Annotated in this window: 97 protein-coding genes and 1 other RNA gene (2 of these 98 cut by a window edge); 62 read left to right on the top strand and 36 right to left on the bottom strand. The window is 71.9% G+C overall.

Annotated features, from left to right (window positions below):
• Positions 1-290, top strand: the 3' end of a protein-coding gene (locus ACGFI7_RS03795) for a glycosyltransferase family 2 protein (protein WP_393398701.1). Its footprint begins 2755 nt before the window's first position; the window shows 290 of its 3045 coding nt (coding positions 2756-3045); its start codon lies beyond the left edge, outside the window; the stop codon is at positions 288-290.
• Positions 291-333: 43 nt separating this feature from the next.
• Positions 334-1638 carry a DUF5719 family protein gene (locus ACGFI7_RS03800; protein WP_393398703.1) on the top strand — a complete coding sequence of 435 codons (1305 nt, stop codon included), beginning with the start codon at positions 334-336 and terminating at the stop codon, positions 1636-1638.
• A 34-nt stretch (positions 1639-1672) separates the two neighbouring features.
• Here the strand turns inward: ACGFI7_RS03800 and ACGFI7_RS03805 are convergent, their stop codons facing one another.
• Complete coding sequence (locus ACGFI7_RS03805) at positions 1673-2113, bottom strand: metallopeptidase family protein (protein ID WP_393398705.1); 441 nt, start codon at positions 2111-2113, stop codon at positions 1673-1675.
• A gap of 148 nt (positions 2114-2261) precedes the next feature.
• Here ACGFI7_RS03805 and ACGFI7_RS03810 point away from each other — a divergent pair, with 148 nt between their 5' ends.
• The 5 genes from ACGFI7_RS03810 to ACGFI7_RS03830 are packed head-to-tail and all read left to right on the top strand — an operon-like array spanning position 2262 to position 6260.
• Positions 2262-2630 (top strand): DUF3499 domain-containing protein, encoded by a 369-nt coding sequence (locus ACGFI7_RS03810; protein WP_393398707.1) that lies wholly within the window; start codon positions 2262-2264, stop codon positions 2628-2630.
• Positions 2631-2671: 41 nt separating this feature from the next.
• Positions 2672-4015 (top strand): phosphomannomutase/phosphoglucomutase, encoded by a 1344-nt coding sequence (locus tag ACGFI7_RS03815; RefSeq protein ID WP_393398709.1) that lies wholly within the window; start codon positions 2672-2674, stop codon positions 4013-4015.
• Entirely contained in the window at positions 4012-4185 is a 174-nt protein-coding gene (locus tag ACGFI7_RS03820; protein WP_393398711.1) for a Trm112 family protein, read from the top strand. The genes ACGFI7_RS03815 and ACGFI7_RS03820 overlap by 4 nt, the downstream gene beginning before the upstream one ends.
• Positions 4182-5288 (top strand): SIS domain-containing protein, encoded by a 1107-nt coding sequence (locus tag ACGFI7_RS03825; RefSeq protein WP_393398713.1) that lies wholly within the window; start codon positions 4182-4184, stop codon positions 5286-5288. The genes ACGFI7_RS03820 and ACGFI7_RS03825 overlap by 4 nt, the downstream gene beginning before the upstream one ends.
• 45 nt (positions 5289-5333) lie before the next feature.
• Positions 5334-6260 carry a cation diffusion facilitator family transporter gene (locus ACGFI7_RS03830; protein WP_393398715.1) on the top strand — a complete coding sequence of 309 codons (927 nt, stop codon included), beginning with the start codon at positions 5334-5336 and terminating at the stop codon, positions 6258-6260.
• A gap of 4 nt (positions 6261-6264) precedes the next feature.
• Here the strand turns inward: ACGFI7_RS03830 and ACGFI7_RS03835 are convergent, their stop codons facing one another.
• The gene (locus ACGFI7_RS03835) at positions 6265-6735 is read right to left on the bottom strand and encodes a GerMN domain-containing protein (RefSeq protein WP_393398717.1); all 471 of its coding nucleotides are present in this window, start codon (positions 6733-6735) and stop codon (positions 6265-6267) included.
• Entirely contained in the window at positions 6732-7091 is a 360-nt protein-coding gene (locus tag ACGFI7_RS03840; RefSeq protein WP_393398719.1) for a MerR family transcriptional regulator, read from the bottom strand. The genes ACGFI7_RS03835 and ACGFI7_RS03840 overlap by 4 nt, the downstream gene beginning before the upstream one ends.
• A 102-nt stretch (positions 7092-7193) precedes the next feature.
• Here ACGFI7_RS03840 and ahcY point away from each other — a divergent pair, with 102 nt between their 5' ends.
• Both ahcY and ACGFI7_RS03850 read left to right on the top strand, forming a co-directional pair.
• Positions 7194-8621, top strand: coding sequence for an adenosylhomocysteinase (ahcY, locus tag ACGFI7_RS03845; protein ID WP_393398721.1), 1428 nt, complete (start codon positions 7194-7196; stop codon positions 8619-8621).
• A gap of 69 nt (positions 8622-8690) precedes the next feature.
• Complete coding sequence (locus ACGFI7_RS03850) at positions 8691-9926, top strand: adenosylhomocysteinase (protein WP_393398723.1); 1236 nt, start codon at positions 8691-8693, stop codon at positions 9924-9926.
• On the opposite strand, the gene ACGFI7_RS03855 is transcribed toward ACGFI7_RS03850, so the two are convergent.
• Complete coding sequence (locus ACGFI7_RS03855; RefSeq protein WP_393398725.1) at positions 9923-10567, bottom strand: DUF305 domain-containing protein; 645 nt, start codon at positions 10565-10567, stop codon at positions 9923-9925. The genes ACGFI7_RS03850 and ACGFI7_RS03855 overlap by 4 nt on opposite strands.
• A gap of 221 nt (positions 10568-10788) precedes the next feature.
• Here ACGFI7_RS03855 and ACGFI7_RS03860 point away from each other — a divergent pair, with 221 nt between their 5' ends.
• Positions 10789-12126 carry an LVIVD repeat-containing protein gene (locus ACGFI7_RS03860; protein WP_393399602.1) on the top strand — a complete coding sequence of 446 codons (1338 nt, stop codon included), beginning with the start codon at positions 10789-10791 and terminating at the stop codon, positions 12124-12126.
• Positions 12127-12203: 77 nt separating this feature from the next.
• Complete coding sequence (locus tag ACGFI7_RS03865; protein ID WP_393398727.1) at positions 12204-13604, top strand: LVIVD repeat-containing protein; 1401 nt, start codon at positions 12204-12206, stop codon at positions 13602-13604.
• 46 nt (positions 13605-13650) lie between these two features.
• Here the strand turns inward: ACGFI7_RS03865 and ACGFI7_RS03870 are convergent, their stop codons facing one another.
• A complete protein-coding gene (locus ACGFI7_RS03870) occupies positions 13651-14709 on the bottom strand; it encodes an RDD family protein (protein WP_393398729.1) in 1059 nt (352 codons plus the stop codon).
• Positions 14710-14760: 51 nt separating this feature from the next.
• On the opposite strand from ACGFI7_RS03870, the gene ACGFI7_RS03875 reads away from it, so the two are divergent.
• Positions 14761-15753, top strand: a complete 993-nt coding sequence (locus tag ACGFI7_RS03875; protein ID WP_393398731.1) for a stage II sporulation protein M — start codon at positions 14761-14763, stop codon at positions 15751-15753.
• Here the strand turns inward: ACGFI7_RS03875 and ACGFI7_RS03880 are convergent.
• From ACGFI7_RS03880 to ACGFI7_RS03900, 5 genes are all read right to left on the bottom strand, one after another.
• Positions 15750-17126 (bottom strand): DUF58 domain-containing protein, encoded by a 1377-nt coding sequence (locus tag ACGFI7_RS03880; RefSeq protein WP_393398733.1) that lies wholly within the window; start codon positions 17124-17126, stop codon positions 15750-15752. The genes ACGFI7_RS03875 and ACGFI7_RS03880 overlap by 4 nt on opposite strands.
• A complete protein-coding gene (locus ACGFI7_RS03885; protein ID WP_393399604.1) occupies positions 17126-18091 on the bottom strand; it encodes an AAA family ATPase in 966 nt (321 codons plus the stop codon). Before ACGFI7_RS03885 ends, ACGFI7_RS03880 begins: the two co-directional genes overlap by 1 nt.
• Before the next feature lie 4 nt (positions 18092-18095).
• The gene (locus ACGFI7_RS03890) at positions 18096-19274 is read right to left on the bottom strand and encodes a DUF4350 domain-containing protein (protein WP_393398735.1); all 1179 of its coding nucleotides are present in this window, start codon (positions 19272-19274) and stop codon (positions 18096-18098) included.
• Between the two features lie 312 nt (positions 19275-19586).
• Entirely contained in the window at positions 19587-20204 is a 618-nt protein-coding gene (locus tag ACGFI7_RS03895; RefSeq protein ID WP_393398737.1) for a DUF4129 domain-containing protein, read from the bottom strand.
• A complete protein-coding gene (locus ACGFI7_RS03900; RefSeq protein WP_393398739.1) occupies positions 20201-21481 on the bottom strand; it encodes a glycerophosphoryl diester phosphodiesterase membrane domain-containing protein in 1281 nt (426 codons plus the stop codon). Before ACGFI7_RS03900 ends, ACGFI7_RS03895 begins: the two co-directional genes overlap by 4 nt.
• 292 nt (positions 21482-21773) lie before the next feature.
• Here ACGFI7_RS03900 and mtrA point away from each other — a divergent pair, with 292 nt between their 5' ends.
• The 6 genes from mtrA (at position 21774) to ACGFI7_RS03930 (ending at position 29594) form a co-directional block, all read left to right on the top strand.
• Positions 21774-22451 (top strand): MtrAB system response regulator MtrA, encoded by a 678-nt coding sequence (gene mtrA / locus ACGFI7_RS03905; protein WP_043620615.1) that lies wholly within the window; start codon positions 21774-21776, stop codon positions 22449-22451.
• A 19-nt stretch (positions 22452-22470) separates the two neighbouring features.
• Positions 22471-24207 (top strand): MtrAB system histidine kinase MtrB, encoded by a 1737-nt coding sequence (mtrB, locus tag ACGFI7_RS03910; protein ID WP_393398741.1) that lies wholly within the window; start codon positions 22471-22473, stop codon positions 24205-24207.
• Entirely contained in the window at positions 24194-25954 is a 1761-nt protein-coding gene (locus ACGFI7_RS03915) for an LpqB family beta-propeller domain-containing protein (protein WP_393398743.1), read from the top strand. Before mtrB ends, ACGFI7_RS03915 begins: the two co-directional genes overlap by 14 nt.
• A 1092-nt stretch (positions 25955-27046) precedes the next feature.
• Entirely contained in the window at positions 27047-27451 is a 405-nt protein-coding gene (locus ACGFI7_RS03920) for a ComF family protein (protein WP_393398745.1), read from the top strand.
• 608 nt (positions 27452-28059) lie between these two features.
• Positions 28060-28722: a ribosome hibernation-promoting factor, HPF/YfiA family gene (gene hpf, locus ACGFI7_RS03925; RefSeq protein WP_393398747.1), complete on the top strand. Its 663-nt coding sequence runs from the start codon at positions 28060-28062 to the stop codon at positions 28720-28722.
• Between the two features lie 173 nt (positions 28723-28895).
• Positions 28896-29594: a response regulator gene (locus tag ACGFI7_RS03930; protein WP_393398749.1), complete on the top strand. Its 699-nt coding sequence runs from the start codon at positions 28896-28898 to the stop codon at positions 29592-29594.
• Positions 29595-29887: 293 nt separating this feature from the next.
• Here ACGFI7_RS03930 and ACGFI7_RS03935 read toward each other — a convergent pair whose 3' ends face one another.
• Both ACGFI7_RS03935 and ACGFI7_RS03940 read right to left on the bottom strand, forming a co-directional pair.
• Positions 29888-31096 (bottom strand): winged helix-turn-helix domain-containing protein, encoded by a 1209-nt coding sequence (locus ACGFI7_RS03935; protein WP_393398751.1) that lies wholly within the window; start codon positions 31094-31096, stop codon positions 29888-29890.
• A gap of 183 nt (positions 31097-31279) precedes the next feature.
• Positions 31280-31540 (bottom strand): HGxxPAAW family protein, encoded by a 261-nt coding sequence (locus tag ACGFI7_RS03940; RefSeq protein WP_393398753.1) that lies wholly within the window; start codon positions 31538-31540, stop codon positions 31280-31282.
• A gap of 224 nt (positions 31541-31764) precedes the next feature.
• Between ACGFI7_RS03940 and secA the strand changes: the two genes are divergently transcribed.
• Complete coding sequence (secA, locus tag ACGFI7_RS03945) at positions 31765-34560, top strand: preprotein translocase subunit SecA (RefSeq protein WP_393398755.1); 2796 nt, start codon at positions 31765-31767, stop codon at positions 34558-34560.
• Between the two features lie 149 nt (positions 34561-34709).
• Here the strand turns inward: secA and ACGFI7_RS03950 are convergent, their stop codons facing one another.
• The 3 genes from ACGFI7_RS03950 to ACGFI7_RS03960 form a co-directional block, all read right to left on the bottom strand.
• Entirely contained in the window at positions 34710-35087 is a 378-nt protein-coding gene (locus ACGFI7_RS03950; RefSeq protein WP_393398757.1) for an Rv3235 family protein, read from the bottom strand.
• A gap of 191 nt (positions 35088-35278) precedes the next feature.
• A complete protein-coding gene (locus ACGFI7_RS03955; RefSeq protein ID WP_393398759.1) occupies positions 35279-36607 on the bottom strand; it encodes a PTS transporter subunit EIIC in 1329 nt (442 codons plus the stop codon).
• 24 nt (positions 36608-36631) lie between these two features.
• The gene (locus ACGFI7_RS03960) at positions 36632-37372 is read right to left on the bottom strand and encodes a GntR family transcriptional regulator (protein WP_393398761.1); all 741 of its coding nucleotides are present in this window, start codon (positions 37370-37372) and stop codon (positions 36632-36634) included.
• 135 nt (positions 37373-37507) lie between these two features.
• Between ACGFI7_RS03960 and ACGFI7_RS03965 the strand changes: the two genes are divergently transcribed.
• The 9 genes from ACGFI7_RS03965 to ACGFI7_RS04005 all read left to right on the top strand — a co-directional run bounded on the left by ACGFI7_RS03965 (position 37508) and on the right by ACGFI7_RS04005 (position 43676).
• Positions 37508-38530, top strand: coding sequence for an SIS domain-containing protein (locus ACGFI7_RS03965; RefSeq protein WP_393399606.1), 1023 nt, complete (start codon positions 37508-37510; stop codon positions 38528-38530).
• Between the two features lie 63 nt (positions 38531-38593).
• Positions 38594-38830, top strand: a complete 237-nt coding sequence (locus ACGFI7_RS03970; protein WP_393398763.1) for a glucose PTS transporter subunit EIIB — start codon at positions 38594-38596, stop codon at positions 38828-38830.
• 11 nt (positions 38831-38841) lie between these two features.
• Complete coding sequence (locus ACGFI7_RS03975; RefSeq protein WP_393398765.1) at positions 38842-39288, top strand: PTS glucose transporter subunit IIA; 447 nt, start codon at positions 38842-38844, stop codon at positions 39286-39288.
• Positions 39289-39341: 53 nt separating this feature from the next.
• Positions 39342-39602 (top strand): HPr family phosphocarrier protein, encoded by a 261-nt coding sequence (locus ACGFI7_RS03980; protein WP_393398767.1) that lies wholly within the window; start codon positions 39342-39344, stop codon positions 39600-39602.
• A gap of 47 nt (positions 39603-39649) precedes the next feature.
• A complete protein-coding gene (gene nagZ, locus ACGFI7_RS03985) occupies positions 39650-40954 on the top strand; it encodes a beta-N-acetylhexosaminidase (RefSeq protein WP_393398769.1) in 1305 nt (434 codons plus the stop codon).
• 91 nt (positions 40955-41045) lie between these two features.
• Complete coding sequence (locus ACGFI7_RS03990) at positions 41046-41690, top strand: HAD family hydrolase (RefSeq protein WP_393398771.1); 645 nt, start codon at positions 41046-41048, stop codon at positions 41688-41690.
• A gap of 31 nt (positions 41691-41721) precedes the next feature.
• Positions 41722-42231 carry a DUF6912 family protein gene (locus ACGFI7_RS03995; protein ID WP_393398773.1) on the top strand — a complete coding sequence of 170 codons (510 nt, stop codon included), beginning with the start codon at positions 41722-41724 and terminating at the stop codon, positions 42229-42231.
• A gap of 17 nt (positions 42232-42248) precedes the next feature.
• Positions 42249-42875 (top strand): HAD family hydrolase, encoded by a 627-nt coding sequence (locus ACGFI7_RS04000; RefSeq protein WP_393398774.1) that lies wholly within the window; start codon positions 42249-42251, stop codon positions 42873-42875.
• Positions 42876-42968: 93 nt separating this feature from the next.
• The gene (locus tag ACGFI7_RS04005; protein ID WP_393399608.1) at positions 42969-43676 is read left to right on the top strand and encodes an HAD family hydrolase; all 708 of its coding nucleotides are present in this window, start codon (positions 42969-42971) and stop codon (positions 43674-43676) included.
• A 23-nt stretch (positions 43677-43699) separates the two neighbouring features.
• Here ACGFI7_RS04005 and ACGFI7_RS04010 read toward each other — a convergent pair whose 3' ends face one another.
• Entirely contained in the window at positions 43700-45307 is a 1608-nt protein-coding gene (locus tag ACGFI7_RS04010) for a penicillin-binding transpeptidase domain-containing protein (RefSeq protein WP_393398776.1), read from the bottom strand.
• 86 nt (positions 45308-45393) lie between these two features.
• Between ACGFI7_RS04010 and ACGFI7_RS04015 the strand changes: the two genes are divergently transcribed.
• The 3 genes from ACGFI7_RS04015 to ACGFI7_RS04025 are packed head-to-tail and all read left to right on the top strand — an operon-like array spanning position 45394 to position 49185.
• Positions 45394-46311, top strand: coding sequence for a LysR family transcriptional regulator (locus tag ACGFI7_RS04015; protein WP_393398778.1), 918 nt, complete (start codon positions 45394-45396; stop codon positions 46309-46311).
• Complete coding sequence (locus ACGFI7_RS04020) at positions 46308-47189, top strand: serine hydrolase (RefSeq protein ID WP_393398780.1); 882 nt, start codon at positions 46308-46310, stop codon at positions 47187-47189. The genes ACGFI7_RS04015 and ACGFI7_RS04020 overlap by 4 nt, the downstream gene beginning before the upstream one ends.
• A 34-nt stretch (positions 47190-47223) precedes the next feature.
• Positions 47224-49185, top strand: coding sequence for an acetoacetate--CoA ligase (locus ACGFI7_RS04025; RefSeq protein WP_393398782.1), 1962 nt, complete (start codon positions 47224-47226; stop codon positions 49183-49185).
• Here the strand turns inward: ACGFI7_RS04025 and ACGFI7_RS04030 are convergent.
• Together ACGFI7_RS04030 and ACGFI7_RS04035 are read right to left on the bottom strand one after the other, a co-directional pair.
• Positions 49175-49732 (bottom strand): NADPH-dependent FMN reductase, encoded by a 558-nt coding sequence (locus ACGFI7_RS04030; protein ID WP_393398784.1) that lies wholly within the window; start codon positions 49730-49732, stop codon positions 49175-49177. The two genes, ACGFI7_RS04025 and ACGFI7_RS04030, sit on opposite strands and share 11 nt — an antisense overlap.
• Before the next feature lie 10 nt (positions 49733-49742).
• A complete protein-coding gene (locus ACGFI7_RS04035; protein ID WP_393398786.1) occupies positions 49743-50639 on the bottom strand; it encodes an NADP-dependent oxidoreductase in 897 nt (298 codons plus the stop codon).
• 106 nt (positions 50640-50745) lie between these two features.
• On the opposite strand from ACGFI7_RS04035, the gene ACGFI7_RS04040 reads away from it, so the two are divergent.
• Positions 50746-51693 carry an AraC family transcriptional regulator gene (locus ACGFI7_RS04040; RefSeq protein ID WP_393398788.1) on the top strand — a complete coding sequence of 316 codons (948 nt, stop codon included), beginning with the start codon at positions 50746-50748 and terminating at the stop codon, positions 51691-51693.
• A 99-nt stretch (positions 51694-51792) separates the two neighbouring features.
• Positions 51793-52422, top strand: a complete 630-nt coding sequence (locus ACGFI7_RS04045) for a GNAT family N-acetyltransferase (RefSeq protein WP_393398790.1) — start codon at positions 51793-51795, stop codon at positions 52420-52422.
• 3 nt (positions 52423-52425) lie between these two features.
• Here the strand turns inward: ACGFI7_RS04045 and ACGFI7_RS04050 are convergent, their stop codons facing one another.
• From ACGFI7_RS04050 to ACGFI7_RS04065, 4 genes are all read right to left on the bottom strand, one after another.
• Positions 52426-53907: an NADH-ubiquinone oxidoreductase-F iron-sulfur binding region domain-containing protein gene (locus ACGFI7_RS04050; protein WP_393398792.1), complete on the bottom strand. Its 1482-nt coding sequence runs from the start codon at positions 53905-53907 to the stop codon at positions 52426-52428.
• 28 nt (positions 53908-53935) lie between these two features.
• Positions 53936-54715, bottom strand: a complete 780-nt coding sequence (locus tag ACGFI7_RS04055) for a hypothetical protein (RefSeq protein WP_393398794.1) — start codon at positions 54713-54715, stop codon at positions 53936-53938.
• 78 nt (positions 54716-54793) lie between these two features.
• The gene (locus tag ACGFI7_RS04060) at positions 54794-56236 is read right to left on the bottom strand and encodes a DUF1996 domain-containing protein (protein WP_393398796.1); all 1443 of its coding nucleotides are present in this window, start codon (positions 56234-56236) and stop codon (positions 54794-54796) included.
• Positions 56233-56865: a DUF4142 domain-containing protein gene (locus ACGFI7_RS04065; RefSeq protein ID WP_393398798.1), complete on the bottom strand. Its 633-nt coding sequence runs from the start codon at positions 56863-56865 to the stop codon at positions 56233-56235. The genes ACGFI7_RS04060 and ACGFI7_RS04065 overlap by 4 nt, the downstream gene beginning before the upstream one ends.
• 120 nt (positions 56866-56985) lie before the next feature.
• Between ACGFI7_RS04065 and ACGFI7_RS04070 the strand changes: the two genes are divergently transcribed.
• The 6 genes from ACGFI7_RS04070 to ACGFI7_RS04095 all read left to right on the top strand — a co-directional run bounded on the left by ACGFI7_RS04070 (position 56986) and on the right by ACGFI7_RS04095 (position 65041).
• Positions 56986-57540, top strand: a complete 555-nt coding sequence (locus ACGFI7_RS04070; protein WP_333486610.1) for a sigma-70 family RNA polymerase sigma factor — start codon at positions 56986-56988, stop codon at positions 57538-57540.
• Positions 57540-57740 (top strand): zf-HC2 domain-containing protein, encoded by a 201-nt coding sequence (locus ACGFI7_RS04075; RefSeq protein WP_393398800.1) that lies wholly within the window; start codon positions 57540-57542, stop codon positions 57738-57740. The genes ACGFI7_RS04070 and ACGFI7_RS04075 overlap by 1 nt, the downstream gene beginning before the upstream one ends.
• 83 nt (positions 57741-57823) lie before the next feature.
• Positions 57824-58630 (top strand): tryptophan 2,3-dioxygenase, encoded by an 807-nt coding sequence (locus ACGFI7_RS04080; protein ID WP_393398802.1) that lies wholly within the window; start codon positions 57824-57826, stop codon positions 58628-58630.
• A 39-nt stretch (positions 58631-58669) separates the two neighbouring features.
• A complete protein-coding gene (locus tag ACGFI7_RS04085; protein ID WP_393398804.1) occupies positions 58670-63541 on the top strand; it encodes an NAD-glutamate dehydrogenase in 4872 nt (1623 codons plus the stop codon).
• Positions 63542-63692: 151 nt separating this feature from the next.
• Positions 63693-64682 (top strand): hypothetical protein, encoded by a 990-nt coding sequence (locus ACGFI7_RS04090; RefSeq protein WP_393398806.1) that lies wholly within the window; start codon positions 63693-63695, stop codon positions 64680-64682.
• The gene (locus ACGFI7_RS04095; protein WP_393398808.1) at positions 64676-65041 is read left to right on the top strand and encodes a GntR family transcriptional regulator; all 366 of its coding nucleotides are present in this window, start codon (positions 64676-64678) and stop codon (positions 65039-65041) included. The genes ACGFI7_RS04090 and ACGFI7_RS04095 overlap by 7 nt, the downstream gene beginning before the upstream one ends.
• A gap of 30 nt (positions 65042-65071) precedes the next feature.
• On the opposite strand, the gene ACGFI7_RS04100 is transcribed toward ACGFI7_RS04095, so the two are convergent.
• Entirely contained in the window at positions 65072-66088 is a 1017-nt protein-coding gene (locus tag ACGFI7_RS04100) for a hypothetical protein (protein WP_393398810.1), read from the bottom strand.
• A gap of 47 nt (positions 66089-66135) precedes the next feature.
• On the opposite strand from ACGFI7_RS04100, the gene prfB reads away from it, so the two are divergent.
• Entirely contained in the window at positions 66136-67251 is a 1116-nt protein-coding gene (gene prfB, locus ACGFI7_RS04105; RefSeq protein ID WP_393398812.1) for a peptide chain release factor 2, read from the top strand.
• On the opposite strand, the gene ACGFI7_RS04110 is transcribed toward prfB, so the two are convergent.
• A complete protein-coding gene (locus ACGFI7_RS04110) occupies positions 67237-67428 on the bottom strand; it encodes a hypothetical protein (protein WP_393398814.1) in 192 nt (63 codons plus the stop codon). The two genes, prfB and ACGFI7_RS04110, sit on opposite strands and share 15 nt — an antisense overlap.
• 203 nt (positions 67429-67631) lie before the next feature.
• On the opposite strand from ACGFI7_RS04110, the gene ftsE reads away from it, so the two are divergent.
• The 5 genes from ftsE (at position 67632) to ssrA (ending at position 72343) form a co-directional block, all read left to right on the top strand.
• Positions 67632-68321, top strand: a complete 690-nt coding sequence (ftsE, locus tag ACGFI7_RS04115) for a cell division ATP-binding protein FtsE (RefSeq protein WP_103956370.1) — start codon at positions 67632-67634, stop codon at positions 68319-68321.
• Positions 68322-68342: 21 nt separating this feature from the next.
• The gene (gene ftsX, locus ACGFI7_RS04120) at positions 68343-69251 is read left to right on the top strand and encodes a permease-like cell division protein FtsX (protein WP_393398816.1); all 909 of its coding nucleotides are present in this window, start codon (positions 68343-68345) and stop codon (positions 69249-69251) included.
• 23 nt (positions 69252-69274) lie between these two features.
• Positions 69275-69742 (top strand): SsrA-binding protein SmpB, encoded by a 468-nt coding sequence (gene smpB / locus ACGFI7_RS04125; protein WP_393398818.1) that lies wholly within the window; start codon positions 69275-69277, stop codon positions 69740-69742.
• Entirely contained in the window at positions 69739-71595 is a 1857-nt protein-coding gene (locus ACGFI7_RS04130) for a penicillin-binding transpeptidase domain-containing protein (RefSeq protein WP_393398820.1), read from the top strand. Before smpB ends, ACGFI7_RS04130 begins: the two co-directional genes overlap by 4 nt.
• Positions 71596-71959: 364 nt before the next feature.
• Positions 71960-72343: a transfer-messenger RNA gene (gene ssrA / locus ACGFI7_RS04135) on the top strand.
• Between the two features lie 85 nt (positions 72344-72428).
• On the opposite strand, the gene ACGFI7_RS04140 is transcribed toward ssrA, so the two are convergent.
• Positions 72429-73589, bottom strand: coding sequence for a helix-turn-helix transcriptional regulator (locus tag ACGFI7_RS04140; RefSeq protein ID WP_393398822.1), 1161 nt, complete (start codon positions 73587-73589; stop codon positions 72429-72431).
• A gap of 92 nt (positions 73590-73681) precedes the next feature.
• Here ACGFI7_RS04140 and ACGFI7_RS04145 point away from each other — a divergent pair, with 92 nt between their 5' ends.
• A complete protein-coding gene (locus ACGFI7_RS04145; protein ID WP_393398824.1) occupies positions 73682-74104 on the top strand; it encodes a VOC family protein in 423 nt (140 codons plus the stop codon).
• Positions 74097-74672, top strand: coding sequence for a dihydrofolate reductase family protein (locus ACGFI7_RS04150; RefSeq protein WP_393398826.1), 576 nt, complete (start codon positions 74097-74099; stop codon positions 74670-74672). The genes ACGFI7_RS04145 and ACGFI7_RS04150 overlap by 8 nt, the downstream gene beginning before the upstream one ends.
• 40 nt (positions 74673-74712) lie before the next feature.
• On the opposite strand, the gene ACGFI7_RS04155 is transcribed toward ACGFI7_RS04150, so the two are convergent.
• The 6 genes from ACGFI7_RS04155 to ACGFI7_RS04180 form a co-directional block, all read right to left on the bottom strand.
• Positions 74713-76287: a long-chain-fatty-acid--CoA ligase gene (locus tag ACGFI7_RS04155; RefSeq protein ID WP_393398828.1), complete on the bottom strand. Its 1575-nt coding sequence runs from the start codon at positions 76285-76287 to the stop codon at positions 74713-74715.
• 120 nt (positions 76288-76407) lie between these two features.
• The gene (locus tag ACGFI7_RS04160) at positions 76408-78282 is read right to left on the bottom strand and encodes a RiPP maturation radical SAM C-methyltransferase (RefSeq protein WP_393398830.1); all 1875 of its coding nucleotides are present in this window, start codon (positions 78280-78282) and stop codon (positions 76408-76410) included.
• A gap of 8 nt (positions 78283-78290) precedes the next feature.
• Positions 78291-79736, bottom strand: coding sequence for a S8 family serine peptidase (locus ACGFI7_RS04165; protein WP_393398832.1), 1446 nt, complete (start codon positions 79734-79736; stop codon positions 78291-78293).
• 135 nt (positions 79737-79871) lie between these two features.
• Positions 79872-82520, bottom strand: a complete 2649-nt coding sequence (locus ACGFI7_RS04170; protein WP_393398834.1) for an AAA family ATPase — start codon at positions 82518-82520, stop codon at positions 79872-79874.
• Positions 82517-83524, bottom strand: a complete 1008-nt coding sequence (locus ACGFI7_RS04175; protein WP_393398836.1) for a HEAT repeat domain-containing protein — start codon at positions 83522-83524, stop codon at positions 82517-82519. Before ACGFI7_RS04175 ends, ACGFI7_RS04170 begins: the two co-directional genes overlap by 4 nt.
• On the bottom strand, positions 83521-85773 hold the full coding sequence (locus tag ACGFI7_RS04180) for a protein-arginine deiminase family protein (protein ID WP_393398838.1): 2253 nt from the start codon (positions 85771-85773) through the stop codon (positions 83521-83523). The genes ACGFI7_RS04175 and ACGFI7_RS04180 overlap by 4 nt, the downstream gene beginning before the upstream one ends.
• A gap of 188 nt (positions 85774-85961) precedes the next feature.
• Between ACGFI7_RS04180 and ACGFI7_RS04185 the strand changes: the two genes are divergently transcribed.
• Complete coding sequence (locus ACGFI7_RS04185; protein WP_393398840.1) at positions 85962-88811, top strand: BTAD domain-containing putative transcriptional regulator; 2850 nt, start codon at positions 85962-85964, stop codon at positions 88809-88811.
• 164 nt (positions 88812-88975) lie between these two features.
• The gene (locus ACGFI7_RS04190; RefSeq protein WP_393398842.1) at positions 88976-89683 is read left to right on the top strand and encodes a calcium-binding protein; all 708 of its coding nucleotides are present in this window, start codon (positions 88976-88978) and stop codon (positions 89681-89683) included.
• A gap of 52 nt (positions 89684-89735) precedes the next feature.
• Here ACGFI7_RS04190 and ACGFI7_RS04195 read toward each other — a convergent pair whose 3' ends face one another.
• Positions 89736-90149, bottom strand: a complete 414-nt coding sequence (locus ACGFI7_RS04195; RefSeq protein WP_393398844.1) for a hypothetical protein — start codon at positions 90147-90149, stop codon at positions 89736-89738.
• A 148-nt stretch (positions 90150-90297) separates the two neighbouring features.
• Between ACGFI7_RS04195 and ACGFI7_RS04200 the strand changes: the two genes are divergently transcribed.
• The 4 genes from ACGFI7_RS04200 (at position 90298) to ACGFI7_RS04215 (ending at position 96239) form a co-directional block, all read left to right on the top strand.
• Entirely contained in the window at positions 90298-92214 is a 1917-nt protein-coding gene (locus ACGFI7_RS04200) for a protein kinase (protein WP_393398846.1), read from the top strand.
• Between the two features lie 6 nt (positions 92215-92220).
• Positions 92221-95043: a BTAD domain-containing putative transcriptional regulator gene (locus ACGFI7_RS04205; RefSeq protein WP_393398848.1), complete on the top strand. Its 2823-nt coding sequence runs from the start codon at positions 92221-92223 to the stop codon at positions 95041-95043.
• A 61-nt stretch (positions 95044-95104) separates the two neighbouring features.
• On the top strand, positions 95105-95719 hold the full coding sequence (locus ACGFI7_RS04210; protein ID WP_393398850.1) for a hypothetical protein: 615 nt from the start codon (positions 95105-95107) through the stop codon (positions 95717-95719).
• Positions 95703-96239, top strand: a complete 537-nt coding sequence (locus tag ACGFI7_RS04215; RefSeq protein WP_393398852.1) for an OmpA family protein — start codon at positions 95703-95705, stop codon at positions 96237-96239. The genes ACGFI7_RS04210 and ACGFI7_RS04215 overlap by 17 nt, the downstream gene beginning before the upstream one ends.
• 4 nt (positions 96240-96243) lie before the next feature.
• Here the strand turns inward: ACGFI7_RS04215 and ACGFI7_RS04220 are convergent, their stop codons facing one another.
• Positions 96244-97332 carry a S1C family serine protease gene (locus ACGFI7_RS04220; protein ID WP_393398854.1) on the bottom strand — a complete coding sequence of 363 codons (1089 nt, stop codon included), beginning with the start codon at positions 97330-97332 and terminating at the stop codon, positions 96244-96246.
• 838 nt (positions 97333-98170) lie between these two features.
• Here ACGFI7_RS04220 and ACGFI7_RS04225 point away from each other — a divergent pair.
• Positions 98171-99043 (top strand): hypothetical protein, encoded by an 873-nt coding sequence (locus tag ACGFI7_RS04225; RefSeq protein ID WP_393398856.1) that lies wholly within the window; start codon positions 98171-98173, stop codon positions 99041-99043.
• A gap of 61 nt (positions 99044-99104) precedes the next feature.
• Positions 99105-101282, top strand: a complete 2178-nt coding sequence (locus tag ACGFI7_RS04230) for an acyl-CoA dehydrogenase (protein ID WP_393398858.1) — start codon at positions 99105-99107, stop codon at positions 101280-101282.
• A gap of 15 nt (positions 101283-101297) precedes the next feature.
• On the opposite strand, the gene ACGFI7_RS04235 is transcribed toward ACGFI7_RS04230, so the two are convergent.
• The gene (locus tag ACGFI7_RS04235; protein WP_393398860.1) at positions 101298-103109 is read right to left on the bottom strand and encodes a hypothetical protein; all 1812 of its coding nucleotides are present in this window, start codon (positions 103107-103109) and stop codon (positions 101298-101300) included.
• A 109-nt stretch (positions 103110-103218) separates the two neighbouring features.
• On the opposite strand from ACGFI7_RS04235, the gene ACGFI7_RS04240 reads away from it, so the two are divergent.
• The 5 genes from ACGFI7_RS04240 (at position 103219) to ACGFI7_RS04260 (ending at position 111035) form a co-directional block, all read left to right on the top strand.
• Entirely contained in the window at positions 103219-104799 is a 1581-nt protein-coding gene (locus tag ACGFI7_RS04240; RefSeq protein ID WP_393398862.1) for a hypothetical protein, read from the top strand.
• A gap of 116 nt (positions 104800-104915) precedes the next feature.
• Positions 104916-105050 (top strand): hypothetical protein, encoded by a 135-nt coding sequence (locus ACGFI7_RS04245; protein ID WP_393398864.1) that lies wholly within the window; start codon positions 104916-104918, stop codon positions 105048-105050.
• Positions 105051-105062: 12 nt separating this feature from the next.
• Positions 105063-105863 (top strand): glycosyltransferase, encoded by an 801-nt coding sequence (locus tag ACGFI7_RS04250; protein ID WP_393398866.1) that lies wholly within the window; start codon positions 105063-105065, stop codon positions 105861-105863.
• Positions 105864-105870: 7 nt separating this feature from the next.
• Positions 105871-106977, top strand: coding sequence for a glycosyltransferase family 4 protein (locus ACGFI7_RS04255; protein ID WP_393398868.1), 1107 nt, complete (start codon positions 105871-105873; stop codon positions 106975-106977).
• Positions 106974-111035, top strand: coding sequence for an alpha-(1->3)-arabinofuranosyltransferase family protein (locus ACGFI7_RS04260; protein ID WP_393398870.1), 4062 nt, complete (start codon positions 106974-106976; stop codon positions 111033-111035). Before ACGFI7_RS04255 ends, ACGFI7_RS04260 begins: the two co-directional genes overlap by 4 nt.
• Here ACGFI7_RS04260 and ACGFI7_RS04265 read toward each other — a convergent pair.
• Positions 110956-112113 (bottom strand): acyltransferase family protein, encoded by a 1158-nt coding sequence (locus tag ACGFI7_RS04265; RefSeq protein ID WP_393398872.1) that lies wholly within the window; start codon positions 112111-112113, stop codon positions 110956-110958. The genes ACGFI7_RS04260 and ACGFI7_RS04265 overlap by 80 nt on opposite strands.
• A gap of 154 nt (positions 112114-112267) precedes the next feature.
• Here ACGFI7_RS04265 and ACGFI7_RS04270 point away from each other — a divergent pair, with 154 nt between their 5' ends.
• Positions 112268-113182, top strand: a complete 915-nt coding sequence (locus ACGFI7_RS04270) for a DUF3068 domain-containing protein (RefSeq protein ID WP_393398874.1) — start codon at positions 112268-112270, stop codon at positions 113180-113182.
• A 169-nt stretch (positions 113183-113351) separates the two neighbouring features.
• A complete protein-coding gene (locus ACGFI7_RS04275) occupies positions 113352-114458 on the top strand; it encodes an NAD(P)H-dependent flavin oxidoreductase (protein WP_393398876.1) in 1107 nt (368 codons plus the stop codon).
• Here the strand turns inward: ACGFI7_RS04275 and ACGFI7_RS04280 are convergent.
• Positions 114455-114701, bottom strand: partial view of a crotonase/enoyl-CoA hydratase family protein gene (locus ACGFI7_RS04280; protein WP_393398878.1) — the 3' end only. Its footprint extends 563 nt past the window's final position; 247 of the gene's 810 nt are visible here — the last part of the coding sequence; its start codon lies off the right edge, out of view; the stop codon is at positions 114455-114457. The genes ACGFI7_RS04275 and ACGFI7_RS04280 overlap by 4 nt on opposite strands.

Below are 114701 nucleotides of genomic sequence, written 5' to 3' on the forward strand. Positions count from 1 at the left end.
TGGCCATGGTCGCGGTGGCGGCGCCGGTGCCGCCCGCGCTGGCCGAGACGCTGGACTCGCAGCCGTCGCTGCAGCGGATGAGCCTGTCCGACGCCGGCGGGCTGTGGCGGGTGGCCGAGCCGGTGACTCCCGCGCAGCCGCCGCCCGCCCATTTCCTGTACGTCCCGTGGCTGTGGGCGCAGGGCGCGCTGGTCCTGGCCGTCGTGGTGCTGGCCGCCCCCGGCAGGCGCGAGCCCGTGGAAGAGCCCGAACCCCTCCAGCGGACCCCGGCCCTGGCAGGCGCCCGATGACGACCCACGCGACCGTGACGCCCGCCCCCGGCGGAGGTAGGTCATGAGGAGGTTCGCCGCCGGGCGGTTCGGGCTGATCGTGATGGTGCTGGCGGCGCTCGCCGGTCTGTACGGGGTCGCGTACGTGACGAGGCCCGCACCGGAGCCGAGGGCAGAGGCCCAGCCGAGGAAGGTGGCGGTGGAGGCGGCGACCGCGACGTGCCCCGCGGCCGGCGGCGAGGAGGTCAGCGTCTACCTGCCCGGCACGCTGTCCCAGGAGCCGATGAAGGACGCGGAACCGTACACCGTGCGTGGTCCCGGCGGCGTGGAGGCCGGGTACGTCACCCGGACCGCCGCCGGGGCGGGGCGGGGGCTGGCCGGGCTGCGCTGCGCCGAGCCCGTCGCCGAGACCTGGCTCGTCGGCCCCGGGCCCGCCCGCGCCCGCGTCACGCTGCACCTGGTCAACGCCGACAAGGCGCCGGCCTTCGCCGACGTCGAGGTGTACGCCGCCGAGGGGCCGGTGTCGGGCGACAACGGGCTCGGGCTGGAGATCGCGCCCGGCGAGCACCGCCAGATCGACCTCCGCACCCTGGCCGCCGCCGCCGACGTGATGGCGGTCAGCGTGAAGACGTTCACCGGGAGGCTGGCCGTGTCGGCGCGGGCCGTGCTGGAGAGCGGCGGGGTCGACTGGCTGCCGCCGGCCGCCGCGCCCGCCACCGAAGTCGTGGTGCCGGCCATCCCGGGCGGCGGCGGGCGGCGCGAGCTGCTGGTCGCCGCGCTCGGCGAGAACGACGCCACGGTGCGGATCAAGGCCGTGACCGAGGGCGCCGCGTACGCCATGCGCGGCCGCGAGTCCGTCGACGTGCCGGCGGGCAGCGTGCTGCCGCTCGACGTGACCACCGGCATCGGCGGTGAGTCGGCCGCGCTGGTGCTCACCTCGACGGTGCCGGTGGTGGCGGGCGCGGTGATCACTGGTACGGGACGGCAGCCGGACGTGGCGTTCACCGCCGGAACCCCGGCGCTCGACCTGGGCAGCGCGGTGGCCGCCAACGGGCCGGGGACCCGGCTCGTGCTGACCGCGCCGGGTGGCGCGGGGAAGGTGCGGGTGCAGGTGGTGCCGGAGGGCGGCGAGCCGCGGGCGCCGGTGGACGTGACGGTCCCGGCGGGACGGACCCGGAACGTGCGGGTGGCGGGCAAGGGCGCGTACGCGGTGGTGGTCACGCCGGTGTCGGGACGGGTGTACGGAGGGCGGGTGATGGAGGAGCGACTCAAGAGCGGGGTGCTGATCACGGCTCAGCCGCTGGCGCCCGCCCGCCTCTGGACGGTGCTCCGCCCCCTCACGGACACGCCCCGTGCGGTCCTTCCCTGACACTGCCCCGGCGTTCGTCGCAGTGGGGCGGGTCTCAGCGGCGTTCGTCGTAGCCCGGGTCGACGGTGTCGGGGGAGAGGCCGAGGAGGGAGGCGACCTGCTCCACGACCGTGTCGTGCACGAGGGCGCCCAGCGTGTCGCGGTCGCGGGCGCGGGCCTCCAGGGGACGCCGGTAGAGGACGATGGACGCGGGGTGCGGGCCGCGGGCCGAGTCGGCGCGGCCGAGCGGGATCGTGCCGGCGCCGAAGCCGGGCCCGTCGCCGAGCTCGCTGAGCGGCGGCACCTCTTCCACGGCGAACTCGACCGCCGACAGCTGCCTGCCCCACTTGGGGCGGAGCCGGTCGACCGCGTCGAGCACCAGGTCGTCGAAGCGCTCGCTGCGGGCCCTGGCCATGGGAACGTAGGAAGGGGCGATCGGGCCGCGCAGGCCGCGACCGTGCCTGTCGCGCCGTCTGGGACCGCGCTTGCTCGTCACACGGCAAGTCTACGGGGCACCGGCCGAGAACACCGGCATCCGTGCATGTGGGTGGATAGCCTGCGAGAGGTGTCCGAATTGTGGCGACACGCTCGTTAAGAGCGCTCAGATAGTGGCGTCCCGCCCCCTTACCAGATACGGTCCCTCCGTGAGCCCCGTCCGCCGCTGTTCCCGCACCGCCTGCAGTCAGCCTGCCGTCTTCACGCTCACGTACGTTTACGCCGACTCGACCGCAGTTCTCGGCCCCCTGGCGACGTACGCCGAGCCGCACTGTTATGACCTGTGCGCCGAACACGCCGAGCGGCTCACCGCCCCGAGGGGCTGGGAGGTCGTGCGCCTGCCCACGGACGGCGCCACGCCGAGCACCGACGATCTCGAAGCGCTGGCCAACGCGGTCAGGGAGGCCGCGCGGCCGAGCGGCTCCGGCGCGGGCGAGCCCGTCGGCCAGGGCGTGGAGGTCGGGCGTCGCGGGCACCTCCGCGTTCTCAGGTCGGCCCAGCAGCACCGCGACCGGTAGGCTCGTCCCTAGCCGGAGTGACGACCTAGGGGCGGAGCTGGATGGGCGACCTCGCCAAGATCTTCAAGGCGTACGACGTGCGCGGCCTGGTGCCCGACGAGTTCGACGAGCCCACCGCCGAGGCCGTGGGCGCCGCCTTCGTCGAGGTGACCGGCGCGCAGTCGGCGGTCGTGGCCCACGACATGCGTGAGTCGTCCCCGGTGCTGGCCGACGCGTTCGTCCGGGGCGCCCGGTCGCGCGGCGCCGACGTGGTGCACGCCGGGCTCGGCTCCACCGACCTGCTCTACTACGCCAGCGGCAGCCTGGGCCTGCCGGGCGTGATGTTCACCGCCAGCCACAACCCCGCCGCCTACAACGGGATGAAGATGTGCCGCGCGGGCGCGGTGCCGATCGGCGGCGACACCGGGCTCGCCGAGATCCGCGACCGGGCGGCCGAGCTGATCGGCGTCACGGCCACGCCCACCGGCTCGCTGATCGAGAAGGACCTGCTGCCCGGCTACGCCGACCACCTGCGCTCGCTCGTCGACCTCACGGGCATCAGGCGGCTCAAGGTCGTGGTCGACGCCGGCAACGGCATGGGCGGCCACACCGTCCCCGCGGTGCTCGACGGGCTGCCGATCGATCTCACCCCTCTCTACTTCGAGCTCGACGGCTCGTTCCCCAACCACGACGCCAACCCGCTGGAGCCGGCCAACCTGGTCGACGTGCGGCGGGCGGTGGTGGCGGCGGGCGCCGACCTCGGCCTGGCCTTCGACGGCGACGCCGACCGGTGCTGGGTGATCGACGAGCGCGGCGAGTCCGTCTCGCCGTCGGCGATCACCGCCCTGGTGGCGGTGCGCGAGCTGGCCAAGCAGCCCGGGGCGACGATCATCCACAACCTGATCACCTCGAAGGGCGTCCCTGAGATCGTCCGCGAGCACGGCGGCGAGCCGGTCCGCACCCGCGTCGGCCACTCCTTCATCAAGGCCGAGATGGCCCGCACCGGCGCCGTCTTCGGCGGCGAGCACTCCGCTCACTACTACTTCCGCGACTTCTGGTTCGCCGACTCCGGCATGCTGGCCGCGCTCCACGTGCTGGCCGCGCTGGGCGAGCAGGCCGAGCCGCTGTCGCGGGTGGTGTCCGCCTACTCCCGCTACCACGCCTCCGGCGAGGTCAACAGCACCGTCGCCGACCAGGACGCGGCGGTGCGCCGGGTGCGCGCGGCGTTCGCCGACCGGGGCGAGTTCGACGAGCTCGACGGCCTGACCGTGACCGGCGCCGATTGGTGGTTCAACCTGCGCGCGTCCAACACCGAGCCGCTGCTGAGGCTCAATGCCGAGGCGGCCGACGAGACCACGATGACCGCGGTCCGGGACGAGGTCCTCGACCTGCTGAGAGAGGTATGACCGTGAAGATCGACGACTGGCTTCTGGAGATCCTGGCCTGCCCGGCGTGCAAGGCGGCGCTGCGGGTGGAGGGTGAGGCCGGAGAGCTGGCCTGCACCGGCTGCGGGCTGATCTACCCCGTCCGTGACGACATTCCCGTCCTGCTCGTCGACGAGGCCAGGAAGCCGTGACCTGGGAGCCGGAGCGGCTCGACGACCAGCGTCACCTCACCGAGGGCGACCCGGGCGGCATGCTCCGCGCGGTCGCCGCCTCGGCCGCCCAGGTCCGCACCGGTCACCGGTGCGCGGTCGAGTCCGGCGTCGACCGGCTCGCGGCCGACGTGCGGCCGCGGGCGGTCGTGGTCGCGGGCATGGGCGGGTCCGCTCTGGCCGGAGACCTCCTGGCCGCGGTGTGCGGGCCAGGCGCTCCGCTCCCCGTGGTCACGGTCCGCTCCTACCAGCTGCCCGGCTGGGTGGGCGCGACCGACCTGGTGATCGCCGTCTCCTGGTCGGGCGAGACCGGCGAGACGCTCGCCATGGCGAGCGAGGCGGTGCGGCGCGGCTGCACCCTCCTCGGGGTCGGGCCGGCCGGCTCGCCGCTGGAGGCGGTGGCGGTGCAGTCGTCCTCGGTGTACGTGCCGATCCCGACCGAGGGCCGGCCCCGGGCCGACCTGTGGCTCGTGGCCACCCCGCTGGTGGTGGCCGCCGCCGCGCTGGGGCTGGTGCGGGCCGAGTCGACGGTCTACGAGCGGGTGGCCAGGGCGCTGGAGGAGATCGCGCACCGCTGCCGGCCGTCCAGCGACTCGTTCGTCAACCCCGGCAAGACGCTGGCGATGGACCTGGCCGAGACCGTGCCGATGATCTGGGGCTCGTCACCGCTGGCCGCCGTGGCCGCGGCCCGCTTCGCCTCCCGGCTCAACGAGAACGCCAAATATCCCGCGATGCTCGGCGAGCTGCCCGAGGTGGGCCACAACCAGGTGGCGGTGCTCGACGGGCCGCTGGCCGAGCGCGACATCTTCGCCGACACCGCCACCCGCACGCTCCGGCTGGTGCTGCTGCGCGACATCGAGGAGCATCCCCGGGTGACCCGCACCCGGGAGGCGGCCGTACGCGCGGCGCAGGACCGCGACGTGCCCGTCACCGAGCTGGTGGCCGACGGCGCCCATCCGCTGGAGCGGCTGGCCTCGCTGATCGGGCTGGCGGATTACGCGAGCACCTACCTGGCACTGGGATACGGGGTGGATCCGACCGCGGTGGGGCCGATCACGGAGTTGCAGGCGCGAGTTTCCCACTAGGATCCCTCCAGGTCCTGAATGTGATCGTATGACTGGAGACGACCGGTGAGCGCGAGCGGCGGAACGAAAGCAATCGTGGCGGCCCTGGCCGCCAACCTGGCCATCGCGGTGGCCAAGTTCGTCGCGGCGGCCTTCACCGGGTCGTCGTCGATGCTGGCCGAGGGCATCCACTCGGTGGCCGACTCCGGCAACCAGGCGCTGCTGCTGCTGGGCGGCAAGCGCGCCCAGCGGGCCAGCACCCGCGAGCACCCGTTCGGCTACGGCCGCGAGCGCTACTTCTACGCGTTCGTGGTCGCGGTGGTGCTGTTCGCGATCGGCGCGCTCTTCTCGCTGTACGAGGGCTACCACAAGCTGACCCACGCCGAGCCGCTCACCTCACCGGGCTGGGCGTTCGGCGTGCTGATCTTCGCGATCATCGCGGAGACGTTCTCGTTCCGCACGGCGATCGTCGAGGCGAACGCGGTCCGCGGCAAGCAGGGGTGGATGGCGTTCATCCGCCGTTCCAAGTCGCCCGAGCTGCCGGTCATCCTGCTGGAGGACCTCGGCGCGCTGCTCGGTCTGATCTTCGCGCTGTTCGGCGTGACGATGGCCGTGGTGACGGGCAACCCGGTCTGGGACGCGATCGGCACCCTGATGATCGGCGCCCTGCTCGCGGTCATCTCCGTGGTGCTGGCGGTGGAGACCAAGTCGCTGCTGCTGGGCGAGAGCGCCGCCCCGGAGATGGAGAGCCGCATCCTCGCCGCGCTGGAGGCCACCCCGCAGGTCGACCGCGTCATCCACATGAAGACGCTGCACATCGGCCCGGAGGAGCTGCTGGTGGCCGCGAAGATCGCGGTGACCCGCTCCGACACCGCGCCGGAGATCGCCGAGGGCATCGACGAGGCCGAGCGGCGCATCCGCGAGGCGGTGCCGATCGCCCGCGTGATCTACCTGGAGCCCGACCTCGACCGTCAGTTGTCCGGCAAGGCCTGAGAGGTCATTCGCGCCCGGTGACGCACGACCGGCCCGAGTCGGTCTGGTCGAACAGGCAGCGGCCGTCCTTGTCCAGGGTCACGACCTTCTTGACGGTGGCGAACTGTTTGAGCGTCGCCTCGATCGTACGGAGGGCTCGGGCGTCGGCGCCGACCCCCGAGCCCCACACCGTGCGGCAGAAGCGGAGTGTGGCGGTGCCCTTGCGGATCCTCAGGGTGAAGTCGGCGCCGCAGTCGGACCGGCCGCGGAGCTTCCCGGTCAGCTCGGAGTGCAGGCCCCGGCGCCGCTCGGCGGCGGTGGGGCCCTTGATGAGCTGTTCGACGGCGAACCTCGCGACGCCGGCGTGCGGGGAAGTCCGGGTGACCGGCACCACCTTGCCGGGCACCCCGTGCCCCTTGGAGAAGTAGACCTTGACGTCGGCGGTGGCCTGCGCGGGCGAGAGGGCCAGCACGGTGGCCAGCAGCAGCTCCTTCATATCCTCTTCGACGTATCGCCGGCGGGCGGGGTTCGCAGCAGGCGCAGCGCCTTCTCCTTCTCGAAGTCCAGCGCCCGGCGCGGGATCTGGATGCGGCCGATGCGCACGCCCAGCTCGCGCACGGCGGCGGCGACCCCGGGGTCGCTGAGCGCGCGCAGCGCGAAGGCCAGCTCGGCGGGGGAGACGTCGAACCGCTTCTCCAGCTCCACCGCCTGGGCCACGGCCGCCAGCTCCTCCGGGCCGAAGCGGCGGTGCGCGCCGCGCTCCCGCACGGGGGGCAGCAGCCCGAGGGACTCCCGGTACCGGAGCATCCTGGGGGACATGCCGAGGCGCTTGGCCGCTTCCGTGATGCGCATTCTTACATTCTTACGTCAACTTCGGTGCTCTCGGGGTGCGACCTTGCGGGGTGGCCGCCTAGACTCGTCCGCGACCACACGATGACGCGAGGGGTAAAGCAGATGGACTTCAAGGTCGCCGACCTTTCACTGGCAGAGTTCGGCCGCAAGGAGATCCGGCTCGCCGAGCACGAGATGCCCGGTCTCATGGCGATCCGCGCTGAATACGCGGCTGCCCAGCCCCTTCGCGGCGCCAAGATCATGGGCTCGCTCCACATGACCATCCAGACCGCCGTCCTCATCGAGACGCTGGTCGCGCTCGGCGCCGAGGTGCGCTGGGTGAGCTGCAACATCTTCTCCACGCAGGACCACGCCGCCGCCGCCGTGGTCGTCGGCCCCGACGGCACGGCCGACGACCCCAAGGGCGTCCCCGTGTTCGCCTGGAAGGGCGAGACGCTGGAGGAATACTGGTGGTGCACCGAGCAGGCGCTCACCTGGCCCGGCGGCGACAGCCCCAACATGATCCTCGACGACGGCGGTGACGCCACGCTCCTGGTCCACAAGGGCGCCGAGTATGAGAAGGCCGGCTTCGTCCCCGAGGCCACCGATGACGACCCCGAGGAGTGGCACGTCATCATCGACCTCCTCAAGCGCACCGTCACCGACGAGAAGCGCTGGACCCGGATCGCCGAGAGCATCAAGGGCGTCACCGAGGAGACCACCACCGGCGTGCACCGCCTCTACGAGATGCACAAGAACGGCCAGCTGCTGTTCCCGGCGATCAACGTCAACGACTCGGTCACCAAGTCCAAGTTCGACAACAAGTACGGCTGCCGCCACTCCGTCATCGACGGCCTCAACCGCGCCACCGACGTGCTCATCGGCGGCAAGGTGGCCGTGGTGTGCGGCTACGGCGACGTCGGCAAGGGCTGCGCCGACGCGCTGCGCGGCCAGGGCGCCCGGGTCATCGTCACCGAGATCGACCCGATCTGCGCGCTCCAGGCGGCCATGGACGGCTTCCAGGTCACCACGCTGGAGGAGGTCGTCGGCATCGCCGACATCTTCGTCACCACCACCGGCAACTTCAACATCATCCGGGCCGACCACATGGCGCGGATGAAGCACCAGGCGATCGTGTCCAACATCGGACACTTCGACAACGAGATCGACATGGCCGGCCTGGCCAAGACCCCGGGCATCGAGAAGCGCAACATCAAGCCGCAGGTCGACGAGTGGGTCTTCGCCGACGGCCACTCGATCATCGTGCTCGCCGAGGGCCGGCTGATGAACCTGGGCTGCGCCACCGGCCACCCGTCGTTCGTCATGTCCAACTCCTTCACCAACCAGGTGATCGCGCAGATCGAGCTCTTCACCAAGACGGCCGACTACCCGATCGGCGTCTACGTGCTGCCCAAGCACCTCGACGAGAAGGTCGCCAGGCTGCACCTCGACGCCCTCGGCGTCAAGCTCACCGAGCTGACCAAGGAGCAGGCGGCCTACATCGGCGTCCACGTCGAGGGCCCGTACAAGTCCGACCACTACCGCTACTGATCTCCCGCGTGTTCGATGCTCCGGAGGGGCGGGCGCCCCTCCGGAGCCTTGGTGTATCTGAGGGCTTGCATGGAACTGTGGGAGAGCGGGGAGCGGCACATCTCGTGGGCCGCGCGATCGATGCCGGTGCTGACCGCGCTGGGGGAGCGGTTCGCCGCCGAGCGACCGCTCGACGGGCTGCGGGTGGCCGCGTGCCTGCACGTCACCGCGGAGACGGCGGTGCTCATGGGGGCGCTCAAGGCGGGCGGCGCGGAGATCGCGCTGGCCGCGTCCAACCCGCTGTCGACTCAGGACGACGTGGCCGAGGCGCTGCGCGGCTACGGGATGGCCGTGCACGCCAGGGCGGGCGTCGACCGGGCGGCCTACTACCGCCACATCCACCAGGCTCTCGACGTCCGGCCCGACCTGGTGCTCGACGACGGCTGTGACCTGGTCAACATCCTGCACACCGAGCGCACCGACCTGCTCGACGGGGTGTCGGGCGGCTGCGAGGAGACCACCACCGGCATCATCAGGCTCCGCCAGATGGCCGCCGAGCGGGCGCTGCGCTTCCCCGTGGTGGCGGTCAACGACACCCGCACCAAGCGGATGTTCGACAACCGCTACGGCACCGGCCAGTCGACGTTCGACGGCATCATGCGGGCCACCAACACCATGCTGGCCGGGCGCACGGTCGTGGTCGCCGGGTTCGGCTACTGCGGGCGCGGCGTGGCCGAGCGGGCCAAGGGGCTGGGCGCGCGGGTGATCGTGACGGAGATCGACGCGGTCAAGGCCTTGGACGCGACCCTCCAGGGGTACGAGGTGCGCCCGATGGAGCAGGCAGCCGTGGTGGGCGACCTGTTCGTCACCGTCACCGGCAACCGTGACGTGATCACGGCCGAGCACGTCGCCGCCATGAAGGACGGGGCGATCCTGGCCAACGCCGGCCACTTCGACGTGGAGATCGACGTGCGGGCGCTGGAGGAGCTGGCGAGCGAGGTGCACCGCGGCATCCGCCCCAACACCGACGAGTACGTGCTGCCTGACGGCCGCCGCCTGCTGCTGCTGGCCGAGGGCCGGGTGGTCAACCTGACCGCCGGCGAGGGCCATCCGGCCGCGGTGATGGACATGTCGTTCTCCGCGCAGGCGCTCGCCGTCGCCTGGCTCGCGCGGGAGCGGGCGGGGATGGAGCCCGGCGTGTACGACGTGCCCGAGGAGATCGACCAGGAGGTGGCCAGGCTCAAGCTGGCGGCCGCCGGCATCGGCATCGACGTGCTCACCGGCGACCAGGAGGCCTACCTCCACTCCTGGCGCAGCGGCTCCTAACCGGCCGCCGCCTGCATCTCGCGCATCCGCCGGATCTCCGAGAGCTGGGTGACGCCCACGTCGTTGGCCAGCTCCTCGATCCGCAGGTGCGAGCCGCCCTTGAGCACCTCGGTGGACATCTCGATGGCGCCCTCGTGATGCTTGATCATCAGCTCCAGGAACAGCTTGTCGAACGCCTGGCCCGACGCCGTCTTGAGTTGCTCCATCTGCTCGGGCGTGGCCATGCCCGGCATGCCGTCGTGCGCGGCGTGATGGTCGGGCACCCGCTGGCCCTGCTGCTGCAGCCAGGTGCGCATCCACTGGATCTCCGGGCCCTGACTGTCCTTGATCCGCGACGCGAGGCTCTTGAGCTTGGCCGACTCCGCCCGGTTGGGCGCCAGGATGGCCATGTCGAGCGCCTGCTGGTGATGGACGATCATGTCCTGCACGTACGCGATGTCGGCGGCGTTCGCGGTGGCCTGGAGGACCGCGGTGGCCGCCTCGGTCGGGGAGAGTGTCCTGGCTTCCTCGCCGGGTTTGCCCGGGGCGATGACCGGGGCCGTCGAGTCGGCGCGCGGCGCCGGTTGCGTGGTGCCGGAGGTGCAGCCGGACAGTGCGGTCACCGCGAGGGCTCCGGTGACGACGACGAGCGCGACGCGCACTCAGCCTCCTGACAGTTTCAGTACGAACGAGGCATTCTAGGAGGTAAGAATGATCATTTATAGAGGGCAGATTGCTCTAACATTTGACATTTTGCAAGCTGGTCGTGAGAGGTCCCAAAGAGTGAAGATTTCACCATTTATGCCCCCTTTATAGGAGGTCCTCTCCCGTGCCGTCCACCCGCAGGTTCCTCGTCCTCGCGGGCGCCGCCATCGCGTTAGCCATGGCCGGCCTCCCCGCGCAGGCTGCGGACATCCCGGCTCCCGGCGAGATCGTCAAGAGCCAGAACATCACGCACGTCACCAACGTGCCCAAGCCCGAGGCCCTCGCCGACATCAACACGGACATGGCCTTCCAGGGCGACTATGCCTACGTCGGCAACTACTACGGCTTCTCCATCTACGACATCAAGAACCCCAAGAGGGCCAGGGTCGTCAGCTCCGTGGTCTGCCCCGGCGGCCAGATGGACGTCAGCGTGTACGGCGACCTCCTCTTCGGGTCCGTCGACTCCTCCCGCAACGACGACTCGTGCAGCAGCACCGGGCAGAGCGCGGCCGTGAAGGAGTCGTGGGAGGGCATCCGGATCTTCGACGTCCGCGACAAGCGCAACCCGCGCTACGTCAAGTCCGTCGAGACCAACTGCGGCTCTCACACCCACACGCTCGTCCCCGACCGGCGCGGCAAGAACGTCTACATCTACATCTCCTCCTACAGCCCGAACGCGGCCTTCCCCGACTGCCAGCCGCCGCACGACCTGATCTCCATCATCAAGGTGCCGCTGCGCAACCCCGAGGCGGCGACGGTCATCGCCACGCCGAACCTGTTCCCCGACGGCGGCTTCCCCGGCGTGCCCGGCTCGTACCCCGACGGCAAGTCCGCGACCACCGGCTGCCACGACATCACCGCCTACCCGGAGAAGGGCGTCGCGGCCGGCGCCTGCATGGGTGAGGGCATCCTGATGGACATCCGCGACCCCGAGAACCCGAGGGTCACCGCGACCGTCCGCGACGAGGTCAACTTCGCCTTCTGGCACTCCGCCACCTTCAACAACAGCGGCACGCGGGTGATCTTCACCGACGAGCTCGGCGGCGGCACCAGGGCGACCTGCAACGAGGCCATCGGGCCGAACCGCGGCGCCAACGCCTACTACGACATCGACCGCAACGGCCAGATGATCTTCCGTGGCTACTTCAAGATCCCGCGGCACCAGGACGACACCGAGAACTGCGTGGCGCACAACGGCTCGCTGATCCCGGTCAAGGGCAAGGACATCATGGTCCAGGCCTGGTACCAGGGCGGCATCTCGGTCGTCGACTTCACCGACCCGGCCAACGCCCAGGAGATCGCCTACTTCGAGCGCGGGCCGGACGCGCCCAACCCGCTCAGCGGCGGCCACTGGTCGGCCTACTACTACAACGGCTACATCTACGGCTCGGACTTCAACCTGGGGCTCGACGTCCTCAAGATCAACGATCGGCGGACGAACCAGGCCAACGGCGTGAAGTTCGACATCCTCAACGCCCAGACCCAGCAGTCCTACCGGGACCACCGGCACCACTGATCGACGACGGCGGCGGGACCCACCCGGGGCCCGCCGCCTTCGGCATGCGGACACACGAGACCAAGGAGGCTCCCTGTATGTCCCGCACCATCCGAGCGTTACTCGCGGCCGGCGCGGCCGTGGCCCTGGGGCTGACGGCCCTACCGGCGACCGCGAGTGACATCCCGCCCGCGGACACGATCGTCCACAGCCCGAACGTGAGCCACGTGCTCAACATCCCCAAGCCGGCGCCCCTGGCCGGCACCATCAACACCGACATCGCCTTCCAGGGCGACTACGCCTACGTCGGCAACTATGGCGGCTTCTCGATCTACGACATCAAGAACCCCAAGCGGGCCAAGGTCGTCAGCTCCGTGGTCTGCCCCGGCGGCCAGATGGACCTCAGCGTCTACGGCGACCTGCTGTTCGCCGCCGTCGACTCCTCCCGCAACGACGACTCGTGCAACAGCACCGGGCAGAGCGCCGCGATCAAGGAGTCGTGGGAGGGCGTCCGGATCTTCGACATCCGCGACAAGCGCAACCCGCGCTACATCAAGTCCGTCGAGACCGACTGCGGCTCCCACACGCTGACCCTGGTGCCCGGCAAGGGCCGGGACAAGTCCAAGAACGTCTACGTGTACGTCTCCTCGTACCTGCCGGCGCCCGAACTGCCCGACTGCCAGCCGCCGCACGACAAGATCTCCATCATCAAGGTGCCGCTGCGCAACCCGACGCAGGCCCACGTGGCCGCCACCCCGGTCGTCTTCCCCGACGGCGGCAACGAGACCCAGCCAGGCCTGCTCGTGCCCACCACCGGCTGCCACGACATCACCGCCTACGCGGAGAAGGACATCGCGGCCGGCGCCTGCATGGGTGACGGCGTGCTGTTCGACATCCGCGACCGGCTCAACCCGCGGGTGACCGCCAGGACCACCGACGAGAACTTCGCGTTCTGGCACTCGGCGACCTTCACCAACGACGCCAAGACCGTGCTCTTCACCGACGAGCTCGGCGGCGGCGGCGCGGCCACCTGCAACGAGGCCACCGGGCCGAACCGCGGTGCGGACGCCATCTACCGCATCCACCGCGGCCAGCTCGTCTTCCAGAGCTACTTCAAGATCTCGCGGCACCAGGCCGACAGCGAGAACTGCGTGGCGCACAACGGCTCGCTGATCCCTGTCAAGGGCAAGGACATCATGGTCCAGGCCTGGTACATGGGCGGCGTCTCGTTCGTCGACTTCACCAACCCGACCCGTCCGCGCGAGTTCGGCTACTTCGAGCGCGGCCCGAAGGCCGACGGCAGCGGTGGCGGCGTCTGGTCGGCGTACTACTACAACGGGTACGTGTACGCGGCCGACTTCGACAACGGCCTGGACGTGATCAAGATCAACGACCCGCTGACCAACGGGGCGTCGCGGGTGCACAGCGACATCCTGAACGTGCAGACCCAGCAGTCCTACCGCGAGTGGGGCTGGGGGCGCGACTACGCCAAGGACTGACCCCATCTCCCAGCGCCGGCTCCGGGAACCTCCCGGGGCCGGCGCCTCATTGCGGAGGCGCGAAGCCGCCGGCCGTCTCCTGGGGAGGCGTCTCCTGGCCAGGCGCGTGCGGCCCCGCGACCGGCGGCCCCTGCGGGGGCGGCGGGGCGGGGTGCCCGGCGGCGGCCGGGGGCGGCCCGGACGGGGCAGGCCCCCCATAGGGCCCGGGCCCTCCGGACGGCGTGGGTCCTCCGGACGGCGTGGGTCCTCCGGACGGCGTGGGTCCTCCGGACGGCTGGGGCCCTCCGTAGGGCGTGGGTCCTCCGTACGGCGCGGGCCCTCCGTAGGGGGCGGCTCCTCCGTACGGGGCCTGTGGGGTGGCGTGGCGCATCAGGCGGGCCTCGTCGCGGCGGCGGCGCTCCGCCAGGACGGCGCTCAGGTAGGCGTGCGGCGGCACGCCCGCCGGCGCCGCGGGTGACACGTACGCCGCCACCTGGGTGGCGATCCGCATCCCCATCTCGTACTGGATCTGCGGCGACAGGTCGCGCCAGCGCAGGATGTACTGCCGGGCCGCCGCCGCGACCTCCTCCGGCAGCTGGGACAGCTCCAGCGACGCCGCCCAGGCCGCCAGCGGCGGCGGCATCATGATCGCGTCGCCCCTGCTCCGCGGCACTCGTTCGGAGATCACGATCGTCCCGGCGAACAGGTCGCCCAGCCGCTTGCCCTTCTGCGAGACGAGCGCGCAGATCAGCGCGGGCGCCCCGAAGAAGCCCCAGATCTCCACGACCGAGGCCAGCCCGCGGAACAACGCCTGCCGGAACCGCTCCGGGCTGCCGTCGTCGCTCACCACGCGTAGCCCGAGCAGCAGCTTGCCGAGGCTGCGCCCCCGGCTCGCCGTCTCGACGGTCACCGGGTAGACCACCATGACCAGCACCAGGAGCGCGATCACGACGGCCGCGAACATCGCCGGATCGGTGAACGCCGCGAACCACTGCAGCGAGATCAGCCCCACGACGAGCACCAGGATCTGGACGGTGAGGTCCACGAGGACGGCCACGGTGCGCGAGGGGAACTGCGCGACCCGTACCTCCAGGACGACGGCGTCACCGGTCACAACCTCCGACATATGTGGAGCCTAACGGCAATGACCGCCGGTAGGAGCGGCCACAATGGTCACGTGGACATCGACGCGTTCGTCTCGGCCCACCGCCCGACCTGGGACCGGCTGGACCACCTGGTCAGGCACCGCGCCTCCCTGACGGGCGCCGAGGTGGACGAGCTCGTCGACCTCTACCAGCGGGTGTCCACCCACCTGTCGATCGTCCGTTCCTCCTCGGCCGACGCGATGCTGGCCGGGCGGCTGTCCGCGCTGGTCGCCAAGGCCCGCTCGGCCGTCACCGGCGCCCGCAGCCCGGCCTGGCGGGAGGTGGTGCGGTTCTTCACCGTCTCGTTCCCCGTGGTGGCCTACCGGACGCGCTGGTGGTGGCTGGCCACGACGGTGGCGTTCGTCGCGGTGGCCTGGGTGCTCGGCGCCTGGGTGGCCGGCGACCCGCAGGTGCAGGCCACGATCGCCTCCGAGGAGGAGATCACCGAGCTGGTCGAGCACGAGTTCGCCGACTACTACTCGGAGAACCCCGCGGCCTCCTTCGCCAGCCGCGTGTGGATCAACAACGCGTGGGTGTCGCTCCAGGTCATCGCGTACGCGGTCGTCCTGGGCCTGCCGATCCCCTACGTCCTGTGGAGCAACGCCGCCAACGTCGGCATCGCCGGCGGCCTGATGGCCTCCAGGGACAAGCTCGACATCTTCTTCGGCCTCATCACCCCGCACGGCCTGCTGGAGCTCACGGCCGTGTTCCTGGCCGCGGCCGCCGGCATGCGGCTCGGCTGGACCGTCATCGCGCCGGGCCCGCGCAGGCGCGTCGAGGTGCTGGCCGAGCAGGGCAGGGCGGTGATGGCGGTGGCGCTCGGCCTGGTCGTGGTGCTGTTCGTGTCAGGGCTGATCGAGGCGTTCGTCACCCCGTCGGGGCTGCCCACCGCCGCCCGCGTCGGCATCGGGGTGCTCGCCGAGGTGGTCTTCCTCGCGTACGTGGTCGTGTTCGGACGCCGCGCGGCCCGCGACGACCAGACCGGAGACCTGGAGGACGCCCCCGACGTCGCCCCGAGCGGCTAGAGCCGCCCCGCGGCCTTCAGCGCCAGATAGTGGTCGGCCAGTGCGGGCGCGATGTCGTCGGGCAGCGCGTCGACCACCTCGACGCCGTGGCGGCGCAGCCTGGCCGTGATCCGCCGGCGTTCCAGCCGGGCGCGCTCGGCCGCCGCCGCGTCGTACACCTCCTCGACCGTGCCGCGGGTGGCCGCCATCGCCGCGACGCGCGGGTCCGACACGCCCGCCACCAGCACCAGGTGGCGCGAGGACAGCTGCGGCAGCACCGGCATCAGGCCCTCGTCCATCGCGGCCGCGTTCAGGTCGGTGAGGAGCACGACCAGGCAGCGCCGCTTGGCGCGGGCCAGGACCGCCGCCACCATGCCCTGCCCGTCGGCCTCGACCAGCTCGGCCTCGATCGGCGCCATCGCGTTGACCAGCGACGACAGCAGCTCGGTGCGGGAGGCGCCGCTCAGCCAGGCGCGCACCGACCGGTCGTAGGCCAGGAAGTCCACCCGGTCGCCCGCCCTGGCGGCGAGCGCGGCCAGCAGCAGGGCCGCGTCCATCGACCAGTCGAGCCGCGGCCACCCCGGCTCCGGGCGCGCCGCCGGACGCACCAGCAGCCCGCCCTGGCCGTTCGCGGCCGCCCCGGCCAGCGGGATCGGCGCCGCGCCGACCCGGCCCGCCGAGGTGCGGCCGGTGTCGAGCACGATCAGCACCCGCCGGTCGCGCTCCGGCCGCCAGGTGCGCACCACCACGTCGTGCCGGCGCGCGGTGGCGCGCCAGTCGATCGAGCGCACGTCGTCGCCGACCACGTACTCGCGCAGCGAGTCGAACTCGGTGCCCTGCCCGCGCACCAGCGCAGGATGCTGGCCTTCGAGCTCCCGCAGCCTGGCCAGCCGGGCCGGCAGGTGCTTGCGCGACAGGAACGGCGGCAGCACCCGCACCGACCAGGGCGAACGGTGACTGCCCTGACGGGCCGCCAGCCCCAGCGGCCCGCGCGAGCGCACGGTCACCGCCACGGACTCGCGGTCGCCGCGCCGGGTCGGGGTGAGCGTCACCACCACCTTGCGGCGCTCCCCGGCGGGCACGTCCAGCGCCAGCTCGCGCGGCGCCGCCCCGGCCGAGGGAGGCCAGGCGTCACGCAGCACGCCGCGCACCCGCCTGCCGCCCGGGTTCTCCACCGTGAGCTCCACGGTCGCCTGCCGGCCCAGCCGCACCAGCCGCTCGCCGGACCGGTGGAAGCGCAGCGGCCGGACCGCCCCCGCGAACACCAGGTCCACCAGGATCCCGGCGGCCAGCAGCAGGCACACCCCGGCCAGCGCGGGCCCCGGCTGCGGCGCGAACAGCACCACCACGATGCCGAGCGCCGCGACCAGCCCGGCGCGTCCCGTCAGCGCCATCAGCGCGGGACCGGGACCGAGGCGAGGATGCCGTCGAGCAGGCCGTCGGCGGTCGCGCCCTCCAGCTCCGCCTCCGGCCGCAACTGCACCCGGTGCCGGAGCGTGGGCCTGGCCAGCGCCTTGACGTCGTCCGGAGTCACGTACGCGCGGCCCGACAGCCACGCCCACGCCCGCGCGGCGGCCAGCAGCGCGGTCGCCCCGCGCGGCGAGACGCCGAGCTGGAGCGACGGCGAGTTTCGGGTGGCGCGGGCGACGTCCACGATGTAGCCGAGCACCTCGGGCGCGACGTGCACCTGGGCCACCGCCTCGCGGCCCGCCTGCAGGTCGGCGGCCGTCGCCACCGGCTTGACCTCCGACAGGTCGCGCGGGTCGAAGCCGAGCGCGTGCCGCTCCAGCACCGCGATCTCCTGGTCACGCGGCGGCAGCGGGACCGTGAGCTTCACCAGGAACCGGTCGAGCTGGGCCTCGGGCAGCTGGTAGGTGCCCTCGTACTCGACGGGGTTCTGCGTCGCGCACACCACGAACGGGTCGGGCAGCGGGCGGGCCGTGCCCTCCACGCTGACCTGCCGCTCCTCCATCGCCTCCAGCAGCGCCGCCTGGGTCTTCGGCGGGGTGCGGTTGATCTCGTCGGCGAGCAGCAGGTTGGTGAAGACCGGGCCCTCGCGGAACTCGAACTCCGCCGTCTTCGCGTCGTAGATCAGCGAGCCGGTCACGTCACCCGGCATCAGGTCGGGGGTGAACTGCACCCGTTTGAAGTCCAGCGCCAGCGCCGCGGCCAGGGTGCGCACCATCAGCGTCTTGGCCACGCCGGGCACGCCCTCCAGCAGCACGTGCCCCCGGCACAGCAGGGCGATGACCAGGCCGGTCACCACCGCGTCCTGCCCGACCACGGCCTTGGACACCTCGGCGCGGAGCGCGGCCAGCGCCTCCCTGGCCGAGTCCGCGGGGGCCGCCGTCCAGCCCATGTGCTCAGAGCTCACTGACCTTCCTTTCGATGTGGTCAACGTATCCGGCCAGGGCGACCAGCCCCTCATCGTTCACCGGCGGCGGACCGTACAGCGCGGCCTCGACCTGCCGGGAGTCCTCGCCCGTCCGCGCGGTGATCGCGGCCACCACCTCGTGGCTGTTCGCGCCCTGCCCCAGCCCGAGCCGGGGGGTCAGCCGGTCGAGCGCGCCCGCCCGCAACGAGTCGGCGGCCCTGGCCCTGGCCTTCCTGGCCCGGTAGAGCCGGCCGCGGCCCTCCACGGTCTCGGCCGCCCGCACCACGACCGGCAGCCGCTCCACCACGACCGGGCCGAGCCGCCTGCCCCGCCAGATCGCCACCAGCAGCACCGCCACGCACGCCATGAGCACCGACCAGCCGACGCCCGGCGGCATCAGGTCGTACATCGACCGGCCCTCCTCGCCCGCCAGGTCACCGGAGGACGGGGCCTCGGGGCGCACCAGCCAGGTGACGGGCTTGCCGGTGTCGAGCAGGTTGATCGCCAGCGCGGCGTTGCCGTCCTCGGCCAGGCGCAGGTTGGTCATGAACGAGCCGCTGCCGACGACCGTGGTGGTGCCGGTCGGGGTGGCGTAGCTGACCAGCGTCCAGCCCAGGCGCGACGGGTAGCAGCCCGTGCCGCCGCCGGGGATCCTGAACGCGCTCCCGCCCATGTAGGCGCTCCCCGCGGCGGCGGCCGGCAGCCGGCATTCGGGGTCGCGCGAGCGCTGCGCCGGCGCCTCAGGCACCTGGTCCACCTCGGGAGCGAGCGACTCCAGGTCCCACGCCCCCACGAGCAGCCGGTCACCGGGGATCGACGCCAGCTCGTCCGTGTCCAGGTAGAGAGTGTCGGAGGCGAACAGCAGCCGGTCGCCGCCCAGCGCCCTGGCCTTCTCGACGGAGTCCACCCGGTCGACCGTGATCCCTCGGTCCCGCAGCAGCTCGGCCAGCGCCTTGGAGCCCTGCAGCGAGGTGTCGTCCGGGTCCAGCAAGCGCTCGTCCCCCGGCGCGGGGCGCAACAGCACCGTGGCGGTGGCGACCGCCACTATGAGCAGGCCGATCAGCACGACCATCCGGTTGCCCCGCCACGCCGACCGCACGGTCGGCGACGTCGCCGCCGACCCGCCCCCGGCCACGGGAGCCAGCCGCCCGCCCCCCTCACCGGCCACGACAACCCCTCCCACCCCGGTCCGCCACATGCGCGGACGGTGTCATGGGGCGCCTTCCGGCCGGTCCCGGCCTGCCCGCGCTGCCCCGGCCCGCCGCGGGCCGCCCGCCGGACGAGGGGCGGGTGTCGTGGGAGCGCGGGGGTGGGGTCCTCTCGGGCCGGGATGTCACGGGCCGTCCGTCCGTCGCGGGGGCCGGCCAGGACGAGTGCGTGGGGTTGCCCTTGCCGTCCATCAGGGTCGGGCCCTCGCCCCGGCAGGCCACGGGCCGCCCACCGCGCGGGAGGCCGGCGTCGTACGAGTGCGGGGGAGAGGTCATGGGGTGGTTTCCAGGGGGACGGGGCGGGCGGTGGCGAGGCGGGTGTCGAGGGCGGTCATGAAGTCGTAGGCAGCGGAGGTGCCGGGGACGCCGCCGTAGGTGACCTCGTCGAAGGAGCGGGCCGCCGCCGTCAGGTCGGCGGCGAAGGGCGGGAGCGCCAGCCCGGCCTCGGCGGCGAGCTCGTCGGCGGTGCGCCCCGGCATGCCGTCGACCAGGGCGCGCTCCTCCAGGTCGCGGGCGATGGCACGCAGCCGCTCCTGGATCGCCTCCGTCCAGCGGCTCTCGGCGGCGAACCGCTCGGCCGCCTGCCGGTGCTCGGCCGCCGTCAGCCGCCGGTCGTCGAACAGCTCGCCGGACGGGGCTGCCCTGCGCCGGCCCGCGCGGCGCACCTGCCAGGTGATCAGCACCGCGACGCTCACGAGCAGCAGCAGGATGACGATCGCCGCGAGGATCCCGCCCGCGGTCCCGCCTCCGGCGGTGGCGTCCAGCAGGTCGTTGATGAACTGTCTGGCGTACCGCATCAGCCGGTCGAACAGCGGCTCCTGCGCGTACTGGGGGCCGAGGAGTTCGCGCGCCGCGCGCTCGGCGGCCTCCTCCCTGCCGATCGGGCTCACGACCCGGCGGAGTTGGACGGGTGCCACAGCTCGTCGGCGGAGGCGTGCACCCAGCCCTGCCGCTGCTGCTCGATGGCCGCCGTCTGCAGGACGAGGTCGAAGGCTTCCGCCCGCATGCGGCGGTCCGCGTACAGGAGCCCGGTGACGCCCGCTTCGAACGGATAGGTGATCATGGCGCCGAGCGTGCCGGCGACGGCGATCAGGATGGAGCCGATCACGATCGACCCCACCGACCCCCCGCCCACGAGCCCGATCACGGTCCCGATGATGCTGAACGGCACCTGCAGGATGTTCGCGACCAGCCCGACGACCAGCATGGTCAGGAGGAGGATGCCCAGGACCCGCCAGAACTGGCCGGTCACCAGGCTCCACGAGCGGCGCATCGCGTCGATCGGCCCCCGGCCCTCCAGCACCACGGCGGCCGGGGCGAAGGCGAAGCGCGCACGGAAGAACAGGACGTACGCGAAGTAGAGCAGGAACATGAGCAGCATCAGCAGGATCAGCCCGCCGATCGCCTCGGGCGAGTCGAGGACACCTGTGCCCACGAAGGCCACGATCACCGCGACCATGACGGCGACCGGGGCCAGCATGATGAGGGTCATCAGCCCGACGACGCCGAACAGCGCGGGCATCCGGCTCTTGGTCGTCTGCCACGCCTCCTTGGCGGTGATCTTCCCGCCGAACACCGCCCGGCCGAGGATGCGCGTCAGCACCCCGGTCAGCACGGTCACCACGACGGCGCTGATCGCGGAGGAGACGAGCGCGCTGCCGTACTGCGCCGCGAGCGTGCTGTAGGTGAAGGTCGGGTCCTCGGCGGCCAGGGCGGTGGGGTCGTTCATGAGCGGCGCCATGGCCCCGAACAGGAAGCCCTGCCCGATGGCCAGCGGGATGGCGCCCAGCAGCGCCGCGATGGCCGACAGCCCGAGCACGGCCTTGGGGTTGGACCGGATGAGCTTGATCGTGCCGTCGTAGATGTCGCCCAGGACGAGCGGCCGCAGCGGGATGATGCCGGGCCGCAGCGCGGGCGGGTGCGGCCCGTACCCGTAGGGCTGGCCGAACGGCGGCTGCCCCGGCGGGGGCGGGCCGTAAGGAGGCTGCCCGCCGTAGGGCCCGGCGCCGGGCGGCGGACCGGGCGGCGGACCGGGCGGCGGACCGGACGGCGGCTGCTCACTGCCGGGGGCGGTCCACGGGGATGCCGGAGGCGCGCCGTAGGGCGGGGGCTGCTCCGCGGCCCAGCCTGCAGGCCTCTCTGACGTGGGACCGTGACCGTCTGACATATCCCAATCCTGACACGCTGGGCGGGTGGGTGGTGTCCAGCCGTGGACAAGACCGTGCCTTGGCCGCTTTCCGCATGCTTCGTCTTTGGCGGCTTTCCGCGCGTTCCGGCGCGGCGGATAAGGCCCAGGGTGGCCGAAAGACCTTCTGTTACCGCAGACTGAGGGGAGCGGTCGTGGTGCGAGCCTAATATTCGCCTTGCACGGGACTCATGTCACACTCATGGGCCGAGCGGGGGTAACCTTCACCGACCGTGCAGGTATGTCCCAAAATGCGTAGAACGAATGAGGGGCCATGAAAGGTCGCGTGCTGGTCGTCGACGACGATGCCGCTCTCGCCGAGATGCTGGGCATCGTGTTGCGCGGAGAGGGCTTCGAACCATCCTTTGTCAGTGACGGCGACAAGGCGCTGGACGCGTTCCGAGACACGCGTCCCGATCTCGTCCTGCTCGACCTGATGCTGCCCGGCGCCGACGGCATCGACGTCGCCCGCCGGATCCGGGCGGAGTCCGGCGTGCCGATCGTCATGCTGACGGCCAAGAGCGACACCATCGACGTGGTGCTCGGTCTGGAGTCGGGCGCCGACGACTACATCGTCAAGCCGTTCAAGCCGAAGGAACTGGTCGCCCGGGTGCGGGCGCGGCTGCGCCGCACCGACGAGCCGACCCCGGAGATCCTGCAGATCGGCGACATCACCATCGACGTGGCCGGACACTCGGTCAAGCGCGGTGAGGAGACCATCAACCTCACGCCGCTGGAGTTCGACCTGCTCGTCGCGCTGGCCCGCAAGCCGCGCCAGGTCTTCACCCGCGAGGTCCTGCTGGAGCAGGTCTGGGGCTACCGCCACGCGGCCGACACCCGGCTGGTCAACGTGCACGTCCAGCGCCTCCGCGCCAAGATCGAGAAGGACCCGGAGCACCCCGAGATCGTGGTGACGGTCCGCGGCGTGGGCTACAAGGCCGGCCCCGCCTAGAGTCCCGGCTCTCCCCGCCATGCCCCCGACCAAGACCAGACGCCCGCGCCGCCGGACACTCCGCCAGATACTCGGCGGGGTCCGGCGGCGGGCTCGTCGTGCGGCGGGCAAGGCGCGGCGGCTGTGGCGGCGCTCGCTGCAGCTCCAGGTCGTCACCAGCACCCTGGTGATCTCGCTGATCGTGGTCGTGGTGCTCGGCATCTTCCTGTCCGACCAGATCAACAACTCGGTCATCGAGCGCCGCCAGCAGTCCGCCGCCAGTGAGGCCGCGGCCGACCGGCTGCAGATCGCCGACGCGCTCACCCGGCGCGAGGACGACCAGGCCAAGCCCTCCGACTCCGGCAAGAGCGTGCCGCCAGACCCGCTCGACGAGGTGATGGACAACATCATCGGCACCGGCAGGGACGGCTGGAAGAAGCGCTACGAGGTGCTGGTGCTCAACGTCGAGGAGCCGGGCAGGTCACGCGCGTCGGGCAACGTCAGCGAGCGCAACATCCCGCTGGCCCTGCAGCAGATGCTGCGCCGCCAGGCGGAGAAGTTCATCGACAGGCCGCAGCGCTACACCGAGCCGATCAGCTTCCCTGGCGAGAGCCAGCCCAGGCAGACCCTCGTCATCGGCGCCATCCTGCACCTCAACGGCAGCTACGAGGTCTACCACTTCTTCCCGTTCGACGAGGAAGAGCAGATGCTGTCGAACGTCCGGCTGGCCATCGTGGTGGTCGGCTTCGGGCTGGTGCTGCTGCTCGCCGCGATCGCGTACCTCGTGGCCCGTCAGGTCGTCACGCCGGTCAGGCTGGCCCGCCAGGCGGCCGAGCGCCTGGCCTCGGGGAAGCTCGACGAACGGCTCAAGGTACGCGGCGAGGACGACCTGGCCAGGCTCGCGACCTCGTTCAACGAGATGGCCGCCAACCTGGCGCTCAAGATCCACCAGCTGGAGGAGCTGTCACAGGTGCAGCGGCAGTTCGTCTCCGACGTCTCGCACGAGCTGCGCACCCCGCTCACCACCGTCCGGATGGCCGCCGACCTGCTGTACGACGCGCGCGAGGACTTCGAGCCGATGGCCTCCCGCTCGGCCGAGCTGATGCAGGCCCAGCTCGAACGGTTCGAGTCGATGCTGGCCGACCTGCTGGAGATCAGCCGGTACGACGCCGGCGCCGCCACCCTCGACCTCGACTCCGTCGACATCCGTGACGTGGTGCTGCGCGCCATCGCCGACTCCGAGGCGCTGGCCGAACGCCACAGCACCCGCTTCGAGCTGCGGCTGCCGAACGAGCCGTGCATGGCCGAGGTCGACAACCGCCGGGTCGAGCGCATCCTGCGCAACCTGCTGTTCAACGCCATCGAGCACGGCGAGGGCCGCGACGTGGTGGTCACCGTCGGCGCCGACAGGGACGCCGTGGCGGTCGCCGTGCGCGACCACGGCATCGGGCTCAAGCCCGGCGAGGACACGCTCGTCTTCGACCGGTTCTGGCGGGCCGACCCGTCGCGGGCCAGGACCATCGGCGGCACCGGCCTCGGCCTGGCCATCTCCCGCGAGGACGCGGGGCTGCACGGCGGCTGGCTGCAGGCGTGGGGCCAGCCGGGGGAGGGCTCGCAGTTCCGGCTCACCCTGCCCAGGAAGGCCGGCATCGACCTCAAGGGCTCGCCGCTGTCTCTGGTGCCGCCCGAGATCGAGATGCGCCGCACCTGGCGCGGCCAGATGACGCCGGTGCTGCTGCCGGCGACCGGTGACGGGGGCGGGCATGACGACGGCTAGGCGGTTCGGCGCCGCCGCCTTCGCGGCCGCCCTGTTCCTGGGCGCCACCGGCTGCGCGGTCATCCCCGTGGGCGGCCCGTTCCCGGTGGACGAGGCGGGCAGCGGCGACTCCGTCACCGTGCCGTTCCAGCGCATGGTCGCCGTCGCGCCGCAGCCCGACTGGGGCCCGCAGCAGGTCGTGGAGGGCCTGCTGGCGGCCATGGCCGCCTACCACGACGACCCGTCCGTGCTGCCCGGATACCTGACCGAGGAGGCCAAGCGGGTCTGGAAGCCCGACGGCGCGATCACGGTGATCGACAACTCCTTCCGGTTCGGCGAGCTGATCGAGAACAAGGAGAAGCACGAGACCGTCGTCACCATCCAGGGCAACAAGATCGCGCAGATCAACGAGGACGACACGTACGTGCCGGTCGGCTCGTCCGACGACCCCAAGATCAACCGGCAGATCACCCTGGTCAAGGACGCGAACGGCGCCTTCAAGGTCAACGGCCTGCAGCAGGGCCTGCTGCTCACCGACGCCGACGTGCGCCGCGCGTACCGGCCGACCAACCTCTACTACCTCAACGGCTCCTCGGGCGCCGACCCGCAGCCCGACAGGCTGGTCGTGGACCGGGTGCGGCTGCGCATCGATCCTGACAAGAGCTTCGCCCAGACCATCATCGAACGCCTCGCCGAGGGACCGACCAGCGCGCTGCAGGGCGCGGTCGGCAACGAGGTCCCCGACGGCGCGAGGGTCCGGTGGATCCGGTCCACCGAGGACCGCGTCGTGATCAACATGGGCGGCCCGTTCAACCCGCTCTCCACCTACACCCAGGGCCTGCAGGCCCAGCTCAGGGCCAGCCTGAGCAGCAACAACCTGGCCAACGGGCGCACCCTCGAAGTCCTGCTCGACGGCGAGCAGTTCTTCTCGGCCGGCTCGCTCACCGTGCCGGCCAACCTGCCGGAAAGCTGGCTCGGCAGCGAGGACAAGCAGGTCTTCTACACCAGCGACGGCGCCGTCTTCATCCTCGGCAACGACGGCGAGGGCCACCCGGTGACCGGCCCCGCCGGCCAGCCCAGCGAGGGCTACACCGGCTTCGCCATCTCCAAGGACCGCGACCGCATCGCCGCCAGGTCCGCCGCCGGCGGCATCTGGGTGACCCGACACTCGCCCGACGGCCGCTGGCAGGAGTCCATCCCCGGCACCGACCTCACCGACCCGTCCTGGCACCGCGACGGCAGCCTGTGGACCTTCGACCGGCAGAACGACGCCGTCGTCCGCTCCCACCCGGTCGTCGGCCGCGGCCCCGAACGCGTCGCCGCCCCCGCACTCCAGGGGCTGAACGTCACCTCCATGCGGATGGCCCGAGACGGCGTCCGGGTCGCGATCACCGTCGGCGACGCCCAGGTCCAGGTCGGCGCCCTCGCGGGCGGCGGCGGGAACGCGATGCTGAGCAACTTCCAGACGCTGACGACGGTGTCGGGAGGCGAGGAGATCGTGGACATCGCCTGGAGCGACGGCGGCCACCTGCTGGTCCTCGTCCAGACCAAGGCCGGCCAGTCCGTCAAGGAGATCAACGTCGGCGACGGCGAGACGGTCCAGCTCCCGACCACGAGCAAGCGCCTGAAGCGCCTGGCCGCCCTGGGCGACGTCATCCTGGCGACGACCGAGGAGAGCAACGAGATCCTCGAATACAGCCGCGACAAGCAAACCTGGACCCCCAAGCCGGCCACCGCCGTCGACCTCCCGCTCTTCACCCTCGGCTGACTCCGCCTGCCTCTTTCCAGCTCGGTCTGGACTCGCTGTTCCCTCTTGGACCTTGGGCTGGACCGACCTCACCCCTTCAGCCTCGGCCTGGACCCGCATCCTCTCTTCACCCCTGACGCGGACCCGCCTCATCCGTTTCACCCTCGGCCGACTCGGGCGGCGGGATATCACGTCGGGCCGACGGCGCTCAGCCCCGGCAACCGAGTGAGGGTGGGACCTGGCAGGACCCCAGCTGTCGCGCAGAGCCGGAGGGTGCCCAGCCCGAAGTCCCCGCGCGGTGCGGAAGCGGGAACCCGCCGGATCCCCTTGGTGATCGTTCGAATACGGAAAGTGTCGGTGGGGCCGGGCATTCTGAGGCGCGTGTTCGCCACTCTGCTCGATGTCGTCCTGCCGCAGCCCTGCCTCGGCTGCGGCGCCCCCGGTGCGCGCCTGTGCGAGGACTGCCTGGCGCGCCTCACCGATCCGGCCTGCCGCATGCCGGACCCCGACCCCGGCGGGCTTCCCCTCTGCTGGTCCGCCTCTCCGTACGCGGGAACGGTCCGCAAGGCGGTCATCGCCTACAAGGAACGGGGCGAGGCGGCCTTGGCAGGGCGCCTGGCCGATCTTCTGACCTTCACCCTCACCACAGCCCTCAAACCCTCACACAGGGGCTCTGAGAGCCTTACAGGCGGCATCTGCGAGCCCACCCGCCCACCGTGGCCAGCCCTTCGACGGCCCCTTTCGACGGATGACGAACACGGGCGGAGCAGTGACAGTCCCGGTGCGCGAGAGCACATAAGCGGTCGTGGCGTGATGGACACCGCCCCTCGGAGGCGAGAACTCGAGCGCGGGCGTGGTGGTACGAAAACCGGCCCTGGGGAGGGAAGGCCCGTTCCCGGGCGGGGGAGCACGGACGTCGCCTCCTGGGAGAGTGGGCTCGTACGCGGTTGTGACGGCACGGAGGCCGCCTCCTGGGAGAGAGGGCTCGCTCGTACGGACGCCGCCTCCAGGGAACGGGGGCTCGCTCGTACGGACGCCGTTTCTCGGGAGGGAGGGCTCGCTCGTACGGGCACCATCTCTGGAGGAGGCGGGCTCGCCGAGGGGGTGATCCTGGTGCCGGTTCCCAGTAGGCGGACGGCTGTCAAAGGGCGGGGGCATGACCACGTGGGGGTGCTGGCCGAGCGGGCCGTGCGCCGTCTCCGCGGCCAAGGGGTGCCCGCGTGGCTCTGGCCCGTGTTGCGGCAACGGCGGAAGGTGGCCGACCAGGCGGGGTTGAGCTCCGCCGGCCGGGTGCGCAACCTGGCCGGGTCCTTCTCCGTATCGCCAGGCGCCGCCCGTCTGCTCGAAGGCGTGCCCGAACGAGCCCGGGTGGTCATCGTCGACGACGTGATCACGACGGGGGCCACGCTGGCGGAGGCCGCACGGGCGTTGCGGGAGGCGGGGGCGGTGGTGCCGCTGGCCGTGACCATCGCCGCGACACGCCGAATCTCACGGAATGATTACGGTGACAGTCAGTAAAGAATGTGCCAAGGATGCCTCCTCGCCGCCGGGCCACATGTCCATGGCCGGTGGTGACCGGGTAGGCAGCTCAGGAGTCATGTGGCTGCGCCCCATAAGGGGTGCTGAGGGACTAAACGGGGCATCCGACCAGACCGTAACCCGGCAAGAAAATCACGGAAAGTGATCCTTTGGGGCTTCCCCCGGCTGACATTCGCCGCCGATCCGGATAGCGTCTGAACATGGCACCCGTTCGGGTCCGTGGTTGCGCAGAGCCGGGGCTCCCGGCTCGGCTAGCCGATGCCAGCCGCAGGCAAAACGGCCCACGTAAGGCGACTTTTCGTCGTCCGATCACGGTGCGGCTTAGGGGTAAGTCCTGCCTCCCCGGAGGTCCAGATGTCCTCCGTCAGGAGAGAAGGGCGGTAGTGGCATCAGAGCTGCGAAACCCTCAGCAGGCGGATGTGGGGTCGAAGACCAGGTCGGCCGGACGGGTGCCACCCGCGATCCCGGTGACGAGTCGTCGGAAGAGGGTACCGGTGAGAGAAAGGCAGACAGCAGAAGACCCCGCCCGGCACCAGGCAAGTCGTCGGGCGCTCTATCTCAGTCGTTAGGCGAAGGGGGGCTGTTGCATGGACATCATCGTCAAGGGCCGGCACACGGGAGTAAGTGATCGGTTCCGAGACCAGGTGACTACCAAGCTGGCCAGGATCGAGCGTCTGGACAACAAACTCATCCGAGTCGACGTGGAGGTTTCGAAGGAGCGCAACGCTCGCGTGGCCGACCAGCGAGAGCGGGTCGAGCTGACGATTCACACCCGCGGCCCCGCCATCCGCGCGGAGGCCAGCGCCGACGACCGGTTCGCCGCCCTCGACATCGCGATGGACAAGCTGGAAGGGCGCCTGCGCAGGCTCGCCGACCGGCGCAAGGTCCACCACGGCAACCACAAGCCCGCCTCGGTGGCGGAGTTCACCGCCGGGGTTCCCGACCTGGCCACACCCCCGCCGCAGAAGGCGGAGCGGGCCCGTGAGGAGTTCGAGTCCGAAGAGGACCGGCTGCCTGACGAGAAGCAGTACGACGACATCGTCCCCATCGAAATGGACGGCGACGGCCCTCTCATCGTCCGGGAGAAGCACCACAAAGCAGAGCCCATGACCATCGACCAGGCCCTCCTCGAGATGGAACTGGTCGGCCACGACTTCTACCTGTTCCGTGACAAGGAGAGCGGCCTGCCATCCGTCGTCTACAACCGTCGTGGGTACAACTACGGTGTGCTGCGGCTCGTAGAGCCCTGACGGACCGCCAGAAAGATCTTCTCGACCACCCGAGAACCGCGGCACACGTGCCATCATGGCGGTTCGACGGCTCTGGCCCCCCGACGAGGAGGAGACGTGAGCGAGCTCAGTCAGGCGAGGATGAGCGAGCGAATCGATGACACGACGGTCGCGAGGCGGATCAAGGAGGCCTTGTGACCGAGTCCGGCGAGGCGCGCCCATCCAGCGGCGAGCCGATCCGTGTGCTGATCGTGGACGATCACGAGCTGATCAGGCGCAGCCTGGCCCTGGCGCTGGCGGCGGAGCCTGACATAGAGGTGGTCGGGGAAGCGAGCGACGGGCAGGAGGCGGTCGAGCTGGCCGACCGTCTCATGCCCGACGTGGCGCTGATGGACGTCCGGATGCCGCGGCAAGACGGCATCGAGGCGACCAAGGGCATCAAGGCCTCGGTGCCGAGCACCCGCATCATCATGCTCACGGTGAGCGACGAAGAGGAAGACCTCTTCGAAGCGATCAAGGCCGGCGCGACCGGCTACCTGCTCAAGGATGTCCAGATCAACGACGTGCCCGCGGCCGTGCGCGGCGTCCACGAGGGCCAGTCGTTAATCAACCCGGCCATGGCGGCCAAGCTCATCAGCGAGTTCGCCAACATGAGCCGCAAGGAGACCGAACGCCCGGCACAGCTGCCGGTCCCGCGGCTCACGGACCGCGAGATGGAGGTCCTGCGGCTGGTGGCCAAGGGCATGAACAACCGGGAGATCGCCAAGCAGCTGTTCATCTCCGAGAACACGGTGAAGAACCACGTCCGCAACATCCTGGACAAGCTGCAACTGCACTCCCGCATGGAGGCCGTGGTCTACGCGGTCCGCGAGCGCATGCTCGAAATCACCTGACCCAACCCCACCTTTCCCGCCGCCCGCCCCTTCCCGAGAAGGGCGGGCGGCCGCAGCCCCCCGCCGGACCTCTGACCTCGGCCGGTTCCCCTTCGCTCGCCCGCACCCCAGGGGCGACCTGCCCGACTGGCTCGGTTCCCTCCCACCCAGCCCTGCCTGACGGTCCTGCTGAAGGGTTCACCCCTACGGCGGGCAGCCCGAGGGGAGAGGGGCCGGGGTGCGGCCGGTCTCCCGCACCGCAGTCAGCCCAAGCCGGTCTCCCGTACGGCGGGCAGCCCAAGGGGTGAGAGGGGTCAGGGGGCTGGGGTGGTGTTGAGGGTTTGGACGAGGTGGGGAGGGTCGGCGCGTTCGACGCGGACGGAGTCGCAGCCCACCCAGGCGGCGGCCGACCAGAGGGCCTCGTGGAGGGCGTCGACCCAGCGGGCGCTGGTCAGGCCCGGCTCGAGGCTGAGGTTTCTGGCGACGAGGGTCGTGCCTTCGCGCGCCGGGTCGACCCGGCCGATGAGGCGGCCTCCGGCCAGGACCGGCATGGTGAAGTAGCCGTGCACCCGCTTGTGCTTGGGCACGTACAGCTCGAGCTGGTAGGCGAAGCCGAAGACGCGCTCGGTGCGGCCGCGGTGCCAGATCAGGGAGTCGAACGGCGAGACCAAGGTGGTGCGGTGGCGGCCGCGCGGCTCGGACTCGAGCGCGGCCGGGTCGGCCCAGGCGTTGGGCCCGCCGCCCGCGCCGTTGCGGCCGGCCCTGCCGGTGGGCCAGCCGTGCACGCGCACCGGCGTCAGCCCGGCGGCGCCGCTCGCCAGGACCTCGTCGAGCAGGGTGGCGAAGCGGCCCTGGAGGCGGAGGAAGTCGATCAGGTCGCCCCGGGTGGCGACGCCCAGGGACCGGCCGGCGATGGCCGCGAGCCGGGTGACGCACTCCTCGTCGGTGAGCTCCTCGGCCAGCAGGCCGGCGGGCACCACGCGCTCGGCCAGGTCGTAGACCCGGCGCCAGCCCACCCGGCGGGTGCAGACCACCTCGCCGATGTCGAGCAGCCACTCCAGGCCGATCTTGGAGTCGGACCAGTCCCACCACGGGCCGCCGTTCTTGGCGCCGCCGACGTCGGCGGTGGTGAGCGGGCCGCTCTCGCGCACCTGCTCGCGCAGTTTGCCGACGCTGTCGGGCACCTCGTGCCAGCGGTAGCGGCGCTCGTGGTAGGCGCGCCGCCGGAACGCGTAAAGGGGCCAGTGCTCGATCGGCAGGATGCAGGCGGCGTGGCACCAGTATTCGAAGCTGCGGGCCGGATCGTCCCAGTAGGCCTTCTCGACGACGGGCCTGCCCACCGCGCCGAGCCGGGCGTAGGCGACGAGCTCGTGGGAGCGGGCGAGCACCGAGATGGTGTCGAGCTGGACGGCGCCGAGCCTGCGCAGCATGCCCTGCACCCCGCCACGGCGGCCGTCGGACCCGAGCAGCCCCTGGGCGCGCAGGACCAACCGGCGCGCCTCGTCGGGGGTCAGATCAGTCATGTCTGCGATTCCGTACGGGGGAGCATGGCCGGAATGCTAGCCACGGCCACTGACAGAAACGCCGGGGAATGAGTGGCCGGGGGCCGGCGTTCACAGGCTGAGACCCGTAGCCGTCGAGGGTGTCTCCCGGAGGGGCCGCTCCAGTGGGGGCCCGCTCGCGGGGGACGTCAGCGGGGGAGACCGTCAGCGGTGGTCTTCGGCGCGCATGCCCACCCGGGGCGCGTCGATCACCACGTCGGTGAAGATGTCGAAGACGAGGGCGAGGACGCCGCCCACCGCGAACAGGCCGACGCCGATCCAGATGAGCATCCAGTTGTCCATGGTCAGACCGAACCCGCCGACGATGGTGCCCAGCAGCATCACCGTCACGGCCAGCCACGAGGACGCGCGACCGCCGTGGCTGCCGAGATTCTCGGTCTGTTCCGACTTCTGGCCTTCAACCATGACAAATCCTCTCTTGCCCGGATATCCCGGTTACCGGGGCGAACCGGCCTTTGACCGGCGTACCATCTGCCCTCACAACATTCTCCCAGACGCGACCTGTGCCCTTGTCGGCACGGTGGCTGTGTCTGGTTGGAGAACCGCCTACGATGGCAGCGGGGAAGTTTGTCTCGGCCTCTCCTCCTGGCGGCGCCGCCGGGGTAGACCTGCGAGGAGCTTTACATAAAGTGGCAGCCATTCTCGACAAGATCCTACGTGCCGGCGAGGGCAAGATCCTGCGCAAGCTCAAGCGGATCGCAGACCAGGTCAACTCCATCGAGGACGACTTCACGAGCCTGTCCGACGCGGAGTTGCGCGCCATGACGGACGAATTCAAACAGCGCCATGCGGATGGCGAGTCGCTCGACGACCTGCTTCCCGAAGCGTTCGCGACCGTACGCGAGGCCGCGCGCCGCGTGCTCGGTCAGCGTCACTTCGACGTGCAGATCATGGGCGGCGCCAATCTCCACATGGGCAACATCTCGGAGATGAAGACCGGTGAGGGCAAGACCCTGACGTGTACTCTGCCCGCCTATCTCAACGCCCTTTCGGGCAAGGGCGTGCACGTCGTCACGGTCAACGACTATCTCGCCAAGCGCGACGCCGAGAACATGGGCCGGGTCCACCGCTTCCTCGGTCTGGAGGTCGGCGTCATCCTCTCCGGCCAGACGCCCGACGACCGCCGCAAGCAGTACCTCGCCGACATCACGTACGGCACCAACAACGAGTTCGGCTTCGACTACCTGCGCGACAACATGGCGTGGGGCCTCGACGAGTGCGTGCAGCGCGGCCACAACTTCGCCGTCGTCGACGAGGTCGACTCGATCCTCATCGACGAGGCCAGGACCCCGCTGATCATCTCCGGCCCCGGCGAGCAGTCCGGGAAGTGGTACCAGGAGTTCGCCAAGATCGTCCCGCGCCTGCGCCGCGGCGTCGAGGCGAAGAACCCCGGCGAGGAGAGCACCGGCGACTACATCGTCGACGAGAAGAAGCGCACGGTCGGCATCCTCGAGTCCGGCGTGGAGAAGGTCGAGGACTGGCTCGGCATCGACAACCTCTACAAGCCCGAGCACACCCACCTGGTCGGCTTCCTGAACAACGCCCTGAAGGCCAAGGAGCTGTTCAAGAAGGACAAGGACTACATCGTCGCCGACGGCGAGGTGCTCATCGTCGACGAGTTCACCGGCCGCATCCTCCACGGCCGCCGCTACAACGAGGGCATGCACCAGGCCATCGAGGCCAAGGAGGGCGTGAAGATCAAGGACGAGAACCAGACTCTCGCCACGATCACCCTCCAGAACTACTTCCGGCTGTACGAGAAGCTCGCGGGCATGACCGGCACCGCGACCACCGAGGCCAACGAGTTCCACCAGACCTACAAGCTCGGCGTGGTCCCGATCCCGACCAACCGGCCGATGGTCCGCAAGGACCAGCCCGACGTCGTCTACAAGACCGAGGACGCCAAGTTCAACGCGGTGGTCGACGACATCAAGGAGCGCCACGAGCACGGCCAGCCGGTCCTCGTCGGCACCACCTCGGTGGAGAAGTCCGAGCGGCTGTCCAAGGCGCTCAAGCGCCGCGGCGTCCCGCACGAGGTGCTCAACGCGAAGAACCACGCGCGTGAGGCGTCGATCATCGCCGAGGCGGGCCGCAAGGGCGCCGTCACCGTCGCCACCAACATGGCCGGTCGAGGCACCGACATCATGCTCGGCGGCAACCCCGAGTTCCGCGCCGACGTGGAACTGCGCCAGCGCGGCCTCGACCCGGTCGAGACCCCCGATGAATACGAGAAGGCCTACCCCGAGGCGCTCGAGAAGGCCAAGGCCGCGGTGCAGGCCGAGCACGACGAGGTCACCGAGCTGGGCGGCCTCTACGTGCTGGGCACCGAGCGCCACGAGTCGCGGCGCATCGACAACCAGCTCCGCGGCCGCTCCGGCCGTCAGGGCGACCCGGGCGAGTCCCGCTTCTACCTGTCGCTGGGCGACGACCTGATGCGCCTGTTCAACTCGGCCAAGGTCGAGGTGATCATGACGCGCCTCAACATCCCCGACGAGCAGCCGATCGAGTCCGGCATCGTCTCCAAGGCCATCGCCTCCGCGCAACACCAGGTCGAGCAGCAGAACTTCGAGATCCGCAAGGAAGTTCTCAAGTACGACGAGGTGATGAACCGCCAGCGCAAGGTGATCTACGCCGAGCGCCGGCGCGTGCTGGAGGGCGCCGACCTGCACGACCAGGTGCGGGGCTTCATCGGGAACGTCATCGACGGCTACGTCGACGGCGCCACCTCCGAGGGCTTCGCCGAGGAGTGGGACCTGGAGAAGCTGTGGAAGGCCTTCGCGGGCCTCTACCCCGTCTCGGTCAAGCTCGAAGACCTCGTCGAGGAGGCCGGCGGCCAGGAGAACGTCACCGACGACCTGATCAGGGAGCGCATCAAGCAGGACGCGCTGGAGGCGTACGCCAGGCGCGAGGAGGAGTGGGGCACCGAGGCGACCCGCGACCTCGAACGGCGCGTCATCCTGTCGGTCCTCGACCGCAAGTGGCGCGAGCACCTCTACGAGATGGACTATCTCCGCGAGGGCATCGGCATGCGGGCCTACGCGCAGAAGGACCCGCAGATCGAGTACCAGCGCGAAGGCTACGAGATGTTCAACGCGATGCTCGAGGGCATCAAGGAGGACTCCGTGGGCTTCCTGTTCAACCTGGAGGTGGAGGTTCAGGAGAACCCCATCGTCGAGGAGCAGGAAGACCCGATGCTGGCCGAGACGCGCTCGATCATCGCCCGCGGCCTGCGCGGCCCCGACCGCCCGGCGGAGCTGGAGTACACCGCCCCGGGTGAGCAGGGCGACGTGGAGCACACCCGCGTCCGCACCACCTCGGCCGAGCGCGCCGCCTACGGCAACGTCGAGCGCAACGCGCCGTGCCCGTGCGGGTCCGGCAAGAAGTACAAGCGCTGCCACGGCGACCCGAAGAACGCGAACAACTGACGCATCGCCGAAGCCCCCGCCCGAAGGACGGGCGGGGGTTTCGGCGTCTTCACGGCTCGTCCTGGCCCGCCGGGCCGCCCCGAAGGGATCAGGCTCGCCCACAGCGGGACCGGCCCTCTACGGGAGGGAGCGGCGCCATGGCTGGCTGGTCAGGCTGTCTCGAAGTCGGTGCAGAGCCACTGGACGCCGCGGCGTTCCAGGCGGAGGGCCAGGACGTGGTTGCGTTCGCCGCAGTGGACCAGCAGGCACATCTCCACGGCGCCGTCGCGGGGTTCCTTGACATGGGGGACGCCGACGAAGGGGGGCCGGCGGGTGTCGAGCATGCGACCGGCTCGTACCAGTTCGCGGTAGGCCTGGTCGGTGAGGCGGTCGGCGACCGTCTCCGGGGGCCGGCGGCCGGAGAGGACCTCCGCGAGGGCCTGGCCGAGCTGGCGCAGCCGGCGCTCGTCGGGGAGGGCGCCGGGCGGGCCCCAGACGAGGGGCGTGTCGAGCGCGAGCGAGCCGTGGACCTCGGGAAAGGGCGACATCACGAGCCTTTCGGGGGGTTCGGAGGGAGAGACGGTACTAAGAGGTTCCGGCCGAACCCCGGGATACACGGCCCGCCAACTTCCTCGATCCACGCCCCGGTTCGCGGGGGATGGCGAAGAACATCACCGCGACCTGGAGCGGCCCCGGCCGGCCGGGCCCGACGTTGCGGACCCGCACGCCCTCCGGGAGGTCACGACCGAATCGGGGTGGCCTCGCCCGAGTCCACGTCGGGCTCCGGCTCGCGGCCGGGGGTCATGATGTCGAGCCGCCGGATGAGGAAGCTGAACACCACGTAGTAGACGACCCCGTACACCGCTCCGAGCAGCAGGATACCCGGGAGGTTCTGGGTGTTGGACTTGCCGGCGTTGAGCAGCAGGTCGAGCAGCCCCGCGGAGAAGCCGAAGCCGAGCTGTCCGCCGATCAGGGTGGTGAGCGCCATGGCCAGCCCGGTGAGGACGGCGTGCACGGCCAGCAGCACCGGCGCGACGAAGATGAACGCGAACTCGATCGGCTCGGTGATGCCGGTGACGAGCGAGGCCAGCGCCGCCGACAGCATGATGCCGCCCACGGTGGCCCGCCGGTGCGGGGGAGCGGCCCGCCACATGGCCAGGGCGGCGGCCGGCAGCGCGAACATCATGATCGGGAAGAACCCGGCCATGAACTGCCCGGACTCGGGGGCGCCGCCGAAGTAGCAGTTCCAGTCGCCGCCGAGCACCCGCCCGCCCACCTCGCAGGTGGGCACCACGTGCCAGACGATCGAGTTGACGAAGTGGTGCAGGCCCAGCGGGATGAGCAGCCGGTTGATCAGCCCGTACAGGCCGGTGCCGAGCGGCCCGAGCGTGGTCAGCGCCTCGCCGGCGTGGCCGATCCACTCGCCGAGTATCGGCCACACCCAGCCGATGAGCACGCCGAGGCCGAGCGCGACGAAGGCGGTGAGGATGGGCACGAACCGCCGCCCGCCGAAGAACGCCAGCCACGACGGCAGCTTGATCCGGTGGAACCGCTGCCAGAGCAGCGCGCTGACCAGCCCTATCAGGATGCCGCCGAGCACCTTGGTGGGGTTCTGCATGCCGTGGTTGATGATCTCGACGATGCCCTGGTCCTGGACCTGGCGCAGGGTCACGGTCTCGCGGATGGTCGAGCCGGCGAACATCACCTTGCTCACCCGGTCGAAGACCAGGTAGCCGACCACGGCGGCGAGCGCGGTGGTGCCGTCGGACTTGCGCGCGAAGCCGATGGCCACGCCCACCGCGAACAGCAGCGGCAGGTTCTCGAACAGCGCCTCGCCGGCCGCGGCCAGCACGGCGGCGACCTCGGTCATCCAGGCGAAGCCGGCCACGTCGGCGAGCCCGCCCGGCGCCGCGCCGTTGCCGCCCAGCATGTCGGGCTGGCCGAAGCGGAGCAGCAGGGCGGCCGCGGGGAGGGCGGCGATGGGCAGCATGAGCGAGCGGCCCAGCCTCTGCAGCACGGTCATCAGGCGTGCGAACGGCGATGGCCGGGCGGCGGTGGTCTCGTTCACCGGGTGTTCCTCCGGGTCGGGCCCTCAACCCCGTCTTGCGGGCATTTCGAGTAGGGTGCGCAGCTGGTAGCGGTCGGCCCGATAGGTGGACACGCCCAGCTCGGCGCAGACGCCTCCGGAGAACGACCTGCGCTGGAGCAGCAGCACGGCGCCGCCGCGGGGCAGTTTGAGCAGGTCGGCGTCGCTCGGATCGGCGATCCCGCCGTCGATCGTCAGCTCGCCGGCGTCCATGACCAGCCCGTAGCGGCTCTCCAGCAGCTCGTACAGGGATCTGCCGGTCAGCTCGTGGTCGGCCAGGTCGGGGGCGAGCTTGACCGGGATGTGGGCGCGTTCGATCGACAGCGGCTCGCCGTCGGCGGTGCGCAGCCGTTCGATGAAGTGGACCTCCTCGCCAGGGGCGATGCCGAGCTCCTTGGCCAGGTGGGCGCTGGCGCGCATGATGCGCCGGTCGAGGTCGCGGGAGCCGGGCGCCATGCCCCTGGCCCGCATGTCCTCGGTGAACGACGTGAGCTGCAGCGCAAGCTCGATCTTGGGCCGGGCGACGAACGTGCCTTTTCCGGGCACCCGGTGCAGGCGCCCTTCGGAGACCAGGTGGTCGACCGCCTGCCGCACGGTCATCCGCGACAGCCCGAAGCGCTGGCAGAGCTCGCGTTCGGACGGGATCGCGGCGCCGATGCTCAGCTCGTCGCTGTCGATGAGGTCGAGCAGGATCTCGCGGAGCTGGAAGTACTTGGGCACCGGGCTGTCCGGGTCGATATGGGCCACGGGATCCTCCCCTCGATCGGAACTGTCTGATGAGCTATGGTTCGTACTGGTCTAGTCCGGACTAGACCACATGACGCGAAACAGGGTCAAGTCTGATCACCCCCGTACTTGAGGAATGAGCCCGAGATGACCAAGATGCGCAGCGAGATCGCCGAGCAGCCCGAGGCGCTGCGGGCCACGCTCGACTCCCTGCTGCCCAGGATCGACGAGGTGCGGGCGCTGGGTGAGCGGACCCGGCAGTTGCTGTTCATCGCGCGTGGCACCTCCGACAACGCCGCAGTCTACGGCCGTTACCTGGTGGAGGCGCACGCCGGACGGCTGTCCGCGCTCGCCGCGCCGTCCATCGCCACCACCTACCGCCGCAAGCTGGACCTGGACGGCGTGCTGGCCGTCGCGATCTCCCAGTCGGGCCGTACGGAGGAGATCGTGGAGACGCTGGCCTGGGCCAAGGACTGCGGGGCGGCCACCGTCGGCGTCACCAACGGCGGCCCGGACAGCCCGCTCGCCCAGGCGGCCGACCTGGCCCTGTGCACGGTCGCCGGGACGGAGGAGGCGGTCCCCGCCACCAAGACCTACACCACCCAACTGGCCGCGCTGGCCGTGCTGGCGCTCGGGCTCGGCGCCGACGTGGACAAGGACGACCTGCTGCGGGTGCCCGAGGCCGTGGAGAAGCTGATCGCCGAGCCGGGCGACCTGGACGCGGTCGTCGACGGGCTGGCCGACAAGCACGGCGTGGTCGTGTCCGGCCGTGGCCTGGCCTTCTCGACCGCGCTGGAGACCGCGCTCAAGCTCAAGGAGGCCTGCTACCTGCACGCCATGGGCCTGTCGTACGCCGACCTGCTGCACGGCCCGATCGCCGTGGTCGACCGCGACACCCCGGCGCTGCTCGTGGCCGCTGAGGACGGGCCGACGCTGCAGGGCACGGTGGCGCTGGCCGAGCGGGTCGTCTCCGCGGGCGCGGCGGCGTACACGATCGGCGGCGGCAGGGCGCTGGCCGGGGCGGGCACGGCCGCGCTGAACGGCCCCGAGCTGCCCGAGTGGGTGGCCCCGATGGGGCTCGTCATCCCCGGGCAGCTGCTCACCGAGGCGCTCGCGAGAAGGCTGGGCGTCGACCCCGACGCGCCGCGCGGCCTGAACAAGGTGACCCAGACAGACTGATCCCGGGGGCGGCCCGCCGCCCCTGAGTAGCCTGGTCACACAGCCATGGACGAGGAGGGCCTGATGGCGGCGGACGTGAACGCGCTGATCGCCGGTCTGGGCGGAGCCGGCAACATCATCGACATCGAACCCTGCATCACCCGCCTGCGCACGGAGGTGCACGACGCGTCCAAGGTCGACCAGGCCGCGCTCAAGGCCGCGGGCGCCCACGGGGTGATGGCGGCGGGGAACGTGGTGCAGGTCGTCGTCGGCCCCGAGGCGGACACGATCGCGAGCGACATCGAGGATCTCATCGGCTAGAGGGCGACACCATGACGACTGTCCTCGCCCCGGTGGAGGGGGCGGCGGTGGGGCTGGCCGCCGTGCCCGACCCGGTGTTCTCGGCCGGCATGGTGGGGCCGGGAACGGCCATCGACCCCTGCAGGGGGCCGGGCAAGGCTGTCGCGCCCATCGCTGGAAAAATCATGAAACTACACCCGCATGCGTACGTCATCGTAGGAGATGACGGCAGAGGCGTGCTGGTGCATCTGGGCATCGACACGGTGCAGCTCAAGGGAAGGGGGTTCCAGTTGCTCGCGGCGGAGGGCGACCGGGTGAGCGCCGGCCAGCCCGTCGTGGCCTGGGATCCCGCCGAGGTCGAGGCGGGCGGGCGCTCGCCCGTCTGCCCCGTCGTGGCGCTGGACGCGCTCGACGGCGCGGTCACGGCCCTGGCCCAGGGCGCGGTGCGGGCCGGCGACGAGTTGTTCCGATGGACGTGAAAGGGTCCGACCGGTACGGACCAGCAGGCGGATCGGCAAGAAGAAGGAGGACCATGGGCGAGCGGAAGGCGACCGTGGCCGCGGAGGTGGGGCTGCACGCCCGCCCGGCGGCCACGTTCGTGCAGACGGCGATGAAGGCCCCGATGGACATCACGGTGGCGCGGTCGTCGGGCGGCGATCCGATCAACGGCAAGAGCATCCTGCAGATCATGGCGCTCGACGTCCGCAAGGGTGAGGAGATCGTCATCAGGGCGGAGGGCGAGGGGTCGGAAGAGATTCTGGACGAGCTGGCGAACATCGCCTCGACGCCCTGACCGAAAAGGGGACGGCACATCCTCCGGTCATGGATAGCGTGGGAGCCATGCTTCGACGGATCGGTGCGGCAGGTCTCCTGACGATGTCACTCGCGGCGTGCGGCGGCGGGGCGGCGGGTGTCACGCCCGCCGCGAAACCGCCCGCCTCCGAGCCGAGCGCCGCCGCCGAGCCCACGACCGGAGGCAGCCCCGCCGCCGGCACGGCCAGCACGACCCCCGCCGCCGACCCGGTCAAGCGGGCGCTGGCGAAGATGAGCGTGCGCGAGAAGGTGGGCCAGCTGTTCATGCCGGTCGTCTACGGCACCGCCGCCGACACCGTCTCCGGCGAGAACCAAGCCCGCTACGGCGCGCAGACCCCGGCCAAGGTCGTGGCCAGATACCACCTGGGCGGCGTCATCCTGTTCCCGGCCAACGTCAAGAGCGTCGGGCAGGTGGTCGGGCTGACCAACGGGCTGCAGAAGTCCTCGGACGTCCCGCTCCTGATCGGCACCGACCAGGAGAACGGCCTGGTGTCGCGGATGTCGGCGGTGATGACCCGCTTCCCCGGAGCCGCCGAGATCGGCGCCACCGGCAAGCCCGCGCTGGCGCGCGACGTGGCCAGGGCCACCGGCGCGGAGCTGCGCGCGCTCGGCGTCAACCTGGACTTCGCGCCGGTGGCCGACGTCAACGTGGACGCGCGCAATCCGGTCATCGGACGGCGCGCGTACGGGAACAAGCCCCCGGAGGTGGCCAAGATGGTCGCCGCCGCGGTCAAGGGCTTCGACGCCGCCGGGGTGGCGTCCACTGCCAAGCACTTCCCCGGCCACGGCGACACCCGGATCGACAGCCACACCGGCCTGCCGATCATCAAGCACACCAGGGCCGAGTGGGAGCGCCTGGACGCGCCGCCGTTCAGGGCGGCCATCGCCGCCGGGGTCGACGCGATCATGACCGCGCACATCGTCTTCCCCAAGCTGGACCCGTCGGGCGACCCGGCCACGCTGTCCAAGCCGATCCTGACCGGGCTGCTGCGGAAGGAGCTCGGCTTCAAGGGCGTCATCTCCACCGACGCGCTCAACATGGCCGGGGCCCGGGTGAAGTACGACGACGGCGAGGTCGCGGTCCGCGCCGTGCTGGCCGGGGCCGACCTGCTGCTGATGCCGAACGACCTGCCGAAGCAGTATCAATCGGTGGTGAAGGCGGTCGAGTCCGGCCGGATCTCCGAGGCCCGGCTCGACCAGTCGGTCGCCCGGATCCTCACGCTCAAGAAGAACCGCGGCCTGCTCGGCAAGACGCCCGTCGTCTCGGCGGACAAGGCGGCCGAGGTGGTCCGCTCGGCCGAGCACCGCAGGCTGGCGGCCCGCGTACGCTGAGCGGGATTCGGTGATCCGTTATGTGGGGTTTCCCGCCGGTAGTTTCCGTCGTGCGACCCTCTACCCTGGAACCCGATCCGAAGGAGGAAACGTGGTCACCGGGGTGCTGATCGACTGGGGCGGGGTGCTGACCACCAGCATGTCCGACTCCATCGCCAAGTGGATTGTCGCCGACCGCATCGACGGCGAGCACTATCGGACGGTCATGCGCGAACTCGTGGACGCCGCCTACAACGGCCAGGGCGAGAACCTCATCCACGGCCTGGAGCGCGGCGAGCTCGACGCGACGGCCTTCGAGCACGACCTGGCGGCCCGGCTGCTGACGCTCGACGGCGTCCCGCCCGCGCCCGACGGCCTGCTGACGCGCATGTTCGCCGGGTTCGAGCGGGTCGAGGCCATGTACGACATGCTGCGCGAGGCGCGCGGGCACGGCGTCAAGACGTGCCTGCTGTCCAACTCCTGGTCCAACACCTACGAACGCGACGGCTGGGACGAGGTCTTCGACGCGGTCGTGATCTCCGGCGAGGTCGGCATGCGCAAGCCCGAGCCGCGCATCTTCCACCACGCGCTCGACCTGATCGGGCAGCCGGGCGAGTCGTGCGTGTTCATCGATGACATCGAGGCCAACATCGTGGCCGCCCGCGGGCTCGGCATGGCCGGGATCCACCACCGCGACCCTGACACGACCATCGGGGAACTCGAGTCTCTCCTCCGGCTGCCGTTGCGACGGGCATGATGGTGCCCGTGCAAGCTGCGAAAGGTTCCTGATGCGCGTCTACCTGCCGTGCACCCTGCCGGCGCTGGCCAGGGTCGTCGAGGCCGGTGAGCTGGGGCCCGCCCCGCTGACCGGATACGCGGTGACGCCCGCGCTGATCGAGTGGTACGCCTCCGGCGACACCGAGGAGCTCGAGTACGTCGCCCTCACCGAGGCCGCCCGCGCCTCGCTGCGCATGCTCGCCGCCGACCTGGCCGACGGCGTGCACGCCGCCCCCCGCCGCGTCGTGGTGGTCGCGGAGGTGGCCGACCGCGCCGTCCAGGCGAGCGCCGACCTGGAGGAGAAGGGCAGGGTGCGGGTCGCCGAGCCGGTCCCGCTGGCCAAGGTGGCCGCCGTGCACGTCGACGACGCGTACGCGGTCGCGGACGTCAAGGCGGCCCTGGCCGCACTCCCCGACGCCGACAAGGGCGACGACGACGCCCGTTTCGTCGTCGACGGCGCGGAGGCCCACGAGCTCATGTGGTACGCGACACAGGAGATTCCCGATCTTCTGGGCGCGTGACTAGGCTGGTGGGCGATATGACAAAACACATCGTCTGGGATTGGAACGGCACGCTCTTCCACGACATCGACGCCGTGGTCGGAGCAACCAACGAACTGTTCAAGCCGTACGAGCTTCCCCCGATCACCGCCGAGGCGTTCCGCGCCGTCTACACCAGGCCCATCTGGGTGGCGTACGAGCGGATGCTGGGCAGGCCGCTGACCGAGGGCGAGTGGGAGCTGCTCGACCAGGGCTTCCACGACGCCTACTTCCGGCTGGCCGAGGTCTGCGGGCTGGCCGTCGACGCCGAGCTGGCGCTGACCACGTGGGGCGGCACGCAGTCGCTCTGCTCGATGGCGCCGCACGCCCATCTGGTGCCCAAGGTCGACTCGTTCGGCATCACCCACCACTTCAGCCGGGTCGACGGGCTGACCGGGGTGACCGGCGGGGAGAAGGCGGCCCACATGGAGGCGCACATCGCCTCGGTCGACGTGCGCCCGCGCGACGTGCTGGTGATCGGCGACAGCGTCGACGACGCGGTGGCGGCCCGCCACGTGGGCGCCCGCGCGGTGCTCTACACCGGCGGCATGTCGACCAGGGCGGAGCTGGAGACGACCGGCTTCCCGGTCGTCGACACCCTCGCCGAAGCGCTCGGCCATGCCTGATCCGGCCTGATCCGGCCGGATCGGAGCCCCGGTCGCCGCGTCGGCCCTAATCTGGGCAGTGCTCGCTTACAGGAGGCTGCCATCAACCGCTTGGTGCTGTGGAACGTCGACCTCACGCTGGTCGACGTGGCGATCGTGACCAGGGACGCCTACGCCGAGGCGTTCCGCGCCGTGACCGGGCGTCCGCTGGTCAAGCTGGTGCCGCCGATGGGCCGGCCCGACTCCGAGATCATCTTCGAGACGCTGGCCGTCAACGGCGTCGTCGCCGACGACGGTCACCTGCCGCGGTTCCTCGACGCGCTGGCCTCGGCCTTCGCCGACCGGCGCAGGCGGCTGGCCAAGGAGGGCCGGGTGATGGCCGGGGCCAAGGACGCGCTCAGGTCCGTGGCCCGGCTCGACGGCGCCACCCAGGCGGTGCTGACCGGCACGATCAAGAGCAACGCGGTGCTCAAGCTGCAGGCGTTCGGGCTCGACGAGTACGTCGACTTCGAGCTCGGCGGCTACGGCGAGGAGCCCTACCCGAAGGCGAGCCTGTTGCAGGTCACGCAGGGCCGGGCCAAGGCGCGCCTGGGCGTCCCGTTCACCTCGGCCAACACCGTGATGATCGGCGACTCGGCGCGTGACGTGCAGGCGGCCCGCATCGGCGGGGCCCGGATGATCGCGGTGGCCTCTGGCCGCGCGACGGCGGCCGAGCTGCGCGAGGCGGGGGCCGACGTCGTGCTGCCCGATCTGTCGAACGCCGCCGAGGTGGTGGCGGCGGTGGCCGCCCTGACCAGCCCCACCGACCGCATAGCAGGCTGATCAGGGCCGCGAGGCGAGCGGCGTCAGGGCAGTTCGCGCAGGAAGCGGGCCGCGATCGGGGCCGCCACGGCGGAGCCCGCGCCGCCGCCTTCCACCACGACGGCGAAGGCCAGGTCGCCCTTGTAGCCGATGAACCACGCGTGCGAGGGCGGCTCCGCGCCCGACCCGTACTCCGCGGTCCCGGTCTTGCCCGCGGTGCCGGGCGGGAAGCGTACGGCGTGCGCGGTGCCGTCGGTGACGACGGCGGGCATGAGGACGCGCAGCGCGGCCACCACGTCGGGCTCCAGCGTGCGCGGCCGCAGCGTGTGGCCGGGCGCCTGTCCCTCGGCGAGGAGCCGGGGCGGACGCCAGGCGCCGTCGGCGATCGCGGCGGCCACCGACGCCATGTTGAGCGGGCTGGCCAGCACCCTGCCCTGCCCGATGGAGGCCGAGGCGAGGTCGGTGGCGTCCTTCGGGGCGGGGAACTCGGCCTTGACCGCCGGCACCCCGGGGGCGATCTTCTCGCCGAAGCCGAAGGTCCGCGCCACCTCCGTCAGGCGCTCGGCGCCCAGCTCCGACACCGTCAGGTCGCCGAACGTGGTGTTGCACGAGTGCGCGAACGCGTCGCGGAACGACAGCGTGCCGAAGTCCTTGAACCCGGCGTTGTGGAACGGGAAGCCGCCGATGTTCTGCTCGGCCGGGCAGGACACGTCGGCGTCCGGCTCGGTCCCGCCGGCGACGAGGGCGGCGGCGGTCACCACCTTGAACGTGGAGCCGGGCGGATACTTGCCGAGCAGCGCCCGGTTGAACCCGCCCGGCTTGTTCACCACGGCCAGGATCTCCCCGGTGGAGGGCCGCATCGCCACCAGCGCGGCGGGCTTGGTCACGTCCTCCAGGGCCGCCGCGCCGGCCGCGTGCACCTTCAGGTCGACCGTGAGGCGCACCGGCTCCTTCTTCCGCGTCCCCGACAGGGTCTTGAGCAGCCTGCCGCCCTCGTACAGCTGGACGTGGTGTGCGGCGCTGTCGGCGAACCGGTCGGGGAAGGTCTCGCGCAGCCCCGCGACGAGCTGCTGCACCGAGCCGGGCGTGCCCGGGGTGTCGACGCGGGTGCCGTCGGCCGCCAGCACCGCCGGGAGCTCGTCCTTCACCCGCGTCACCCGGATGGACCGCTTCCCGGTCAGCTCGGGGTGGAGGGCGGCCGGACTCCAGTCGATCTTCCAGGTGCGGTCCCGCTCGACGACCTTCAGGTCGCTCTCGTAGCTCCAGTCGGCCGCGCCCTGCACGGTGGCCTGGAAGCTGACCGCGCCGAGGTCGGCGGCGCTCGCGGCGAAGACGCCGTTGGGCACGTGCCGCCGCAGCGTGATGTCCTCGGCCTTCAGGTCGGCGAGGAAGCGCCGGTGCCGGCGCTCGAAGTCGGCGGGCGGGTCGGCGACCAGCTCCCGCATGGCCGCGTAGTCGCCCGCGCTCCACGCGCTCAGGTAGGCGCCGGCCACCTCTTCCGGCGAGCCGGTGGTGCGCAGCGCCCATAGGGCCCCCGCCGCGACCACCGGCACCATGATCGCGGCCCCGATCCACGGCCACCTGCGTCTCCTGCGCCGGGGCGGCTCCTCCGGCCGCAGATAGTCGTACATCTCCCCCAATTGTGATGCCATGCGTCGAGGACAGCAGAGCCCGGACACGGCTGTCCAATAGTGATATATGACCTTGATCGATATATATCTGGATATAGTGGCTGGCCATGGACCTGGTCCGGCACCTCCGCTACTTCACCGTCGTCGCGGAGGAGCTCCACTTCGGCAACGCCGCCATCCGGCTCGGCATGGCCCAGCCGCCCCTCAGCCAGCGCATCAAGCGCCTGGAGGAGGAGCTCGGGGTGCGGCTGTTCGACCGGGGCGGCCGCCAGGTCCGGCTGACCGAGGCCGGCCGGCTGCTGCTCGGCGAGGCCAGGGAGATCGTGGCCAGGGTCGACCGGCTGCACGAGCTGGCCCGGCACGGCGCGGGCGCCGCGCTGCGGGTCGGGGTCCCGCCCGACCTCGCCGCCGCCGTGATCGCCGCGCTGGTCGAGGGCTTCCGCGCGACCAACCCGGGAGTACGGCTGACACCCGCCGAGATCTGGACGGCCGAGCAGGCGACGGCGCTGGCCGGAGGCACGATCGACGTGGGCCTGGTGCGTCACCCGGTGAACGCCCCCGGGCTCGGCTTCGGCCCGCTGCTGGTGCAGCCCCAGGGCGTGCTGCTGGCCGCGGGCGACCCGCTGGCCCGGTCGGGCGAGCTGCACCTGGCCGACCTGGCCGGACGGGAGCTGGTGATGCCGCCCAGAGAGGGAGAGCCGGGCTTGCACGCCGAGACGCTCGCCGAGTGCCGCCGCCACGGCTACGTGCCCGGCCAGGTGCACGAGGGCGCCGGGCTGGGGCTCGTGCTGGCCGGGATGGCGGTGGCGTTCGCGCCCAGGGCCGAGGTGCCGGGCCTCGCCTGGCGGCCGCTGCTAGGCTCGCCCATCGCCTACCGGGTCTCCACGGCCTGGCGGGCCGAGACTGCGGCGGTCAAGGACTTCTCCGCGCTGGCCGTACGGACTCTGAAGGAGCGCGCCGGGATGACGGACGAGGCGGCGGCCCCCGTGCGGCGGGTCGTCCGGAGGCCGGGGATGCTGGCATGACCGGGCCGGCGTTCGCGGAGCTGTTCCGGGTGGCGGGCGTGACCGGCTGGCTGTTCGCCACCGACCTCGACTCCGGGCAGGAGATCGGCCACGGCGCCGACGAGCGGCTCCCGATGGCCTCGATGTTCAAGGTGGCGCTGCTGGTCGAGCTCTCCCGGCAGGCCGACGCCGGGCTGCTCGACCTGGCGAGCCGGGTGACCGTCACGTCCGCCGGCCGCGCCCCCGGCCCGACGGGGCTGTCGGCCATGCTCGACGACGTCACCATGTCGCTGCGCGACCTGGCCTACCTGATGATCGCGGTGAGCGACAACACCGCCGCCGACACGCTGCTCGGCCTGGTCGGCATGGACGCGGTCAACGCCATGCTGGAGGGCTTCGGGTTCGAGGTCACCCGGGTGCTGATGACCGCCGGCGAGACGAACGCGAGCATGGCCGAGGACACCGGGCACGGCTGGCCGTACCTCGACCCGGAGGACCTCGACCGGATGCGGGCGCTCGACCCCGCCCGCACCAACCGCAGCACGCCGCGCGAGCTGGCCCGCCTGTTCGGGCTGATCTGGCGCGACGAGGCCGCCTCGCCTCGGTCCTGCGCGTGGATGCGCACCGTGCTCAACCTGCAGGTCTGGCCGCACCGGCTGGCCTCCGGGTTCCCGTACGACGACGTGGCGGTCAGCGGGAAGACCGGGACGCTCCCGACGGTCCGCGGCGAGGCCGGCGTGGTCGAGTATCCCGACGGCGGCCGCTACGCGGTGGCGGTCGTCACCCGTTCGCTCAGCGCCGCGCTCAACCACCCGCGCGCCGACGCGGTGATCGGCACGGCCGCGCATATGGCGGTGGACCACCTGAGACGCCGGCAAGTTATGTGGGAGCGTGGGTAGGAAAACCGCCCGGCCTGTCGACAGGATGGGGCACATGGTTGCTGAAGGTGCACTTCTCTGGGAACCGACCGACGAGATCGTGGCGCGCGCCGAGCTGACACGCTATCTGGAGTGGCTCGGCCGCCCGGGTGCCGCCTACGAAGAGGTGTGGCAGTGGTCGGTGGACCACCCGGCGGAGTTCTGGTCGTCGATCTGGGACTACTTCGGGGTGGTCGGGGAGCGTGGTGACGGGCCCGTCATCACTGGGACGATGCCGGGGGCCGAATGGTTCACCGGTTCCACCGTCAATTACGCCGCGAACGCCCTGCGGCGCACCGAAGGCACCGCGGTGGTGTTCGTCTCCGAGGACGGCGCCCGCCAGGAGATCTCGTACGCCCAGTTGCGGGAGGAGGTCGCCCGGGTCCGGGCCGGGCTGGTGCGGCTCGGCGTGCGGCGCGGCGACCGGGTGGCGGGCTACCTGCCGAACATCCCGCAGGCGCTGATCGCGTTCCTGGCGACCGCCTCGCTCGGCGCCGTCTGGTCGGCCGGCTCGCCCGACTTCGGGGTGCCGAGCGTGATCGACCGGTTCAAGCAGATCGAGCCGAAGGTGCTCATCGCGGTCGACGGCTACCGCTACAACGGCAAGACCTTCGACCGCACCGCCGCGGTCAACGAGATCGCCGCGGGGCTGCCCAGCCTGCGCGCCACCGTGTGGATCCCGTACCTCGCCGCCGCCGAGGAGGGGCTGCCGCCGCAGCAGGCCGCGCCCGCGCCGCTGAGCACCCGCGAGATCCCGCACGGCGAGGTGATCGGCTGGGAGGGGCTGCGCGCGGAGGAGGGGCCGCTGGAGTTCGAGCCGGTGCCGTTCGGCCACCCGCTCTGGATCCTCTACTCCAGCGGCACCACCGGGCTGCCCAAGCCGATCGTGCACGGCCACGGCGGCGTCGTGCTCGAACACCTCAAGTCGCTCTCCTTCCACCAGGACCTGGGCGAGGGCGATGTGTTCTTCTGGTACACCACCACCGGCTGGATGATGTGGAACTACCTCGTCGGCGCCCTGCTGGTGGGCGCCACCGCGGTGCTCTACGACGGCTCGGCCGCCCATCCGTCGCCCGCCGTGCTGTGGCGGATCGCCGCCTCGGAAGGGGTGACCTACTTCGGGGTGGGCGCACCGTACATCATGGCCTCGATGAAGGCCCAGATCGTCCCCGAAGGGCTGGAGCGGCTGCGCGGGGTCGGCTCGACCGGGTCGCCGCTGCCGCCCGAGGGGTTCGCCTGGGTGGCCGAGCAGTTGCCCGGGGTGCCGATCGGGTCGTTCTCCGGCGGCACCGACGTCTGCACCGGCTTCGTCGGGGCCACCCTCCTCCACCCGATCAGGGCCGGGGTCATCCCGTGCCGGTCGCTGGGGGCGAAGGTGGAGTCCTTCGACGCCGCCGGCCGGCCGGTCGTGGGCGAGGTCGGCGAGCTGGTGATCACCGAGCCGATGCCCTCGATGCCGGTCATGTTCTGGAACGACCCCGACGGCGAGCGCTACCGCGAGAGCTATTTCGACGTCTACCCCGGCGTGTGGCGCCACGGCGACTGGATCAAGCTGAACGACGACGGCAGCTGCGTCATCTACGGCCGCTCCGACTCGACGCTCAACCGGGGCGGCGTGCGGATGGGCACCAGCGAGTTCTACCGGGTGGTGGAGCGGTTCGGCGAGGTGGCCGACAGTCTTGTCATCGACACCGGCCAGCTCGGCAAGGAGGGGCGGCTGCTGCTGTACGTGACGCTCGCCGAGGGGGCCGAGCTGACCCCGGAGGTGGAGCAGGCGCTCCGCACCGCGCTGCGCAAGGAGCTGTCGCCCCGGCACGTGCCCGACGAGATCCACGCCGTGCCCGGCATCCCGCGCACGCTGTCGGGCAAGAAGCTGGAGGTGCCGGTACGCAAGATCCTGCTCGGCACCCCCGTCGAGCAGGCGGCCAACCCCGACGCCATGGCCAACCCCGAGGTGCTGCGCTACTTCACACCCTGAGCGGGCGCAGCGCCGCCGCCCAGGAGAGAAGCTGGTCGAGCATGAGCGTGAGCCGCTCCTCGTGCTGCGGGCCGGGGCGCGGCACGACGAAGTCCTCGAAGTCGTTGTAGATCGAGAGCGTGACCTGGGCGGGCACGTCGGCGACCTTGAGCTGGCCGAGCACCTGACGCAGGTGCTCGGCCGCGCGGGCGCCGCCGTCGACGCCGTAGCTGACGAAGGCCGCGGCCTTGTCCGCCCACTCGGCGAACAGGAAGTCGATGGCGTTCTTCAGCGCGCCCGAGGTCGAGTGGTTGTACTCCGGGGTGACGAAGACGAACCCGTCGAACCCGGAGATCCGCTCCGACCACGCCTTGGTGTGGTCCTGGGCGTACTGCCCGGTGGCGGCCGGCAGCGCCTCGTCCAGGTGCGGCAGCGCGTAGTCCGCCAGGTCGACCAGCTCGTAGTCCGCGTCGCCGCGCTTGACCGCCAGATCGTGCACCCAGTGGGCGACGCCCTCCGCGACGCGGCCGGGCCTGGTGCTGCCGATGACGATGCCAATCCTGACCATGGGAAGCTCCTCAGAGAGTGATGATGATCTTGCCGCGGGTCCGGCCGGCCTCGGCCCTGCGGTGCAGGTCGGGCAGGGCGGTGAGCGGGTGGGTCTCGGCGATGTCGACGACCAGTTCGCCCTTGTCGATCAGCGCCGCCAGCTCGGCGAGCCGGGCGGGGTCGTTGCCGGTGGTGAAGTGACGGGCGTGCGGCGCGTCGATCGGGGTGGCGGCGGTGACGATCAGCTTGCCGAGCGGGGCCAGCGCCGCCGCGTCCGCCTCGGGGACGGCGGCCAGGTTGAGCACCACGTCCATGCCGCCGGGCAGCGGTTCGGCCGTGTAGTCCACCACCTCGTCCGGGCCGAGCCGCCACACGGCCTCCCGGCTCCTGGGGGCGGCCGTGGCGATCACGTGTGCCCCCGCCCGCTTGGCGAGCTGCACCGCGAACATCCCGATGGCCCCGCCCGCCCCGTTGATCAGCACGCGCTGCCCCGGGCCGATCCCGCCCTCGTCGAACACCGCGTTCCAGGCCGTCAGCCCGGCGACGGGGATCGCGGCGACGTGCTCCAGCGGGATGGCCGTGGGCGCCGCGGCCAGCTCGTCGGCCCGCGCGACCGCGTATTCGGCGGCCGTGCCGCTGACCAGCCCGTGCACCGCGTCACCGGGGGCCAGGCCGGTCACCCCCGGCCCGGCCTCCTCGACGGTGCCCGCCAGGTCCCAGCCCAGCGTGTGCGGCAGCGTGATGTCGAGGATGCCCTGCAGCAGCCCCTTGCGCAGCCCGATCTCGGACACGTTGAACGAGGTGGCCGCCATCCGGACGAGCACCTCGCCCGGCCCGGGAACCGGACGCGGGACGTCCTCGAAACGGATCACGCCGGCGTCGCCGTACTCGTGGATGCGCGCGGCGCGCATCAAGGATGGGGGCATGAAGCCCTCCTTTCGTCGTGAGCAACGCTAGGAGGGCTGACTGTCAGTTCCAATGCGTATCTGTACTGGATTCATACGCGATCGTCTTCGGGCTTAGACTGCACGTGTGGACGTTCTCAGTGATGTGATCGCCGGCATGCGGATCGGGCTGCCGCACTCCGTGCGCGTCGCCTGGCGCGCCCCCTGGGGGCAGCGCTTCCCCGGGATGCCGGGCTCCGCCGGGTTCCAGGTGATCCTCCAGGGCTCCTGCTGGCTGCGGCCCGACTCCGGCGAGCCGATCCAGCTCCACGTCGGCGACGTGCTCTTCTTCCCGCACGGCCACGGCTACGCGCTGGCCGACTCGCCCGCCACCGAGGTCGCCGACAGCCACTGCGAGCCCGACGCGGAGATCGAGCTGTTCGCCTCCGCCTCCGCGGGCGGATCCGGGGCGGCCACGGTGACGCTCTGCGGCGGCTACCGGCTCGACCAGACCCGCGGTCACCCGCTCCTGCGCGACCTGCCCGAGCTGATCCACCTGCCCGCGCGCCTGGGGGAGAACCCCGAGCTGCGCGCGGCCGTCGCCCTGCTCGCCGCCGAGATCGCCAACCCCGGGCCGGGCGCCGACACCGTCGTGGCCAGCCTGCTCGACACCCTGCTGCTCTACATCCTGCGCGCCTACATGGACGTCGACGGCGAGCGCTGCACGGTCGGCGGCTGGGCCGCCGCCCTGGCCGACCCGGGCATCAGCGCCGCGCTGGAGGCCGTCCACGGCGACCCCGCCCACCCGTGGACGGTCGCCACGCTCGCCGATCTGGCCGGGCTCTCCAGGGCCGCCTTCGCCCGCCGCTTCGCCCAGCTGGTGGGCCGGCCGCCGCTGGGCTACCTGACCTGGTGGCGGCTCTCCACCGCCGCGCGGCTGCTGCGCTCGACCGACGCGCCGCTGAGCGAGGTCGCCCGCCGCGTGGGCTACGGCTCGGAGTTCGCGTTCGCCAACGCGTTCAAGCGGGCGCACGGGGTCGCTCCGGGCAGATACCGGCGCGATTCCAGTCCGCAGACGCCGGCGCTTGTCACCTGACGTCCATCATGGCCAGACTTTTCGGCGTTTCGCGGCATTTTGACAAGCGAGAGAAAAGTGTTCGCCCGACAGCGCCTTTCGGTGGAAATATACGGAACCATGCGTAATTGGCCGTTTTTCCGACTTTCTATCACGACGCCGCGTCTCGAACTTCGCTATCCCTCGCTGGCGGACCTGGACGAGCTCGCGGAACGCGCGGCCGAAGGCGTGCACGAAGCCGGGGTCATGCCGTTCCTGTTCCCCTGGTCCGAGGGATCCCCGGCCGAGCGGGCCCAGCGCACGGCTCAATACCACTTCCGCCAGTGGGGGGAGCTGTCCCCGGCCAAGTGGTCGCTGGACTTCGTGGTGGTCTTCGAGGGCCGGATCGTCGGCACGCAGGCACTGGCCGCCCAGGACTTCACGATCCTGCGGGAGGTGTCGTCGGGGTCCTGGCTGGGCCGCCGGTTCCAGGGCGCGGGCATCGGCACCGAGATGCGCGGCGCGGTGCTCCACCTGGCCTTCGCCGGCCTGGGCGCCGAGTACGCGACCACCGAGGCGTTCGAGGACAACCAGGCCTCGATCGCGGTGACCAGGAAGTTCGGCTACCACGACGACGGCATCGCCCTGCACCGGCGGCAGGGCAGGCCGGTCGTCATCCGCAACTTCCGCCTGCCCCGCGCCGATTGGGCCCCGGCGGAGGGGATCGAGATCCACCACCTGGGCCCGTGCCTTCCGCTGCTCGGCCTGTGACGATCAACCGGCCTCCGCCACCCGCAGGGCGAGCGCGGGACACATGTCCACCGCCCGTCGGGCCTCCTTGTACATCCACCCGGGCACCGTGCTGAACGACGGGAACCCGTAGTCGTCCAGTTGCACGAACTCCGGCAGCAGGTGCGCGCAGAGCCCGTGCCCCTGGCAGCGGGTCCAGTCCACCTCCAGCCGGTACTCCGGCTCGTCCTCACGCTCGGGCATCGGCAGCACGCCGCGCACCGGCCGCCCGCAGGAGCCGTGCTCCAGGTGGAGCGCGATGTCCTCCTCGAACGCGTCCAGCGACGACAGCACGAACCTGGCCGTGCCGTCCGGGTGGAAGCAGGCTCCCCGCCGCTCCACCGCGCGCACCGAGCGGCGCACCGCGTCGATCGAGCCCGTGCCGTCGGCCAGCGCCGTCAGGCCCCTGGCCACGTCCGGCAGGCCCAGCCGGCACGGGCCGCACTGCCCGGACGACTGGGCCGCGAGATACGCGGCCACCCGGGCCGCCTCGCCCACGGGGCACGTGGAGTCGCCGAGCGGGACCACGATGCCGGCGCCCAGACTGCCGCCCGCCTGCTTCATGCCCTCGCGGGACACGATGGCCGACATGGCCGTGCGGGCGTCCAGCCAGGCGCCGTGGTAGCCGCCGATCAGCACGCCGTCGCCGATCTCCGCCTCGCACACGTCGAGCACGTCGATCAGCCTGGTGCCCGTCGGGGCCTCCACCACCGCCGGGTTCGCGGCGCCGCCGCTCACCGTCAGCAGCACGGTCCCGGGCTCCCGGGTGGTGCCGACCTTCGCGTACTGCTCGGCCCCGAGCTCGGCCAGCACGGCCAGCTGCGCGTACGTCTCGGTGTTCGACAGCAGCGTGGGCAGGCCGTCCACGCCGCTCGTGCTGGCCCGCCGCTTCCTGCCGGGCGGCACCGGCTCCAGGCCGTTGACGGCGCGCACCAGCGCGCCGCCCTCGCCGGAGATGAACCGCTCCTGCAGGCCGACGACGCGGATCCCGATGCGGCTCTCGGCGGCGCCCGCCACGTTGGCGGCGCGCCGCTCTGCCACGGCCGCGGTGATCGACGACTCGGCCACCTCGCCCGCCACGGTGGCGACCACCACCTCGCGGGCGTTCAGCGCCTCCGCCGCCAGCACGGCGCCGTCCAGCACCAGGTGCGGGTTGCGGACCAGCAGCATCGCGTCCTTCGAACTGGCGGGCTCCCCCTCCGCCCCGTTCACCAGGACCACGCACTCGCCCGAACCGGCGGCGTCGGCGACCGCTCGCAACTTGCGTGCGAACGGGAACGCCGCGCCGCCGCGCCCGCGCATGTCCACCTCCTCCACCTGGGCGATGATGTCGTCGAGCGTGCGGGGCACCTGGTCGCCGTGGAGCGTCCGATGGGCCGGCAGATCCAGCCTCCTGGTGTGGTCGAGTCCGGCGGTGAGCCGGGCCGGTCCCAGCCGCAGCACGCGCGGCACCGAATGGGGGATCACGGCTTCTCCTGGTCGATCACGGGCGGGATCATCCCGCCTCCCGATACTTCCGCCGGGCCTCGGCGAGGCTCACCGGCGCGTTGACCCCCGCGGGCACCTCTACGGGTGCGTCGCTGACCTCGGGCGCGTCCACCCACTCCGCCGTCTGCGGCGGCCGCAGCGCGGTCGCCAGCAGGCGGATGAGCAGCGCCGACGCGACGGCGGCCAGGCTGGCGATGTACGACCAGGAAACCCAGCTCGCCGCCCACCGGCCCGCGGTCAGCCCGTGCAGAATGGCGACCGGCCAGGCCACGTAGGCGCAGGCGTGCATCAGCCGCCACACCCACGGCCTGCCGGTCACCGCGAATCTCCCCCGTACGATCCCCGTGATCACGACCACGACCATCGCGTCGAAGGCGACCGTCCCCAGGCCGATCCAGATCCCCGCGACGGGGACCACGAGCGCGATCGGCGGGACGTGCAACAGCGAGATCATGAGCGCTACGTGCGTGAGCAGGAACGCCGTCCCGGCGAACGCGGCGGCCCGGTGCGCGAGCTGCGCGCGGACCCGGTTCGCCGGGGACAGGAAAACACGTTCGGTGGTGAGCAACCCCAGGGCGACGGCCGCTGTCAGGGACACCAGCGCCAGTACACCCGCGTAGTACTCGAGGAAGCTCACCCCTCGGCCGAGCATCTCCATGCCGCGGTCCGTCAACGTCAGAGCGAAGACCGACAGAAGGATCGCGGCGATCGACGCGCTCGCCCCGAGCCGGATGTTCCTGGTATCCAGCTGGGTCGGGGCGTGCCGGGGGTGTCGTCTGTGGAGCATCCATTCCCTCCAAGGTCGGATGAGGGTGCGACTCGGGAGGGCCTCACTCGGCCTCGTTGCGGCTCCCGGGGACGGAGGTCAGCAACGACGGCCTCGGTTGATGCAGTTGACGACGGTGTTCATGAGCCGTTCCGGCATCACGTTCACGAAGTCGCCGTGGTCGGTGATCGGGTTGTGCAGCTGCTCGGGGAAGGCGTCGAGGGCGAACGAGGGGCCCCTCGGCACCGAGTAGGCGAGCGTCATCCGCAGCTGCGGGACCGGCTGGGTGCCCTGCGGGCAGGCGCCGCTCTGGTCCGGGAAGACGATGTGCGTACGGTGGTTGGCGCTGTCGGTGTTCTGGCCGTCCCAGCAGCTCGGGAAGTCCATGATCCGCAGGACCTGGCTGCCGCGCGGGCACAGCGGGTACTTGTCGGGGCTCACCCGGTTGCCGAAGCCGCTGCAGGACCAGCCGGCGCGGGCGTTGGCCGGGCCGTTGGTGGCGGCCTTGGCGTCACCGGTGATGACCCGCAGGAAGCGCGGCATCGCCACGACCCGGGCTCTGGCGTTCCCGCGGAATTGCAGGGTCACCGCGCGTGGACGGAGCACCTGGCCGACGTTGCGATCCGGGTCGTCGATGTTCTGGTCGACCAGCCGGTTGCGCACGACCGGCCAGAAGTACGTGGACTTGTCGCCCAGACGGCACGTGGTGCCCGCGGCTTCCAGGCTCTCGTCGGTCGAGAAGGCGTCTGCCGACAGGTTGCCCACGTAGTCGTGCAGGTGGTGTGCTCCATTGCGCACTCCGGGAGCGACGATGAAGTTGTCGGGGTTGAAGTGGCCCTCGCCGTTGGTGCCGCAGCGGGAGACGAACGAGCCTCGCGAGCCGCCGCGCCCGATGCGGGCGTCGAGGCGCCTCGGCGCGATCTGCCTGATGTCCACGAAGTCGGTCACGAACGGGCCGATGTTGAGGCAGTCGTTCTCGTCGCCGGTGGGCGACGGAGACGGCGACGCGGTGCCCGTCGGCCGCTGGCTGGGCGTGGGGCGGTTCCTGCCGCGGTTCCGGTCGCGGTCACGCCGGCCGAAGGTCTCGGCCGACGCCTCGGGGTCCGCCGCCGGGTCACGGACGAGCGCGCCGCCCTGGTTCTGGTCCTGCTGGTCCTGTTGGGCCCCCTGGTCCTGGCCCTGCTGGTCGTTCTGGTTCTGGTCCTGCTGGTCCTGCTGCTGGTCGCCGTTCTGGCCCTGCTGGTCCTGGTTCTGGCCTTGGTCCTGGTCCTGCTGGGCGCCCTGGTCCTGGTCCTGCCCGTTGTCCTGGTTCTGGTCCTGGCCCTGGTTCTCCTGATCCTGCGGAGCCTGATCCTGCTGCTCGTCCTGGTTCTGGTCCTGTGGGGCCTGGTCCTGCTGCTGCCCCTGCTGCGGCGGGCGCTGCTCGGTGATCTCGCAGTCGGCGAAGGCGGGCTGGGCGCCGCCGACGACCGCCGCGGACACCAGCCCGGTGGCCACCACCGCTAAGGCAGACATGGCCGCGGCCATGCGTCTGGATCTCATGGTTGTCTCCTCGGGTCGACCGCCGCTGGGGCGGGTGCTGCTTGTGAGGGGATCGGCGGTTCCGGGAGCTCGTCGTAGTTGACCAGGCCGGTGGACTCCAGCAGCGTCATGTGCCGCATGACCACCGTCACAGCCGTTCCGGCGAACTTCCTGACCACGGAGTTGCGGGTGCCGGCCCTCACGTTCGCCACCACGGCGAACACCTTGCCGTGCGCCGCACGCAGCAGCCTGGCGAAGTCCCGGTCGAACGCGGGACCGGTCTCGGCGGCCAGCTGCGCCATCCACCGTTGCTGGTCCGGGCTCGGCCGGTCGGGCAGCGGGACGTTCAGCTGCGCCGCTATCCGGCGTACCTGAGCGTCGAGCTTGGTGTGGTCCTCCACGAGATGCGCCCCGACGTCCTTGACGCGCGCGGAGTCCGCGCGCTCCTGGGCCCATTGGCCGACGGGGATCTCCCAGAGGCCGGCTTGCCGCACCTTGACGAGGAAGTCGCGGTCCGCGGGCCCGAGCGGACCCGAGGACGTCTGCGTCACCTCGGTGAGCACGGCCGTGTTCGCCTGCGGCATGACCAGGAGGATCGTGACCGCTGCCGCGAGTGCGAAGCCGCCGAACATCACTACTTCGCCACGCAAAAGCCTGTGCATGGTGGGAGGTACGCGGCCTTATCACGGCCGGTTCACCCATCCTGAGGAATAGTCAGAAATAACTGGAGTTATCGGAGTGGCTACCGGACTGATAACGAAGGTGTAAAGATGTGCCCCGTGCTAGGTCACCTCGACGGCAGGTTCGAGAGTGCTGATGCCGAGGCGGAGCACCGCATCGCGGTGCTGTACCAGGAGTTCGGCGGCCCTCTACTGCGCCACGTACGCAAGTCGACCGGTAACGATCTGCAATGGGCTGAGGATGTGGTGCAGGAGACGCTCGTCCGTGCCTGGCGCAACTCGGCCAGACTGCAATGGGAACCGGGCCTCCTCTGGGCGTGGCTGCTCACCGTAGCCCGCCGCATTGTCATTGACGGACGTCGGCGAAAGAGCGTTCGGCCTCACGAGGTCGAGCCACCGGAAGTCGACATGATGGCGGTGCCCGACGGCTCCGAGAGAGCGCTGTCCGCGATCGTCGTGGCAGACGCTCTGCGCAGCCTGTCGGACGAACACCGCGAAGTTATTGAACAGACCTACCTACGGGACCGTACGATAAGTGAAGCGGCGGAGATTCTGGGGATCCCGCCGGGCACGGTGAAGTCCCGGCTCTACTACGGCATCCGGGCTCTCCGTGAACTTCTGCGGGACAAGGGGGTAGCCGGCTGATGCATGACGGGGTGGCCGCCTACGTCCTCGGCGTGCTCGATGATTCGGAGCACGAGGCGTTCGAGCGCCACCTCGAGATGTGTGAGCAGTGCCAGGCTGAGCTCGTGGAGCTGTCCGAAGTGCCGGAGAGACTCGACGAGCTCAAGCAGGCGCCCTCCGCGTCCGAAGACGACCCGCCACCGATGTCGATGTCACGTTGACGTCTTTGCCCTTTTCGGGTGGTATCGGTACGGCGGGGCGTGCGCCCGGTTTCGCTTCACCGGGGATGTGGGGGAGGTGTGCGGTGGGCATCGACGACGATGCGCCCGTCCCTCGCGACAGGCAGTTCGGTGAGGAGGGCCGCCGGGTTTCCTACGGCGGCTACCTCCGACTGCCCGGCCTGCTCGCCCAGCAGCAGCCGCAGTCGGAAGCCCCCGACGAGCTGCTCTTCATCACCGTGCATCAGGTCTACGAGCTCTGGTTCAAACTGCTGCTGCACGAGCTGGAGAACGCCCGCGACGCGATGTTCGCCGGTGAGCTGTGGCAGGCCAGGCATCTGTTCCGGCGCGTCCACGCGGTGGAGCGGGTGCTGGTCGAACAGGTCCAGGTCCTGGAGACGATGACGCCTCAGGACTTCCTGGCGTTCCGGGCCAAGCTCGCGCCGGCCAGCGGCTTCCAGTCCGTGCAGTTCCGCGAGCTGGAGTTCCTGTCCGGGGTGAAGGACGCACGCTACCTCGACCGGCTCAAGGACGCCGGCGACGAGGAACGCCGCCGGCTGCGCCACCGCCTCGACCAGCCCACCCTCTGGGACGCGTACGTCGCCGCGCTGTCCCGCCGGGGGCTGCCGGTCTCCGACGACACGGAGATCATGGAGTCGCTGCTGGCCGTCGCCCGGGACCGCCGGTCCCACGACGACCTGTGGCAGCTGGCCGAGGATCTGCTGACCCACGACGAGACCACCGCCCTGTGGCGGATGCGACATGTCCAGATGGTGGAACGGCAGATCGGCACCAAGTCGGGCACCGGCGGCTCGACCGGTGCCCCTTATCTGCGTAGTCGTACGCAAATGCACTATTTCCCGCTGCTGTGGGAACTCAGAGCCTGGCTGTAACACCGCCATGGCGAACCCTCACAAAGGAGTGAGAGCGAAATGCCGCTCGACGAGGCCAAGGATGAGCTGCTCCAGAGAGCCGCGCGACAGTGCGCGGTGGGCAGCGACCATGTGAGCCCCGAGGAGGCACTGTCCTTCCTACGCGTCTACTACCGGCATGTGGCCCCTGAAGACCTGCTCGATCGCAACCCGGTGGACGTGTACGGTCCGGCGATGTCGCAGCGGCAACTGGCCGAGACGCGCCCTCAGGGCCGGCCCGTGGTCCGGGCCTTCACCCCCACCCTCGACGAGAACGGCTGGGACCCCGGCCACTCCGTGGTCGAGGTGGTCACCGACGACATGGCGTTCCTGGTCGACTCGGTCACGATGGAGCTCGACCGGCACGGCGTCGGCGTCCACCTGGTGGTCCATCCCCAGATCCGGGTCCGCCGCGACATGACCGGCAAGATGCTCGGCCGCGGCCAGGAGGACGTCACCGGGCAGATGCTGGTCGAGTCGTGGATGCACATCGAGATCGACCGCCAGCCCGACCCGGCGGTGCTCAAGGGCCTGGAGGCCGACCTGCTGCGGGTGCTCACCGACGTGCGGCACGCCGTCGAGGACTTCCGCAAGATGCGCGCGCTGGCCGTGCAGACCGCCGAGGACCTCTCGGTGAACCCGCCGCCGTTGCCGCCCGCCGAGGTCGAGGACAGCCTCGACCTGCTGCGCTGGCTCGCCGACGGGCACTTCACGTTCCTCGGCTACCGTGAGTACCGGCTGGAGAGCGGCGAGGAGGGCGAGACGCTGCGCGCCCTGCCCGGTGCCGCGCTCGGCATCCTGCGCGACGACAAGGTGCACTCCGACAGCTTCTCCTCGCTCCCCGCCGAGGTCCGCGCCAGGGCCCGCGAGAAGCAGCTGCTCATCATCACCAAGGCCAACTCGCGCGCCACCGTGCACCGCGCCGCCTATCTGGACTACATCGGCGTCAAGCTCTTCTCGGCCGAGGGTGAGGTCATCGGCGAGCGCCGCTTCCTCGGCCTCTTCACGCACGTCGCGTACAACGAGTCGATCTCCCGCATCCCGGTGCTCCGCCGCAAGCTGGCCGCGGTGATCGAGGCCGCCGGGCTGACCCCGGAGAGCCACGACGGCAAGGACCTCATCGAGATCCTGGAGACCTTCCCCCGCGACGAGCTGTTCCAGACCTCGGTCGAGCAGCTGCTGCCGATCGCGCTCGGGGTGCTGCGGCTGCGCGAGCGCAAGCAGGTCAAGCTGTTCCTGCGGCGCGACGACTACGGCCGCTACATCTCCTGCCTGATCTACCTCCCCCGCGACCGCTACACCACCAAGGTCCGCCTGGAGATGCAGGCGGTCCTGCTCAAGGCGCTGGGCGGCCAGACGCTCGACTACAGCGCGATGATCGGCGAGTCCGCGCTGGCCCGGCTGCACGTCGTCATCCGCGGCGAGCGCGGCAAGCAGCTCCCGCCGCCGAGCGTGGACGTCGGCGAGCTGGAGGCGCGGCTGGCCGCGATCACCCGCTCCTGGGAGGACGATCTCGGCGCGGCCATCTCCGAGATGACCTCCGAGGAGGAGGCGCCGGCGCTGATCAAGCGCTACCACGTCGCCTTCCCCGAGGGGTACAAGGCCGACTTCCCGCCCAAGATGGCCGTGGTCGACCTGCGCCGGCTGGAGCAGCTCGACGGCGCAGGGCCCGACGAGATCGACCTCAACCTGTACGAGCCGTACGACGCGACGGAGGGCGAGCGGCGCCTCAAGATCTACCGGCTCGGGTCGCCCATCTCGCTGTCGAAGATGCTGCCGCTGATCCAGCGGCTCGGGGTCGAGGTGGTCGACGAGCGCCCGTACGAGATCGACAGGGACAACAACCCGGCCACCAAGAACGCCTGGATCTACGACTTCGGGCTGCGTTACACGCCGTCGCCCGAGGTCGAGAGGGACGACTTCAAGGAGCTCTTCCAGGACGGGCTGATGGCGCTCTGGCACGCCGTGGTGCCCGCCGACGACTTCAACGCGCTCATCCTGAAGGCCGGGCTGACCTCCCAGCAGGTCGAGATCCTGCGGGTGTACGCCAAGTACCTGCACCAGGCCGGCAGCACCTTCTCCCAGCGCTACATCGAGCAGGTCCTGCTCGGCAACGTGCGGCTGTCCCGGCTGCTGGTGCGGCTGTTCGAGGCCAGGCTCGACCCGCGCCGCTCCGACGAGGTCCGCGGCGACCTGACGGGGGCGCTGAAGGAGGAGATCCTCGGCGCGCTGGACGAGGTGGCCTCGCTCGACCAGGACCGCATCCTGCGCGCCTACCTGGAGATGATCGAGGCGACCCTCCGGACCAACTACTTCCAGCGCGTCGACGGCCGGCGCAAGCCCTACATCGCGCTCAAGTTCGACCCACAGGCGATCAGCGTGCTGCCGCTGCCCCGGCCGCAGTACGAGATCTTCGTGTACTCGCCCCGGGTGGAGGGCGTCCACCTGCGCTTCGGCAAGGTCGCCCGAGGCGGGCTGCGCTGGTCGGACCGGATGGAGGACTTCCGGACGGAGATCCTCGGCCTGGTCAAGGCCCAGATGGTGAAGAACACCGTGATCGTCCCCACCGGCTCCAAGGGCGGGTTCGTCGTCAAGCGCCCGCCCGCGTCCGGCTCGCGCGAAGACCTGCTGGCCGAGGGCGTCGCGTGCTACCGGATGTTCATCTCCGGCCTGCTCGACGTCACCGACAACCTCGTCGACGGCAAGGTCGTGCCGCCGCCCGACACGGTCAGGCACGACGGCGACGACACCTACCTCGTGGTCGCCGCCGACAAGGGCACCGCGACGTTCTCCGACATCGCCAACGAGGTCGCCAAGGAGTACGGCTTCTGGCTCGGCGACGCCTTCGCCTCCGGCGGATCCATCGGGTACGACCATAAGGCCATGGGCATCACCGCCCGCGGCGCCTGGGAGTCGGTCAAGTACCACTTCCGCACCACGGGCGTGGACGTGCAGACCACCGACTTCACCGTGGTCGGCATCGGCGACATGTCGGGTGACGTGTTCGGCAACGGCATGCTGCTGTCGGAACACATCCGGCTGCTGGCCGCCTTCGACCACCGCCACATCTTCATCGACCCCAGCCCGGACGCGGCCCGCTCCTACGCCGAGCGGCGCCGCCTGTTCGAGCTGCCGCGCAGCTCCTGGGCCGACTACGACGCCACGCTCATCTCCAAGGGCGGCGGCGTGTTCCCCCGTACCGCCAAGTCCGTCCAGCTCACCCCGCAGATCCGCGACGCGCTCGGGCTGCCCGGCGACGTGGCCTCGCTACCGCCCAACGAGCTGATCAGCGCCATCCTGCGGGCCCCCGTCGACCTGCTGTGGAACGGCGGCATCGGCACCTACGTCAAGGCCGCCGCCGAGTCCCACGCCGACGTCGGCGACAAGGCCAACGACCCGGTCCGGGTCGACGCCGCCGACCTGCGCTGCAAGGTCGTCGGCGAGGGCGGCAACCTCGGCCTCACCCAGCCGGCCCGCATCGAGTTCGCGCTCAACGGCGGGCTCGTCAACACCGACTTCATCGACAACTCGGCCGGCGTCGACACCTCCGACCACGAGGTCAACATCAAGATCCTGCTCGACCAGGTGGTCCGCGACGGCGAGCTGACCGACAAGCAGCGCAACCAGGTCTTCACCTCCATGACCGACGAGGTGGCCGATCTCGTGCTGCGCGACAACTACGCGCAGAACGTCGTCCTGGCCGCCGCCCGCGCCCAGGCCGTCGACATGCTCCACATCCACGCCCGCTACCTGCGCCGCCTCGAACGCGACGGCCGGCTCAACCGGCAACTGGAAGCCCTGCCGTCGGACAAGGCGCTCGCCGAACGCCGCCAGGCCAGGCTGGGGCTGACCGCGCCCGAGTTCTCCGTGCTGCTCGCCTACACCAAGCTCGTCGCCGACGCCGAACTCCTCGGCACCGACCTGCCCGACGACCCGTACCTCGCGCCCCGGCTCGTCTCGTACTTCCCGTCGGCGCTGCGCGAGCGGTTCCGGCCCTACATGGACGCGCACCCGCTGCGGCGCGAGATCATCGTCACCGGCATCGTGAACGACCTGGTCAACTCCATGGGGACCACGTTCCTGTTCCGGGTCGGCGAGGAGACCGGGGCCTCCCTGCCCGACATCGTCCGCGCCTTCCTCGTCACCCGGGAGGTCTTCGACCTGGCCAGCTTCCACCGCAAGGTGGAGTCGCTGGACAACGAGATCGACACCGCCACCCAGCTCGCCATGCTGCTCGAAGCCCGCAAACTGGGCGAACGTGGCACCCGGTGGCTGCTCACCAACCGCCGCACGCCGCTCGACCTGGCCGGCTCCGTCGGCTTCTTCGTCAAGGGCGTCAACGGGCTGCTCGGCCACCTGCCCAAACTCCTCACCGGCCCCGACCTGGCCGCCTTCGAGGACCGCCGCGACTCCTTCGTCGCCCGCGGGGTGCCCGCCGACCTGGCCGAACGGGTCGCCGCCATGGTGCCGGCCTACTCCACGTTCGACCTGGTCGAGATCTCCTCCATCACCGACCGCCCGGTCAACGAGGTCGCCGAGGTCTACTTCGACCTGGCCGACCGCCTCCAGCTGTCCAGGCTCAGGGAACGGATCATCTCCCTGCCCCGCGACAGCCGGTGGAACGCGATGGCCCGCGCCGCGCTCCGCGACGACCTCTACGCCGCGCACGCCGCGCTCACCCGCGACGTCCTGGCCCACAGCACCCCGGGGCTGCCCCCCGAGGAGCGGCTGGCCCGATGGGTGGAGGCCAACTCGGCGGCGGTCCGGCGCAGCAGGCAGACGCTCTCCGAGATCTGGGAGAGCGACAACTTCGACCTGGCCACGCTGTCGGTCGCGCTCCGCGCGATCCGCACCCTGGTCTCGTCGACCAGCCTCCCCCACACGGAGGCCTGATTTTCCGAAGGGCGGCGCCGGCTTCGACCGGCGCCGCCCTTTCGCTTCCGGGACGCCGCTTCTGGGGACGCCTCTTTGGGACGCCGCTTTTGGGGACACTGCCGAAACTGTTCGAAGTGTTATAGTCGAATGCGAACAGTGGGAGGTGGTCATGTTGCGTTCCTCCGACTTCGCGGCGCCGGGCCGGCTACGTCGCCTGACGCTGACGATCGTTCCTCCCCTGCTCGTGGTGGTCGCACCCCAGATGCTGGTCGGCCGGCACGGCGACGAGCTGCCCGCCCGTGCCTACGTCGACAACTGGGCGGCGGACGCCGCGCACGCGCCCACCTGGGAAAGCTGGCTCGCCCAGCAGTGGCTCCCGCTGCTGCTGTTCGAGGCGGCGCTGCTCGTCCCCTTCCTGTGCTACTGGCGCCTGCCGCGGTTGCAACGGGGCATGGCGGCTCTGGCGTCCGCCGTCGGCGCCTCCCGCGCGGCATCGGTCGCGCTGTCGGTGACGGCGCTCGCCGGGGCGCAGGGCCCGGTGCCCGCGCCGCCGTGGCACCTGCCCGTGGAGATCGCCGTGACCGCGGTGGCGGTGGTGCTGGGCTACCTGGCCGCGGGGCCGCTCCCGGAGCCGCCCGAAGCGACCGCCGTGCCGGGGCCGGAAGCGCCCGCCATGACGCTCGGACCGTCGCAACGCGTCCTTTTCGTCACGTCGGCGTGGTCGGCGCGCCGGCTGGTGGCCGCCGTGGCGCTGGGCGCGCTGACCGTGCTGAGCGTCGGCAACGGCTCCGGCGCCTGGCAGGGCACGGCGCTGCTGGGCGTCTGGACGGTCTTCCAGGCGGCGCAGGCGCGCACCAGGCTGCAGATCGACCACACGGGCCTCACGGTGCGCGCCGCCTGGCTGCCCGTCCTGCGCCGGACGGTGCCCTACCACCTGGTACGGTCGGCGCAGGCCGACGCCCAGCCGCCGGAGGGCCGGTACCGTCTGGAGGACGGCGGCGAGGGCTGGGGAGTCGTCAGCGGGAGAGGACCTGTCCTGGTGGTGCGGCTGGGCGACGACCGGCGGTTCGTCTACTCCACCCGGGAGGCCGAGATCGCGGCGGCGCTGGTCAACGGATGGCTGACCAGGCAGCGCCGAGGGAAGACGGCGTCATGCTGATCAGCATCGACCACGCCTCGCCGCAGCCGCTCGCCGACCAGGTGGCCGCCTCGGTCCGGGCGGCGCTGGCCAGTGGCGCGGCGGAGCCCGGTGACCGGCTTCCTTCGGCGCGCGACGTGGCCGCCGCGCTCGGCATCAACCTGCACACCGTGCTCCGGGGCTACCAGCAGCTTCGCGACGAGGGGCTGGTGGAGCTGCGGCGCGGCAGGGCGGCGGTCATCACCGACTCCGCCGACCGGCTCCGGGTCCAGCTCGCCGAGGCGGCCGAGGAGTTCGCCCGTGTCGCGCTGCGGGCCGGAGTCTCCGAGGAGGAGGCCCTGGAGGCGGCACGCGCGGCCTGGCACGCCGTACGGGGCTGAACAGCAGTGGCGCGGGGGCCGTCGGGGACGTTACTGGCCGGTGGCCTTGGTCAGGGCTCCTGAGTGGCCGATGACCTCGGCCGCCGCCGGGGCCGCCGCCGAGGGGACCGCGGTCACGTACGTGTTGATCTCCGTGAGCCGGAGGTTGCGCCGGACCACCGGGGCCGAGATCGACCAGCGCGCCGATTCGGGCACCGGGATGTAGTCGTCCTCGGCCGTCTTGGTCGTGGTCGTGGTGGTGCGCGACAGTGAGTACTGGATGACGGCGCCGCCGCCGGCGGTGCGCAGCCCGTACACCGGGAAGTCGCCCGCCTGGAAGATGGAGTCGTAGCTGAAGCCGTTCTTCTTGGCCTTCTCTCTCGCCTCGGTGATCTGGGACGCCACGTCGGTGGTGTGGGGGCCGTCGGCGAGGAGGCCGGCCGCGACGCCGTCGGTGCCGGTCTCGGCGACGGTGGCGTGCAGGGGGCCGATGAGCTGGGGGCGGATGGTGATGCTCCGGTCGTCGTCGGAGATCGCGGTCGCGTACCCCTGGGGGTCGAGCTCGACGGCGGGTCGGTCGGCGGCGTCGAGCAGGCGGGCGGCGGCGCTGAGCCGCCAGTCGCCGTTTCTGGCGAAGGTCAGCACGGTGGGCTCGCCGTCGCGGTCGGCCAGCACCGAGAACCACGGGGTCTGCGCGCCCGTGGGGAAGCGCGGCACGTAAAGGGTGGGGGAGCCCCACTCGTGGAGGGGCGGACGGCCGCCGCTGGACAGGTAGGCGACGGCGGTGAGCCGGGCCTCGGAGTCGCGGACGTACTCCATGGCGAGCCGCAGGTCGCCGGAGGCGCGCAGCACGTTGTCGGCGGCGGCGAAGGTGGCGAACACCTCGCCCGCCTCCTGGAGCGTCACCTCGGGCTCGGCGGGGGCGGGCGTCGCGGACGGCGACGCGCTCGGCGCGGAGGAGGCGGCGGGGGTGGGCGAAGGGCCGGCGGCGGAACCCGTGCAGCCGGACGCGCCCGCCAGCAGGACGGCGGCGAGCATCAGCGCCATCCGCCGACCGTGTACACGCACCTGGCCATGTTATTCGGCCCCCCGTCGGTCGCGTACCCTAAGGAGGCGTGGCAGACATCGATCCAGCAGATGAGATCAACGAGCTCGCCGGCACGCTCCGCAGCATCAAGGACGTGCTCGACCTCGACTCCATGCGCAAGCAGATCGAGGAGCTGGAGACCCAGGTTGCCGCCCCTGACCTGTGGGACGACCCCGACAAGGCACAAAAGGTCACCAGCAAGCTCTCCCATCTCCAGGGGGAGCTCAACCGGGTCGAGGGCCTGGCCCGCCGCCTCGACGACATCTCGGTCCTGTTCGAGCTCGCGGCCGAGGAGGCCGACGCCGACACGCGCGCGGAGGCCGACAAGGAGCTGATCTCGCTCCGTTCCGACATCGGCGCGCTGGAGGTCCGCACCCTCCTGTCGGGCGAGTACGACGCGCGCGAGGCCCTGGTGACGATCAACTCCCAGGCGGGCGGCGTCGACGCGGCCGACTGGGCGGAGATGCTGCTGCGGATGTACCTCCGCTGGGCCGAGCGCAAGGGCTACCCCACCGAGGTCTACGAGACCTCGTACGCGGAAGAGGCCGGCATCAAGTCGGCCACCTTCGCGATCAAGTCGCCCTACGCCTACGGCACGCTCCGCGGCGAGCACGGCACCCACCGCCTGGTGCGCATCAGCCCGTTCGACAACCAGGGGCGCCGCCAGACCTCGTTCGCGGGGGTCGACGTGGTGCCGGTCGTGGAGCAGACCGACCACATCGACATCAACGAGGACGAGATCCGCGTCGACGTCTACCGCTCGTCGGGTCCCGGCGGCCAGGGCGTCAACACGACCGACTCGGCGGTGCGCATCACCCACCTGCCGAGCGGCATCGTCGTCTCCTGCCAGAACGAGCGCTCCCAGCTCCAGAACCGCGCGACGGCGATGAACGTCCTCCAGGCCAAGCTGCTGGAGCGCAAGCGCCAGGAGGAGGCGGAGAAGATGTCGGAGCTGCGCGGGGCGACGACCACCTCATGGGGCACGCAGATCCGCAACTACGTCCTGCACCCCTACCAGATCGTGAAAGACCTGCGGACCGGCACCGAGGCGGGCAACCCGTCGGGGGTCCTCGACGGTGATCTCGACCAGTTCATCGAGTCGGAGATCCGCTGGATGCGGCGCCAGGAGTCAGAAGCCCAGTAGGTGTTCGAGCATCAGTGACGCGAAGAGGGCCACGATCAGCACGACAGCGATCATGGCGGGTGAGAGACCGGCGAAGCCGTGGCCGTGCAGCCGTTCGCGGTTGGCACGGCAGACGGCACAGCGGCCTTCGATGACCGGGTGAGCGCACTGGGCGCATACGAGGTGTTGGCAACTCATGTCAGCCCCAAGTCTAGCCGCACAATCGTTTTGTTTCCGTTATGGACGTTCCATGCCAGTCTTCCCCCTAGACTGTGCTCCAGCCAATCGGAACGTCGATCAACGGTAAAGCCGGGCGTCCCCGATCGGCGAGCGGCGGGAAGTGGGCATGTGCCACCCTCGCTTCCGTCCTGACCCCTAGACTGGCATGCCGTGATGCTCTCGTGATCCATTTCGATAATGTCACCAAGGTCTACACGAACCAGAACAGGCCCGCCCTGGACCACGTCTCCGTCGACGTGGACAAGGGCGAGTTCGTGTTCCTCGTCGGTCCCTCGGGATCAGGCAAGTCCACCTTCCTCCGCCTGATCCTGAAGGAGGAGCGGCCCAACTCCGGCGCGATCCACGTCGCCGGCAAGGACCTGGCCCGCCTCTCCAACTTCAAGGTGCCTCACCTGCGCCGCCGCATCGGCTGCGTGTTCCAGGACTTCAGGCTGCTCCCGAACAAGAACGTCTACGAGAACGTGGCGTTCGCGCTCGAGGTCATCGGCAAGCCCCGGCGGTTCATCCGCAAGGTCGTGCCGGAGGTCATCGAGCTGGTCGGCCTGGAAGGCAAGGCCCACCGGATGCCCGACGAGCTGTCCGGCGGCGAGCAGCAGCGCGTCGCCATGGCCCGCGCCTTCGTCAACCGGCCCATGATCCTGCTGGCCGACGAGCCGACGGGCAACATCGACCCCGCGACGAGCATCGGCATCATGAAGGTGCTCGACCGGATCAACAGGACCGGCACTACGGTCGTCATGGCCACGCACGACGCGGCCATCGTCGACTCCATGCGCAAACGTGTCGTGGAGCTGGAGGACGGCAAGATCGTCCGCGACCAGTCGCGTGGCGTGTACGGCCAGGCGTACTGACAGGGAGCAGCAGAGAGAATCATGCGGGCGAACTTCATCTTCTCCGAGGTCTGGATCGGCCTCCGTCGCAACCTGACCATGACGATCGCGGTCATCATCACCGTAGCGGTCGGCATGGCGATGCTGGGCGTCGGTTTGATGATCAACGCCCAGGTCGGCATGATGAAGGACTACTGGTACGACAAGGTCGAAGTATCCGTATTCCTCTGCACCAAGAACAGCGACATGCCCTCCTGCAAGGGCAAGGCCGTCACCCAGGCCCAGACCACGTCGCTCAAGCAGCAGATCGAGGGGCTGCCCGGGGTCGAGCAGGTCTTCTACGAGGACCAGGCGACGGCCTACAAGAACTTCCGCGAGGCCTACAGCAACAACAAGCCGATGGTCGAGGCCGCCAAGGTCGAGGACATGCCGACGTCCTTCCGGGTCAAGCTGGTCGACCCGGACAACTACCAGCCGGTGATCGAGGCCTTGCAGGGGCAGCCCGGCGTCTCGCAGGTGATCAACCAGAAGGACCTGATCGGCCAGTTCTTCACCATGCTCGACAAGCTGCGCGGCGCCGCCATCGTGGTGGCCGTGGTGCTGGTGCTGGCCGCGGCTCTGCTGATCGGCAACACGGTCCGGCTGTCGGCCTTCAACCGGCGCCGGGAGACGGGCATCATGCGCCTCGTCGGCGCCTCCAACCTCTACATCCAGCTGCCCTTCGTCATGGAAGGCATGATCGCGGGCCTGATCGGCGGCGTGTTCGCCGCGGTCATGCTGATCGTGACCAAGGTGCTGCTGTTCGACGAGGTCGCGCAGTTCCTGTCGTCCAGCGCGGCGACGATCGGCTGGGACGACGTCGCGTCGGTGATCACCTTGACTATGATCATCGGTGTGGTGATCTGTGTGCTGGCGTCGTTCGTCACGCTCCGCCGGTACCTCAGGGTCTAGCGGATCGCCGGTAAGGTCGAAGCATGCCACGTGAGACCGGGCGGAAGGTCATCGCCCAGAACAAGCGTGCCTGGCACGACTACCACATCGAAGACACCTTCGAGGCGGGTCTGGTGCTGCAGGGCACGGAGGTGAAGTCGCTGCGGGAGGGCCGCGCCTCGCTGGTCGACGGCTACGCCTCCGTCGAGGGCGGCGAGGCGTGGCTCCTCAACGTCCACATCCCCGAATACGCCCAGGGCACCTGGACCAACCACGCCGCGCGCCGCAAGCGCAAGCTCCTCCTCCACCGCAAGGAGATCGACAAGCTCGCCAGCCGGGTCAAGGAGGGCGGGCTCACGATCGTGCCGCTCCAGCTCTACTTCAAGGACGGCAAGGCCAAGATCGAGATCGGCGTCGCCCGCGGCAAGAAAGACTGGGACAAGCGGCAGTCGCTGGCCGAGAAGCAGGCCAAGCGGGAGATGGCCCGGGCGCTGCGCCACCGCACCCGATGAGCCGAGTCCGCCGCACGCTCGCCGCGACCGTCACGCTGGCGGTCGCGAGCATGACGCTGACCGGCTGCTTCGAGGAGGCGTCGCCGCATGACGCGGTGCGCGACTTCCTCGTCGGCTGGCAGTCCAACGACTACGACCTGGCCGCCTCCCGCGCCGACGGTGACCCCGCCGCCGTGCGCAAGGCGCTGGCCGACGCCAAGCTCCAGCTCGACGCCGCCTCGTTCCGGTTCCGGATCAAGAGCCTGACGGTGACCGGCGACCGGTCGCGGGCCGAGTTCGGCGTCGAGGTCGACCTGGGCGACAACAACCCCCTGTGGACGTACGACAGCGTGCTGCCGCTCCATCTCGACGGCGGCGTCTGGAAGGTCACGTGGTCGCCGTCGGTGCTCCACCCGCAGCTCAAGGAGGGGCAGCGGTTCGCGGTCAAGGCCGAGCCGAAGCCGCGCCAGCCGGTCGTCGACCGCGGCGGCGACCCGCTGCAGCAGGACACGTTCCTGTACGTGGCCGGCGTGGTGCCCGCGCAACTCGGCGACCGCGCCGAGGAGGTCGTCAAGCAGCTGTCCCAGATCACCGGCTACGCCGAGGACCGGCTGCTGAGCCGGATCCGCTCGGCGCCGCCCAATGAGACGGTGCCGCTGATCACCTTCGGCCGCACCCGCTACCAGTCGGTGAGGCAGAAGCTCGCGGCGATCCCCGAGGTCAAGACCGTCACGGAGAAGCAGCCCGTCGACCCCGCCGACCCCAAGCAGATCGTCGGCCGGGTCAGCGCGCTCACCCCGGAGACCGAGCAGAAGCTCGGCGGCCCCCAGCGGGCGGGCGACTCGATCGGCCAGAGCGGGCTCCAGCAGACCTACCAGGGCTACCTGACCGGCTCCACCGAGACCCAGGTCATCATCCTCGACCTCACCACGGGCGAGGAGGTGGCCTCGCTGCAGCAGTGGCCCGGCCGGCAGAACCGCTCGGTGCAGACCACGCTCGACGCCGGCGTGCAGGCGGCCGCCGAGCGCGCCGTCTCCAGCACCCGCACCAGCGCCCTGGTGGCGGTCGACCGCACCACCGGTGAGATCCGCGCCGTCGCCACCCGCGGCCTGCACCAGGAGAAGGACGCGCTGGCGGGCAAGTTCCCGGCCGGCACCGCGTTCTCCGTCGTCGCGGCCGACGCCATACTCAAGGCCGGCGTACGGACCAAGCAGAAGCTTCCCTGCCCCGCGGAGCGCACGGTCGGCGGCGCCCGGTTCGTCGACGCCGGTCAGGTCACCGGTTCCTCGCCCACGTTCCAGGAGAACTTCGCCCAGGGCTGCGTCACCGCGCTGGCCTCGCTCGCCCGCCGGGTCAACGGCGACGACCTGGCCAAGAGCGCCAAGACCTTCGGCATCGGGCAGCCGTGGCGGCTGCCGCTCAAGTCGTTCAGCGGCTCGCTGCCCGCCTTCGCGAGCGACGCCGACAAGGCCAAGGCCATCGCGGGCCAGAACGTCGAGGTGAGCCCGCTCAGCATGGCCCTGGTCGCGGCGGCGGTGGGGTCGGGCACCTGGCGGCCGCCGGTGCTGGTCACCGACCCCGACGCCCCCGACACGGCGGCGGAGGTGGCGCCCGCGCCGCAGCCGCAGCCGCAGCAGCTCGACCCGCAGGTCCGCAAGGCGCTGACGGCCATGATGAAGGCCGGCGCCCAGGGCACTCCGGCGCAGGCGGGCAGCGGCCGGGTCTACGGCGTGGCGTCCGCGGCCGCCGGCAAGGAGAACAACGCCTGGTTCGTCGGCTGGCAGGGCGATCTGGCCATCTCCGTGTTCACCAGGAACTACGACCCCGCGGCCGTGGCCGGCAGCTTCTTCGCGGCCCTGGGCGACTCTCCGTGATTTTTTGTGACACCGAGCAACCATCGGGCGGGCCGTTCGCGTCTTACTGAGTGACCGGTCCCGCTCGGGGGGTTGCGGGACCAGTCGCCGTGATGAGATCAGGACTTCATCTCGGGGGAAGTCCTGCCGTCATTTGACCGGCTCGACCCTGCCGGTCGCCCCCGGGAGCGTGATGCTGCTGTGCTGCGCTCCCGGGGGCTCCACGGGGACTTCATGGGGACTTTCACGAGGACTTCACAGGGACTTCACGGGCCGCCCCACGGTGTTCGCCGCTCACCGGGAATCAAGTTGGCATCCAGGGCGTTGTCAGAGGTATCGTCGTCATGCTCGATCTCTTCGCGGGGATCGTGTTGACAACTCCACAGGGGGTGACTGGCTTCGACTTTGGCCTTGCAAGTCAGGTGAAGCGGGCCGAGGACTGCGGACATAACCTCGTTAATCCTGTGACCGCAAACAACAAGTGCCAATTCTAAGCGCACTGAGGTCAGCCAGGGTTCCCTGGCTCTCGCTGCCTAAGTAGCGAAACCTCTGTCAGCCCGAGAGTGCCTTCGGCTCGGGGTCTGGCATCGTGAGAAGGCTCAACCGTTCAACCCGGCCACGGGGGTGAGCGGGAAAACCAACAGTGGCTGAGCCCGTCGGCGACTCGCCTGCGTGATCGCCGGGGCTGAGAAAAGCACAGCAGGCTGCGCCCGGAGAAGCCCTGTCTTGGGGTTGAAGGACGCGGGTTCGATTCCCGCCACCTCCACCTGTGTTCCGTGTGCGCGCACCCGGAACGGATCGCCGAAAGGGCGGTCGGAACGGCGATTCGCCGATCCGGCCGCCCTTTCGGCTTCTCACCGGGCGTCCGGCGGGTCGGTCAGGGGCAGGGCGCGCTGGTCGAAGAACAGCCGCGCCACCAGGTCACCCCGGGAGCCGGTGCCGGACTTGGCGAAGATCGACTTCAGGTGGTCCTGCACGGTGTACGTCGCCATCCGCAGCCGGCCGGCGATCTGCCGGGTCGGCAGACCCTGGGCGACGAGCTCGGTGACCTGTCTCTCCCGCTGGGTCAGCCCGTACATGTCGGCCAGCAGGGGCGCCATCTCGGCCGGACGAGCGGCTTCGAGCAGCACCGCGACCGGCGCCGGCGGGCCCTCGCCGAGCAGGGACGCGCGGACGATCACCCACCGGCCCGTCCGGGTCCGGACGCGCGCCCGGGCCGGCCTGAGACCGGCGGCGGGGCCCGCCCCACCGGCCCGATCCACCCCGCCTGACCGGTCGTCACCGCCCGCCCGGTCCACTCCGCCGGCGATGGCGCGGGCCTGGCGGGCGACGGAGCGGATCACGAGCGGCAGCCTGGTGCCGGCTCGCTCGCCGGTGCCGAGCTCGTCGACCCACTGCTGGGCCTCCCGGTTGGCGAGGTCGACGCCGTCGTCGGGGTCCAGCACGAGCATCCCGGCGTCCGCGCCGCCGGCCGACGCGTCGTCCAGCAGCAGCGCCCGGCGCAGGCCGTCGGCGATCAACCCGGACAGCGACGAGAGGAACCGGACCTCCGGCGTCGAGAAGTGGGCGCTGCTCGTCTCGCGGAACACGGTCAGCGCGCCCCAGGTGCCGGTGCTGCTGGACAGGACGATCCGCAGCTCGTCGGCATAGCCTCCGGGACGCCGGACCTCGCGTTGCCGGCGGCTGAGGTCGAGGTCGCCGGCGGTGGCGTCGCTGAGGCTGGCCGCGGTCGTGCCCGCGCGCGCCAGATCGACCCACTTGGTGTAGTCCGGTTCGCGCAGCTCGATCTCGACCAGGCGGCTGATCGCGTCCGCGGGCAGCCCGTTCTCGACGAACTCCGCCGTCGGCAGCATGGTGGCCGGGTCCATGGTCATCAGGCAGGAGCCCTCCGCCGGCACGGCCACGTCCAGGACGTCGTCCACGGCGCGCCAGTAGTCGGCCACGGGCATCCCGCGGTGCACCAGCCGCATGAGGTCGGCGCGGACCCGTTCGCGCACCTCCGGGGCGTAGACCATGCTCCAGCGTATCCGCAACCCCCAGAAACATGGGGATAGCCGACATGGGCACGGTCGCAGGAGGCTGGTGGCACAAGATCGAAGGAGTCACCATGAGGACCTTGCACCTCGGGCTGCGCGTCGCCCATCTCGATCGTTCGCTGGCGTTCTACACGGCCGTCGGCTACGAGGTCGTCGGAAGCGTGCCCGGCACGCCGATCGGTCATCTCACCATGCTCAAGCTGCCTGACGACGAGTTCGTCACTCTTGAGCTCGTCCACGACGGCGAGCCGGTCGAGCGCGGCACCGACGTGAGCCACCTCGTCGTCAAGGTCGAGTCGATGGCCGGCACCCTGGACGCCCTCGCCGGGCACGGGATCAAGCCGGTCGGCCAAGGCCACGAAGGGGAGGACGGCCCGCTGACGGCGTTCATCATCGACCCGGACGACCGCCGGATCGAGCTCGTCCAGTGGCCGCCGGGCCATCCCGACGGCATGACCAGAGCCGACTTCGAGGAGGGCCGTTCCCATGGGTGAGGCGCCGATCCGGTTGTACATGTCCATGTCCGTCGACGGATTCATCGCGGGACCGGACGACCGCAAGGGCCAGGAGCTCGGCCGTGGTGGCGGGCGGCTGTTCAACTGGCTCGACGACCGGATGTCCGACGGGATCAACGGGCAGGTGTACCGCGAGGCGCTGGCCACCGGCGCGGTGATCTCGGGACGCCGCACGTTCGAGCTGGCGGGCCGATGGCAGGGCGACCATCACGACGGCGTGCCCATCCACGTGCTGACCCACCACGTCGACGAGGGCGACGTGCCGCCCGGCAGCGCCCGGTTCTACACCGACGTCACCCGGTGCGCCGTCGAGGCCAGGCAGGCCTCGGGGGACCGCGCGGTCATGGTGCACGGCGCGGGCGCGGCCCGGGCGTTGCTGGCCGCGGGTCAGCTCGACGAGATCGAGCTGCACCTGGTCCCGGTGCTGCTGGGAGGCGGCCGCCGGCTGTTCGAGGCGACCGATCTCGGCGCCGTCGAGCTGGAGCCGATCCGCCGGCTCGACGGCCGCGACGCCACCCATCTGCGCTACCGCGTCGCCCGCCGATGAAGACGGACGAGCCCGGACCGGCCGGGCTCGTCCGCGTGCGTCAGGACTCCTGCTTGACCATGTCCCGCAGGCGGTTCTTGAGGATCTTGCCCGAGGCGTTACGCGGCAGTTCCTCCACCACGACGGCCTTGGTCGGCTTCTTGTACGAGGCGAGCCGGGTGACGCAGTAGTCGGCCAGCTCCGACGCCGAGGGCGGGTCCTCCTTGTCGCTCGGGACGACGACGGCCACGGGGGTCTCGCCCCACTTCTCGTGCGGGGTGCCGACCAGGGCGACCTCGCGGACCTTGGGGTGGTCGGCGAGCACGGCCTCGACCTCGGCGCTGTAGATGTTCTCGCCGCCGGAGATGATCATGTCCTTGAGGCGGTCGACGACGTAGAAGAAGCCCTCCTCGTCCACCCGGACCAGGTCGCCCGAGTGGAACCAGCCGCCCCGGAACGCCTCCTCGGTGGCCTGGGGGTTGTTCCAGTAGCCGACCATGGTCTGCGGGCCCTGGTACACGATCTCGCCGATCTCGCCCTGGGGCACGTCGTTCATGTCCTGGTCCACCACGCGCACCGAGACCAGCGGGACCGGCTTGCCGACCGAGCCGATCTTGCGGATCGCGTCCTCGCCGGGCAGCGACGTGGTGATGGGCGACATCTCCGTCTGCCCGAACACCGACACGTTGTTCACGCCGGGGAAGGCCGCCTCCATCGCCCGCAGGATCGCCGGGGTGGCGGGCGCGGCCCCCCAGGAGATGGTGCGCAGGCGGATGTCGCGCTGGGCGATCGTGGGGCTGGCGCAGACGGCCTGCCACTGGGTGGGCACCAGGAAGGCGTTGGTCGCCTTCTCCGACTCGACCAGGTCGAGGAAGGCCTCGGGGTCGAACGCGCCGGTCGGCGTGATGACCATGGTGAAGCCGAAGACGAGGTTGGGGATGATCACGCCGACCGCGGCGATGTGGAACATCGGCGACGTGACGACGGAGATCTCGTCGAAGCCCGGCCGCAGCGTGTGCAGCAGGGTGATGGTCTGGCTGAGCATGTTCTCGTACGTGAGCATGGCGCCCTTGGGCAGGCCCGTGGTGCCCGAGGTGTACATGATCAGGGCGACCGCGCCGACGTCGTCGGGGCCGCTCGCGGAGCTCGGCTCGGCGGCGGCGACGGCGTCCTCGTAACGCTCGGAGCCGGGACCGGCGGTGTCCGGGGCGTCGCCGACGACGAGGCAGGGCAGTTCCGACTCCTTGCCCGCCCGGACCGCGGCCATCACGGGGGCGAGCATCTGCTCCACCACGATGGCGCAGGAGCCCGAGTCCTCCGCCAGGTAGGAGACCTCCGCCGCGACCAGCCGGAAATTGACGGGCACGGCGATGGCGCCGAGCCGGTTGATGGCCACCAGGGTCTCGACGAACTCGGGGCGGTTGGTCAAGAGGACCAGGACCCGGTCGCCCTCCCCGACGCCACGGGCTTCCAGCGCGGCCGACAGGCGGCGGCTGCGCTCGTCCAAGTTCGCCCAGGTGATCGTCTCGCCCCGGAACCTGATCGCTGGCTGATCAGGCTGCGCCTTCGCGTGCTTGGTCACCTGGTGCACCCAGGTGAGTCGGTGATGCGGGTGGGCACTGTGGACCGTGCTCATGTTCTTCCTTCCGACACCGGCAGGCGCGGGCTCCGGCAACCCGTTCCTGTCCTCAGCTGTAAGTGTGAACTTACAGCTGAGGGCCCTCGAAGGTCGATAGCCGGACAATCTTGATCGAGGTCACCCGAACGTCCTGGCCGGTGTCCGCACCCCCAAGGCCAGCCACTGGTCGCAGGTCCGGGCCATGAGCCGGCGCCGTTCGCACTCGCCGAGAAACCCGAGCACCTGCTCGGCCGTCGCCCCCGCCGCCGTGCCCGCGGCGACGGCCGCGCGCTCCGCCGTGACCCGGTCGCACCGGGTGTACACGGCGGCCCGCCAGCCGGACATCGGGAACGACACCGTGCGGCCGTCGCGGGTGTCGACCAGGACCAGCCCGCCCCCGGGATGCGCCAGCAGCGCCAGCGTGCCGTTGCGGCCGCGCTCGATCCACCGCCGCACCCGCTTCATCACCGGGCCCGCGTAGTCCAGGGGCCGCCGGCCGTCGGCGTAGTCGAAGTCGAAGTAGCACGCGATGCGCCGCAGGGCCTCGTCCGGGAACGGGTAGAGGTGCCGGTAGACCTCCATCGGCCGCACGTTCGTCATCCCGAACCGCTCCGGATCGGCGTGGAAGGGGCTGAACCGGTCGAGCCGGATGGGTTCCATGCCGTCCGGCGGCTGGAGGAAGTCGCAGGCGTCCAGCAGGGGCAGCATCGACGCGTAGTCCTCCGGGGTCTCGCCGGGGAAGCCGAAGAGCAGGTTCCAGCGAGGGGTGACGCCGAACTCCGCGCACCACTTGAGCAACTGGACGTTGCGCAGAGCCGTGGTGCCCTTGCGCATCAGCGCCAGCACGTGGTCGCTGAGGCTCTCCACGCCCGGCTGGATGTCGCGGACCCCGGCGTCGGCGAGCAGCTTCACCTGGGCGGCGCTGAGGTTGGCCTTGACCTCGTAGAACAGGTCGAGCGGCGCCCCGGCGGCGGCGAGCGCGGGCAACAGCGTGGTGAAGTAGCGCATGTCGAGGATGTTGTCGACCACGTCCGCGCCGGTGACGCCGTGGCGCCTGATCAGGTGCCCGATCTCGTCCAGCACGCGCTCCGGCGACTTGCTGCGGAAGGCCATGGACGCGCCGTTCAGTCCGCAGAACGTGCAGTGGTGCTTGGCGCCCCACCAGCAGCCGCGCGAGGTCTCCAGCAGCAGGCCGGGGCGGACGGCGGCGCCCGCCGCGCTGCCCCGCAGGGCGTCGAAGTAGGCGTCGAAGCAGGGGATCGGCAGGGCGTCCAGGTCGGTGATCGGCGCGGCGGGCGGCGTCCGGACGCTCGCGCCGTCCTTGCGCACGACCAGGCCCGGCACCGAGCCCGCCGCTGTGCCCGCCGCTGTGCCCGCCGCCGTGCCCGCCGCTGTGCCGGCGCCCACCTGCCGGACGAGGGCGGGGAACGACACGTCGGCCTCGCCGGTGCAGACGACGTCCACGAACGGGAAGCGCGCGTGCAGCTCGTGCCCCATGTCGCCCTCCCAGTTGGCGCCGCCGAAGACGATGACGACGCCCGGATGGCGCTCCTTGACCCGCCGGGCGAGCGCGAGCGAGGCGAGGTTCTGCTCGAAGGTGGAGGTGAACCCGACGACGTCGTAGTCCGCCCACGCGATCGAGGCCAGGCAGTCGTCCAGGAAGCGCGCGCAGGACTCGCGCAGCCCCCGGAGCCTGACGGCCGTCTCCTGGGGCTGCCGGTGCACACCGCCCAGGACGGCGTCCACGTACGCGGCGTCGGCTGCCGGCCGCTCGCCGTGCAGCGCGGCGGCGAACAGCCACTCGCCGGCGAAGGCGGTGTGCGGCAGGCGGCCCTGCACCCACTGATAGTCCGGCAGGCCGATGCGGTCGGCGAGGTCGAAGCCGAGATAGCGCACGTCACAGGGAACGCCGTCGCGCCGGAGCGCGGCCTGGAGCAGGCTCAGCCCGAGCGACGGGCGGTCGAGCCCGTGCCAGGGCATGCTGACCAGCAGGACGCGGGCGGAGTCGGACACGGCCGGGCCTAGGGCCGCACGCCGGAGCGGATGGACTTCGCCTCGAAGACCGTACGGGCGGTGGTCTGGGCGGCGTCGGCGTCGACGAGCCCGCTGCCGGTCGCGTCGTCCGCACCGACCGCCGCGGCGTGGTTCATGCCGGGGGCGTTGTAGCCGCGGCCGGCCGTCACGTCCCGGGCCGTGCTCTTGAGGATCTTCCGCATCCGGCGGGGCCGGATGCCCGGCCAGGAGCTCCTGATGAGCGCGCACACGCCCGCCGTCTGGGCCGCCGCCGCCGAGGTGCCGCTGAAGACAGCCCAGCCGTCGTCGGGCTTGGTGCCGTCCGCCCGCCCGAACCAGACCTGGTCGAGGTCCGATCCCGGCTGGGTCGGCAGCATGATGTACGAGGCGTTCGGCCGCAGGCCGACGAGGCCCGCGACGTCGGGCACCTGCCGCCCGGGGAAGATCGCGCTGGTGAAGCCGCTGGCGTAGTCGGAAGCCCGCAGGTTGCCGTCCTCGTCCAGATGGGCGCCGCCCACCGAGATGACGTCCGGGTGCTGCCCGGGGAAGGCGTGCTGCCCGTTGCCCGCGGGACACACCACGGCGATGCCGTTCGCCACGGCCTGGGCGATCTCGTCGGCGAGGAGGATGTCCGCGCCCGACAGCGGACCGTTCACGTTGTTCCCGGCCCAGCTGAAGCAGATGACGTGCGGAGACTGCGCCACCGCCGTCTTGAACGCCTCGATCGTGTTGGCCGCGGTGCTCTTGACGACCGTGAGCTGGGCCTTGGGCGCGACGGCCAGGATGAGCGCGGCCATCGCCGTGCCGTGCCCGTACTCGTCCGCCGCCGGGTTGGCGCTCCCGGGCGCGAGCACGGTCGTCACGGGTTTGTAGCCCTTGCCGGTGAAGTACGGGTGCCGGTAGTAGCCGGAGTCGACCAGCGCGACGCGGACGTCGGTGCCGGTGTTGCGGCTCTGGTGCGCGGTGTCGGCGCGCAGCTTGTGGGCCACGTCGGCGGGCACGCTGAGGTGCCAGTAGCCGGTGGCGGGCCCGGCCGGGCTCTGGCACAGGAACCGGGGCTCCTCGATCGCCACCCCCGCGAGCAGCCCGGCGAACCCGGTGCCCTCGGTGGCGATGAGGCCCGGGGTGCGCGCGTGCTCGCACTCCACGAAGGTGACGTCCCTGTCGTGGCCGTCGGGCTCAGGCCTGCGGCGTTCCGCGGTGGTGAGCCGGCAGCCGAACGCGCGCTCGTACAGGTCGGGAGGGCCGGAGATGTTGATCGACGTCGAGGACGGTCTCCGTACCGTGAAACCGGCGGCCTGGAGCCGGGCGGCGGCCTCGATGACCACGGCGTCGTCGCAGACGGCGGCGGCCGCCCGGTCGGCGGTCAGCGCGACGAGCGCGAAGGGCGAGACGCCGGCGGCCGGACGCGGCGCGGCCTGGGCGTGGACGATCTCGGGCAGGGGATGGGACATGGCGGTGCTCCTTGAAAGGGGATTCGGGGGGCGTTCTCGGACTCTAGGGCGGCGGCCCGGTGGCCTGCCTCGGGTGCCGGCCTGGGGATAACCCTGATGACCGGCACCCGGGGCCCGCGCGCGATCGTCGTCCCGTCAGGTGCCCGCGAACCGCGCGGCCAGCTGAGCCCTGGAACGGACCTGCAGCTTCGGATAGATGTGACTCAGGTGGTACTCGACCGTCTTCACGCTGACCACGAGTTCGCGGGCGATCTGCCGGTTGGTGAGCCCCCGCGCGGCGTGCCGGGCGACGGCGAGCTCCTGCGTGGTGAGCTGCCCTGGCCGGCTCATGGCGGCGCGGGCCGGGCCGCCCACCCCGCACGCGGCCAGCTCGCGCTCGCAGCGGTCGAGATGGGGCCGGGCGCCCAGCTCGGCGAGCGTGGCGCGGGCCCGCCGCAGGTGCACGGCCGCCGCCGCGCGCTTGCCCGCGCGTCGCAGGCAGGCGCCGTAGTCCAGCTCGGTACGGGAGCGGGCGAACGGCCGGTCCAGCCCGCGCAGGAGCCCCAGCGAACGGTCGAAGGCGGCGATCATCGGGCCGGTCTCGCGCCGGGCGGCGTGCAGACCGCCCCTGGCCCGCGCCAGGGCCGCCAGCGCCGACGCGCTCGTGGCCCGGGACTCGGCGTCGACCAGCCGGGCCTCCGCCTCCTGCCACCGCCCCAGCGTGACGAGCGCGTCGACCAGCAGGTCGGCCCAGGGCAGCAGGTCGTGCCCCGGTAGCGGCGCGTCGGCCACGGCCTCGGCGTCGCCGCGGGCCGCCGCGACGTGCATGGCGGCGGCCGCCGCGTAGCCCCGGAACAGGGCCTCGCCCCGGCCGTCGCCGGTCATCGCCCGCAGGTGCGTCTCCGCCTCCTGCCATGCCCCTCGCGCGGCGTGCACGAGGACCTGCGCGACCCGGCAGATCGGCGCGAGCAGGAGGTGCCCGGTGTCGTGCGCCAGCCCGGCGGCCTGCGCGCCGTCGGCCAGGGCCCGGTCCCAGTCGCCCCGGTGGTAGCCGACCTCGGCCAGCGTGGCGTGGGCCAGCAGGCGCATGCGCAGCGGCAGCGGGTCGTCGGCGGCCAGCGCGCTCTCCAGGTCCCGCAGCGCGCCGGGCAGGTCGTCCAGCCGCAGCCGTAACGCCGCCCGCCCGACGAGCGACTCCAGGTCCCAGCCCGCTGCCGCCGGCAGCCGGGTGAGCTCGTCGAGGGCCTCCCGTTCCCGCCCCGCCAGGCACCTGGCCTGGGCCGAGGCGCAGCGGACGAAGTCGAGCGCGACCGGCCCGGCGAAGCTCCCCAGCGCGCGGACGCTCCACGTGACCGCGGCCTCGGCGCGCCCGCGGACCAGGTGCAGCAGCGCCCGCTGGCCCGCCACCTTCGCCGCCAGCGCGGCGTCCGTCCCGGCGCCCGCCCAGGCCTGGTCGAGCAGGATCTCCGCCTCGTCGGCCCGGCCCGCGTTCAGCCGCAGCAGGGCCAGCAGGTAGGCGCGCCACGGCGAGACCCGTCCGCCGGTGACGGCGGGCGGCAGCACGCCGGCGTCCCCGTCCCCGACGATGATCCGGGCCTCGGCCGCTTCGAGCGCGTACCTCTCGCCCTCCGCGCCGGACGCGGCCAGCCGCGCGGCACTGCTCAGATGCCGGGTGGCGTCCAGCAGGGCGCCCCTGGCGGCGCGGCGGCGGCCGGCGGCGGCCAGCTCAGCGGCCAGCGGCCCGTCCGGGCCGACCGTGCCCGCCGCCTGGTGGCGGAGCCTGTCGCAGGTGTCCCGCACCAGCTCGCCCGCCCGCCGGTGCAGCGCCGCGCGCCGCGCCGGGCCGAGATGCGCCTGGTACACGGCCGCCCGCACCAGCGTGTCGGGGAACGCCACCTGCCCGGTGCCGATCTCCTCGCGCAGCAGCCCCGCGCCGATGGCCTCCTCCAGGGCGGCGAGCGGGTCGGCGACCCCGGCGATCTCGGCGGCGTCGGGCAGCGCGCACCGGTCGCCGAGCACGGCGGCGGCCGCCACCAGCGCTTCCCCCGCCGCGCCGCACTCCTGGAAGGCGGCCAGGGTCCTGGCGACGACCGGGTACGGCGCCGGCAGGTCCACCCCGGGATCGTCCAGGATGCCGTCGGGCACCTGAGCGAGCAGCGTGCGGATGTGCAGCGGGTTGCCTCCCGTGTGCTCCCGCAACCGGGAGACCGCCCACCGTGCCGGGCGCCGCCCGCGCAGGCCCTCGTACAGATCGGCGACGGCCGCCGTGTCCAGCCCATGGAGGGGGATCCGGACGGTCCCGTCGGTCTCGAACAGCCGGCGCGTGCTCTCGGGGATCGACGGGGTGGCCGGATCACGCACGATCATGACGGCGAGCAGCCTGGCCGCCCACGGCCGGCGCAGCGCGCCGGCGATCGCCTCCAGCGAGGCCGGGTCGCCCCACTGCACGTCGTCCATGATCAGCAGCACCGGTCCGTCCCCCGCCCCGGCGAACCTGTCGAGCAGCGCGGTGACCGGCTCCGGGCCCGCGCGGGTGCCGGAACCCGCGCCCAGCAGATGGGCGACGAGCGCGTACGGGAGATCCGCCTCGTCCTCCGCCCCCGCCGCGCGCAGCACGTGCGCGGCCGGGGCGGAGGCGGCGAACCGCTCGACCAGGGCGGTCTTGCCGATGCCTGGCGGCCCCCAGACGACGGCCAGGCCGGCCCGCCCCGGCATCGTGCGGTGCAGCGCCTGTCTCAGCGCTTGGAGCTGGCCCCCGCGGTCGACGAAGACGTCGTCCACCGGGGTCTGTCGTGGTCCGTTCATGCCACCCCGTTCTCCTCGCGGGCCGCGCGTCTGGTGATGCGGCGGCCCCAGTCCTTGGCGACGCGGCGTACGACCGCGTTCCGATGTCCCTCGGCGGCCCTGGCCAGGGCCGCGTCCGCCGGTCCGCGCGCCGAGGTCCGCAGCGCCACCCGGGTCATGACGAGCCTGGCCAGAGCCGTGATCAGCTCCAGGAGCACCGGGTCGCCCCGCTCCGCCCCGAGGCGCTCCGCCAGCTCGGCCTCCCCGACGGCCGGCACGCCGTGCCCGGCCACCTCCGGGGACTGCCACAGGTACCCCACGGCCCTGATGGCGCTCTCCCGTAACGCCGCCGGCGCGGTGTCCGGGCGGGTGGCGCGCAGGAGCTGCTCGGCCGCGCCCGGGTCGCCGAGCCTGCCGAGCGCCATCGCCGCGATCCCCCGTACGGCGAGAAGCTCGTCCCGGTCGGCGAGCAGCCGCTGGTTGAGCGGGACGACGCCGGGGTCGTCGCGGCGGGCGAGCAGGCCGAGCGCCGCCAGGGCGAGCATCCGCTCGTCCTGGCCGTGCGGCTCGGTGACCTCGTGCAGCAGGGGTTGCACCGCCCGCCGGTCGCCCAGCTCGATCAGGGCGTCCGTCAGGACGTGCGGGCCCCCTTCCTCCGCCGTCTCCCGCGTCTTGACGAGGATCTCCAGGATCGCGGGCACGAGGTCCTCCGGCATGCGGGGCCGCATCGCCGCGATCATGTGCGCGACCCGTCCCGGCGTCGCGGCCGAGCCGGGGGAGTGGGTGTGCACCGGATGGTCGCGCATCATGCCGAGGATGTCGTCGTGCAGCGTCCTGTCGTGCGTCCAGCCGATGAGGATGCTCGCGACCAGGGCCTCACGCCAGTCGCGGGACCGCTCCCTGCTCCGGAGCCCGTCCTCGGTCAGCTCGCCCGCGCCGAGCAGCGCGTCGCGGGCGGCCGTGTAGCGCTCGCCGGTGTGCTCCACGCAGGTGCGGAAGAGCGTGTCGAACTCGTCGCCGGTCATGGTGTCGACTCCCACCAGTAGGGCCCCGGGTAGGCCGGGTCGGCCTCGGCGGGGACGCGCTGGACGTTGGTGGCGCAGTGCACGCCGCCCGCTATCAGGTGGTAGGTCCAGGCGTCCGCGAACCGGACGCGCAGGCAGAGCGGGGAGAGCACGCCGAGCAGGTACGCCTCGAACAGGTCGACGTCGTCCTCCGGGATCCACACCCGCGCCCAGTCCTCGACCGTCATGCCGTTGGCGTCGAACAGGCCGGGACGCTGGTTCTCGGGTGCGCCGAGGATCTGGTCCGCGGTCACCCCGAACGTGCCGGCCAGGTCGGCGGCCCGGGTGAACGCGCCCGCCCAGTACCAGTGCCCGCGCAGGCCGGCCAGGCGGTCGGGCGCCAGGGGCGGCACGTCCAGGGCGTCGAGCACGCGCGCGACGTCCGCGACGGCCATGCGCGGTCCTTCCGGCCGGGGCGCCACGACGGTACGGCCGAGGACCAGGACGTTGGCCAGGTTCGGGATGAGCGCGGTGGTGCGCCGCTGCACGTCGTCCCCGGTGATCATCCCGAGCTGGTGCGGGACGCCGGTGTCGAGCCGGTGGAACAGGACGGGCGCCTGGACGACGTCCTCGGTCCCGAGCCGGAGACCGTCGCACAGCCGCTGCTCCACGGCCAGCAGGCGGTTGTTGAGCTCCTCGTTGGTGCGTTCGAAGCTGGAGAGCACCTGCCGCGCGGTCATCGTGGCCGGGCTGAGCGCGCTCTGGCCGGGCTTGCGCCAGAGCCGTCCCCGGAACATCGCCGTGAGCCCCGCTCCCTCGGTCTCGTGCAGGTGGACGGCCTCCCTCAGCAGTTCCAGCGCCACGGCGGGTGACGCCACCAGCACCTGCGAGCCGGAGCCTGAGGGGTCTCCTGGGATGACGGAGACGATCTCGTCGACGTGCCCGACGGTGAGCCACGAGGTGTCCAGAGGCAGGAGGTCCTGCGCGCCCTGGGCCACCAGGAACCTGCGGTGGTCCGGCCGCAGGCCGCGCACGTACCGGACGTGCAGCCGCCCAGTGCCGGGGAGGACGTGGAAGACCCGCGGTCCCTTGGACGTCTGGTCGTGGATCCGCCACCCGGGACCGGGCGCGAGCGGGGAGAAGACGACCGAGGGCCGGAGCGGGAAGCCGGCCTGCGCGAAGGCCTGGCGCACCCGCGCCGACCCGCCCGCGTCCAGGTCCATGGCCAGGCACTCCGGGAGCTCGAACGCGGGAAGGTCGCCCTCGCCGACGATGATCTTCCCGAACGGGGCCGGGCCCTGCGCGGGCACCGCCGGACCGGCCGCGCCCCGCGGGAGCGCCGGGGTGCCGGCTCCGACCGGCGGCGACAGTTCGAGGTTCCCGCCCTTGTCGGCGCTCTCCTTCGCGTCCGTGGGGAGCAGGTCGGCGAACAGGCCGGCGCCCGGCTCGGGGAACGTCCGCTTCAGCCAGCCGGTCAGCTTGCCGCCCTCCGGACTGCTCACGGCGACGCGCATCCACCCGCGCGGGCCCACGCTGTAGCCGAGCTCGAAGGCGTCCTGGGGCCAGAAGTCGACGTACTCGTCCCCGTCGAGCACCAGCAGCATGCCCACCGGGCCCGGCGTGACGACCGGGTCGTCCGGGTCGAGCGGGGCCGCGGCCGGCCCGTACACGCTCCTGATCGCCTCGGCCAGATCCTGGATGAACGGCGTGGTCTCGAACGTGGCGGCGACGCTGTACGTGACGTACACCCGCTCCGCCGGCCGCAGGTTGGACATCATCAGGAACGGCGCGATCCTGATCGGCAGCGTCGCCCCGTTCGCGGACAGGCCGCCGTCCGGCCCGTGGCGCAGCACTTCGAGGAGGACCTCGTCGGCGGGGAAGCCGGGCGCGCCGGGCAGCGTGACCGCCTCCACCAGCAGGTCGCCGTCGCCGCCCGGACCCCGGACCAGCGGATGCTCGCCGGAGTCGGCCGCCGGGTCGGCGGCGGCCCCCATGACCCTGACCCAGCCGCCGCCGTTCCGCGCGCCGAAGAAGCGCACCCGCCGGTGGTCCTGCGGCCGGAGCCGCAGGACGAGCGGGTCGCCCGGCGGACCGGGGAACCAGGACCCCGGCACCGTCAGCTCCGTCAGGTCGTCCCGGTCACCGGCCCCGTCGATCACGTCGTCGAGCGCGTCCAGGTAGTCCCCGCGCGCGGCCGAGGACGGGACGGGCCCGTCGACGTCGAGGTTCGCGAGCACGATCAGCGGGACGCCGTTCGCTCCGAAGGACATCTCATCAACCCCCTCGGGCAGCCTGTCGGCCGCCTCATACGCCCAGGATGAACGCAGGGGTTGGACAGACCGCTGGACTGCCCGCTGGACTGGGGACCGGAGCGTCCTCCAGGTGCGAAACGTCTTTGTACGGGGGCCTGTAGGCGGTCTATGTTTACTGGGGATTGCTCAACGCACCGGGAGACGGCATGAGCGATCGTGGCCGCACCGTCACTTTCGAGGTGTTGGGGGCACTCCGAGCCCGGCTCGGAGAGTCCACGCTCGCTCTCGGCTCGGTCCAGCAACGCACGGTGCTGGCGGTGCTCCTGCTCAACGCCAACAGGTCGCTCACCCGCGAACAGGTGATCGACGCCGTGTGGGGCGAGTCGCCGCCCACGTACGCGCTCAACCTGGTGCAGAAGCACATCTCCGGGCTGCGCCGGGTGCTGGAGCCCGGCCGTTCCCCTCGTACCCCGTCCCGGGTGCTGACCTGGACGGACGCCGGCTACAGCGTGCTCGTCCCGCCGGGCGCGCTGGACCTGGAGGTGTTCGAGTCCGAGGTGGCCCGCGGCCGCGCCGCGCGGGCCGAAGGCGATCTCCAGCAGGCCTCGGAGGCGCTGCACGGCGCGCTCAAGCTGTGGCGCGGGCCGCTGTGCGAAGGGCTCGACAGCCCCGCGCTGACCGCCGAGCGTGAGCGGCTCGGCGAGCGCCGGGTCGACGTGCTGGAAGACCGGATCGACCTCGACCTGACCTTGGGCCGCACGCTGGAGCTGGTCGACGAGCTGCGGCGGCTCGCCGCCCGGCATCCGCTGCGGGAACGGCTGCGGGTCCTGCTGATGCTGGCGCTCTACCGGTCGGGCCGTCAGGCCGAGGCGCTGGCGGTCTTCCACGAGGCCCGCCGCCACCTGCTCGACGAGCTCGGCGTGGAGCCGGGGCCGCAGCTGCGCCGCGTGCACGAGCAGATCCTGGCCGCCGACCCGCAGCTCACCACGGCCCCGGCGGCCCGGCGCGGGGCGCTGCCCTCGCCCGCGCAGCTCCCGCACGGGATGCCGGACTTCACCGGGCGGGAGTCCGAGCTGGCCAGGCTCGACGCGCTCTGCGCCGGCGGCGGCTCCGTCCGGCCGGTGGTGATCCACGCGCTCGCGGGCATGGGCGGCGTGGGCAAGACGGCGCTCGCCGTCCACTGGGCGCACCGGGCGCGGCGCCGGTTCCCCGACGGCCAGCTCTACGTCAACCTGCGCGGCTACGACCCCACCGGCGCGGCGATGCGCCCGGCCGAGGCGCTGCGGGGGTTCCTGGACTCCTTCGCGGTGCCGCCCGACCGGATCCCGGTGACCGTCGAGGCCCAGGCCGCCCTGTTCCGCAGCCTGGTCGCTGACCAGCGGATGCTGCTCATCCTGGACAACGCGGAGAACGCCGAGCAGGTCCGGCCGCTGCTGCCGGGGTCGGCCGGCAGCGTGGTGGTGGTCACCAGCCGCGACCAGCTCTCCGGGCTCGTGGTCAGCGAGGGCGCGCAGCTGCTGACGGTCGACACCCTGTCCGCCGAGGAGTCCCGCGCTTTCCTGGCGCGCCGGCTCGGCGCGGGGCGGGTCGACGCGGACCCGGACGCCACCGGGGTCCTCATCGAGAGGTGCGGGCGGCTGCCGCTGGCGCTGGCGATCGTGGCGGCCCGTGCGGCGATCCGCCCCGACGTCCCGCTGAAGGCGCTGGCCGACGAGCTGCGGGTGGCGCGGGGCGGGCTGGACGCGTTCCGCAGCGACGACCGGGCGACCGACATGCGGTCGGTGTTCTCCTGGTCGGTGCACCGGCTCGGCCCGATGGGGCAGCGCCTGTTCAGGCTGCTGGCGCTGCACCCGGGGCCGGACATCACGCTCTACGCCGCCGCCAGCCTCGCCGGGGTGCGGCCGGCGGACGCGCGGGCCGCCCTGGCCGAACTCGTCCGGGCGAACCTCGTCAACGAGCACCGGCCCGGCCGGTTCACGCTCCACGACCTGCTGCGCGCGTACGCGGTCGAGCTGGCCGGGACCCTGGAGACGGAGGCCGAGCGGCACGCGGCGGTCGGCCGTAGCTGCGACCACTACCTGCAGACCGCCTTCCCGGCCGACCGGCTCATCAACCCGCTGCGCGACCCGCCCACCGTCGCGCCGCCGCTGCCCGGCGTCATCCCGGTGGACCTCACCACCACCGAGGAGGCGATGACCTGGTACGCGGCCGAGCACGCGGTGCTGATCGCCGTCGTCGAGCAGGCGGTGGCGCACCGGCACGACGTCTGCGCCTGGCAGCTGGCCTGGGCGGTGTCCACCTATCTCGACCGGCAGGGCCACTGGCGGGACCTGAAGACCGTCCAGTTCGCTGCCCTGACCGCCGCCGAACGCGCCGGCGACCGCCTCGGCCAGGCGCAGTCGCACCGGGGCGTGGCCCGCGGCTGCGCACGGCTTGACGAGTACGAGGACGCCGACCGGCACCTGAGGGCGGCGCTGGAGCTGTTCCGCGAGCTGGGCGACCAGGCCGGGCAGGCGTACACGCACCGCAATCTGGCCGCGCTGCTCGAACCCCAGGGGCGCGACGCGGAGGCGCTCCACCACGCCCAGCGGGCGCTGCGGCTCTACCGCGCCGTCGGCCACCGCGCGGGCGAGGCCGACACGCTGAACGCCGTCGGCTGGTTCCACGCCCGGATGGGCGACCACCGCCAGTCGCTCGTCTGCTGCGAGGAGGCGCTCGCCCTGCACCAGCTGCTGGACGACCTCGGCGGCCAGGCCCAGACCTGGGACAGCCTGGGCTTCGCCCATCACAGCCTGGGCGACCAGGCCCAGGCGGCGGCCTGCTACGAGCAGGCGCTCCGGTTGTTCAGGGAACTCGGCGACCGGTACAACCAGGCCACCACGCTCAGCAGGCTGGGCGACGCCCGGGAGGCGATGGGCTCCCAGGGGAGCGCGCTGGAGGCGTGGAACGAGGCGCTCGCCATCCTCACCGAGATCGGCCACCACGCCGCGCAGCAGGTCCAGGCCCGGCTGGCGCGGCACCGCGCGGAGCGGTCGGCGTCGCCGCCGCTGTGGTGATCCCCCGGTACGTGCCCGCCCCGGTCCCGCCGCCGCCCCTGGGCGGCCCGGTTCGGCCCTAGGGACCTCCCCTGGCCGGCGCCGGGGGCGGGGGAAAAGCGCGGAACCTACCGTCCTGTGAATGTACGCCCGGCACGGTCCGGGCAGTCGACAGGAGGGGAATCATGATGAGACGGCAACTGGCCATGGCCGCTACGGCTCTGGTGACGGTGGGGATGGCCGCGCTGCCGGCGTCCGCGAGCAGCGTCGCCGACGTCGGCACCTGCTCGATCGCCGCCGGTGAGCTGCGCTACACGGCGGACGCGGGGGTCGCCAACGAGGTCGAGATCCGGCTGGACGGGGCCGTGTTCGTGGTCGAGGACAACGCCGGAGAGGTGGCGCCGGGCAACTGCACGGACGACGGCGCCACCGCGACCGTCCCGACCGCGCAGGTGAACCGGGTCCGCGTCGTCCTCGGGGACGGCGACGACAGCGCCGACGTCAACATCGACCGACGCGCGGTCATCCGCGGCGGCGCCGGGAACGACGAGCTGCTGGGCGGCCCGCGCGGCGACGACATCCGCGGCGGGGCCGGCGAGGACGACGTCCGCGGTCAGGGCGGCGACGACTCGGTCCGCGGCGAGGCGGACGACGACGAGGTCCGGGGCGGCGACGGCAACGACACCGCACGCGGCGGGGGCGGCGCCGACGACCTGCGGGGCGGCGCCGGGAACGACGAGCTCAACGGCGGCGCGGGGGACGACGAACTGCGCGGGAACGCCGGGAACGACGAGCTGAACGGCAACAACGGGAACGACGAGCTCAATGGCGGCGCCGGCGCCGACGACTGCGCCGGAGGGCGCGGCACCGACACCGAGGTCAACTGCGAATGAGCGGCACGCGGACGGCGGCGCCTTCCAGCGCCGCCGTTTCCCGTGCCCAGGGTCAGTGGGCGTGGCCGCCCGCGAACTCGTCCAGGCGGCGGAACATCACGGCCAGCATGACCGGGAACATCGCCACGTGCGCCGCCATCATCACCCCGTGGCCGTCGATGAGACCCAGCCACAGCAGCGGGAAGAGCGGCACGGCCGGCGCGAACATGGCCGCGCACATCTCCAGCGTGGCTCCCCAGCCGCAGCCGCGGAAGCGCATCCACGCGGCCATGCCGATCGACATGTTGAGCGCCATGAGCAGGTAGGCGGCCTCAGGGTGGGTCGTGTACGAGAAACTCAGGCCGGCCATGGACTCCAGCATGTCCAGCAGGAACATGCCGGCGAACATCGCGATGATCATCTCGACGTAGTGGAGGGTGAACCGGCCCCAGTTGCGGCCCGTCGCGCGAGTGGTCGTCTCTGTCATGTCTCCGACTGTGACGGCCCGCGCGGGCGCGGGCGACGACAGGCGGCGGGCAGGTCCGAAAACTTGGGCTCCTCGTCTTTCGGACATGGGGCCGGTGGCCGGTGCTCGCCCGAGCGGGACGAACCGGACGTGGCTAAGGTGTCTGCGTGTGAGCGACCGGGTCATCGGAGGATACGCGCTGCGGCGCGTCCTCGGCCGCGGCGGCATGGGCGAAGTGCATCTGGCCACCACGCCCACCGGAGGGCTGGCGGCCGTCAAGGTCATCCACCCCGGGCTGGCCCGCGACCCCGCCTTCCGCCGTCGGTTCGAGCGCGAGGTGGCGGCGGCGCGCCGCGTCGCCCGGTTCTGCACCGCGCCCGTGCTGGACGCCGGACTCGACGGCGACGTCGCCTATCTCGTCACCGAGTACGTCAAAGGCCCCGACCTGGCGCGGGCCGTGCGCGAACAGGGGCCGCTGTCCGGGGGGAACCTGGAGGCGCTGGCCGTCGGCATCGCCACCGCGCTGAGCGCCATCCACGGCGCCGGGGTGATCCACCGCGACCTCAAACCGTCCAACGTGCTGCTGTCCCCGCTCGGGCCCCGGGTGATCGACTTCGGCATCGCCCAGCTCGTCGGGTCCGACACCAGCCAGGTCGTCGTCGGCACGCCCGCGTACATGGCCCCCGAGCAGGCGCGCGGCGAGCAGGTCGGGCCGTACACGGACGTGTTCGCGTGGGGCGGGGTGATCGCCTTCGCCGGCACGGGGCGTCAGCCGTTCGGCGGCGGCTCGCCGGCCGAGGCGCTGCACCGCGTCGTCAACGACCCGCCGCACCTCGACGGGCTGGACGCCGGCGTCCGCGGCCTGGTGGAACAGGCCCTCGCCAAGGACCCCCGGTCCCGGCCACCGGTGTCCCTCCTCCTCGCCGAACTGCTGGGCGGCTCCCGGATCAGCCCCGCCTCGGCCACCGAGGTCGTCGAACGCACCTGGACCACACCCCTCACCCACCCCCCGACCCCCGGGAGCACGGAGAGCCACCCCGCCCCCGGAATTGTCCCGGGCGGGGCTCCCGGCACGGAGAGGCATGGCGTCCACGGCGGCATTCTGGGTGCAGGGGTGCCCGGTGCTCCCGGTACGGAGAGACACGCCGCCCCTGAAGAGGTTCCGGGCGGGGGTGTGCCCGGTGTTCCCCGTTCGGGGGGACGTGTTGCCGCCGAGGGGGTTCCGTACGAAGGTGCGGGAGGCCCCCCTTTCGCGGAGAGACACCTTGCCGCCGGGGCTGTTCCAGGTGGGGGAGTGCCCGGGGCTCCCCGTGCGGAGAGACGCCCGGCCCCCGGTGGCGTTCCGGGCGTTCCCAGCGCGGAGAGGCACCCCGCCGCTGGAGGGGTTCCGGGGGTGGCGGGTGGTGGTCCCCGTGGAGGGGGTGGCGGGGAGGTTTCCGGAAGGTCGTCGCGTAAGCGGTGGCGTCGGTGGGTGGTGGGCGGGGTGCTCGGGGCGGTCGTGGCCGGCGGGGCGGCCGCTGCTGTGGCCGTGATGGGGCCGGAGGTGTGGCCGTACGAGAGTGGCTTCGAGGACGGGTGGGAGGTCGGCGCGTCGGACGCCGGCACCGCCGGGCGCGACGGCTCGGGATACGTGCTGGCCGTCGAGGACGGGTGGCGGCTGTGGAAGTCCGCGCCGAGGCGGGAGCCTGACGGCGGGGTGGTGGTGAGCGCGAAGGCCCGGCTGCTGGCGGGCGCGGGTGAGTACGGTGTCTGGTGTCACGGCGCCTCGGGTGACCGGTACGAGTTCACCGTCACCGGCGCGGGCCGGGTGGCGATCGTCAAGCGCCGGGCCGGCAAGGAAGGCGTGGTCCTGCATAGGCCGGAGAAGGCCCAGGTGTCGGACACCAGCCGGGTCGTGGCCGAGTGCGCGGGCGGCGGCGGGGCGGTGACGTTGCGGATGTGGCTGAACGAGCGCCTGGTGGCCGAGGCCGAGGACCGGGAGGCGCCGTTCGGGCCCGGCATGGCGGGAGTGCTCGCCGCGCCGGAGGCCGGGAAGGCGGTACGGGTGCGGTTCGAGTCGTTCGCGCTGCGGCCGGCGGGGGGCTGAGCGGCGGTGGAGGTGCGGTTCCGGCTGCTGGGCCCGCTCCAGGCCGGCGGCGGCAGGGAGCCCGGCCCGGCCAAGCACCGGGCGCTGCTGGCGGCGCTGCTGCTGTCGGCGGGCACGGCGGTGCCGGTCGACCGGCTGATCACGGTGCTGTGGGGTGACGCGCCGCCCGCCTCGGCCGAGTCGGTGCTGCGGGTGTACGTAAGCGCGCTGCGCAAGCTGGTCGAGGGGATCACCACAGTGCCGGGCGGCTACCTGCTGGCGGTGGATCGCGACGAGGTCGACTGCCACCGGTTCGAGCGGCTGGTGGCGGAGGCCAGGAGGATCCGGGACGCGGGCGGGCACGCGGAGGCGGCGGCCAGGTTCAGGGAGGCGCTGGCGCTGTGGCGGGGCGACGCGCTGGCGGGCGTCGACAGCGCGGAGCTGCGCCGTGCGCACGCCGTGCCGCTCGACGAGCTGCGCCTGACCGCGCTGGAGGAGCGGGTGGACCTGGACCTGCGGCTGGGCCGGGGCGGCGAGGTGGTCGGCGAGCTGCGGGCGCTGGTCAACTCCCATCCGCTGCGGGAGCGGGCGTGGGCTCACCTGATGGCGGCGCTGCACCAGGCGGGGCGGCGGTCCGAGGCGCTGGCCGCCTACCAGGAGGCGCGGCGGGTGCTGGTGGACGAGCTGGGCCTGGAACCCGGGGCGGAGCTGCGTGAGGCGCACGACCGGGTGCTGGCGGGCGAGGTCGTGGCGCCCGCCGGGGACGTCCTGACCCGGAAGGTCCCGCTCAACGAGACGCCGCCCGACATCGCGGACTTCACGGGGAGACAGGACGTCCTCGGCTGGATCCGCCACCACGCCCCCCGCACCCCGCCCGGAGAGAGCCGGGCGCCGGTGCACCTGGTGGTGCACGGGCCCGCCGGGTGCGGGAAGTCGGCCGTGGCCGTGCGGGCGGCGAACCTGCTGGAGCCCGGTGACGGCACGCTGTACGCGGTGCTCGGCGACCGGCCGCACGGCGCCGTGCTGGAGGACCTGCTGCGCTCGCTCGGCTGGCCGGACGGCGCGGTGCCGCCGACGCCGGGCGAGCGGGTCCGGCTCTACCGGCGTCTCACCTCGACCAGGCGGCTGCTGGTGGTGCTCGACGACGCGGCCGACGAGACGCAGGTGCGGCCGCTCCTGCCGACCGGTCCCGGCAGCGTGACGATCGTGACCAGCCGTTCGCCGCTGGCCGGGCTGGAGGCGGCCAGGCCGTACGAGCTGGGCGTGCTGGACCCGGACGAGGCCTTCGACATGCTCGCCCGGGTGGCCGGTCGCGACCGGGTGGCGGCCGAGCCCGGGGCGGCGCGCGAGATCGTCCGGCTGTGCGGCGGGCTGCCGCTGGCGCTGCGGATCGCCGGGTCCCGGCTGGCCAGGCGGTCCGGCTGGACCGTGGCTCATCTGGCCGGGCGGCTCGGCGACGAGCGGCGCAGGCTGGACGAGCTGAGCGCGGGCGACCTGGCCGTGCGGGGCAGCCTGGCGCTCGGGTACCGCGGGCTGGCGGAGCCGGAGCGACGCCTGCTGCGCGGTCTGGGCGCGTTCACGGCGCCCGACTTCGCGCCGTGGGTGCTGGGCGAGGACCTGGAGCCGCTGGCCGAGGCCGGGCTGCTGCAGGCGCGCGGGGTCGACGAGGCGGGCCAGGAGCGGTACGGCCGGCACGACCTGACCAGGCTGTACGCGGCCGAGCGGCTGGCGGAGGAGGGCGGCCCGGGCCCGGTGCTGGCGGCCAGAGCCGCGGAGATCGTCGACCGGGCCAGACGGGCCAGGGCCACCCTGCTGCCCGCCGAGCCCGGCTCGGGCCGGACGCTCGTCCGTACCGCCGAACAGATCCTGGAGACGGGCAGGCTGCGCCAGGAGGCGCGCTGGCTGGCGGCGGAGCGCCGGTTCCTGGTCGCGGCGGTCGGCGACTTCTTCCGTGCGGGCCTGTACGAGGCCGCGTGGCGGCTGGCGTTCTACCTGACGCCGCTGTTCGAGCTGGCCGGCCACCACGACGACTGGCACGCCACGACCACGACCGGGCTGGACGCGGCCAGGCTGGCGGGCCACCGGCAGGGTGAGGCGCTGCTGCTGCGCGGCCTGGCCGACCTGCATCGCGCGGAGGGCAGGAACGACGCCGCCGCCGCCGCGCTCCGGGCCGCCCAACCGCTGGTGGAAGGGCTGGAGCTGGCTCGCGTCACGCTCCGGCTCGGCCTGGTGGAGAGCCGTCCCGCCGAGGCGGAGCGGGTGCTGCGGCGGGCGCTGAGCGTCTTCGACGAGGCCGGCGACCAGCGGGGCAGGGCCGACGCGCTGCGGGCGCTGGGCGCGCTGCTGTCCCACCCGGAGCCGCTGGAACGGAGCCTGGCCGCCTACCGCGAGCTGGGCGACCTGCGCGGCGAGGCCGAGGCGCTGCTCGACCTGGCCGGAGTGCACCTGGAGGCGGGCCGCCGGGCCGAGGCCCGCGCCTGCGCGGAGCGGCGGGTGGCGATCAACCGGCGGCTCGGCGACCGCCTGCCCGAGGCCGCGGGGCTGCTCATGCTGGCCAGGATCGCGCGCGCCGACGGGCTGCCGGACGGGGCGGCCGGGTCGGCCGGGCAGGCGCTGGAGACCTTCACGGCGTACGGGGACCGGCGCGGTGCGGGGGCGGCCCTGGTCGTCCTGGGGGAGGCGTACCTGGAGATGGGGAAGATCGATGGGGCGGTTGAGGCACTGACGCGTGCTATGGGAGAGTTCGACGGGCTCGGTGACGAGCACGGCCGCGCGGCGGCCGAGCGACTCGCGAGAGAGGCACGCGGGAGGCGGGACCATGAGGCTTCCGGCCCGCTATACGGATCCTGAAGGTCACCCCGTTAGCGTTCGGGCCACGCGTCCATGACCCCCGAAAGGTGATCCAGTGACCATGCGCAAGACGTTCGCGCTGGCTGTGGCGGCCGTCGCGCTGACCGGCTGCGGGCTGGTGCCGAACACCGCCGGAACCGGCGGCCAGGAGAAGCAGACCGGCGCCGCGACCGCGCAGACGGAGAACCCTCCGCCCGCGGGCACGCCCGACCCGGCCGAGAGCGCCGCACCCGCCGAGCAGCGGTCGGCCCCGCCGCAGAGTGACAAGATCATCGCCACCCGGGAGGCCAGGGTCGAGGGCTCCGACGGGGCGACCAAGGTCAGGGTCGAGATCACCGGGCTGCTGCGCCAGGGCAAGACCGCGACGCTCAACTGGACCGTCACCGGACTCTCCGGCTCGTTCAACCTGCACAACGGCATGGGCACCGGCGTGTGGGACTTCTCCGTGGGCGGGGTGAGCCTGATCGACCCGGTCAACGCCAAGCGCTACCGGGTGGCCAGGAACGGCACCGACGACAAGGCCCAGTGCGTCTGCTCGAAGACCCAGGGCGAGTTCCTCAACGAGGACGAGAGCGCCAGCCTGTACGCGGTCTTCGCCGCCCCGCCCGCCGACGTCACCACGATCAACGTCGAGATGCCGCAGGTCGGCGTGTTCACCGATGTTCCGATCTCTTAGCCTCGCGCTCGCCCTGACCCTGACCTCGCCGACCCCGCCGCCGGATTCGGCGCTGGGCGCGGTGGAGGACCTGGTGCTGCCGGTGGAGGACATCATCGGCGAGGTCGAGTCGCTCGACGGCAGCGAGAGCGAGTCGCAGCAGGGCGACGAGGTGACGGTGGCGCTCACCAGCGACGTGCTGTTCGCCCTGGACAAGTGGCGGCTCACCGCCAAGGCCAGGCAGCGGCTCAGGCAGGTCGCCGGGCAGATCAACGCCGAGGGCGCGGGCGGCGAGGTCAGGATCGAGGGCCACACCGACGACCAGGGCGCCGACGCCTACAACGACACCCTCTCCCAGCGCCGGGCGGACGCGGTCAGGCAGGTCATGGAGGGACTGCTCACGCTCCCCGGCGTGACCCTCCGGGCGCGGGGCTTCGGCGAGAGCCGGCCCAAGGTGCCGAACCTGGCCGAGGGCAAACCCCTGCCGGGGAACCGCGCAAGGAACCGCCGCGTCGAGATCGTCTACACGATCAAGCGGTGAACGGTCACCCGGACTGGAGCTCGGTCAGGGTGGCGGTGACCTTCTGCCGGTCGCCGTTCCGTACGAACTCGACCTCCACCTTGTCGCCCGGCTTGTAGCCGGTGAGCAGCTCGGTGAGGGCGGCGATGGTGGGCGTCTCCTTGCCGCCGACCGAGACGATGACGTCGCCCTCGCGGATGCCCGCCTTGGCGGCGGCGCCGTTGGCCTGGACCGAGCGGACGCCGACTCCGGCGGGCCGGCCGTCCTCGCCGATCACCGTGGAGCCCAGGATGCCGAGCGCGGCGCGGTGGCTGTTGATCACACGGCCGTGCTCGACGATCTGGGAGGTGATGTCCGTGGCGGTGTTGCTGGGGATCGCGAAGCCGATGCCCGGGGCCGCGCCGCCGCCCAGGGACGGGTCGGTGGCGGCGAGGGTCGGGATGCCGATCACCTGACCCGCCATGTCGACCAGGGCGCCGCCGCTGTTGCCGGGGTTGATCGCGGCCGAGGTCTGGATGGCTCCGGCGATCGTCGCGCCGGGGGAGCCTGAGCCCTGCGGCTCGGTGACCGTGCGGCCGACGGCGGAGACGATGCCGTTGGTGACGCTGCCCGACAGGCCCAGCGGGTTGCCCATGGCGAGCACGAGCTGGCCCACGCGGAGCTTGGACGAGTCGCCGAACGTCGCCGGGCGCAGGCTCTGCGAGTCCTCCACCTTGATCACCGCGAGGTCGCCGGCCGGGAAGGACTGGACCACCTTGGCCATCCGCGACCCGCCGCCGGTGGCGAGTGTGACCTCCACCTCGGTGGCCTCGCCGATGACGTGGGCGTTGGTCACGATGTGGCCCTTGTCGTCGTACACCACGCCGGAGCCGAGGCCCGTCGCCGTGGTGATCTGCACGATCGACGGCAGCACCTGGGAGATCACGCGCTCGAACGTCTCCTCCAGCTGCAGGGCCGGGGCGGTGGGGGAGGGCGAGGCGGTGGCGGTGCCGGTCGCCGTGGCGGTCGCGGTGGTCGGCGACGCGGTCGGCGAGCTCGCGCCGGGCGTGCTGGGCAGGCCGGCGCAGCCGGTGACCAGGACGGCGGCGGCCAGCCCTCCAGCGATCTTGCGCATGCCTCGTACCTGCCCGGCTGGGCGCGAAAGATGCTCCTACCAGCGGGCGGCCGTACGGGCGAGCCGTCGGACGCGGATGAAACGGGCTGGACAGAATTTTGTTCTGCTGGGGGAATAGCGGAAATGTCGCCCTTCGGGGTGACGTAGCCTCGACTCCATGGCGGACGTCGGCGACCAGAACAGCAGCAACGATGCTCCCACCGCTCCTTTTCGCAAGATCGTCCCGCCTGCGGAGGAAACCATCGTCTTCCGCTGGGACCGTCCCGACACGGACCCGGAGAGCGCCGAGCCCAAGCCCGTGAGCCCGGGCGGGCGGCCGGGAACACCCCAGCCGGGCCCCTCCAAGGGCGACAAGCCCAAGGGCGACGCCCCCAAGGCGGGCGCTCCCAAGACGGGAGCTCCCGGGGTGGGCGGTCCCAAGACGGGTGCCCCTGGGGCGGGCGCTCCCAAGACGGGAGCTCCCGGGGTGGGCGGTCCCAAGACGGGTGCCCCTGGGGCGGGCGCTCCCAAGACGGGTGCCCCCCAAACGGGTGCCCCTGGGGCGGGCGCCCCTAGGGCGGAAGCCTCCAGGGAAGGCGGGCCGAAGGCGGGCGCCCCCAGGGCCGGAGTGTCCAGGGATGGCGCCCCCGGGGCGGGAGCTTTCAGTCCTGACACGTTCCCGAGCGGCGGGTCCAAGGCTGACGTGCCCAAGGGCCCCAAGGCTGACGCGCCTCAGGCGCGGGGGCAGGTCGGCGGCGTGCCGCCGGCATCGCCTGCGGGCCCGCCTTCGGGGCCGCCTTCGGGGCCGCGTTCAGGGCCGCCGCAGGGGTCAGGGCCGCGGGCGGCGCAGGTCGGGCCGGTGCGGGTGGGGTCGGGGCCGGTGGCGCCCGGGGGGTTCTCCGGGCCGGGGACGGCCGGCGGGCCGTTCCGGCAGGCGGAGACGCTGCCTTCGACGCCGGGGCCGCCGCCTCCGCCGAAGGGCGGGGTGTTCAGCCGGATCGGGGACATCCCGATCAAGGCCGTCTATCTGCTCGGCGCCATCATCGCCACGGTGGGCGCCGTCCTGCTGGTGTTCGTGATCTTCTCCGGTGACGTGCCGTCCCAGCAGGGGACCGACGACGTCGTCCCGGTCGCCCCGGTCCCGTCGGCGTCGGCCAGCGCCTCGCCGAGCGCGACCCGTACCGAGGCGGCGCTGCCGGCGGTGCCCGCGAAGAAGGCGTTCGCCAAGCTGCCGGGCAAGGCCACCGCCGCCACCGGCACGGTCAGCGACGCCCGGACCGGCATCAGCTACCCCAGGCTGGGCAAGCCGTGGCAGGCCAAGTCGTTCTCGCCGTTCGCGTACGCGCAGCGGGTCGGCAAGGTCGGGGTGCCGCAGACGGTGATCGCCTCGGCGATGCTGCCCGGCGAGAACCCGGCGGCCAAGCCGAAGACCGACGCCGACTTCCGCGCGATCGCGGCCAGGGCGGCCCGGTGGGCGCTGCGCACCCAGTACCCGCAGGGCGCCACCCTGGCCTGGACCGGCTCGCAGAAGCTGTCGCAGGGCAAGGGCTGGACGCTCGCCTTCCAGGTGACCTACACCGACGGCGGCGCGCGGCGCACCGGCCACGCGCTGGTGTCGGTGGTGGACGTGGGCCAGACCAAGCCCGCCATGCTGCTGGCGTCGATCCCGGAGAGCGGCAAGGCGTACTGGCGGGACCTCAACACTTTGGCGGAGAAAGTTCGCCCCCTCTAGGCCAGAAGCGTCCTCTAGAATATGGTTCTGGCATCTACGGAAACCGCCTGGAGGATGAGCGATGGCGATCGGTTTGAGCGAGGAGCACGAGGCGCTCCACGAGTCGGTGAGCCGCTGGGCTGAGCGCAGCATTCCCACCGACGCGCTGCGCTCCGCCGCCGACGAGCGGCCGGCTTTCTGGCCGGGTCTGGCCGAGCAGGGGCTGCTCGGCCTCCACCTGCCCGAGGAGGTGGGCGGTTCCGGATACGGGCTGCTGGAGGCCGCGGTCGCCGTCGAGGCGCTGGCCGAGCGGATGGCGCCCGGCCCGTACGTGCCGACCGTGCTGGCCGGCGCGGTGATCCACGCGTCCAAGCACCATGAGCTGCTCCCCGGCCTGGCCGACGGCACCCGCACCGGTGCGCTGGCCCTCACCGGCGCGCTCACCGGCACGCGGACGGGCGACGGCGCGCTGACCGTGTCCGGCGTCGCCGAGCCGGTGCTCGGCGGGGCGACGGCCGACGTGCTCGTGCTCCCGGTCGCCACCGACGACGGCGAGCTGTGGGTGGCGGTCGACGCCGCCGACGTCACCGTCACCTCGCTCCCGTCGCTCGACCTCACCAGGAGCGTGGCCAAGGTCGAGCTGGACGGCGTGACCGTGCCCGCCGACCGGGTGCTGGACGGGGTGGAGAGCGCCGACGCGCGCAACATCGCCGCCATCCTGCTCGGCGCCGAGGCCGCGGGCGTCGCGTCCTGGTGCGTCGCCAACGCCGCCGAGTACGCCAAGGTACGCGTGCAGTTCGGCCGTCCGATCGGCCAGTTCCAGGGCATCAAGCACAAGCTGTCGCGCATGCTGGTCGCCCTGGAGCAGGCCCGCGCCACCGTCTGGGACGCCACCCGCGCCGACGGCCAGGAGCTCGACTACGCGGCCGCGATCGCCGGGGTGATGGCCCCCGACGCCGCCGTGCAGTGCGCCAAGGACGCCATCCAGACGTTCGGCGGCATCGGCTACACGTACGAGCACGACGCGCACCTCTACTACCGGCGCGCGCTCACCCTGCGCGCGCTGCTCGGGCCGTCCGCCGAGTGGGCCGCCCGCGTCTCCGAGCTGGCCCTGCGCGGCGTCAGCCGCGAGATGGAGCTGGACCTGCCGGAGGACGCGGAGCCGCTGCGCGAGTCCCTGCGCGCCGAGATCGCGGAGATCGCCCAGCTGGAGGGCAAGGAGCAGAAGCGGGCGCTGGCCGCGGCCGGCTTCGTCATGCCGCACCTGCCCCGGCCGTGGGGGCGCGGCGCGAGCCCGCTGGAGCAGGTGCTCATCGCCCAGGAGCTCAAGGCCGCCAAGGTCAGGCTCCCCGCGCTGATCATCGGCGCCTGGGTGGTGCCGTCCGTGGCCGTCTACGGCACGCCCGAGCAGCAGGAGCGGTTCCTGCCCAAGACGCTCAGCGGCGAGATCATCTGGTGCCAGCTCTTCTCCGAGCCCGGCGCCGGCTCCGACCTGGCCTCCCTGCAGATGAAGGCGGAGAGGGTCGAGGGCGGCTGGCGGCTCAACGGCCAGAAGATCTGGACGTCCGTCGCGCACTTCGCCGAATGGGGCATCTGCATCGCCCGTAACTCCAGCGAGGGCACCAAGCACGAGGGCATCACGTACTTCCTCGTCGACATGAAGTCCCCCGGCGTCACCGTCCGCCCGCTCACCGAGATGACCGGCGAGAACCTGTTCAACGAGGTCTTCCTGGACGACGTCTTCGTCCCCGACGACCTCGTGGTCGGCGAGGTCGGCGACGGCTGGAAGGTCGCCAGGAACACGCTCTCGAACGAGCGCGTCTCGCTCTCCTCCGGCTCCGGAGGCACCGGCGCGTCCGTGCCGGACCTGCTCGGGCTGGTCGGGCGGCTGGGCCGCGAGCTCACGCCGGCGGAGTCGCACGAGCTCGCGGGCGTCATCTGCGAGGGCCACTCGATCAACGCGCTGTCGCTGCGGGTGACGCTCAAGCAGCTGGCCGGCAACGAGCCGGGCGCCGACGCCTCCGTGCGCAAGCTGCTGTCCACCTCGCACGCCCAGCACGTCTCCGAGACGGCCGTGAGCCTGATCGGCGCGCAGGCCACGCTGGCCGCCGACATGAAGCTCGGCGACCCCGGCTACTGGAACCGCGCGGTGCTCGCCACCCGGGCGATGACGATCTACGGCGGCACCACCGAGGTCCAGCTCAACATCATCGGCGAGCGCATGCTCGGTCTGCCCAGGGATCCCGAGCCGGGCAAGTGACCCCGCCCGGTCCCCTCACGGCAGCACCGGCCGTGCGGGGACCGGCGTGCCGTCCTCGGCGGGCACGGGCCGGCCCGCCTTGATCTCGCCGACGCACGCGCCCGCGCCGCCGACGGTGCTCAGGCCCAGCTCGGTTCCCGCGCCGCTCACGGTGGCGTACGTGACGCCGAGGTCCCGTCCTGCCCGGACCTCGGCCCGCGTGCCGCCCAGCCGGACGGCGAGCGTGGTCTCGGCCCCGTTCAGGTACGTGATCCGTACCGTCCACTCGCCGCCCGGCAGCGCCTCGGGCAGCGGGAACACGACCTCCTGCGGGCCCACGGGCGTGCAGGAGGCGCCGCCGGGCACGGTCACGCCGTCGATGTCCACCCGGTTGAGCCGTCCCCGGCCGTCGAACATGAGCGGGTCGCGCACCGGTCCGGTCAGCCGTTCCGTCCAGGTGATCGGGCCGGGGGCGAGCGGGCCGAGGATCGTCGAGGCGCGCGCGTACTGGTAGAAGAAGATCGGCTCGGCCACCTTCGGAGGCACGTACGTGTCCAGCACCACCGAGCCCGAGGGCACCCGGGCCAGCGCGAGGCGGGCCGTCTCCACGTAGCTCTCGACGTTCCTGCCGAGGGGGAGCGAGCCGAAGGCCGTCACCGACCAGACCGAGCCCGCCGCGACCACCGCCGCCACCGGCGCCCAGACCCGCCGCGACCACGACGGCGGCTGCCGCAGCCAGGGCCGCTCCTCGCCCTCGACGGGGATGAACGCCAGCCCGATCACCACGGTCACCAGGACCGCCGTCGAGGAGACGTACCGCATCTCGAACCCGGCCAGATCGGCGCCCAGCGCCGCGGCCCGCCCCAGCCAGATCGGCACCACGTCGGCCAGCAGCACGTAGCCGAGCAGCATCGTCCAGGCCAGCCACGCCCGTCGCCGATGGCGCAAGGAGACCGCGACCGCGATCACCGCCACCGCGACCGCCGCCCACATGAGCGCGGGCGGCGGGGCGGCCAGCGCGTAGTCGTCCCCGATCGGCTGCCAGGCCCACGGGCCGCCCAGCGACGCCGGTATCAGCGACCCCGTCAGCAGCTTCCAGGCCGAGCCCGCGGCCACCCCGGCCGACGGCAGCGCGGGCTCGAACGTCACGTTCGTGAGCTGCACGGTGGTGAACAGCTGCCTGAAGAAGATCACCGTGTACGGGACCAGGACGGCCGCGTAGAGCAGCCACGCCCGCAGGGTCCCCGACCGGTTCAGCCAGCCCAGGGTGAGCACCAGGGCCAGCACCGGGATGAACGGGGCCTTGACGAAGAAGGCCATGCCGAGCACCGTCCACCCCGCCGCCGCCAGCGCGTGCCGGAACCGGAGCGTGCGCGTGTAGAGGACGTGCGAGCTGAGGGCCATCGCCAGCGCGGCCTGGAACGGCAGCGTCTCCACCACCACCGCCCACCACACGATCGACGGCAGCGTCATCGGCGTCAGCAGGTAGAACCCGAGCGGCAGCAGGATGGCCGGCCTGGACCCGAACAGCACCCGCAGCAGCCGCAGCACCGCCAGGCCCGCCGCCGCCAGGAGGCCCGCCGTCACGGCGTGGGCCAGCACCTCGTTGTAGACGCCCCAGCGCCCCATCACCCAGTGGATCGCGAACGGGGCGGGCATCAGGTGGCCCCAGTCGATCCGCATCAGGTAGTCCCAGGTCAGGCCCTGTTCCAGGCCCCTGGCGATGAACATGAAGTCGTCCTGGCGGAAGTAGGTGCGGCGGATCAGCTCGAACTTCCACACCAGCGTGACGGCCACCATCATGAGCCCCGTGGCGAGCACCACGTCGCCCCGCCCCGTCCTCGCCACCGCCGTCGTCCTCCCTGGCTGCCGCCCCCACGCGCAAGCATGCCCGAAGGATCCTCATGGTGGCGACATGCAGGGAAAAGCAGTCATCGAGGTGTGATGTCATAGCTGAATGCCTCCCCAGGCCAGAGCCGCCCTGGCCGGCGCCGTCCTCGGTCTCGCCCTCGCGGCCCTCGCGCTCGGGCCCGCCCTGGGCTGGGGTTTCGTGCTGATCCACGACATGGTCTTCGTGCCCGACCCGGCCTTCTCCCTCTTCACCTTCGGGCTGGCGGGCGGCGCGCCCCGGGTGGTGCCCAGCGACGCGGTCGTCACGGCGCTGTCCCAGGTCCTCCCGGGGGAGCTGGTGCAGAAGCTCATCCTTCTGTCGATCTTCGTGCTGGGCGCCTCGGGGGTCGCCGTCCTCGTCCCCTCGCCGGGCCTGGCGCCCCGGCTGGCGGCGGCGGCCTTCTACGTCTGGAACCCGTTCGTGGCCGAGCGTCTCCTGATCGGGCAGTGGGCCATGCTGCTGGGGTACGCCGGGCTGCCCTGGGTGGTGCACGCCCTGAGCCGGGGCCGCCGTCTGGCGGTCTCCCTGCTGCCCGCGGCGACGGGCGGCTTCGCGGCGATGCTGGTCACGATCGTCACGGCTCTCCCGGTCGCCGCGGACCTCGCCGGTCGCCGGGGCCGGTGGGCGGAGGTGCTCCGGGCGGGGCTGCTGCCGGCGGCCTTCTGCCTGCCGTGGCTGGTGCCCGCGGTGCTGCGGCCGGACGGGCTGGCGGGGGACCCGGTGGGCGTGGAGGCGTTCGCGTCGCGGGCCGACACGCCGTTCGGGACGGTGGGAAGCCTGTTGTCGCTCGGCGGGATCTGGAACGCCAACGCCGTGCCCGCCGGGTACGAGGGCGTCATGGGGGCGGTGGCGCGACTGGTGCTCGCGGCCGCCGGGATCGCCGGGTTCGCGTGGCTGGGACGCGGGCTGCCGTACCGGAACGGGCTGCTGGTGGCGGCCGTCGCCGGGCTCGGGATCGCGAGTGCCGGCATCACCGAGGCCGGGCGGTCGGTGCTGAAGGGTTTGGTGGGGTTCTGGGGCGGGTTCGCCGTGTTCCGGGACGCCCAGCAGTACGTGGCGCCGGTCGCGCTGGCGGCGGCCGTGGGGCTCGGGCTGCTGGTGTCCGCCGCCGCCGGACAGACCGAGGAGCGGCGGCGGCAGGGCGGGTGGATCGCCGCGGCGATGCTCGTGGTGCCGGTGGCCGTGCTGCCGACCCTGGCGTGGGGGGCGTCGGGGGCGCTCGACGCCGTCTCCTACCCCCGGGCGTGGTACGAGGCGAGGGACACGCTGCGTGACGATCCGGCGCCGGGTGACGTGCTGGTGCTGCCGTTCGAGTCGTACCGGAGGTTCGCCTGGAACGGCGGCCGGCCGGTGCTGGACCCGGCGCAGCGGTTCTTCGCGGTGCCGGGCCGCCGGGTGGTGACGAACGACGTGGTGCGCGTGGGCGAGCTGGCCGTCAGGAGCGAGGACCCCCGCGCGGCCGAGGTAGAACGCGTACTAGAAGGCGGTTCACCTGACCTGGCGGGGCTGGGATTCAGGTACGTGCTAGTTGACGCGGGGACGGTTGAGGAACGCAAACAGTTCGCCGTCTGGCTCCATGACGCCGAGGTCGTTGTCAACTCCCCGGAGCTGGATCTCTACAGGTTGAGCACGTCGCTTACGCCCTGATATGCCCGCTGATCAGCGCAATTGTAAAAATCTGGTCTAGCTACTAGCGAGTAGCAGGAATTGGTTCTAGGTTTGTCCCCAAGTCCCCGGACCTGTTGCGCCAGGAGGAACCCCTCGTGATCAAGATCTTGTTAGCTGCGATCATCGGCATAGCCGTGGCCGCCCTCGTGACGACGATCACCACCGTCTCCCTGACCGGGTCCACCGCAACGCCCGTCAACCAGCCGCTCTACAACTACGGCGTGCGGTAACCGAGCGCCGCCATGTCGCCCTCCTCCGCAAGGGACGCGAGGGCGAGCCGGCGACCACTGCTCGAGATCGTCGTTCCCGCCCACAACGAGGAACGCCGACTTCCCGGGGGGCTCCTGCAGCTGTGCGCGAAGCTTGCCCGCATGCCGTTCCCGACCGCCGTCATCGTCGTCGACAACAACAGCACGGACGGCACCGCCGAGATCGTCCGCACCTGGCCCGAGGGCGAGGTCCCGGTCCGGCTGGTGAGTTGCCCGGCACCCGGGAAGGGCGCCGCGGTCCGCGCGGGTCTGATGGAGACACGCGCCCCGTTCGTCGGTTTCTGCGACGCCGACATGGCCACCGACCTGGCCGCCGTCGACGTCGCGATGGGCCTGCTCCTGTCCGGTGAGCGGGTGGTGATCGGCTCTCGTGCGCACACGTACTCCAGCGTCGAGAACCGTCACAGCCGGGTCCGTGAGATCGGAGCCGTCGGATTCCGCGCCCTGGCCAGAGCGCTGGTGCGCGGGGTGAACGACACCCAGTGCGGGTTCAAGTTCTTCGACGGGCCGCTGGCCCGCGAGGTCGCGGCCGAGCTGCGCACCCCCGGGTTCGCGTTCGACGTGGAACTGCTCGCGCGCTGCACCGGACGCGGCTCCCGGGTGCTGGAGATCCCGGTCCACTGGCGTGACATGCCGGGATCGCGGTTCTCCCCGGCCCGGCACAGCTTCGGCATCCTGCTGGAGCTGGGCAGAATCTGGATGCGGCTGCGCGCCACCCCGCCCGCCGTCTCACCCGCCTGGGAACCTCCCCTCGACCCCGTCGGATATCCGTGAACAACCCATGAATGTGGCCGTCGTCAACTGGCGCGACCCCTGGCACCCCGACTCCGGTGGCGCCGAGACCTACGCCTGGGAGATGGCGAGCCGGATGGCCCGCGCGGGCCACGACGTGTGCTTTGTGACCGCGCGGGCACCCGGCCAGTCGCGGGCGCAGACCCGTGACGGGGTACGGGTGCACCGGATGGGCGGGGTGTTCACCGTCTATCCGCTGGTGCTGCTCTGGCTGCTGGTCCGGCGCTCCCGGTTCGACGCGGTGCTCGACTGCCAGAACGGCATCCCGTTCTTCACGCCCTGGGTGTTGTCGCGCCGTACCAGGATTCTGCTGGTCGTGCACCACGTGCACGACCGGCAGTTCGGCGTGCACCTGCCGTGGTGGCTCGCCGCGGTGGGGCGGTTCCTGGAGGGGCCGATGTCGCGCTGGACCTATCGCCGGCACGCCGCCGTGGCCGTGTCGCCGTCCACCGTGCGCGCCATGCGCGAGCGGCTGCGCTGGACCGGCCCGATCCACGTGGTGCACAACGGGGTGAACGCCGGTCCGCCGCCGGGGGTCGCCAAGAGCGCGGCGCCGCGCGTCGTCTGCATCGGCAGGCTGGTCGCGCACAAGCGGGTGGACCTGCTGCTGGACGCGGTGACGCAGCTCCGGGAGCAGTGGCCGGGGCTGGCCGTCGACGTCGTCGGCCGCGGCCCGGAGGAGGCCGCGCTGCGCGCCCGGCTCCCCGCGGGCGTCACCCTCCACGGCTACCTGCCCGAGGAGGAAAAGGCGCGCCTGCTCGCCTCGGCGTGGGTGCACGTCAGCGCCTCGCAGGGTGAGGGCTGGGGATTGTGCGTGGTGGAGGCGGCCGCGCTCGGCGTGCCGACCGTCGCGTTCGACGTGGACGGGCTGCGCGACGCGGTACGGGACGGGGAGACGGGCTGGCTGGTGCCCGAGGGCGGCTCGCCGGCGGCCGACCTGGCCAAGGGGCTCGGGGCGGCCCTGGACGAGCTGACTCGTGAGGGTCCGAACGCCTATAACATGAAATGTCAGAAATGGGCTGGACGGTTCTCCTGGGACGCCAGTGCCGATCGCCTGATGGCGTTGATCAGCGGTGCGGACGTGGAGGAGCGGTGACGGAGAGAGCCCGGCACCGGTTCTGGCTGCTGTTGTGCTGCGCCGGCTTCGCGATCCTGTCGTTCACCACCAAGCCTGGCCACCTCATCCCGGACACCAAGCTCGACCTGGCGCTGAACCCGCTCGGCTGGCTGGAGCGCGCCACCCACCTGTGGGACCTGCAGCACTTCGGCCAGCTCCAGAACCAGGCGGCCGGCTACCTGTTCCCGATGGGCCCCTTCTTCGCCCTCGGCGAGCTGGCCGGCCTGGAGCCGTGGATCACCCAGCGGCTCTGGCTGACTGTGTTGTTCTGCGTGGCGTTCCTGGGCGTGGAGCGGCTGGCCGGCAAGCTCGGCATCGGCACGCCCGGCACCAGGATCGCGGGCGCGCTGGCGTACGCGCTGGCCCCGCGCGCGTTGTCGATCGTCGGCGAGATCTCGATCGAGTGGCTGCCCGCCGCGATGCTGCCGTGGATCCTGATCCCGCTGCTCACCGCCTCCGAGACCGGGCAGCGGGCCAGGGCGGCGGTCCGGTCGGGGCTGGCCGTCGCGCTGTGCGGCGGGGTGAACGCCGTCGCCGTGCTGGCCGTGCTGGTCGCCCCGGTCCTCTACATCCTCACCCGGCCGCGCCCGGTGCCGCGCTGGCGGATGCTCGGCTGGTGGACGGCCGCGGTCGCGGTGGCCACCCTCTTCTGGTCGCTGCCGCTGCTGCTGGTGGGCCGGTACGCGTTCTCGTTCCTGCCCTACACCGAGACCTCGGCGGCGACCACCCAGGTCACCTCGCTGACCAACGTGCTGCGCGGCGCCTCCGACTGGGTGCGGTTCCTGCCGCTGAGCGGCGTGTTCGAGCAGCCGCCCGGCTACGCGATCGCCACCTCCGCCACGATGGTGGCGGTCACCGGCGTCATCGCCGCGCTGGGCCTGGCCGGGCTGGCCCGGCGTGACCTGCCCGCCAAGGGCTTCCTGATCTCTCTCTTCCTGGTCGGCACCGCCGCCGTGGCCGCCGGGCACATCAGCGCGCTGGAGCCGGCCGTGGCCGAGCCCGTCCGGTGGCTGCTCGACGGCCCGCTCGCGCCGCTGCGCAACCTGCGCAAGTTCGACCCGCTCATCCGGCTCGCGCTCGCCTTCGGCCTGGCGCACCTGCTGGCGAGCGTGCTCGGCCGGGCCAGGCTGCCGCTGCGGGCGGTGGCGGTGGCCGCGTCGGCCGCGCTGGTCCTGCCGGTGTTCAACCAGGGGCTGGCGTACCCGGGCGTCTTCAAGGAGGTGCCGGACCACTGGCGGCAGGCGGCCGCCTGGCTGGACGAGAACGCGGGCGACGCCGGTGTGCTGGTCGTGCCGGGCGCCGCGTTCGGCGAGTACGTGTGGGGCCGGCCGATGGACGAGCCGCTCCAGCCGTTGTCCAGCGTCCGGTGGACGGCCCGCCAGATCACCCCGCCCGGCTCGGTGGGGATGAGCAGGCTGCTGGACGCCGTCGACCAGCGGCTGACGGCCGGGCACGGCTCTGCCGGGCTGACCGAGGTGCTGAAGCGGATGGGCGTCCGTTACGTCCTCGCCAGGAACGACCTGCTCAGGGAGCAGCTCAAGGGCGCCTGGCCGGCCAGGATCAGCGAGGCGCTGCACGAGTCGCCCGGCATCGAGAAGGTGCGCTCGTTCGGCGAGCCGGTCGGCGACGTGTTCGGCGACGACGCGGTGGACGCGCTCGACGCCGCGTTCCCCGCGCTCGAGCTGTACGAGGTGGCGGAGCCGGACGACCTGGTGACCGTGCGGTCGGCGGGGGAGGCGCTGCGGGTGCGCGGCGGCCCGGACTCGCTGCTCACCATGGGCGACCTCGGCCTGCTCGGCGACGGCCCGATCCTGGTGAACGACGACGCGAGCGGCGTGGACGCCCCCCAGGTGGTGAGCGACGCGCTCCGCCTGCGCGAGCGGCACTTCGGCGAGCTGCGCTCCAACGTCAGCCCGACGCTCACCGAGGACGCGCGGGCCGGTTTCACCGGCGTGCTCGCCAGGGACCTGCTGGAGAAGGGCTGGCTGGAGAACGCCGCCACGGCCGAGTACCACGGCATCGCGGGTATTACCGCCTCCTCCTCGGCCGCCGACGCCGGCGCGCCCGCCGGGGTGAGCGACTCCTCGCGCGGCCCCTGGTCGGCGATGGACGGCGACGTCGGCACCGGCTGGGAGACCGACGGCGGGCGCTCGCCCGAGGGCCAGTGGCTCCAGGTCGACCTGCCCGCGCGCCGGGAGATCCCCCGGGTCCAGGTGATGTTCGGCGCCGAGATCCTGCTGGGTCAGTCGGTGGGCCGGGTGGCGGTGGAGACCGAGGCGGGCCGCCTGGAGCACGAGGTCAGCAGGACCCTGGATCCGCAGTGGCTGCCCCTGCCCGAGGGACCGACCTCGTGGATCCGGATCACGATCGTGACGGTCCAGCCCGGCGGCTGGGTCTACGGCCAGCGGGCCGGGATCGTCGAGCTCAGCGTGCCGGGGGTGACCGCCGGCCGGTCGATCAGGCTGCCCGGCTCCGGTGCGGTGTTCGTCATGGACCGCGGCCTGGACGCCAGGCCCGGGTGCATGCGGAGCCTGAACCGGTGGGTGTGCAATCCCGGGCGGCTCGCCCGTACTGGGGAGGAGAGCACCGGCCTCGACCGGACGTTCACCGCCGACGAGGCGGGGCCGGTCACGGTGCGCGGCTCGGCCGTGCTGCGCGACAGCGCGCTCGTCGACCGGTTCACCCGGGTCAGCGGCGCGGTGACCCAGGTGTCCGGCACGTCGCAGTTCAGCGACGACGCGGTGGCCGCCCCGCGCTCCGCGTTCGACGGCGACCTGACCACCACCTGGGTCCCGGCCGACGGCGACCGCGAGCCGGCGCTCACCGTCTCCTGGAAGGGCCGCAAGAAGATCTCCCGCATCCAGGTCGGCAGGCCGGGCAGCGACACCCAGTCGCTCGACGTGGTGATCACCGGCGACGGCGGCGTCTCGCGCGGCGGCCGGGTGGACCACGAGGGTTACGTCAGCTTCGAGCCGATCGTCACCACCGAGATCAAGGTCCGCTTCTTCCCGATCGCGGAGCGCGTGCAGGTCACCGAGCTGGGCATCCCCGGCGTCGCCAAGGCCAGCACGCCCGGTGACATCCCGCTCCGCCTGGCCTGCGGCATCGGGCCGCGGGTCGAGGTGAACGGCCGGGTCATCGAGACCCGCGTCTCCGGCAGCCACCGCGACCTGCTGGAACAGCGGCCGGTGCAGATCACCGGGTGCGCGGAGGCGACGCTGCGGGAGGGCGGCAACCGGCTCAGGGTGGCCGGGTGGGAGCGGTTCCAGGTGGAGAACCTGACCGTGGGCGCCCTGCCGGGGACCTCACGTGAGGCGGAGGCCGCCGCGTCGGCCGGCTCCTGGACGCAGTCCGTGCGCGAGGTGCACGTCAGCGCCCCCGAGGACGCCTTCCTGGTGGTCGCCGAGAACTTCAACGCCGGCTGGCGGGCCACGCTCGGCGAGCGCACGCTGCGCCCGGTCAGGATCGACGGCTGGAAGCAGGCCTGGCAGCTGCCCGCCGGCACGTCGGGCGTGGTGCGGCTGGAGTACGTGCCCGACCGGACCTACTGGTTCGCGCTCGCCGCGGGGCTGGGCGGGATCGCGCTGCTGGCCCTGCTCTCCCTGGTGCCGCTCGGCCCGCGCCCCGAGCACGTGCGCGCCACCGCGCCGGCCGACGCGTCGCGGCTGTCGCAGTGGCGGGCGCCGTACGCGGTGGTGGCGGGGCTGGCGTTCGGCTACTGGTTCGCGGGCACGCCCGGCATGCTCGTCCTGGTCGCCACGGGTGCGCTGGCGCTGCTGGCGCGCGGGCGCTGGAAGGGCGCTTACTGGCTGACGGCCGTGCTGTTCTGCGCCGCCGCCGGGGCCCAGGCCGCCGGTCTGGTCCTGCGCCGGTACGGCGTCGACCTGGGACTCCTGCTGGACCAGGTGCCGCAGCTCCTCGCCTGCGGGGCGGTGGGCGCGCTGGTCGGGCAGCTCGTCACACGGCGGGAGCCACCGGCTGCGGAGCCGGGGATTCCGGCGGCCGAGCAGGTGCTGACCGGCGCCGGCCGAGCGTGAGGGCGACATGTTCGATCAGGTGATAGCTCGCGATGCTGAGCAGCAGCGACACGACGAACGACACCACCGCCAGGCTGGCGAAGTCGCCGGTGAACGGCGGGTCGCCGGTGATCTGCCGGTGCAGCGTGATGACCGGGGCGTGCCACAGGAAGAAGCTGTAGGAGATGCGGCCCAGGTAGGCGGCGACCGGGTTGCCGAGCAGCCGGTGACGCAGCGAGCCGGGGTCGGGCGCGAGCGCGAACGGCGCCACCGCGAGGACGGCCACGGACGCCTCCAGGGTCATCCTGATCAGGGACTCCCCGAGGGTCGGCAGGGTGAGCGTGCGCGGGCCGGCCAGCGGCGTGGAGAGCACCGCGTACAGCAGCAGGGCGAGCACCAGGAGCTGGGGCGCGAGGGAGCCGATCAGCCGGCTGCCGCCGAGCCAGACCGACAGCACGGCCATCGCCATGCCGCAGGCGAAGTAGACCAGGTGGTACGGCAGCCAGAGCGCCAGCTCCGGCACCTCCAGCAGCCGGGAGACGACCACGGTGGCGATCGAGATCACCGGCAGCACCGCGATGCCGCCGAGCAGCCGGACCGGCACGTTGCCGCCGCCCCTGACCGCCCACCGGTGCAGCGCCCAGGCCAGCAGTGGCAGCACCAGGTAGAACGCCATCTCGATGGGCAGCGTCCACATCTGGTAGAGGCCCTCGGCGTTGTTCATGCCGGGGAAGTAGTTCTGCAGCAGGAGCAGCCAGGCGAGCCAGCCGGTCCAGTCGAGCGGGGTCCAGGCCCACAGGGCCAGCGAGACCACCAGCCAGTAGACCGGCAGCACGCGCAGCGCCCGCCGCCACAGGTAGAGCCCGGCGGCGGGGCGCGGGGCGCCCTCGACGGCGGCCTTCGCCCACGGCCGGTACAGCAGCAAGCCCGACAGCAGGAAGAAGACCGGCACCGCCATCCCGAGGCGGGACAGCAGCCAGGCGTACATGCCCTCGCCGTACATCACGCCGGTGTTGCTGGCCACGTGGAGCAGCCATACGCCGAGCGCGGCCAGGGCGCGGATGCCGTCGAGAGCGGCGTCTCTCTTCAGTGCTCTCACCCTCCGGGTCTGGTAGCCGAAACCACGATAGAACATGTTTCTATCGATTTGGTTGCGGCTCCCGGTGGGCGGGTGACGTCGATCACTCGCTGTCATACTTTGTTCCAGGTCGCACGAAACAGACGACAACACGTTCTAATTTTGCGAGGTCTCGATGGGTCGTATTTCAACGCTCGTCCTCATCGGGCTCGGCGCGTTTTTCATCGCGCTCGCGCCGCTGTTGAAATTCTGGGCGGCGGGGCAGATCATCTCCGCGCCCGCGAACCAGTTCGGCATCTCGCACCTGGAGGCGAAGGGCGCGCAGTACTTCTCGCGCCAGGACCTCAAGGTGCTCAACGCCGACCTCGAGATCATCGTCACCACCCGCGGTGACGTGAAGGACGCCACTGGCGACCGGGTCGTCTGGGACGAGGCCACGGTGGTCAACGACGTGACCAACAACCGCAGGTCGGTGGACATCACCGACCGGCGCAGCGCCTTCAACAAGTACACCGGCGAGGCCGTGAACTGCTGCGGCGTGAACATCGCCAAGGCGCCGGTCCAGCTGGAGGGCCAGATCTACAAGTGGCCGTTCGACGTGGAGAAGAAGACGTACAAGGTCTTCAACTCCACCGCCAAGCAGGCCTTCGACGCCGCGTTCGTGCGCGAGGAGAAGGTCAACGGCCTCGACACGTACGTGTTCGAGCAGATCGTGCCGGCCACCAAGACCTCCACGCAGACGATCCCGGCCAACATCGTGGGCATCACCGACGTGACCGGTGACGTGCAGATCGACCGCTGGTACGACGGCAAGACCACCTTCTGGATCGAGCCCGTCACCGGCTCCCCGGTCAAGCAGGAGGTGCAGCGGCACGAGGTGCTCAAGTCGCAGGACGGCATCGAGCGCGCCGCGGCCCTGATCGCCACCGCCAAGATGACCGACCAGACGGTGAACCAGCTGGTGGACAACGCCGAGTCGGCCAAGAGCCAGATCAACCTGCTGCGCAACACGATCCCGCTGGTCCTGCTCATCGTGGGCATCGCGCTCATGCTGGCCGGCGTGGTGCTCGCCCGCCGCCGCCCCGCCTGACCCCGCTTTCCTCCAGGGCCCGCCGCCGTGCGGGCCCTTTTCTTTTACCCGGGACCGTTACAAGAGCAAATTGAAACGTGTTCTCAATTTAAGTTACTCGCCAGTACAAGCGAAAGGTCTTCTGGTAGAACACGTTGCAGTTCGAGGGTCGTGGTCGTATCGTCGGGACATGCGGACCCGTGTGACGGACATGTTCGGAATCGACCTACCGATCTTCGCGTTCAGCCACTGCCGCGACGTGGTGGCCGCTGTCAGCAAGGCAGGCGGAATGGGCGTCCTGGGCGCCCTCTACTTCACCCCGGAAGAGCTCGAACGGGAGCTCGTCTGGATCGACGACCACGTGGACGGCAAGCCGTACGGGGTGGACGTCGTCATGCCGGCCTCCTACGAGGGCGCCGACTTCCCGGCGGAGGAACTCGTCGGCCGCCTCCAGGCGATGATCCCGGAAGGGCACCGGCAGTTCGTCGAGAACCTGCTGGCCGCGCACGACGTGCCGGCCCTGTCGCAGGACGCCGACGCCGGCCGGGTCCTGCTCGGCTGGACCGACGCCACCGCCCGGCCCCAGGTGGAGGTCGCGCTCCGGCACCCGATCGCGCTGCTGGCCAACGCGCTCGGCCCGCCGCCAGCCGACGTCGTCGAGCAGGCGCACGCGCACGGCGTCAAGGTCGCCGCGCTCGCCTCCACCCCCCGGCACGCGCTCAAGCAGGTCGAGGTGGGCGTGGACGTGGTGGTGGCGCAGGGCACCGAGGCGGGCGGACACACCGGCGAGATCTCCACCATGGTGCTCATCCCGCAGGTGGTGGACGCCGTGGACGTGCCGGTGCTGGCGGCCGGCGGCATCGGCAACGGCCGCCAGATGGCCGCGGGCATGGCGCTGGGCGCCGAAGGCGTCTGGACCGGCTCGCTCTGGCTGACGGTCGAGGAGGCCGACACCCCCGAGATGGCCCGGCAGCGCATCCTCGCCGCCACCTCCCGCGACACCGTCCGCTCGCGCAGCTGGACGGGCAAGCCCGCCCGGCTGCTCAAGAACGAGTGGACCGACGCGTGGGAGTCGCAGGAGTCGCCCGGCACGCTGCCGATGCCGCTGCAGTTCATGCTGGTCTCCGACGCGCTGCGGCGCATCGGCCGCTCCGACGCCGCCGAGCTGGCCACGTTCCCCGCGGGCCAGATCATCGGCATCACCAACCAGGTCCGCTCGACCAAGGACGTCGTCTACTCCCTGGTCGAGGAGTTCGCCGAAGCCCTCGAACGCCTCGAAGGCATCACCCGCGACTAATGACCCCGGTAGGTCGGGGGGCGTTTCTCGCGGAAGGCGCGGGTGCCCTCCTTGGCGTCCTCCGACCCGATCACCGGCCAGCCCAGCTCGTCCGACACCTTCAGCGCCTCCGGCTCCGCGAGGCCCTGGGTGTCGCGGTAGGTGCGCAGGATCGCCTGGACCGCCAGCGGCCCGGCGGCCGCCACGCTCGCGGCCAGCTCGCGGGCGGTCTCCAGCGCCGTGCCGTCGGGGACCACCCGGTTG

Source organism: Nonomuraea sp. NPDC048826 (assembly GCF_043198225.1).
Classification (GTDB): domain Bacteria; phylum Actinomycetota; class Actinomycetes; order Streptosporangiales; family Streptosporangiaceae; genus Nonomuraea.

Excerpts from the sequence above, each read along its gene's own strand:
- ACGFI7_RS03800 (WP_393398703.1), top strand. The coding sequence starts at position 334 with ATGAGGAGGTTCGCCGCCGGGCGGTTCGGGCTGATCGTGATGGTGCTG.
- ACGFI7_RS03815 (WP_393398709.1), top strand. The coding sequence starts at position 2,672 with ATGGGCGACCTCGCCAAGATCTTCAAGGCGTACGACGTGCGCGGCCTG.
- ACGFI7_RS03820 (WP_393398711.1), top strand. The coding sequence starts at position 4,012 with ATGACCGTGAAGATCGACGACTGGCTTCTGGAGATCCTGGCCTGCCCG.
- ACGFI7_RS03835 (WP_393398717.1), bottom strand. The coding sequence starts at position 6,735 with ATGAAGGAGCTGCTGCTGGCCACCGTGCTGGCCCTCTCGCCCGCGCAG.
- ACGFI7_RS03840 (WP_393398719.1), bottom strand. The coding sequence starts at position 7,091 with ATGCGCATCACGGAAGCGGCCAAGCGCCTCGGCATGTCCCCCAGGATG.
- ahcY (WP_393398721.1), top strand. The coding sequence starts at position 7,194 with ATGGACTTCAAGGTCGCCGACCTTTCACTGGCAGAGTTCGGCCGCAAG.
- ACGFI7_RS03850 (WP_393398723.1), top strand. The coding sequence starts at position 8,691 with ATGGAACTGTGGGAGAGCGGGGAGCGGCACATCTCGTGGGCCGCGCGA.
- ACGFI7_RS03860 (WP_393399602.1), top strand. The coding sequence starts at position 10,789 with ATGGCCGGCCTCCCCGCGCAGGCTGCGGACATCCCGGCTCCCGGCGAG.
- ACGFI7_RS03865 (WP_393398727.1), top strand. The coding sequence starts at position 12,204 with ATGTCCCGCACCATCCGAGCGTTACTCGCGGCCGGCGCGGCCGTGGCC.
- ACGFI7_RS03870 (WP_393398729.1), bottom strand. The coding sequence starts at position 14,709 with ATGTCGGAGGTTGTGACCGGTGACGCCGTCGTCCTGGAGGTACGGGTC.
- ACGFI7_RS03880 (WP_393398733.1), bottom strand. The coding sequence starts at position 17,126 with ATGGCGCTGACGGGACGCGCCGGGCTGGTCGCGGCGCTCGGCATCGTG.
- ACGFI7_RS03885 (WP_393399604.1), bottom strand. The coding sequence starts at position 18,091 with ATGGGCTGGACGGCGGCCCCCGCGGACTCGGCCAGGGAGGCGCTGGCC.
- ACGFI7_RS03900 (WP_393398739.1), bottom strand. The coding sequence starts at position 21,481 with ATGTCAGACGGTCACGGTCCCACGTCAGAGAGGCCTGCAGGCTGGGCC.
- mtrA (WP_043620615.1), top strand. The coding sequence starts at position 21,774 with ATGAAAGGTCGCGTGCTGGTCGTCGACGACGATGCCGCTCTCGCCGAG.
- mtrB (WP_393398741.1), top strand. The coding sequence starts at position 22,471 with ATGCCCCCGACCAAGACCAGACGCCCGCGCCGCCGGACACTCCGCCAG.
- ACGFI7_RS03915 (WP_393398743.1), top strand. The coding sequence starts at position 24,194 with ATGACGACGGCTAGGCGGTTCGGCGCCGCCGCCTTCGCGGCCGCCCTG.
- hpf (WP_393398747.1), top strand. The coding sequence starts at position 28,060 with ATGGACATCATCGTCAAGGGCCGGCACACGGGAGTAAGTGATCGGTTC.
- ACGFI7_RS03935 (WP_393398751.1), bottom strand. The coding sequence starts at position 31,096 with ATGACTGATCTGACCCCCGACGAGGCGCGCCGGTTGGTCCTGCGCGCC.
- ACGFI7_RS03940 (WP_393398753.1), bottom strand. The coding sequence starts at position 31,540 with ATGGTTGAAGGCCAGAAGTCGGAACAGACCGAGAATCTCGGCAGCCAC.
- ACGFI7_RS03950 (WP_393398757.1), bottom strand. The coding sequence starts at position 35,087 with ATGTCGCCCTTTCCCGAGGTCCACGGCTCGCTCGCGCTCGACACGCCC.
- ACGFI7_RS03965 (WP_393399606.1), top strand. The coding sequence starts at position 37,508 with ATGCGCAGCGAGATCGCCGAGCAGCCCGAGGCGCTGCGGGCCACGCTC.
- ACGFI7_RS03970 (WP_393398763.1), top strand. The coding sequence starts at position 38,594 with ATGGCGGCGGACGTGAACGCGCTGATCGCCGGTCTGGGCGGAGCCGGC.
- ACGFI7_RS03975 (WP_393398765.1), top strand. The coding sequence starts at position 38,842 with ATGACGACTGTCCTCGCCCCGGTGGAGGGGGCGGCGGTGGGGCTGGCC.
- ACGFI7_RS03980 (WP_393398767.1), top strand. The coding sequence starts at position 39,342 with ATGGGCGAGCGGAAGGCGACCGTGGCCGCGGAGGTGGGGCTGCACGCC.
- nagZ (WP_393398769.1), top strand. The coding sequence starts at position 39,650 with ATGCTTCGACGGATCGGTGCGGCAGGTCTCCTGACGATGTCACTCGCG.
- ACGFI7_RS03995 (WP_393398773.1), top strand. The coding sequence starts at position 41,722 with ATGCGCGTCTACCTGCCGTGCACCCTGCCGGCGCTGGCCAGGGTCGTC.
- ACGFI7_RS04000 (WP_393398774.1), top strand. The coding sequence starts at position 42,249 with ATGACAAAACACATCGTCTGGGATTGGAACGGCACGCTCTTCCACGAC.
- ACGFI7_RS04010 (WP_393398776.1), bottom strand. The coding sequence starts at position 45,307 with ATGGCATCACAATTGGGGGAGATGTACGACTATCTGCGGCCGGAGGAG.
- ACGFI7_RS04015 (WP_393398778.1), top strand. The coding sequence starts at position 45,394 with ATGGACCTGGTCCGGCACCTCCGCTACTTCACCGTCGTCGCGGAGGAG.
- ACGFI7_RS04020 (WP_393398780.1), top strand. The coding sequence starts at position 46,308 with ATGACCGGGCCGGCGTTCGCGGAGCTGTTCCGGGTGGCGGGCGTGACC.
- ACGFI7_RS04025 (WP_393398782.1), top strand. The coding sequence starts at position 47,224 with ATGGTTGCTGAAGGTGCACTTCTCTGGGAACCGACCGACGAGATCGTG.
- ACGFI7_RS04030 (WP_393398784.1), bottom strand. The coding sequence starts at position 49,732 with ATGGTCAGGATTGGCATCGTCATCGGCAGCACCAGGCCCGGCCGCGTC.
- ACGFI7_RS04035 (WP_393398786.1), bottom strand. The coding sequence starts at position 50,639 with ATGCCCCCATCCTTGATGCGCGCCGCGCGCATCCACGAGTACGGCGAC.
- ACGFI7_RS04045 (WP_393398790.1), top strand. The coding sequence starts at position 51,793 with ATGCGTAATTGGCCGTTTTTCCGACTTTCTATCACGACGCCGCGTCTC.
- ACGFI7_RS04055 (WP_393398794.1), bottom strand. The coding sequence starts at position 54,715 with ATGCTCCACAGACGACACCCCCGGCACGCCCCGACCCAGCTGGATACC.
- ACGFI7_RS04060 (WP_393398796.1), bottom strand. The coding sequence starts at position 56,236 with ATGAGATCCAGACGCATGGCCGCGGCCATGTCTGCCTTAGCGGTGGTG.
- ACGFI7_RS04070 (WP_333486610.1), top strand. The coding sequence starts at position 56,986 with ATGTGCCCCGTGCTAGGTCACCTCGACGGCAGGTTCGAGAGTGCTGAT.
- ACGFI7_RS04075 (WP_393398800.1), top strand. The coding sequence starts at position 57,540 with ATGCATGACGGGGTGGCCGCCTACGTCCTCGGCGTGCTCGATGATTCG.
- ACGFI7_RS04085 (WP_393398804.1), top strand. The coding sequence starts at position 58,670 with ATGCCGCTCGACGAGGCCAAGGATGAGCTGCTCCAGAGAGCCGCGCGA.
- ACGFI7_RS04090 (WP_393398806.1), top strand. The coding sequence starts at position 63,693 with ATGTTGCGTTCCTCCGACTTCGCGGCGCCGGGCCGGCTACGTCGCCTG.
- ACGFI7_RS04095 (WP_393398808.1), top strand. The coding sequence starts at position 64,676 with ATGCTGATCAGCATCGACCACGCCTCGCCGCAGCCGCTCGCCGACCAG.
- ACGFI7_RS04110 (WP_393398814.1), bottom strand. The coding sequence starts at position 67,428 with ATGAGTTGCCAACACCTCGTATGCGCCCAGTGCGCTCACCCGGTCATC.
- ftsX (WP_393398816.1), top strand. The coding sequence starts at position 68,343 with ATGCGGGCGAACTTCATCTTCTCCGAGGTCTGGATCGGCCTCCGTCGC.
- smpB (WP_393398818.1), top strand. The coding sequence starts at position 69,275 with ATGCCACGTGAGACCGGGCGGAAGGTCATCGCCCAGAACAAGCGTGCC.
- ACGFI7_RS04130 (WP_393398820.1), top strand. The coding sequence starts at position 69,739 with ATGAGCCGAGTCCGCCGCACGCTCGCCGCGACCGTCACGCTGGCGGTC.
- ACGFI7_RS04140 (WP_393398822.1), bottom strand. The coding sequence starts at position 73,589 with ATGGTCTACGCCCCGGAGGTGCGCGAACGGGTCCGCGCCGACCTCATG.
- ACGFI7_RS04145 (WP_393398824.1), top strand. The coding sequence starts at position 73,682 with ATGAGGACCTTGCACCTCGGGCTGCGCGTCGCCCATCTCGATCGTTCG.
- ACGFI7_RS04150 (WP_393398826.1), top strand. The coding sequence starts at position 74,097 with ATGGGTGAGGCGCCGATCCGGTTGTACATGTCCATGTCCGTCGACGGA.
- ACGFI7_RS04155 (WP_393398828.1), bottom strand. The coding sequence starts at position 76,287 with ATGAGCACGGTCCACAGTGCCCACCCGCATCACCGACTCACCTGGGTG.
- ACGFI7_RS04165 (WP_393398832.1), bottom strand. The coding sequence starts at position 79,736 with ATGTCCCATCCCCTGCCCGAGATCGTCCACGCCCAGGCCGCGCCGCGT.
- ACGFI7_RS04170 (WP_393398834.1), bottom strand. The coding sequence starts at position 82,520 with ATGAACGGACCACGACAGACCCCGGTGGACGACGTCTTCGTCGACCGC.
- ACGFI7_RS04175 (WP_393398836.1), bottom strand. The coding sequence starts at position 83,524 with ATGACCGGCGACGAGTTCGACACGCTCTTCCGCACCTGCGTGGAGCAC.
- ACGFI7_RS04180 (WP_393398838.1), bottom strand. The coding sequence starts at position 85,773 with ATGTCCTTCGGAGCGAACGGCGTCCCGCTGATCGTGCTCGCGAACCTC.
- ACGFI7_RS04185 (WP_393398840.1), top strand. The coding sequence starts at position 85,962 with ATGAGCGATCGTGGCCGCACCGTCACTTTCGAGGTGTTGGGGGCACTC.
- ACGFI7_RS04190 (WP_393398842.1), top strand. The coding sequence starts at position 88,976 with ATGATGAGACGGCAACTGGCCATGGCCGCTACGGCTCTGGTGACGGTG.
- ACGFI7_RS04195 (WP_393398844.1), bottom strand. The coding sequence starts at position 90,149 with ATGACAGAGACGACCACTCGCGCGACGGGCCGCAACTGGGGCCGGTTC.
- ACGFI7_RS04210 (WP_393398850.1), top strand. The coding sequence starts at position 95,105 with ATGCGCAAGACGTTCGCGCTGGCTGTGGCGGCCGTCGCGCTGACCGGC.
- ACGFI7_RS04215 (WP_393398852.1), top strand. The coding sequence starts at position 95,703 with ATGTTCCGATCTCTTAGCCTCGCGCTCGCCCTGACCCTGACCTCGCCG.
- ACGFI7_RS04220 (WP_393398854.1), bottom strand. The coding sequence starts at position 97,332 with ATGCGCAAGATCGCTGGAGGGCTGGCCGCCGCCGTCCTGGTCACCGGC.
- ACGFI7_RS04230 (WP_393398858.1), top strand. The coding sequence starts at position 99,105 with ATGGCGATCGGTTTGAGCGAGGAGCACGAGGCGCTCCACGAGTCGGTG.
- ACGFI7_RS04240 (WP_393398862.1), top strand. The coding sequence starts at position 103,219 with ATGCCTCCCCAGGCCAGAGCCGCCCTGGCCGGCGCCGTCCTCGGTCTC.
- ACGFI7_RS04250 (WP_393398866.1), top strand. The coding sequence starts at position 105,063 with ATGTCGCCCTCCTCCGCAAGGGACGCGAGGGCGAGCCGGCGACCACTG.
- ACGFI7_RS04255 (WP_393398868.1), top strand. The coding sequence starts at position 105,871 with ATGAATGTGGCCGTCGTCAACTGGCGCGACCCCTGGCACCCCGACTCC.
- ACGFI7_RS04270 (WP_393398874.1), top strand. The coding sequence starts at position 112,268 with ATGGGTCGTATTTCAACGCTCGTCCTCATCGGGCTCGGCGCGTTTTTC.
- ACGFI7_RS04275 (WP_393398876.1), top strand. The coding sequence starts at position 113,352 with ATGCGGACCCGTGTGACGGACATGTTCGGAATCGACCTACCGATCTTC.